The 113,263-nt window shown below is 59.6% G+C and carries 109 protein-coding genes, 7 tRNA genes and 1 riboswitch (2 of these 117 only partly in view); of the genes, 50 read left to right on the top strand and 66 right to left on the bottom strand.

Going from position 1 to position 113,263, the window contains the following annotated elements; all coding sequences use genetic code 11:
• From purE to ppiB, 3 genes are all read right to left on the bottom strand, one after another.
• On the bottom strand, positions 1–509 hold the 5' portion of the coding sequence (gene purE / locus RE418_RS00885; protein WP_016928802.1) for a 5-(carboxyamino)imidazole ribonucleotide mutase. Its footprint begins 16 nt before the window's first position; the window shows 509 of its 525 coding nt (coding positions 1–509); the start codon lies at positions 507–509; its stop codon lies off the left edge, out of view.
• A gap of 149 nt (positions 510–658) precedes the next feature.
• Positions 659–1,381 (bottom strand): UDP-2,3-diacylglucosamine diphosphatase, encoded by a 723-nt coding sequence (locus RE418_RS00880; protein ID WP_089180613.1) that lies wholly within the window; start codon positions 1,379–1,381, stop codon positions 659–661.
• 10 nt (positions 1,382–1,391) lie between these two features.
• Positions 1,392–1,886 carry a peptidylprolyl isomerase B gene (ppiB, locus tag RE418_RS00875; protein WP_025301816.1) on the bottom strand — a complete coding sequence of 165 codons (495 nt, stop codon included), beginning with the start codon at positions 1,884–1,886 and terminating at the stop codon, positions 1,392–1,394.
• 308 nt (positions 1,887–2,194) lie between these two features.
• On the opposite strand from ppiB, the gene cysS reads away from it, so the two are divergent.
• The gene (cysS, locus tag RE418_RS00870; RefSeq protein WP_033637393.1) at positions 2,195–3,580 is read left to right on the top strand and encodes a cysteine--tRNA ligase; all 1,386 of its coding nucleotides are present in this window, start codon (positions 2,195–2,197) and stop codon (positions 3,578–3,580) included.
• Between the two features lie 61 nt (positions 3,581–3,641).
• Here the strand turns inward: cysS and ybcJ are convergent, their stop codons facing one another.
• Together ybcJ and folD are read right to left on the bottom strand one after the other, a co-directional pair.
• Positions 3,642–3,854, bottom strand: coding sequence for a ribosome-associated protein YbcJ (ybcJ, locus tag RE418_RS00865; protein ID WP_033637394.1), 213 nt, complete (start codon positions 3,852–3,854; stop codon positions 3,642–3,644).
• Positions 3,855–3,864: 10 nt separating this feature from the next.
• The gene (gene folD / locus RE418_RS00860; protein ID WP_004940177.1) at positions 3,865–4,731 is read right to left on the bottom strand and encodes a bifunctional methylenetetrahydrofolate dehydrogenase/methenyltetrahydrofolate cyclohydrolase FolD; all 867 of its coding nucleotides are present in this window, start codon (positions 4,729–4,731) and stop codon (positions 3,865–3,867) included.
• Positions 4,732–4,936: 205 nt separating this feature from the next.
• Between folD and RE418_RS00855 the strand changes: the two genes are divergently transcribed.
• The 7 genes from RE418_RS00855 (at position 4,937) to RE418_RS00825 (ending at position 10,941) form a co-directional block, all read left to right on the top strand.
• Positions 4,937–5,146 carry a hypothetical protein gene (locus RE418_RS00855; RefSeq protein ID WP_025301819.1) on the top strand — a complete coding sequence of 70 codons (210 nt, stop codon included), beginning with the start codon at positions 4,937–4,939 and terminating at the stop codon, positions 5,144–5,146.
• Between the two features lie 389 nt (positions 5,147–5,535).
• Positions 5,536–5,612: transfer RNA gene (locus RE418_RS00850), tRNA-Arg, on the top strand.
• Positions 5,613–5,745: 133 nt separating this feature from the next.
• Positions 5,746–6,072, top strand: coding sequence for a gamma-glutamylcyclotransferase family protein (locus RE418_RS00845; RefSeq protein ID WP_049206185.1), 327 nt, complete (start codon positions 5,746–5,748; stop codon positions 6,070–6,072).
• A gap of 109 nt (positions 6,073–6,181) precedes the next feature.
• Positions 6,182–6,325 (top strand): hypothetical protein, encoded by a 144-nt coding sequence (locus RE418_RS00840; protein WP_016928795.1) that lies wholly within the window; start codon positions 6,182–6,184, stop codon positions 6,323–6,325.
• Between the two features lie 125 nt (positions 6,326–6,450).
• Complete coding sequence (locus RE418_RS00835; protein WP_043135729.1) at positions 6,451–7,983, top strand: glycosyltransferase family 39 protein; 1,533 nt, start codon at positions 6,451–6,453, stop codon at positions 7,981–7,983.
• A 327-nt stretch (positions 7,984–8,310) separates the two neighbouring features.
• Entirely contained in the window at positions 8,311–8,862 is a 552-nt protein-coding gene (locus RE418_RS00830) for a flavodoxin family protein (protein ID WP_004940045.1), read from the top strand.
• A gap of 630 nt (positions 8,863–9,492) precedes the next feature.
• Complete coding sequence (locus RE418_RS00825) at positions 9,493–10,941, top strand: GGDEF domain-containing protein (RefSeq protein ID WP_233494380.1); 1,449 nt, start codon at positions 9,493–9,495, stop codon at positions 10,939–10,941.
• Between the two features lie 6 nt (positions 10,942–10,947).
• Here RE418_RS00825 and RE418_RS00820 read toward each other — a convergent pair whose 3' ends face one another.
• On the bottom strand, positions 10,948–11,109 hold the full coding sequence (locus tag RE418_RS00820; protein WP_015376921.1) for a YnfU family zinc-binding protein: 162 nt from the start codon (positions 11,107–11,109) through the stop codon (positions 10,948–10,950).
• 81 nt (positions 11,110–11,190) lie between these two features.
• On the bottom strand, positions 11,191–11,670 hold the full coding sequence (locus RE418_RS00815) for a cold-shock protein (protein ID WP_025301823.1): 480 nt from the start codon (positions 11,668–11,670) through the stop codon (positions 11,191–11,193).
• 166 nt (positions 11,671–11,836) lie between these two features.
• On the opposite strand from RE418_RS00815, the gene RE418_RS00810 reads away from it, so the two are divergent.
• The gene (locus RE418_RS00810; protein ID WP_043135732.1) at positions 11,837–12,346 is read left to right on the top strand and encodes a VOC family protein; all 510 of its coding nucleotides are present in this window, start codon (positions 11,837–11,839) and stop codon (positions 12,344–12,346) included.
• A 36-nt stretch (positions 12,347–12,382) separates the two neighbouring features.
• Here RE418_RS00810 and RE418_RS00805 read toward each other — a convergent pair whose 3' ends face one another.
• The 6 genes from RE418_RS00805 to RE418_RS00780 all read right to left on the bottom strand — a co-directional run bounded on the left by RE418_RS00805 (position 12,383) and on the right by RE418_RS00780 (position 18,300).
• A complete protein-coding gene (locus tag RE418_RS00805) occupies positions 12,383–13,210 on the bottom strand; it encodes an amino acid ABC transporter ATP-binding protein (protein WP_025301825.1) in 828 nt (275 codons plus the stop codon).
• Positions 13,211–13,219: 9 nt separating this feature from the next.
• Positions 13,220–14,107, bottom strand: a complete 888-nt coding sequence (locus tag RE418_RS00800; protein WP_019454099.1) for an amino acid ABC transporter permease — start codon at positions 14,105–14,107, stop codon at positions 13,220–13,222.
• A gap of 30 nt (positions 14,108–14,137) precedes the next feature.
• The gene (locus RE418_RS00795; protein ID WP_399675701.1) at positions 14,138–14,665 is read right to left on the bottom strand and encodes a GNAT family N-acetyltransferase; all 528 of its coding nucleotides are present in this window, start codon (positions 14,663–14,665) and stop codon (positions 14,138–14,140) included.
• A gap of 9 nt (positions 14,666–14,674) precedes the next feature.
• A complete protein-coding gene (locus RE418_RS00790) occupies positions 14,675–15,595 on the bottom strand; it encodes an ABC transporter substrate-binding protein (RefSeq protein WP_049206184.1) in 921 nt (306 codons plus the stop codon).
• 26 nt (positions 15,596–15,621) lie between these two features.
• On the bottom strand, positions 15,622–16,947 hold the full coding sequence (locus RE418_RS00785; RefSeq protein ID WP_049295155.1) for an LLM class flavin-dependent oxidoreductase: 1,326 nt from the start codon (positions 16,945–16,947) through the stop codon (positions 15,622–15,624).
• 189 nt (positions 16,948–17,136) lie between these two features.
• Positions 17,137–18,300: a M20 peptidase aminoacylase family protein gene (locus RE418_RS00780; protein ID WP_043135741.1), complete on the bottom strand. Its 1,164-nt coding sequence runs from the start codon at positions 18,298–18,300 to the stop codon at positions 17,137–17,139.
• A 346-nt stretch (positions 18,301–18,646) separates the two neighbouring features.
• Between RE418_RS00780 and cspE the strand changes: the two genes are divergently transcribed.
• Positions 18,647–18,856, top strand: a complete 210-nt coding sequence (cspE, locus tag RE418_RS00775) for a transcription antiterminator/RNA stability regulator CspE (protein ID WP_004940030.1) — start codon at positions 18,647–18,649, stop codon at positions 18,854–18,856.
• 57 nt (positions 18,857–18,913) lie between these two features.
• Here cspE and RE418_RS00770 read toward each other — a convergent pair whose 3' ends face one another.
• The 3 genes from RE418_RS00770 to crcB form a co-directional block, all read right to left on the bottom strand.
• On the bottom strand, positions 18,914–20,104 hold the full coding sequence (locus tag RE418_RS00770; protein ID WP_089180615.1) for a multidrug effflux MFS transporter: 1,191 nt from the start codon (positions 20,102–20,104) through the stop codon (positions 18,914–18,916).
• Positions 20,105–20,110: 6 nt separating this feature from the next.
• Entirely contained in the window at positions 20,111–20,707 is a 597-nt protein-coding gene (locus RE418_RS00765; protein ID WP_025301831.1) for a TetR/AcrR family transcriptional regulator, read from the bottom strand.
• A 288-nt stretch (positions 20,708–20,995) separates the two neighbouring features.
• Positions 20,996–21,379 (bottom strand): fluoride efflux transporter CrcB, encoded by a 384-nt coding sequence (gene crcB / locus RE418_RS00760; protein ID WP_016928782.1) that lies wholly within the window; start codon positions 21,377–21,379, stop codon positions 20,996–20,998.
• Between the two features lie 79 nt (positions 21,380–21,458).
• Positions 21,459–21,521, bottom strand: a riboswitch (Fluoride riboswitch).
• A gap of 82 nt (positions 21,522–21,603) precedes the next feature.
• On the opposite strand from crcB, the gene RE418_RS00755 reads away from it, so the two are divergent.
• Positions 21,604–22,032 carry a GNAT family N-acetyltransferase gene (locus tag RE418_RS00755; protein WP_025301832.1) on the top strand — a complete coding sequence of 143 codons (429 nt, stop codon included), beginning with the start codon at positions 21,604–21,606 and terminating at the stop codon, positions 22,030–22,032.
• 1 nt (position 22,033) lies between these two features.
• On the opposite strand, the gene RE418_RS00750 is transcribed toward RE418_RS00755, so the two are convergent.
• A complete protein-coding gene (locus RE418_RS00750; RefSeq protein ID WP_043135746.1) occupies positions 22,034–23,101 on the bottom strand; it encodes a diguanylate cyclase in 1,068 nt (355 codons plus the stop codon).
• A 218-nt stretch (positions 23,102–23,319) separates the two neighbouring features.
• On the opposite strand from RE418_RS00750, the gene tatA reads away from it, so the two are divergent.
• Complete coding sequence (gene tatA / locus RE418_RS00745; RefSeq protein ID WP_025301834.1) at positions 23,320–23,535, top strand: Sec-independent protein translocase subunit TatA; 216 nt, start codon at positions 23,320–23,322, stop codon at positions 23,533–23,535.
• 93 nt (positions 23,536–23,628) lie between these two features.
• On the opposite strand, the gene lipA is transcribed toward tatA, so the two are convergent.
• The 13 genes from lipA to leuS form a co-directional block, all read right to left on the bottom strand.
• The gene (gene lipA / locus RE418_RS00740) at positions 23,629–24,594 is read right to left on the bottom strand and encodes a lipoyl synthase (protein WP_025301835.1); all 966 of its coding nucleotides are present in this window, start codon (positions 24,592–24,594) and stop codon (positions 23,629–23,631) included.
• A complete protein-coding gene (gene lipB, locus RE418_RS00735) occupies positions 24,587–25,255 on the bottom strand; it encodes a lipoyl(octanoyl) transferase LipB (RefSeq protein WP_049206180.1) in 669 nt (222 codons plus the stop codon). The genes lipA and lipB overlap by 8 nt, the downstream gene beginning before the upstream one ends.
• 134 nt (positions 25,256–25,389) lie before the next feature.
• On the bottom strand, positions 25,390–25,656 hold the full coding sequence (ybeD, locus tag RE418_RS00730; RefSeq protein ID WP_004940012.1) for a DUF493 family protein YbeD: 267 nt from the start codon (positions 25,654–25,656) through the stop codon (positions 25,390–25,392).
• A 104-nt stretch (positions 25,657–25,760) separates the two neighbouring features.
• Positions 25,761–26,972: a D-alanyl-D-alanine carboxypeptidase DacA gene (dacA, locus tag RE418_RS00725; RefSeq protein ID WP_004940010.1), complete on the bottom strand. Its 1,212-nt coding sequence runs from the start codon at positions 26,970–26,972 to the stop codon at positions 25,761–25,763.
• Between the two features lie 180 nt (positions 26,973–27,152).
• Positions 27,153–28,238 carry an endolytic peptidoglycan transglycosylase RlpA gene (gene rlpA, locus RE418_RS00720; RefSeq protein WP_025301837.1) on the bottom strand — a complete coding sequence of 362 codons (1,086 nt, stop codon included), beginning with the start codon at positions 28,236–28,238 and terminating at the stop codon, positions 27,153–27,155.
• A 10-nt stretch (positions 28,239–28,248) separates the two neighbouring features.
• A complete protein-coding gene (gene mrdB, locus RE418_RS00715) occupies positions 28,249–29,361 on the bottom strand; it encodes a peptidoglycan glycosyltransferase MrdB (RefSeq protein ID WP_004940006.1) in 1,113 nt (370 codons plus the stop codon).
• An 8-nt stretch (positions 29,362–29,369) separates the two neighbouring features.
• Positions 29,370–31,265, bottom strand: a complete 1,896-nt coding sequence (gene mrdA, locus RE418_RS00710; protein ID WP_025301838.1) for a peptidoglycan DD-transpeptidase MrdA — start codon at positions 31,263–31,265, stop codon at positions 29,370–29,372.
• 38 nt (positions 31,266–31,303) lie between these two features.
• Positions 31,304–31,774, bottom strand: coding sequence for a 23S rRNA (pseudouridine(1915)-N(3))-methyltransferase RlmH (gene rlmH / locus RE418_RS00705; RefSeq protein WP_004940002.1), 471 nt, complete (start codon positions 31,772–31,774; stop codon positions 31,304–31,306).
• A gap of 3 nt (positions 31,775–31,777) precedes the next feature.
• Positions 31,778–32,095, bottom strand: coding sequence for a ribosome silencing factor (gene rsfS / locus RE418_RS00700; RefSeq protein ID WP_025301839.1), 318 nt, complete (start codon positions 32,093–32,095; stop codon positions 31,778–31,780).
• Positions 32,096–32,289: 194 nt separating this feature from the next.
• Complete coding sequence (nadD, locus tag RE418_RS00695) at positions 32,290–32,952, bottom strand: nicotinate-nucleotide adenylyltransferase (RefSeq protein WP_025301840.1); 663 nt, start codon at positions 32,950–32,952, stop codon at positions 32,290–32,292.
• A complete protein-coding gene (gene holA, locus RE418_RS00690) occupies positions 32,942–33,976 on the bottom strand; it encodes a DNA polymerase III subunit delta (RefSeq protein WP_089180618.1) in 1,035 nt (344 codons plus the stop codon). Before holA ends, nadD begins: the two co-directional genes overlap by 11 nt.
• Positions 33,973–34,533 carry an LPS assembly lipoprotein LptE gene (gene lptE, locus RE418_RS00685; RefSeq protein WP_043135755.1) on the bottom strand — a complete coding sequence of 187 codons (561 nt, stop codon included), beginning with the start codon at positions 34,531–34,533 and terminating at the stop codon, positions 33,973–33,975. The genes holA and lptE overlap by 4 nt, the downstream gene beginning before the upstream one ends.
• 14 nt (positions 34,534–34,547) lie before the next feature.
• The gene (leuS, locus tag RE418_RS00680; protein WP_043135757.1) at positions 34,548–37,130 is read right to left on the bottom strand and encodes a leucine--tRNA ligase; all 2,583 of its coding nucleotides are present in this window, start codon (positions 37,128–37,130) and stop codon (positions 34,548–34,550) included.
• Between the two features lie 285 nt (positions 37,131–37,415).
• On the opposite strand from leuS, the gene RE418_RS00675 reads away from it, so the two are divergent.
• On the top strand, positions 37,416–37,898 hold the full coding sequence (locus tag RE418_RS00675; RefSeq protein WP_025301844.1) for a zinc ribbon-containing protein: 483 nt from the start codon (positions 37,416–37,418) through the stop codon (positions 37,896–37,898).
• A 40-nt stretch (positions 37,899–37,938) separates the two neighbouring features.
• Here the strand turns inward: RE418_RS00675 and RE418_RS00670 are convergent, their stop codons facing one another.
• The 12 genes from RE418_RS00670 to miaB all read right to left on the bottom strand — a co-directional run bounded on the left by RE418_RS00670 (position 37,939) and on the right by miaB (position 49,622).
• Positions 37,939–38,643 (bottom strand): FMN-dependent NADH-azoreductase, encoded by a 705-nt coding sequence (locus RE418_RS00670; protein WP_089180619.1) that lies wholly within the window; start codon positions 38,641–38,643, stop codon positions 37,939–37,941.
• Positions 38,644–38,791: 148 nt separating this feature from the next.
• Complete coding sequence (gene rihA / locus RE418_RS00665; protein WP_025301846.1) at positions 38,792–39,724, bottom strand: pyrimidine-specific ribonucleoside hydrolase RihA; 933 nt, start codon at positions 39,722–39,724, stop codon at positions 38,792–38,794.
• A 115-nt stretch (positions 39,725–39,839) separates the two neighbouring features.
• A complete protein-coding gene (locus RE418_RS00660) occupies positions 39,840–40,565 on the bottom strand; it encodes an amino acid ABC transporter ATP-binding protein (protein WP_025301847.1) in 726 nt (241 codons plus the stop codon).
• Entirely contained in the window at positions 40,565–41,239 is a 675-nt protein-coding gene (gene gltK, locus RE418_RS00655) for a glutamate/aspartate ABC transporter permease GltK (protein ID WP_025301848.1), read from the bottom strand. The genes RE418_RS00660 and gltK overlap by 1 nt, the downstream gene beginning before the upstream one ends.
• Positions 41,239–41,979, bottom strand: coding sequence for an amino acid ABC transporter permease (locus tag RE418_RS00650; protein ID WP_019454074.1), 741 nt, complete (start codon positions 41,977–41,979; stop codon positions 41,239–41,241). Before RE418_RS00650 ends, gltK begins: the two co-directional genes overlap by 1 nt.
• A gap of 213 nt (positions 41,980–42,192) precedes the next feature.
• Positions 42,193–43,089, bottom strand: coding sequence for an amino acid ABC transporter substrate-binding protein (locus tag RE418_RS00645; protein WP_025301849.1), 897 nt, complete (start codon positions 43,087–43,089; stop codon positions 42,193–42,195).
• Between the two features lie 392 nt (positions 43,090–43,481).
• The gene (gene lnt, locus RE418_RS00640) at positions 43,482–45,011 is read right to left on the bottom strand and encodes an apolipoprotein N-acyltransferase (RefSeq protein ID WP_043135765.1); all 1,530 of its coding nucleotides are present in this window, start codon (positions 45,009–45,011) and stop codon (positions 43,482–43,484) included.
• Between the two features lie 7 nt (positions 45,012–45,018).
• Entirely contained in the window at positions 45,019–45,897 is an 879-nt protein-coding gene (gene corC, locus RE418_RS00635; protein WP_025301851.1) for a CNNM family magnesium/cobalt transport protein CorC, read from the bottom strand.
• 85 nt (positions 45,898–45,982) lie between these two features.
• Positions 45,983–46,456, bottom strand: coding sequence for an rRNA maturation RNase YbeY (gene ybeY / locus RE418_RS00630; protein ID WP_016928766.1), 474 nt, complete (start codon positions 46,454–46,456; stop codon positions 45,983–45,985).
• Positions 46,453–47,508 (bottom strand): PhoH family protein, encoded by a 1,056-nt coding sequence (locus RE418_RS00625; protein ID WP_025301852.1) that lies wholly within the window; start codon positions 47,506–47,508, stop codon positions 46,453–46,455. The genes ybeY and RE418_RS00625 overlap by 4 nt, the downstream gene beginning before the upstream one ends.
• A gap of 234 nt (positions 47,509–47,742) precedes the next feature.
• Positions 47,743–48,078, bottom strand: coding sequence for a zinc ribbon domain-containing protein YjdM (locus RE418_RS00620; protein WP_004939967.1), 336 nt, complete (start codon positions 48,076–48,078; stop codon positions 47,743–47,745).
• 119 nt (positions 48,079–48,197) lie between these two features.
• Entirely contained in the window at positions 48,198–49,622 is a 1,425-nt protein-coding gene (gene miaB, locus RE418_RS00615) for a tRNA (N6-isopentenyl adenosine(37)-C2)-methylthiotransferase MiaB (RefSeq protein ID WP_025301853.1), read from the bottom strand.
• A 197-nt stretch (positions 49,623–49,819) separates the two neighbouring features.
• On the opposite strand from miaB, the gene ubiF reads away from it, so the two are divergent.
• On the top strand, positions 49,820–51,001 hold the full coding sequence (gene ubiF / locus RE418_RS00610) for a 3-demethoxyubiquinol 3-hydroxylase (RefSeq protein WP_089180620.1): 1,182 nt from the start codon (positions 49,820–49,822) through the stop codon (positions 50,999–51,001).
• An 87-nt stretch (positions 51,002–51,088) separates the two neighbouring features.
• Here the strand turns inward: ubiF and RE418_RS00605 are convergent.
• From RE418_RS00605 to nagB, 12 genes are all read right to left on the bottom strand, one after another.
• Positions 51,089–51,163: transfer RNA gene (locus RE418_RS00605), tRNA-Gln, on the bottom strand.
• Between the two features lie 4 nt (positions 51,164–51,167).
• Positions 51,168–51,244: transfer RNA gene (locus tag RE418_RS00600), tRNA-Met, on the bottom strand.
• Positions 51,245–51,285: 41 nt separating this feature from the next.
• A tRNA-Gln gene (locus tag RE418_RS00595) sits at positions 51,286–51,360 on the bottom strand.
• A 44-nt stretch (positions 51,361–51,404) separates the two neighbouring features.
• Positions 51,405–51,479, bottom strand: a tRNA-Gln gene (locus tag RE418_RS00590).
• 30 nt (positions 51,480–51,509) lie between these two features.
• Positions 51,510–51,594, bottom strand: a tRNA-Leu gene (locus tag RE418_RS00585).
• Between the two features lie 16 nt (positions 51,595–51,610).
• Positions 51,611–51,687, bottom strand: a tRNA-Met gene (locus RE418_RS00580).
• A 218-nt stretch (positions 51,688–51,905) separates the two neighbouring features.
• A complete protein-coding gene (gene asnB, locus RE418_RS00575; RefSeq protein ID WP_004939961.1) occupies positions 51,906–53,570 on the bottom strand; it encodes an asparagine synthase B in 1,665 nt (554 codons plus the stop codon).
• 283 nt (positions 53,571–53,853) lie between these two features.
• Complete coding sequence (locus RE418_RS00570) at positions 53,854–55,296, bottom strand: carbohydrate-binding protein (protein ID WP_089180621.1); 1,443 nt, start codon at positions 55,294–55,296, stop codon at positions 53,854–53,856.
• Between the two features lie 190 nt (positions 55,297–55,486).
• Positions 55,487–56,239 (bottom strand): HAD-IIA family hydrolase, encoded by a 753-nt coding sequence (locus RE418_RS00565; RefSeq protein ID WP_004939957.1) that lies wholly within the window; start codon positions 56,237–56,239, stop codon positions 55,487–55,489.
• A 67-nt stretch (positions 56,240–56,306) separates the two neighbouring features.
• Positions 56,307–57,527 (bottom strand): N-acetylglucosamine repressor, encoded by a 1,221-nt coding sequence (locus RE418_RS00560; RefSeq protein WP_004939956.1) that lies wholly within the window; start codon positions 57,525–57,527, stop codon positions 56,307–56,309.
• A 27-nt stretch (positions 57,528–57,554) separates the two neighbouring features.
• Complete coding sequence (nagA, locus tag RE418_RS00555; protein WP_025301856.1) at positions 57,555–58,694, bottom strand: N-acetylglucosamine-6-phosphate deacetylase; 1,140 nt, start codon at positions 58,692–58,694, stop codon at positions 57,555–57,557.
• Positions 58,695–58,712: 18 nt separating this feature from the next.
• Positions 58,713–59,513: a glucosamine-6-phosphate deaminase gene (gene nagB / locus RE418_RS00550; RefSeq protein ID WP_004939952.1), complete on the bottom strand. Its 801-nt coding sequence runs from the start codon at positions 59,511–59,513 to the stop codon at positions 58,713–58,715.
• A gap of 334 nt (positions 59,514–59,847) precedes the next feature.
• Here nagB and nagE point away from each other — a divergent pair, with 334 nt between their 5' ends.
• From nagE to RE418_RS00525, 5 genes are all read left to right on the top strand, one after another.
• Positions 59,848–61,884, top strand: coding sequence for an N-acetylglucosamine-specific PTS transporter subunit IIBC (nagE, locus tag RE418_RS00545; protein ID WP_025301857.1), 2,037 nt, complete (start codon positions 59,848–59,850; stop codon positions 61,882–61,884).
• Positions 61,885–62,124: 240 nt separating this feature from the next.
• A complete protein-coding gene (gene glnS / locus RE418_RS00540; protein WP_025301858.1) occupies positions 62,125–63,789 on the top strand; it encodes a glutamine--tRNA ligase in 1,665 nt (554 codons plus the stop codon).
• A gap of 577 nt (positions 63,790–64,366) precedes the next feature.
• Entirely contained in the window at positions 64,367–65,770 is a 1,404-nt protein-coding gene (locus RE418_RS00535; RefSeq protein ID WP_089180622.1) for an OprD family outer membrane porin, read from the top strand.
• A 45-nt stretch (positions 65,771–65,815) separates the two neighbouring features.
• Entirely contained in the window at positions 65,816–66,142 is a 327-nt protein-coding gene (chiQ, locus tag RE418_RS00530) for a ChiQ/YbfN family lipoprotein (protein ID WP_089180623.1), read from the top strand.
• A 13-nt stretch (positions 66,143–66,155) separates the two neighbouring features.
• Positions 66,156–68,813, top strand: a complete 2,658-nt coding sequence (locus RE418_RS00525; protein WP_089180624.1) for a beta-N-acetylhexosaminidase — start codon at positions 66,156–66,158, stop codon at positions 68,811–68,813.
• Positions 68,814–69,059: 246 nt separating this feature from the next.
• Here the strand turns inward: RE418_RS00525 and fur are convergent, their stop codons facing one another.
• From fur to ybfF, 4 genes are all read right to left on the bottom strand, one after another.
• Positions 69,060–69,506, bottom strand: a complete 447-nt coding sequence (gene fur, locus RE418_RS00520) for a ferric iron uptake transcriptional regulator (RefSeq protein ID WP_019454058.1) — start codon at positions 69,504–69,506, stop codon at positions 69,060–69,062.
• A 329-nt stretch (positions 69,507–69,835) separates the two neighbouring features.
• Positions 69,836–70,375 carry a flavodoxin FldA gene (gene fldA, locus RE418_RS00515; RefSeq protein WP_025301862.1) on the bottom strand — a complete coding sequence of 180 codons (540 nt, stop codon included), beginning with the start codon at positions 70,373–70,375 and terminating at the stop codon, positions 69,836–69,838.
• Between the two features lie 264 nt (positions 70,376–70,639).
• Complete coding sequence (ybfE, locus tag RE418_RS00510; RefSeq protein ID WP_004939936.1) at positions 70,640–70,927, bottom strand: LexA regulated protein; 288 nt, start codon at positions 70,925–70,927, stop codon at positions 70,640–70,642.
• Between the two features lie 256 nt (positions 70,928–71,183).
• Positions 71,184–71,957, bottom strand: a complete 774-nt coding sequence (ybfF, locus tag RE418_RS00505; protein WP_089180625.1) for an esterase — start codon at positions 71,955–71,957, stop codon at positions 71,184–71,186.
• 224 nt (positions 71,958–72,181) lie between these two features.
• Here ybfF and seqA point away from each other — a divergent pair, with 224 nt between their 5' ends.
• The 4 genes from seqA (at position 72,182) to RE418_RS00485 (ending at position 75,576) form a co-directional block, all read left to right on the top strand.
• On the top strand, positions 72,182–72,724 hold the full coding sequence (seqA, locus tag RE418_RS00500) for a replication initiation negative regulator SeqA (protein WP_025301864.1): 543 nt from the start codon (positions 72,182–72,184) through the stop codon (positions 72,722–72,724).
• Positions 72,725–72,801: 77 nt separating this feature from the next.
• Entirely contained in the window at positions 72,802–74,445 is a 1,644-nt protein-coding gene (gene pgm / locus RE418_RS00495) for a phosphoglucomutase (alpha-D-glucose-1,6-bisphosphate-dependent) (RefSeq protein ID WP_016928750.1), read from the top strand.
• Between the two features lie 190 nt (positions 74,446–74,635).
• A complete protein-coding gene (locus RE418_RS00490; RefSeq protein WP_025301865.1) occupies positions 74,636–75,277 on the top strand; it encodes a PadR family transcriptional regulator in 642 nt (213 codons plus the stop codon).
• Entirely contained in the window at positions 75,277–75,576 is a 300-nt protein-coding gene (locus RE418_RS00485) for a DUF3861 domain-containing protein (RefSeq protein ID WP_004939927.1), read from the top strand. Before RE418_RS00490 ends, RE418_RS00485 begins: the two co-directional genes overlap by 1 nt.
• Before the next feature lie 27 nt (positions 75,577–75,603).
• Here RE418_RS00485 and kdpE read toward each other — a convergent pair whose 3' ends face one another.
• From kdpE to RE418_RS00455, 6 genes are all read right to left on the bottom strand, one after another.
• Positions 75,604–76,293 carry a two-component system response regulator KdpE gene (gene kdpE / locus RE418_RS00480; RefSeq protein ID WP_016928747.1) on the bottom strand — a complete coding sequence of 230 codons (690 nt, stop codon included), beginning with the start codon at positions 76,291–76,293 and terminating at the stop codon, positions 75,604–75,606.
• Between the two features lie 16 nt (positions 76,294–76,309).
• Positions 76,310–79,006: a two-component system sensor histidine kinase KdpD gene (kdpD, locus tag RE418_RS00475; RefSeq protein ID WP_089180626.1), complete on the bottom strand. Its 2,697-nt coding sequence runs from the start codon at positions 79,004–79,006 to the stop codon at positions 76,310–76,312.
• 73 nt (positions 79,007–79,079) lie between these two features.
• Positions 79,080–79,649 carry a potassium-transporting ATPase subunit KdpC gene (gene kdpC, locus RE418_RS00470; RefSeq protein WP_025301867.1) on the bottom strand — a complete coding sequence of 190 codons (570 nt, stop codon included), beginning with the start codon at positions 79,647–79,649 and terminating at the stop codon, positions 79,080–79,082.
• Positions 79,650–79,667: 18 nt separating this feature from the next.
• A complete protein-coding gene (gene kdpB, locus RE418_RS00465; protein ID WP_025301868.1) occupies positions 79,668–81,737 on the bottom strand; it encodes a potassium-transporting ATPase subunit KdpB in 2,070 nt (689 codons plus the stop codon).
• 26 nt (positions 81,738–81,763) lie between these two features.
• Positions 81,764–83,452: a potassium-transporting ATPase subunit KdpA gene (kdpA, locus tag RE418_RS00460; RefSeq protein ID WP_043136574.1), complete on the bottom strand. Its 1,689-nt coding sequence runs from the start codon at positions 83,450–83,452 to the stop codon at positions 81,764–81,766.
• Complete coding sequence (locus RE418_RS00455; protein ID WP_016928742.1) at positions 83,452–83,541, bottom strand: K(+)-transporting ATPase subunit F; 90 nt, start codon at positions 83,539–83,541, stop codon at positions 83,452–83,454. The genes kdpA and RE418_RS00455 overlap by 1 nt, the downstream gene beginning before the upstream one ends.
• Before the next feature lie 441 nt (positions 83,542–83,982).
• On the opposite strand from RE418_RS00455, the gene RE418_RS00450 reads away from it, so the two are divergent.
• The 12 genes from RE418_RS00450 (at position 83,983) to nei (ending at position 94,283) form a co-directional block, all read left to right on the top strand.
• On the top strand, positions 83,983–84,192 hold the full coding sequence (locus RE418_RS00450; RefSeq protein WP_004939916.1) for a YbfA family protein: 210 nt from the start codon (positions 83,983–83,985) through the stop codon (positions 84,190–84,192).
• A gap of 142 nt (positions 84,193–84,334) precedes the next feature.
• Positions 84,335–85,291 (top strand): DUF523 and DUF1722 domain-containing protein, encoded by a 957-nt coding sequence (locus RE418_RS00445; protein ID WP_025301870.1) that lies wholly within the window; start codon positions 84,335–84,337, stop codon positions 85,289–85,291.
• A 15-nt stretch (positions 85,292–85,306) separates the two neighbouring features.
• Positions 85,307–86,737 carry a deoxyribodipyrimidine photo-lyase gene (phrB, locus tag RE418_RS00440; RefSeq protein ID WP_089180627.1) on the top strand — a complete coding sequence of 477 codons (1,431 nt, stop codon included), beginning with the start codon at positions 85,307–85,309 and terminating at the stop codon, positions 86,735–86,737.
• Positions 86,738–86,759: 22 nt separating this feature from the next.
• A complete protein-coding gene (locus RE418_RS00435; protein WP_025301872.1) occupies positions 86,760–87,740 on the top strand; it encodes an MBL fold metallo-hydrolase in 981 nt (326 codons plus the stop codon).
• Positions 87,741–87,758: 18 nt separating this feature from the next.
• Positions 87,759–88,502, top strand: coding sequence for a type 2 GTP cyclohydrolase I (locus tag RE418_RS00430; RefSeq protein WP_025301873.1), 744 nt, complete (start codon positions 87,759–87,761; stop codon positions 88,500–88,502).
• A 159-nt stretch (positions 88,503–88,661) separates the two neighbouring features.
• Complete coding sequence (pxpB, locus tag RE418_RS00425; RefSeq protein WP_025301874.1) at positions 88,662–89,318, top strand: 5-oxoprolinase subunit PxpB; 657 nt, start codon at positions 88,662–88,664, stop codon at positions 89,316–89,318.
• Positions 89,312–90,244, top strand: a complete 933-nt coding sequence (gene pxpC, locus RE418_RS00420) for a 5-oxoprolinase subunit PxpC (protein WP_049208635.1) — start codon at positions 89,312–89,314, stop codon at positions 90,242–90,244. Before pxpB ends, pxpC begins: the two co-directional genes overlap by 7 nt.
• Complete coding sequence (gene pxpA, locus RE418_RS00415) at positions 90,234–90,974, top strand: 5-oxoprolinase subunit PxpA (protein ID WP_025301876.1); 741 nt, start codon at positions 90,234–90,236, stop codon at positions 90,972–90,974. The genes pxpC and pxpA overlap by 11 nt, the downstream gene beginning before the upstream one ends.
• 62 nt (positions 90,975–91,036) lie before the next feature.
• Positions 91,037–91,768 carry a DUF969 domain-containing protein gene (locus RE418_RS00410; protein WP_016928734.1) on the top strand — a complete coding sequence of 244 codons (732 nt, stop codon included), beginning with the start codon at positions 91,037–91,039 and terminating at the stop codon, positions 91,766–91,768.
• A complete protein-coding gene (locus tag RE418_RS00405; protein ID WP_399675686.1) occupies positions 91,765–92,784 on the top strand; it encodes a DUF979 domain-containing protein in 1,020 nt (339 codons plus the stop codon). The genes RE418_RS00410 and RE418_RS00405 overlap by 4 nt, the downstream gene beginning before the upstream one ends.
• Before the next feature lie 8 nt (positions 92,785–92,792).
• Positions 92,793–93,437, top strand: a complete 645-nt coding sequence (pcp, locus tag RE418_RS00400; RefSeq protein WP_016928732.1) for a pyroglutamyl-peptidase I — start codon at positions 92,793–92,795, stop codon at positions 93,435–93,437.
• 54 nt (positions 93,438–93,491) lie between these two features.
• Complete coding sequence (gene nei / locus RE418_RS00395; protein ID WP_089180628.1) at positions 93,492–94,283, top strand: endonuclease VIII; 792 nt, start codon at positions 93,492–93,494, stop codon at positions 94,281–94,283.
• 60 nt (positions 94,284–94,343) lie between these two features.
• Here nei and RE418_RS00390 read toward each other — a convergent pair whose 3' ends face one another.
• Positions 94,344–95,636 carry a citrate synthase gene (locus RE418_RS00390; RefSeq protein WP_016928730.1) on the bottom strand — a complete coding sequence of 431 codons (1,293 nt, stop codon included), beginning with the start codon at positions 95,634–95,636 and terminating at the stop codon, positions 94,344–94,346.
• A gap of 729 nt (positions 95,637–96,365) precedes the next feature.
• Here RE418_RS00390 and sdhC point away from each other — a divergent pair.
• The 8 genes from sdhC to sucD all read left to right on the top strand — a co-directional run bounded on the left by sdhC (position 96,366) and on the right by sucD (position 106,121).
• On the top strand, positions 96,366–96,755 hold the full coding sequence (sdhC, locus tag RE418_RS00385) for a succinate dehydrogenase cytochrome b556 subunit (RefSeq protein WP_004939893.1): 390 nt from the start codon (positions 96,366–96,368) through the stop codon (positions 96,753–96,755).
• The gene (sdhD, locus tag RE418_RS00380; protein ID WP_004939891.1) at positions 96,749–97,096 is read left to right on the top strand and encodes a succinate dehydrogenase membrane anchor subunit; all 348 of its coding nucleotides are present in this window, start codon (positions 96,749–96,751) and stop codon (positions 97,094–97,096) included. Before sdhC ends, sdhD begins: the two co-directional genes overlap by 7 nt.
• Complete coding sequence (sdhA, locus tag RE418_RS00375) at positions 97,097–98,863, top strand: succinate dehydrogenase flavoprotein subunit (RefSeq protein ID WP_015376974.1); 1,767 nt, start codon at positions 97,097–97,099, stop codon at positions 98,861–98,863.
• A gap of 16 nt (positions 98,864–98,879) precedes the next feature.
• Entirely contained in the window at positions 98,880–99,596 is a 717-nt protein-coding gene (locus RE418_RS00370) for a succinate dehydrogenase iron-sulfur subunit (protein WP_025301880.1), read from the top strand.
• Positions 99,597–99,871: 275 nt separating this feature from the next.
• The gene (sucA, locus tag RE418_RS00365) at positions 99,872–102,679 is read left to right on the top strand and encodes a 2-oxoglutarate dehydrogenase E1 component (protein WP_025301881.1); all 2,808 of its coding nucleotides are present in this window, start codon (positions 99,872–99,874) and stop codon (positions 102,677–102,679) included.
• Between the two features lie 63 nt (positions 102,680–102,742).
• Positions 102,743–103,960 carry a 2-oxoglutarate dehydrogenase complex dihydrolipoyllysine-residue succinyltransferase gene (gene odhB, locus RE418_RS00360; RefSeq protein WP_025301882.1) on the top strand — a complete coding sequence of 406 codons (1,218 nt, stop codon included), beginning with the start codon at positions 102,743–102,745 and terminating at the stop codon, positions 103,958–103,960.
• A gap of 122 nt (positions 103,961–104,082) precedes the next feature.
• Positions 104,083–105,249, top strand: a complete 1,167-nt coding sequence (gene sucC / locus RE418_RS00355; RefSeq protein WP_025301883.1) for an ADP-forming succinate--CoA ligase subunit beta — start codon at positions 104,083–104,085, stop codon at positions 105,247–105,249.
• The gene (gene sucD / locus RE418_RS00350) at positions 105,249–106,121 is read left to right on the top strand and encodes a succinate--CoA ligase subunit alpha (RefSeq protein WP_004939878.1); all 873 of its coding nucleotides are present in this window, start codon (positions 105,249–105,251) and stop codon (positions 106,119–106,121) included. Before sucC ends, sucD begins: the two co-directional genes overlap by 1 nt.
• Positions 106,122–106,193: 72 nt before the next feature.
• Here sucD and RE418_RS00345 read toward each other — a convergent pair whose 3' ends face one another.
• Complete coding sequence (locus tag RE418_RS00345; protein ID WP_025301884.1) at positions 106,194–108,092, bottom strand: bifunctional UDP-sugar hydrolase/5'-nucleotidase; 1,899 nt, start codon at positions 108,090–108,092, stop codon at positions 106,194–106,196.
• Between the two features lie 683 nt (positions 108,093–108,775).
• Between RE418_RS00345 and cydA the strand changes: the two genes are divergently transcribed.
• The 7 genes from cydA to tolR form a co-directional block, all read left to right on the top strand.
• Positions 108,776–110,344, top strand: a complete 1,569-nt coding sequence (cydA, locus tag RE418_RS00340) for a cytochrome ubiquinol oxidase subunit I (RefSeq protein ID WP_019454034.1) — start codon at positions 108,776–108,778, stop codon at positions 110,342–110,344.
• A gap of 14 nt (positions 110,345–110,358) precedes the next feature.
• Complete coding sequence (gene cydB, locus RE418_RS00335) at positions 110,359–111,498, top strand: cytochrome d ubiquinol oxidase subunit II (RefSeq protein WP_089180630.1); 1,140 nt, start codon at positions 110,359–110,361, stop codon at positions 111,496–111,498.
• Positions 111,499–111,515: 17 nt separating this feature from the next.
• A complete protein-coding gene (gene cydX / locus RE418_RS00330; RefSeq protein WP_004939868.1) occupies positions 111,516–111,629 on the top strand; it encodes a cytochrome bd-I oxidase subunit CydX in 114 nt (37 codons plus the stop codon).
• Positions 111,629–111,925 carry a cyd operon protein YbgE gene (ybgE, locus tag RE418_RS00325; RefSeq protein ID WP_025301885.1) on the top strand — a complete coding sequence of 99 codons (297 nt, stop codon included), beginning with the start codon at positions 111,629–111,631 and terminating at the stop codon, positions 111,923–111,925. The genes cydX and ybgE overlap by 1 nt, the downstream gene beginning before the upstream one ends.
• A 130-nt stretch (positions 111,926–112,055) precedes the next feature.
• On the top strand, positions 112,056–112,460 hold the full coding sequence (ybgC, locus tag RE418_RS00320; RefSeq protein ID WP_004939863.1) for a tol-pal system-associated acyl-CoA thioesterase: 405 nt from the start codon (positions 112,056–112,058) through the stop codon (positions 112,458–112,460).
• On the top strand, positions 112,457–113,140 hold the full coding sequence (gene tolQ / locus RE418_RS00315) for a Tol-Pal system protein TolQ (RefSeq protein WP_004939862.1): 684 nt from the start codon (positions 112,457–112,459) through the stop codon (positions 113,138–113,140). The genes ybgC and tolQ overlap by 4 nt, the downstream gene beginning before the upstream one ends.
• A 12-nt stretch (positions 113,141–113,152) precedes the next feature.
• On the top strand, positions 113,153–113,263 hold the start of the coding sequence (gene tolR / locus RE418_RS00310; protein WP_004939859.1) for a colicin uptake protein TolR. Its footprint extends 318 nt past the window's final position; the window shows 111 of its 429 coding nt (coding positions 1–111); the start codon lies at positions 113,153–113,155; its stop codon lies beyond the right edge, outside the window.

Below are 113,263 nucleotides of genomic sequence, written 5' to 3'. Positions count from 1 at the left end.
GGATCGGGGTGGTTCAAGACGTCTTCGGTCTGCGCCTGACGCCAGTCCGCCAAACGCTGCGCCAGCGCGGCGTCGTGCAGCGCCAGGATCTGCATCGCCAGCAGCCCGGCGTTGGCGGCGCCGGCTTTGCCGATCGCCAGCGTGCCCACCGGAATGCCGCGCGGCATCTGTACGATGGAGTACAGGCTGTCTACGCCGCTCAGCGCGGCGCTTTGCACCGGCACACCCAGCACCGGCACCAGGGTTTTCGCCGCCAGCATGCCCGGCAGGTGCGCCGCACCGCCGGCGCCGGCGATGATCACGTCAAAGCCGTTGGCGGCAGCCTGCTCGGCGAAGCTGAACAGCTTGTCCGGCGTGCGGTGAGCGGAAACGACTTCGACATGGAAGGGGACATCGAGCTGGGTCAGGACTTCTGCGGCGAACTGCATGGTGGCCCAGTCACTTTTCGATCCCATTACAATTGCGATTTTAGCCCCGGTATTGGCGGCTGAAGCGGCGTTGGCTCCCATGGGTGTAAGGCTCCTGTGATTTTTCTGGCGTCGGCTGAGGGCCGAATGAGGGCGTAGAGCATACCATGAGCGCACGGCGAGGAAAACGGTTGCGTCGCCGGTTTTCACCGTCGAAAGCGCGAATTTTTACTCGCGCGTCAGTGCGGAATTCAGAATGGGAATGAGATCAGCTCGACGGCGTCGGCGCTGACTTTGATCATCGATCCTTCGACGTGCCAGGCACCCAGCACCACGCGATGGGCTTCGCCGTTGCTCAATGCCAGCCGGTGCACCGCCGGGCGATGGGTATGGCCGTGGATCATCCAGTGCACGTCGTGGCGCAGCATGGTTTGCTCGACCGCCTGCGGGTTGACGTCCATGATGGCGTCCGACTTGTACTGGTTGGATTGCTGGCTGCGGGCGCGCATCTTGGCGGCGATCTTCAGTCGCCAGCGCAGCGGCATCGCGAGGAACAGTTTTTGAATCAGCGGGTTGTGCACTTTACGGCGGAATTGCTGATAGGCTTGATCGTCAGTGCACAGGGTGTCGCCGTGCAGGATCAGGATCCTGCGGCCGTACAGCTCCAGCACTTTTTCTTCCGGCAGCAGCTGCATGCCGCTGGCGCGGGCGAAGCGTTTGCCGAGCAGAAAATCGCGGTTGCCGTGGATGAAATAGCAGGGCACGCCGGCCTGTTGCAACGTTTTCAGCGCCGCGGCGATCTCCGCATGCAGCGGCTCGGGATCGTCGTCGCCGATCCAGGCTTCAAACAGGTCGCCGAGGATGTACAGCGCGTCGGCGTGCACCGCTTCGCGCCGTAAAAAACGCAGAAAACCGGCAGTGATTGCCGGTTCCTGTGCGCACAAGTGCAGATCTGCGATGAACAGCGTACTCATGCAGCCGCGATTACTCGCTGACGGTCACGCTGTTGATCACGACGTCTTCTACCGGTACGTCCTGGTGCATGCCGCTGCGGCCGGTTTTCACGCCTTTGATCTTGTTGACCACGTCCATGCCTTCAACCACTTCTGCAAACACGCAGTAGCCCCAACCTTGCGCGTTTTCGCCGCGGAAGTTCAGGAAGTCGTTGTCAGCCACGTTGATGAAGAACTGTGCGGTGGCGGAGTGCGGATCGTTGGTACGTGCCATTGCCAGGGTGCCGATGGTGTTTTTCAGACCGTTGTTGGCTTCGTTCTTGATGGTCGCGTTGGTCGCTTTCTGGTTCATGCCCGGCTCGAAACCGCCGCCCTGGATCATGAAGCCGTTGATCACACGGTGGAAGATGGTGTTGTCGTAGAAACCGGCGCGGCAGTAGTTCAGGAAGTTTTCAACGGTAACCGGCGCTTTGTCAGCAAAGGTCTTGATAACGATATCGCCGTGATTGGTGTGGAAAGTAACCATAGTTTTAATCCTAACAAGGTGAAGTGAGACGTCACGTAAAGCGAGTGAACATTCAGACCGCCCTTATAACATATCCGCCCTAGCGAGTCAGCAGCGGCTCAACCGCGCACTGTCTGTGGTAATTGTGTTTATGTTATATTATAACAATTGCGCTGACCGCCGAATTTTGCGCGTTTTCTTCGCGTGAAGCCAGCAAAGCATGGCCTTAACCTTGCAATAGATCAGGCTTCAGGTTTCAATACGCTACCGGGCGGAAACCTGAAGCCCGGTTATCTTTTTTGTTATCACGCACACCACGGAATCTCCCGATGCTAAAGATTTTTAATACCCTGAGTCGTCAAAAAGAGGAATTCAAACCCATTCATGCCGGGAAAGTGGGCATGTACGTGTGCGGGGTAACCATTTATGACCTGTGTCACATCGGCCACGGTCGTACCTTTGTCGCTTTCGACGTGGTGGCGCGTTACCTGCGCTATCTCGGCTATTCGCTGAACTACGTGCGCAACGTCACCGACGTGGACGACAAAATCATCCGCCGCGCGGCGGAAAATCATGAGACCTGCGACCAGCTGACCGAACGCATGCTGGCGGAAATGCACGCCGACTTCGACGCGCTGCTGATCGATCGTCCGGATCAAGAGCCGCGCGCAACCCAGCATATCGCCGAGATCATCGAGATCACGCAGCGCTTGATCGATCGCGATCACGCCTATGTGGCCAGCAACGGCGACGTGATGTTCTCCATCGACAGCGATCCGCAATACGGGCTGCTGTCGCGCCAGGATCTGGATCAGCTGCAGGCCGGCGCGCGCGTGGAAATCGACGACGTGAAGCGCAACCCGATGGACTTCGTGCTGTGGAAAATGTCCAAGCCGGGCGAGCCGAGCTGGCAGTCGCCGTGGGGGCCGGGCCGTCCGGGCTGGCATATCGAATGCTCCGCCATGAACTGCAAACAGCTGGGCACCCATTTCGACATCCACGGCGGCGGTTCCGATCTGATGTTCCCGCACCACGAGAACGAGATCGCGCAGTCGAGCTGCGCCCACGACGGCCCGTACGTCAATTACTGGATGCACTCCGGCATGGTGATGATCGACAAAGAGAAGATGTCCAAATCGCTGGATAACTTCTTCACCATCCGCGACGTGCTCGGCCATTACGATGCGGAAACGGTGCGTTACTTCCTGATGTCCGGCCACTATCGCAGCCAGCTGAACTACAGCGAAGAGAACCTCAAGCAGGCGCGCACCGCGCTGGAGCGCCTCTATACCGCGCTGCGCGGCACCGATGCCGACGCCGCACCGGCCGGCGGCGAAGCGTTCGAAGCCCGCTTCCGCGAAGCGATGGACGACGACTTCAACACCCCGGAAGCCTACTCGGCGCTGTTCGATCTGGCGCGCGAGGTTAACCGCCTCAAGGGTGAAGACATGGCGGCGGCCAACGGCATGGCGGCGGAACTGCGCAAGCTGGCGAAAGTGCTCGGCCTGCTGCAGCAGGAGCCGGAGCAGTTCCTGCAAGGGGGCGCTCAGGTTGATGACGGCGAAGTAGCGGAGATTGAAGCGCTGATCAAACAGCGTAACGAAGCGCGTGCCGCCAAAGACTGGGCGCTGGCGGATGCCGCTCGCGATCGGTTGAACGAGATGAACATCGTGCTGGAAGACGGCCCGCAGGGCACCACCTGGCGCCGTAAATAATCCGGCCGCAGGGAAAAACAAAAAAGGCGCTGAATTCAGCGCCTTTTTCTATGGCAGCGGGTTAGGGTTTAACCATGACCTTGCCGCCGTTGAACTCCACGACCTGATCGGCGACGATCTTGCAGCGCTTGCGGGTTTCGACCTTGCCGTCGACTTTCACCTGCCCTTCAGCGATCACTTCTTTGGCGGCGCCGCCGCTTTCACACCAGCCCTGGAACTTCAGCAGATCGCACAGTTCGACGTGGGGATGATTGTCCAGATTGAAAATTTCCATACTGCCTTACTTATTTAGGTTGAACGTCGTGATATTCCTCGCAGGCCTGCAAGGTATTTTGGATCAGTGTAGCAACGGTCATCGGGCCAACGCCACCCGGCACCGGGGTGATGTAGGCGGCGCGCTCGCTGGCGGCGTCGAAATCGACATCGCCCACCACTTTACCGCTTTCCAAGCGGTTGATGCCGACGTCCACCACGATGGCGCCCGGTTTGATCCAGTCGCCCGGAATGAAGCCCGGTTTGCCGACCGCCACCACCAGCAGATCGGCGTTTTCGACGTGATGACGCAGATTCTTGGTGAAGCGGTGGGTGACGGTGGTGGTGCAGCCGGCCAGCAGCAGCTCCATGCTCATCGGGCGGCCGACGATGTTGGACGCGCCGACCACCACGGCATTCAGGCCGTAGGTATCGATGTTATAACGCTCCAGCAGGGTGACGATGCCGCGCGGCGTGCAGGGGCGCAGCTTAGGCGCGCGCTGGCACAGGCGGCCGACGTTGTACGGGTGGAAGCCGTCGACGTCTTTGTCCGGATGGATGCGTTCCAGCACCTTGACGTTATCGATGCCGGCCGGCAGCGGCAGCTGCACCAGAATGCCGTCGATTTCCTCATCGGCGTTCAACTGGTCGATCAACGCCAACAGCTCGGCTTCACTGGTGGCAGCGGGCAGGTCGTAGGAGCGGGAAAGGAAGCCGACTTCATCGCAGGCGCGGCGCTTGCTGGCGACGTAAATTTGCGAAGCCGGGTTCTCGCCGACCAGCACAACCGCCAGCCCTGGGGCGCGCTTGCCGGCCGCCAGACGTTGTTTCACTTGCTCAGCCACTTCGTTTCTAACCTGCTGCGCAATCGTTTTACCATCAATAATCTTTGCTGACATCAGTGTGGAAATCCATCAATTAAGAAAAGCGGGGATGCCGCTATTCTGGCAGAAGCTGAGCGCGCTGTCAGGCGCAGAATCACCCTCGCCGCCGTTGCCGACGGCGATTTACGCTTTTTTTATATCGGCCTCAGGATCCTCTACGCCATTTTTACCTGCATTTGCATACGCTGGGGCCATACACAGGGCGAAAGAGGGCAGGATCATGAGAGCGATAACCCGGCTTTATCCGTTGCATCATCAACCTGATCAGCAACCGGCGGAGCCTAAACACGTAGGGGAGACGGTGTTCGATTCTTCACGGCATCCGGCGGGCAGTGCGCAACTCACCGCGCTGCATCAGCTCGGCCAGCACCAGGCAGCGCCGTCGTGGCGGGCGCGCCTGAGCGCGCTGTGGCGGAAGCTGTGCGCATGAACGGCAGCGCATGGGGAGGTTGCGCGCTATTGCTGGCTTGGGCGCCGTGGAGCCAGGCATCCTTAAACAGCGCACGCCCTGACTCCGCATTGGGGGAAAGGGGGGAAGCGACCTGCAATATGCAGGTGGTTGAGCATGCCGATTGGGGGGATATTGCCGCAGTGGTACAGTCTACGCGCCTTTGTCTGCGGCGGGGCGGTGGGCGGCAAGAGGCTGAGCGCACACCAGGCGATACCGCGGTCGGCCTGGCGCACCGTAACATAGCGCGGGCGCTGGCGGAAAAAACGCCATAAAGCGCCGTCGCCGCCGTAACGTCATGAAAAGGCATTGACTCGCTAACCTCTGACCGTATAATCGCAACCCGCAACCACAGGTTGCCGCATCTCAATGCGCCCTTAGCTCAGTTGGATAGAGCAACGGCCTTCTAAGCCGTAGGTCATAGGTTCGAATCCTATAGGGCGTGCCATTACTTCCTTGATTTTCTTCCCCCCGACTTGTTCCCTCAAAAATTCGACTGCGTAATCCATACTCTCGTTGGCTCGCCATTAAGCGCCATGCTATGTTCGTTCGCTAACTTTTAGTCAGTGGCAGAGAGCAACATGCAAAGCTTATTCGTGTACGGCACCCTGGGGCCGGGCAGACCCAATGCGCACATTATGGAAGCCATCGGCGGCAGTTGGGAAGAAGGCAGCGTCGGCGGATCGCTGCTTAACGAAGGCTGGGGCGCCGAGATGGGCTACCCAGGCATCGTGTTGGATAACAGCGGCAATCGGGTGAACGGTTTTCTGTTCCGTTCAGCTAATCTCGTCAACCACTGGCCGACTCTCGATGCGTTCGAAGGTGAGGGGTATGAACGGGTGGCGGTCAGCGTCTCCACCGCCGGCGGCGAAACCGTCGATTCGTTTATCTACATGTTGAAGAAATGAGATGAAGCCGCCTCGCCGAGTGAGTGCGAGGCGCTTGACCCGCCGGCAATTGAACTTTCGTTTATTTTGCCGCGCTACAATAGGCGAAAATTTCCCCATGGAGCCTATCGTGCGCAAATCCAGATTCCTGCTCGTGACCTTGCTGTGCCTGTGCGCCGCCGCCGTGCTGTACGTCATGGCTTACCGGGCGTTGGGGCATTACCTCAGCGACGGGGAGAAAGCCTACCCGGATATCAGCGTTGAAATCCGCTGAGGGCCGTGCGGCGCCGCGGTGATTGCACCGACTTTTTCGCACTGATTTACCCGCCATTTACCCGCCGTCGGCAATGATGACGCTGCGTCTCCACACGGTGTGGTTCTCTTGGGCGGAATGCCGTTATGTCACTGCAGCAGGTATCGAATGTTTCTTTGAGCAACAACGGCTTAAAGGGCATCGGTTACAAACATTACGCGTTGGCGATCGTGGCGTTTTCGGCGATCGTGCGATTTATTTCCTTATCAGATCGGTATTTTTGGTGCGATGAAGCCTCCAGTGTACTGACCAGCCGCTATGACGTGGGCGCTTTGCTGTACCACGCTTCTTTCGATGTTCACCCGCCGCTTTATTACCTGTTGCTGCATGGCTGGATGGCGCTGTTTGGCGACGGCATCATGGCGGCCCGCTCGCTGAGCCTGGTGTTCGGCGTGATGACGGTGGCGTTGGCGATGCGTTTTACCCGTTGGTTGACCAATGAGCGGGCGGCGCTGATAGCGGGGTGGCTGATGGCAATCATGCCGATGGCGGTGCGTTACAGCCAGGAGGCGCGCATGTACGCGCTGATGGGGATGCTGGCGATCGCCGCCGCCATGGCGTTGGCGAAGTGGCTGAAAACGCCGGATAACCACCGTTACCTGGCGCTGTATGCGTTATTGATGACGCTGAGCTTTTATACCCACTACTTCACGATTTTTACGCTGATCGCTCACTGGCTGGTGCTGCTGGCGCTGTCGTGCCGCCGCGAAGGCGTACGTTACATCAAGCAGCCGGCGTGGTGGCTGGCCAATGTGGCGATCGGGGTGGCCTACATTCCCTGGCTGCTGGTGCTGTTCAATCTGCTGGCGCATATCGCCGAGCTGCGGGTCGGCGGCGACGTCGGTTGGATCCCTCAGGTTTCCTGGGGCGATCTGCCGGCGATGTATTGGCGTTTTCTCACTGGGCATGATGGCAGCAATTATCCGACGGTCATTCTCTGGCTGTTGCCGGCGATGTTTATCGCCTTATGTTCATTGCTACTGTGGCGGCGGGAGACGCCGAGAACATTCTCGCTGCTGCTGCTCGGCGGCATTCTGATCCCGGTGACGTTGGTATTCGCCATTTCCTGGCGCTCGCCGCTGTTTGTCGATCGCTACCTCTATTCGGCCGCGCTGGGCATTCCGCTGGTGTTGGGCGTGCTGATCGCCGGCACGAAAAGCCGGGTGCGCGGGATTTCTTTGCTGCTGTTCTTCAGTTTGCTGTTCGGCTGCGGCGTGCGTAACGATTACCCGGTCGAGAAAGATGAGTTCAAAGTGATGGTGCACTACATCAACAGTCTCTATCAGCCTAACGATGCAGTGGTGGTCAGCAACATGTTCAACTATCTGAGCTATGTGTATTACAACAAGCAGGGCTATCGCGCCCTGTTGTATACCCCGGCCAGGCCCAACGGCATTTCGGGCAAGCCCAATGCCTATGGTTTCGGCACCTTTTTCCACGATCGGGCGGCGCAGACTTACGTCGATAATCTCAGCGCGTTAGCGAAAGGCCATCGCCGGGTCTGGCTGGTCAGCGGCGGCGATTTCAATCAGGACTTCGGCCGTTCGCCGCCGGGATGGGTCAATACCGGCACCTTCAAAAGCGGCGGTTTCGAATCGCGCCTGTTCGTGGTGCGTTGAGCAAAATGTCATATTTCCCATTCGGCGTTACATCTGGCCGAGCAAACTTACGCGGGGATGACAGTTCTATACATTGGGATTGGTACTGTAGCTCTACCCGATGATGTTGTGTGTTATCCATTCCCTGTAGTGTATTACCCCATCCCTGTTAAGTTTATCCCGCCTTGTGCGGGATTTTTTTTATCTGCGCATACCCGGCGGTGCGTAACGCGATTTTTTTGAATAACACCGTCAGTTTTATTCGGTATTCAGCCGCTGCGCGCTTGATTAGATTGAACGCGAGAGGGGGCGCCGTCGGTGCCTTTGTGCAATGAGTGGAGAATTCCTATGGCGAAGACAGTAGTGGTGTTTCATTCCGGCTACGGCCATACCGAGCGTTTGGCGAAAGTCGTGGCGGAAGGTGCGGGGGCGGAACTGATCGCCATCGATCAGAACGGTGACATCAGCGACGAAGCCTGGCAGACGTTGGATGAGGCGGACGCCATCATCTTTGGCTCGCCGACCTATATGGGCGGCCCATCCTGGCAGTTCAAGAAATTCGCCGACGCGAGCTCCAAAGCCTGGTTCGGCCGCAAGTGGCAGGACAAAGTGTTCGGCGGCTTTACCAACAGCGCCAGCCTGAACGGCGACAAGCAGGTCACGTTGATCGCGCTGCAGACGCTGGCTTCGCAACATGGCGGCCTGTGGGTCAGTCTGGGGCTGCTGCCGGCCAACACCAAATCGGCGCAGCGTACCGACGTCAATAACCTGGGCGGTTCGGTGGGGCTGCTGGTGCAGACCCCGGCGGATGCCGGCGTGGATGAGATGCTGTCGGGCGATCTGGCGACCGCCAAGCTCTATGGCCAGCGCGTAGCGGGCTTTGCCGCCAAACTGGCGTAAGGCCTTACCGTGTAGATGGGGTGGCGGTGCGGTTGAACGGATGCCGCGTTCATTTTCTCTGCACAATTGGCGTGTAGGCTGCGAAATGTTATTAGCCTGCTTGGGCTAACACTGCATTTCGTACAAATATTCCCGGTTCCTAGGCCGGGTTTTTTGTTGCTAAGGTCCGCTTAAGCTTTCACCGCTATACTGCGTGGCAACACGGGCATGCAAGGCATGGCCGGGTTGTAACTGTCGATTTGCTGTTGTTCAAGCAAGCCCGCTTCATGCGGGCTTTTTTTGGGTTGTTATTGCACGGGCGGCCCAGTTGCAGGAAAATAATCGCGCAGTTATTCAAACATCATTCAACGACCAATAACCACAAGCTTATTAATGTAATTGACGCCGTCGGCGACCTATTACGCTATGCGCTATGCTGACAGCAGAGTAGCCATTATTTGCTGACGCTACGCGGGTGTGCCCGCCGCAGCCGAACGGGGCTAAGAAAAGTCTGTTAATTAAATGTTAACGTTTTTTATTATTGATTTGTCTGGCTTTTTTGGTTGAAATCCGGGTTGACTATCCCTCACTGGCCGGGCGAGAGAGTATGCACATTATTATTCTGGTTATTAGCAAAATATGGGCAAGGCGATGAACGCCAGAATAAACGCCAGGCATGGCCTGCCGCTAACGGTTCAGCTGATCAATCTTTTCATGCTGGCCTTTTTACTTTCCCTGGTGGGTATTCTTAGCCGGCCGATTGGCTCGCTTTCCTTATTTTGGCCGGTGAATGCGATTCTGCTCGGTCTGCTGCTGCGCAAACCCGTTTACGGCACGCCGCTCGGCTGGCTTACCACCTATCTGGGCATGGTCGCCGCCGATCTCAGCACCGGCGAAGGCTGGTCTCTGGCGCTGTGGCTGAACGCCTGCAACATGTCGCTGATCGCCGTCGGTTACGGCATCATGCTGATGCTGCCACAATCTCAACGGCGCATGGGCAAGCCCCAGGCGATACTCTATATGTTCAGCGCCAGTTTGGCCGGCGCGGCGGTGGCGTCGACGCTGTCGGTGCTGCGTAATGATAGCCTCTATAACAACACGGTGGTGATCGCCTGGCTGGCTTGGTTCAGTGAGCAATTCTCGACGACCTTGCTGCTGTTGCCGGTGCTGATGGCGGCGCCGCGGCTGAAGCAACTGCTGCGTATGCAGGTACGTTGGCGCCTGAAAGGCTGCCTGCCGTTGCTGGCGTTGCTGCTGTCGCTGGCGTTTAGCGTCTATATCGGCGGGCCGGGCGCCATCGCCTTCCCGATCCCGGCGCTGCTGTGGTGCGCGGTACGCTACCCGCTGTTCCCCGTGACGTTGCTGACGTTGTTGACCGGCATGACCGAGATCAGCAGCATTTCTGCCAACCTGGTGCTTTATGAAACGCCGAACAACCACAACGCCTTCCTCGATACCCTGATGTCCGCCCGATTGGGCATCGCCATGCTGGTGATGGGGCCGCTGATCCTCGCCAGCTCCATCGCCGCCAACCGCAAGCTGATGCGGCGTCTGGAGCACAGTGCCAACCACGATTTTCTGACCGGGGTGCTGGCGCGCAGCGCGATGACCCGCAAAGCGGGCGAGTTGCTGGAGCATAAACACCGTTCCAAAGAGGCGGTGTCGCTGCTGCTGATCGACATCGATCATTTCAAGCAGATCAACGATACGCACGGCCACAGCGCCGGCGATCAGGTTTTGGCGTCGTTCGCGCACATCGTGCGGCGCGAGCTGCGTCACGATCAGCTGTTCGGCCGCTTGGGAGGGGAAGAGTTTGCTATCATGCTGCCGCGCGCGCTGGCGGCGCAGGGCGTGGCGCTGGGGGAACATTTGCGCCGGCTGGTGGAGCAGACGGAGCTGCAGGCGGAAGGCAAGCAGACGTTGAAAATCACCATCAGCGTCGGCGTCGCCAGCCTGGCGATGAATGAGGTGAAATCGTTGGAACAGCTGATGAATATGGCGGATATCGCGCTGTATCGCGCCAAATCGCAGGGGCGTAATCGGGTGGAGTCGTTCAACGTGATCAACGGCAACAGCGTCGAGCATATCCTGTTCCGTTAACCGTTTTCAGCCTTGCCTGGGCTCGAAGCGGGTTTCGCAATTAGGGCAAATCAGTATCACATCTTGCAGCATTGCTGCGCATTTTTGCCGGGTAACATAGCCGCATTTAGGGCAGACGATTTGGGTGGAGCGGTTGATAAAACCTTTGACGCTGCTGGAATCGGACATATCAATGGCCTGTGTAAGGTGAAAACTCACGCTAACACAGGCAACGACAAATTTCGTTGGTTATTTTCCGTACGCAGATACTTACAGGCTTTTCAGCGCCTTGATGGTTTCATCCATATCGATCTCGTGCTCGGAGAAGGTATGGGTGGTGTTCTGGAAGGTGGTAATGGTCAGCATGCGCAGCGTTTGCATGGTCTGCGCCTGATCTTCGGACTGTGGGCGAATGCGGTTCATCAGCAGGCCGACCGACAGCACGGTGTTCTCTTTATCCACGTCGGCTTTGACCGGCACTTCCTTGGTGAAGGTATTAAAAGACTTGATGCTGGTGATCTTGATTCTTTCATTGGCGATGATGATGTATTTGCTGGGCGCCAACACTTTTACCGCATAAGCCGACGGGCCTTTGGTGTTGTTGGTTGGCTCGAAGGTGACCGCCGCGTTTTTCTTAATCAGCTCCGGGTTCTGCACTTTAATCACGTGAAAATAACGATTTTCTCCGTTCTCGTCGGTAATAAAGCCGAAGCCTTTGTCTTCAAAAAAAGTCGTTATCTTGCCGTTCATCGCTATTCTCACAAAAGGGTTCAATACAGCGCTTATGATAGCGCGGAATGCCTTGCAGCGACAGATTGCGCGGGCGGCATTTAGTCATGCGATAACGGCATTTAGCGGCTTCCTGGCCACATGCTATGTTCATGCTGACTTCATTCAATGCGAAAAAGGAATATCGATGGGCATCAAACGTCTCAATCACGCCGTGCTGTATGTCAGCGATGTGCGGCAGAGCGCCGACTTTTATCATCAGGTCTTGGGCTTCAAGCTGAAGCCGTCCGACAGCCCCGATCGCGCGGTATTTACCCAGGCCGCCGATTCGGAAAACGATCACGATTTGGCGCTGTTCAGCAAGAATCTGGGCCAGCAGCGCGCCGGGGTGTTTCGCGCCAACAACGAGCCGCCGGCGGAGCATGAGCCACCGGCCGGGCTGTACCATCTGGCCTGGGAAGTGGACAGTCTGGAAGAGCTGGAGCGCATTCGTCACCAGTTGGCCGAACGCGGTATTCTCGGGCTGGAAGAGGATCATGGCGTGCACAAAAGCATTTATGGTCACGATCCGGACGGGCTGCTGTTCGAGGTGACCTGGTTTATTCCGCCGGCGTTGCTGACCGACGAGGATAAAAACCAGCAGGGGATCCGCCCGCTGGATTTCGCCGCCGAGAAGCGGCGTTTCGCCGGCCTATAAGCGGCTCAGGTGCGGGGCGCCGCGGCGCCCCGACGATCACAGCACTTTGTTGAGGAAGTTAACGGTGCGCGGATGCTGCGGTTGGGACAGCACCTGCCTGGCGTCGCCCTGTTCGACGATCTGCCCGTCGACCATAAACACCACCCGATCCGCCGCTTCGCGCGCAAAGCCGATTTCATGCGTGACCACCACCAGCGTGACACCCAGATCCGCCAACCCTTTAATCACGTCCAGCACTTCGCCGACCAGCTCGGGATCGAGCGCGGAGGTCGGTTCATCGAACAGGATCACCTTCGGGTTCAGCGCCAGCGCGCGCGCGATGGCGATGCGTTGTTGTTGGCCGCCGGAGAGGTGGCGCGGGTAGGCATCCGCCTTGTGGCGCAGCCCGACGGTATCCAGCAGCTCATAGGCGACCGCCTTCGCCCGCTCGCGGGAGTGAATTTTGTGCACCACCGGCGCTTCGATGATGTTTTCCAGCACCGTCAGGTGCGGGAACAGGTTGAAATTTTGGAACACATAGCCGACGTTGATGCGCTGCCGGAGGATGGCCTTTTCCTTCAGCTCGTACAGCCGGTTGCCCTTGCGGCGGTAGCCGACGTAGTCGCCGTCGATGCGGATAAAGCCCTCGTCGACGCGCTCCAGGTGGTTGATCGCCCGCAGCAGCGTCGATTTGCCGGAGCCGGAAGGGCCGAGGATCACGGTCACGGTGCCCGGCTGCAGCGTCAGGCTGACGTCGTCCAGCGCCTTGTGTTTGCCGAAGAACTTGCTGACGTTGCTGATTTCGATCAGGCCGCGTGCCGGCACCGGGGTGAGATTGCGTACCGGCTGCTCGGGCAAGGCGTAATAATCAATGGCTTCAGACATGTGGGTCTCCTAACGTTTTAGCCAGCCGGCCAGTTTCTGCCAGGGCGTCGGCGGCAATTCGCGCACCGCGCCCCGGGCGAAATAGCGCTCGATATAGTATTGGATCACCGACAGCGCGGTGGTGATGAACAGGTACCAGACGGTGGCGACCATCAGCAGCGGTATCACCTGCTGGGTGCGGTTATAGATAACCTGAATGGTGTAAAACAGCTCCGGCAGCGCCAGCACGTAAACGATAGAGGTGCCTTTCGCCAGGCTGATGATCTCGTTGAAGCCGGTCGGAATAATGGAGCGCAGTGCCTGCGGCAGAATGATACGGAAGGTGCGACGATAGCCCGGCAGGCCTAGCGCCGCCGCCGCCTCGTGCTGGCCGTAATCCACGCCCAGGATGCCGCCGCGGATGATCTCGGCGGTGTAGGCGGACTGCACCAGCGTCAGGCCCAGCACCGCCACGGCGAACTGGCCGAGAATGTCGATGGTGGGAAAGCTGGCGAACACCACGGAGGTGAAGGGAATGCCCAGCGAGATGGCGTCATACAGATAGGAGAAGTTGTACAGAATGATCAGCACCAGGATCAGCGGCAGAGAGCGAAACAGCCAGATATAGCCCCAGGCCAGCGACGCCAGCAGGTAGGAGCGCGACAGGCGCGCCAGCGCCAACAGGGTGCCGAACAGGATGCTGAACAGCGTACCGAGCAGCGTCAGCAGCAGGGTTTGCCCCAGCCCCGCCAGTACCGCCGGCGCGAAGAACCACTCGGCGAACACGCCCCATTCCCAGCGCGCGTTACCCGCCACCGATTGCACGATGGCGGCCAGAATAAACAGCGAAAACAGCGCGCCGATCAGCCGCAGCGGATAGCGGGCGGGCACCACTTTCAAGACTTCTTGTTTGGACATGTCATGTCTCCCGATACAGATAAAGGGGTCTTAGGCGATTTTCCTTTCCGACGCGCAACAACACGCGTCCTCTGCAATCAGGCTTTTGCGGAACGGCAGGCGGCCATCGTAGGGCGGCCGGCTGTAAACCTCGCTGTCGACGGTGGGATCGAACTGCGGCTGATACCCGTTGTTCAGATACAGGCCCACCGCTTCGGGCTGGCGAAAGCCGGTGGTCAGATAGAGCCGGCGATATCCCTGCGCCAGCGCCAGCGTTTCCAACTGCTGCAACACTCGCTGCGCCAGGCCCTGGCGGCGCAGATCGCCTCGCGTCCAGATGCGCTTCAGCTCGGCGGTCTGTGCGTCATAGCGTTTGAAGGCGCCCATGGCGATCGGCGCACCGGCGCACAGCAACACGATGAAGGCCCCTTGCGGCGGCGCGTACAGATCCAGCGCTTCCGGTTCCTGGTCACCAAAATAGTCGCCGTAACGCTGGCGATATTCGCCGAACAGCCCCTCGATCACCGGGGCGATCAGCGGGTCGGTCGGCAGCGTCTGAATGAAAGTGTCTTGCGTCATCGCGCGCTCCTAATCGCCCAGGCCGGGCGGGTTGATTTCCGACTGCGCAAGGCGTTCGACGCTCTCGCCCCAGCGGTTGAGCACCCGATCGTACTGCCCGCCGCGGATCGCGCCGTTCAGCGCTTCGTTCACCGCCTGCACCAGGCCGTTGCCTTTACGGGTGGTGACGGCGATGTGTGCCGCCTTGGGCCAACCGCCTTCCACCGTGCCCGCCAGCCGGGTGCGGCCGTTCAGCGCCGCTTTATAGGCGCCCAGCACGTTCGGCCCGAAGTAGGCGTCGGCGCGGCCGGACTGGATCGCCAGCGTGGCGGCCGCATCGTCGGTCACGTAGATCGGCTGGAAGGGTTTGAGCCCCTGCTGCCGGTTCTGTTTGTCCCACGCCAGTAGGATCGCTTCCTGATTGGTGCCGGAGCCAACGATGATCTTTAATCCGGCGATATCGGCAGGCTGTTTGATCGTCGCGATCTTGCCGCCGGTTTTGACGTAAAAGCCGAGCGAATCGATGCGGTAGGTGGCAAAGTCGAAGCGGGTTTTGCGCTCTTTGGTGACGGTGACGTTGGTGATGGCTGCGTCATATTTGCCGGAAACCACCCCCAGCGGCCAGTCTTCCCACGAGGTTTGCACCACGTTTAATTCAAGCCCCAGGCTGTCGGCCACCAGCTGCGCGATATCCACTTCGCTGCCGATCAGCCGCCGGTTATCGGCGGCAAACAGCGCCAGCGGCGGCGTGTTGAGCGCGGCGATTGCAACGGTGAATTGGCCCGGCTTCACGAAGTGGAAATCGGCCGGCAGTTTGGCGATCGCCTGCGGGTTTTTCGGCGCGTGGATCGGGATTTCATTGGCCTGTAAATCGATGCCGGTGCCCGCCTGCGCGGCGCCGGTCAGGCTCAGCAAGGCCGCCACGAGGGCGGCGGTAACGGTTTTCTGCATAGCGGATATCCCTGAAAACGATCTTATTATTGGGTGAATCTGTTCAACGGGCGCTTCAGGCCCAGGTGCTCGCGCAGCGTATCGCCGTGGTACGCCTGACGGAACAGGCCACGCTGTTGCAGGATGGGTACCACCCGATCGACGAAGTGGCCGAAGGCGTTGGGCGTACCGCCGCTGATGATGAAACCGTCGGCGGCTTCACCGTCGAACCAGCGTTGCAGGCCGTCCGCCACCGCTTCCGGCGTGCCGCTGAACACCGGGCGCGGCGAGGCGGCTTCCAGCGCCACCTGGCGCAGCGTGAGGTTACGTTCGCGGGCGTTGCGCTTGATGGCGTCGGTAGTGCTGCGGAAGCTGTTTTGCCCCAGATCGCCGATGTCCGGGAAGGGGGCGTCCAGCGGATGGCGGGAAAAGTCGTAATGTTCGAAGTAGCGGCCAAGATAGTTGAGGGCGTTCTCAATGCTGACCAGGCGGGCGGTCTCCTGGTACTGGCGCTCGACGTCCGCGTCGTCGTCGCCGACGATCACGCTGACGCCCTGGAAGATGCGCAGGTCGTCCGGCTCGCGCCCCTGTTCCACCAGCTGCCGCTTCACGTCCTGATAAAAATCCTGCGCCTGCTCCAGCGTGTCGTGATGGGTGAAGATCGCATCGGCGTGTTGAGCCGCCAGCCGTTTGCCGTCTTCGGAGGCGCCGGCCTGGAACAGGATCGGGCGCCCTTGCGGCGTGCGGCCGATGTTCAGCGGCCCCTGCACCGAGAAGAACTCTCCCTGGTGATTGAGGGTGTGTAGCTTGCCGGTGCGGAAGAATTCGCCGCTAGCCTTGTTGCGCACAAAGGCATCGTCTTCCCAGGAATCCCACAGCCCTTTGGCGACGTCGAGAAATTCGCCGGCGATGCGGTAACGCAGGCTGTGTTCCGGGTGTTCGGCGCGCGAGAAGTTTTTGGCCGAGCCTTCCAGCGGCGACGTCACCACGTTCCAGCCGGCGCGGCCGTTGCTCAGGTGGTCGAGGCTGGCGAACTGGCGGGCGACGGTGAACGGATCGCTGTAAGAGGTGGAAAGGGTGCCTACCAGGCCGATTTTATCGGTGGCGGCGGCCAGCGCGGCCAGCAGGGTGAGCGGTTCGAAACGATTAAGAAAATGCGGAATGGATTTTTCGTTGATATATAACCCATCGGCGACAAACACGAAATCGAATTTCCCCTGTTCGGCTTTTTTCGCCGAGGCGATATTAAATTCGAGGTTGATGCTGGCGTCGGCGGTGGCATCCGGGTGGCGCCAGGCGGACATATTTCCCGATGCGCCGTGCAGAATGGCGCCCAGCCGTAATTGCCGTTGATTATTCGCGTTGTCGCTCATCGTGATTATCCTGTCATGCGCCGCAAAGGCGCGCGGTGTCTGATGTGTCCACTATTGATGAGCGGCAACGGGATGTAAAACAACAAAACAGCATATTCAAATGTTGAAAACTGCAAATATCACGGCGAGCGAAAATAATAATCCCCGGCGCGGTATCTGCGGCGTCGGGGAAATACTATTTCACGTTATTCAGGCGTTGCTGAGGGCTTTTTCTGGCGCGGTAGTGAGCTGTTGCAGCGTGCGTTCCGCCAGCAGCGTAAAATATTGTGCCGCGGGGAACAGGGCGCGTTCATCGGGATTGAAACGCGGATGATGCAGGCCGAACTCGCTGGCGGAGCCGATACTGACGAAGACGCCCGGCACGTGATGCAGATACAGCGCGAAATCTTCACCCCCCATTTGCAGCTCCGCCTCTTCGACCCGGTAGCCGGCCTCGGCGGCGACGGTTTTGCTGAACGCCGCCCAATGGGCGTCGTTGATCACCGCCGGCGGCCCCGGCTGCCAGTGGAGTTCGGCCTGCGCGCCGAGCGCGGCGGCAACGCCGTCGATCACCTGGCGAATTTTATCAGGCACCTGGCGGCGCACCGCGTCGCTGTGGGTGCGCACCGTGCCTTCCAGCTCCACGGTTTGCGGCAGCACGTTCCAGGTATTGCCGCCTTCGATGCGCGTCACGCTCACCACCAGCGATTCCAGCGAGCTGAAGCTGCGGCTGGGCAGCGTCTGCAGCGCGCCGACGATCTGGCTGGCGGTGACGATGGTATCGACGCCCTGTTCCGGTTTGGCGGCGTGGGCGCCTTTGCCGGTGATGAGGATCTGGAAACGATCGACGTTGGCGTAGAACGGCCCGGCGCGGGTGGCGAAGGTGCCGGTGGGCAGCTCCGGCGCGTTATGCAGGCCAAATACCGCCGCAACGTTATCCAGCGCGCCGGCGTCGATCAGGTGCCGGGCGCCGTTGAAGGTCTCTTCCGCCGGCTGGAAGAAGATGCGCACCGTGCCGGGCAGCTCGGCCTCACGCGCTTTGAGCAGGTGCGCGGCGCCGAGCATCACCGAGGTGTGAAAGTCGTGGCCGCAGGCGTGCATTACGCCGCTGTTTTGCGAGCTGAAGGGCACGTCGGCGATTTCGTCGATCGGCAGGGCATCAATGTCGCCGCGCAGCGCGATAATCGGCCCCTTGCCGCTGCCGATCTCCGCCACGACGCCGGTTTTCAGCGCCAGCGGCAGCAGACGGATGCCTGCCTCTTCCAGCCAGCGGGTCAGCCGGGCGGTGGTGGCGAATTCGTGATTGGAAAGTTCCGGGTTTTGGTGCAGCTCACGCCGATAGGCGATGATTTTGTCTGCCAATTGGCTGGTCATAGGCTTGGCTCACAGTGGGAAATAAACCCTAACCCTAGTGCAGGGACCGCCGAAGCAAAAAGACCATCTGGTTATATTTCATAGCGATTGCGTCTGCATGGGGGCGTCAACGCTGGGGGAAGCGGGCGAGTTTGGGCGTTCGCTCGTTGTTCGCCGGCGCAGGGAGAGGTTTGGCCTGGAACGGTAACGTATCGCAACCGGTGCAATCCATTTACACCGGACAACACGGATTTTTTCACTCTTTATCGGATTTCTGTGATCGCGGTGGTGGACAAAATCCTGCCTGCTTGCTGTACTGTAATCGACACAGGTTTTGTGTCTTTCATTCACGTTAAAGGTAAGTTTGATGTCTAAGATTAAAGGTAGCGTTAAGTGGTTTAATGAATCCAAAGGCTTCGGTTTCATTACTCCGGAAGATGGTAGCAAGGACGTTTTCGTCCACTTCTCTGCCATCGTTAGCAACGGTTTCAAAACGCTTGCTGAAGGCCAGCGTGTAGAATTTGAAATCACGAACGGTGCCAAGGGCCCATCTGCCGCTAACGTTACTGCTATCTAAGCTGCGTAGCTGAATTTCTTAAAACCCGCTCATTGAGCGGGTTTTTTATTGGGCGCGTTATGCGTCGTTGCGGCGGGCCAACAGGCCGAACAGCAGGATGGCGATGGCGTAACAGCCGACGATGGTCAGCGCCATCGACAGGCCCGAGGTGCCGCCCAGCCCGGTGAGCGGCACGGCGCAGGCGCCGAGGGCGAACATGCACACGCCGATCAAGGCCGAGGCGCTGCCCGCTTTGTCTCCCTGGCTTTGCATCGCCAGCGAAGAGGCGGTCGGGCCGACGATGCCGATCACCGCTACCGAGAAGAACAGCGGCACCAGCAACACGACCAGCGGCGCATGCAGCGCGGCGGCCAACAGCAGCAACAGCGACGCGACGGCCGCCAGCGTTAACCCGCCCCTCAATACCCGGCGTTCCCCCCAACGCGCACTGAGACGGCTGGCCAGCTGTGCCGCAATGATCAAGCCGACGCCGTTAATGGCGAAGCATAGGCTGAACATCTGCGGGCTGAGGCCGTAGATCTGCTGCAAGACGAAAGGCGAGGCGCCGATATAGGCGAACATGCCGGCCATCACGAAGCCCTGTGTCAGGCACAGGCCCATGAAATAGCGCTGGGTCAGCAACCCGCCGAGCGACATCAGCATCGCCAGGATACCGCCCTGGCTGCGGCGCTCGATCGGCAGGGATTCGCGCAGCTTCAGCGCCGACAGGCTGAACAGCAGCACGGCGATGGCCGCCAGCACGCCGAAGATACCGCGCCAATTCATTACCTGCAGCATCACGCCGCCCAGCACCGGTGCGACGATCGGCGCCAGGCCGTTAACCAGCATCAGCAAGGCGAAGAAACGGGTCAGCTCATGGCCGGCGTACAGATCGCGAGCAATGGCGCGGGAAATCACCGCGCCGCCGGCGCCGGCGATGCCCTGGAGTAGGCGGGCGATCAGCAGTTGGTCGATGCTGGGCGCGAGGGCACACCACAGCGAAGCGCCCAGCAGCAGGATCAGCGACAGCAGCAGCGGGCGCATGCGGCCCAGTTTGTCGCTGTAAGGGCCGAAAATCAGCTGGCCGACGCCCAGGCCGAGCAACCCGGTGGTCAGGCTGAGCTGCGCGGCGGCGGTAGAGGTATTCAGCTCACCCGCCATTTCCGGCAGGGCGGGCAGGTAGAGATCGGTGCACAGCGGCCCCAGCGCGGCCAGCAGGCCAAGCACGACGGCGTACACCAGACGCTGTCTGGCTAAGTGTTTGGTCATGGGAGATTAGAGTTTCCTGAACAGGTGAGAAATGGCCTGCTGATACAGATCGCGCAGCAGGGACGCATCGGCTTTTTGCGTGGTAAGGATACGGTAACCGGTGCCTTCGCTCATGACGGCGATAAATTCCACCCGCGCGGCGATCTCTTCCGCGCTGAAATGGGGATACAGCCGCTGCAGATTGTGGCACACGTGGCGAAACAGCCGCGCTTCCGCATCGCTGAGCAGTTTGGCCACCACCGGGTTGCGCGTGGCCTCGGCGGTCACTTCCAGCATCAGCATGTGATCGGTTTCGCTCTCGCCCGGCTGCTGAAACAGCGTGCGCGCCGCCAACGTACCGGCGATCAGGTTGATGTGATCGCCAAGGTTTTCCAGCCGCTGCATCTTGTTAGTGATGATGCGGTTGACGATCTCTTCGATAATCGCGTCTTTATTGGCGAAATAACGATAGATTTGACCGACGCTGAGCTGCGAGCCTTGGGCGATCTCCGCCATGCTGGCGGCGTGGAAGCCGTGGCGGCGGAAACTGATTTTCGCCGCTTCGACGATCTGATCGCGGCGCGCCTGCACCTTGGCCTGTTTACTGTCGTTGGGGGAGAGCATCTGCCCGATCCTTTGCTACGCGTGAGCCGGGTTCACATTTTTGGGTGTGAACGTTCATTCTCAATTGTAGTGTAAACGGCCGGAAAGACGCAAGATGAACGCGTGCTGCGGGTAAGGGCGCTTAAGCGAACAGGTAGGATTTGATAAAGGCGGCGACGATCAGGACGCACAGCGCAATGGCAATCGCTTCGGCGGCGGTTTTCGGCAGGCTAAACATAGCGGTTTCTCATCCAGTCAGGAGTACTGGATGAGATTATGCGCATGCAAGATTAAGGAAACATTAAGGGCTTAGCGCCCGTTGAGCCACATTACCAGCATAAAGGCCAGCAGCGTCATCGCCAGCGAGCCGGCCAGGTTGAGCAGCATGTTGGCCAGCGCCCAGCCGAAGCGGCCATCTTGCATCAGGTATACCACCTCCAGCGAAAAGGTGGAGAAGGTAGTCAGGCCGCCGCAGAACCCGGTGGTAATCAGTAATTTCCAGGTGGGATCCAGATGCGTCATGCGGGTGAAAATCGCCATCGCCAGGCCGATGATAAAACCACCGATCAGATTGACCATCAGCGTACCGAGCGGAATGTGGGCATTCAGCGGATTCATTTTCATGCTTACCGCCCAGCGCAAAACGCTGCCGACGCCGCCGCCGATAAATACGGCCAGTAAAGAACTCAACATGGGGCAACTACCTTTCAATCAGAGAAATTCACGGGACTCGGAAAGGGACAGGCGTAACGCTACGCGCCTCTCTCCGAGAGGTTACGTAGACATCATCAGCCTGTGAAGGCGGTTAGGGAGGAATGTCATCTCCAGCGTGCCGCACGGCCTTTTTTGCCGTACCCGGTGGATGTTACACCTAACGCCATCTATTTTGTAGTATCGACACTCTGCGAGGTCACCCTATGCAAATCAGAACGGCGCGCCTGAGCGATCGCCATGCTATCGCCGAATTAATGACGGCGTTGGATTATCCCGGCACCGAGGCGTTTCTGACGCAGCGCATGCAGCAACTGTTGGCGCATCCGGATGAGGCGCTGCTGGTGGCGACGGACGGGGAGCAGGTGTTGGGCGTGTTGTCGCTGCATTTCCTGCCGCAGCTGGCGTTGGCCGGCGACATTGGCCGCATCAGCTATTTTTGCGTCGATGACCGAGCGCGCGGCGCGGGCGTAGGCCGGCGGCTGCTGGCGGAGGGCGAGGCGCTGGCGCACCGTCGCGGCTGCGATCGGTTAGAGGTCCATTGCCACAGTCGCCGCGAGCGGGCGCATGCGTTTTACCGGCGCGAAGGCTTTGTCGAAGCGCCGAAGTATTTTGCCAAGTTATTAAGTCAGTAAGTTACTCCCCTGGCGGCACTGCCGTTTCCAACCGGTTGCGGCCATTATGCTTCGCCCGATAGAGCGCACCGTCGGCCGCTTTCAGCCAGTCAAGATAGCCGCCCAGCGCGGGGTGGTAGTTAGCGATGCCTGCGCTGATCTGCAGCCGCAGCTGCGGCGCCTCCTTGAAACTGACCGCGTCCAGCCGCTGCTGGATGCGGTGCAGGACGATTTCCGCCTGTTCGGCGTTAGTGTTCGGCAGCACCGCGCCAAACTCGTCGCCGCCGTAGCGCCCGACGATATCCACGTTGCGCAAGCCGATCAGCAGCTCTTCCGCCAATACCGCCAGGGCTTCATCCCCCAGCGCATGGCCGAAGGTGTCGTTGATGGTTTTGAAGCGGTCGATGTCCATCAGGATCAGCGTGGCGTTGTCCTGGTAGCGGCGGCAGCTATCGAACTGGCGATGCAGAAGATGTTCCCAGTGGCGACGGTTATATAAGCCGGTCAGCCCATCGCGGGTGCTGATGCGTTGCAGCTCCTGTTTTTTTTCCGCCAGCCGTTTGGCGGTGCGGTAGGTCACCAGCCCCAGCAACGTCGGATAAAGGTAGATCATCGGCAGGCACAGATAGACTTGCAGCGGCGTGCTGTATGGATGAAACGGGAAGCCGAGCAGCGTGCCGGTGAGCATCGCCGTGGCCAATTGAATCGCCAATCCTTTGACAAACAGCGCTTTGCCGGCCGAAGCGATGTTGTTCATGCTCATCATCGACAGGATGACGATCGCCGGCAGGGCATTGAATGCCATCATCGCTGCCCAGAAGCCGCCGAAGGCGGAGTCGATCAAGAGGTTGCGGATCTCGGCTTTGAACGGATCTTTGGCGCGGTAGGCCAGGCGATAGGCCAGATGCGGCCAGAGAAAGCCGTGAAAGGCCAGCAATAGCCAGACCGCCGCGGGCGGAGCCAAGGGATAGAGCGCGGCGCAAACGCAGATAAATCCGAGCCCCAGACCGGCGACGCGGGGCAGATAGGTGCGTTTGGCGAAGCTGAGGCCGGATTTTCGGGCATCGAAAATGGATGGGGCAATATACATCCGGCATCTCCCTGATGAGTATCACGGCAGCGTATCATGCGGGTGATAAACTAAGAATAGTCTGGGATTCACGCCGCGAGGTTGCGTGACATTCCTGCAACGGATCTCACTCTGTTACATGTTGCGGTTGTGTGAGCCGAAGGAAAGTCGCTAAATATTCGCTGGCAAGGTCAGTTTTTCTCGCTGTTCACACAGCGCTCTATGATAAGAAGGTGAGTATGGAAGGTATCAGCATTACCAAACTTCTGGTGATTGCGGTGTTGGTGATTTTACTGTTCGGCACCAGCAAACTGCGCACGCTCGGCGCCGATCTTGGCGCGGCGCTGAAAGGCTTTAAAAAAGCGGTGGGCGACGACAGCACGCCGCCGGCCGCCGGCAACAGCACCGCCGAGAGCCAGTCCGCTCAGCAGAGCGTCGAAAAGAAAGACGTTTAATTCCGTCTGACTGCGCGCAATAAAAAACGGATGCCTTGCGGACATCCGTTTTTTGGCGTTTCCGCCGTCTTTAGCGTAACAAACTATTACGCGTTATTTCACTTCCATCCCTTTGGCCTGCAGATCGGCGTGGTAAGACGAACGCACGAACGGGCCGCAGGCGGCGTGGGTGAAGCCCATCGCCATCGCTTCTTCTTTCATCTCGTCAAACTCGGCCGGGCTGACGTAGCGCTGCACCGGCAGGTGGTGACGGCTCGGCTGCAGGTACTGGCCCAGCGTCAGCATGGTCACGCCGTGGCGACGCAGATCGCGCATCACTTCAACGATTTCCGCGTTGGTTTCGCCCAGGCCGACCATCAGGCCGGATTTGGTCGGGATATCCGGGTGAGCTTCTTTAAAGCGCTCCAGCAGCTTCAGCGACCACTCATAGTTGGCGCCCGGGCGCACCTGGCGGTAGACGCGCGGCACGTTTTCCAGGTTGTGGTTAAACACGTCCGGCGGCGTGGCGGTGAGGATCTCCAGAGCGCGATCCATACGGCCGCGGAAGTCCGGCACCAGCGTTTCAATTTTGATGTTCGGACTCTTGGCGCGGATGGCCGAGATGCAGTCGGCAAAGTGCTGAGCACCGCCGTCGCGCAGGTCGTCGCGGTCAACCGAGGTGATCACCACGTAACGCAGCGCCATGTCGGCGATGGTTTGCGCCAGCTTTTCCGGCTCGTTAGCGTCTGGCGCGATCGGGCGGCCGTGGGCCACGTCGCAGAACGGGCAGCGGCGGGTGCAGATAGCGCCGAGGATCATAAAGGTGGCGGTACCGTGGTTGAAACACTCGGACAGGTTAGGGCACGAGGCTTCCTCACAGACGGAGTGCAGGCCGTTTTTACGCATCGCGGCTTTGATGCCCTGAATGCGCGTTGAGTCGGCAGGCAGTTTGATCTTCATCCACTCGGGTTTACGCAACAGCTCCTGCCGTTCGGTGACCACCGTTTTGACCGGGATCAGCGCCATTTTGTCAGCATCGCGGTATTTGACGCCGCGTTCCATCTGAATTGGTTTACTCATAATCGTGCAGGTTCCAGTTACGAAGCTCGACCGTCTGGTAGCCGAGTAAATGAACAAATTCCTGTACCAGGATTGGGTGTATGTCTTCAAGGCCAACGCCGGGCGCCAGCGCGCTGACCTGCGTCATCTGCATGCCGGCGTAACCGCAAGGGTTGATGCGTTGGAAGGGGCTGAGATCCATCGCCACATTCAGGGCCAGGCCGTGGAATGAGCTGCCTTTGCGGATCCGCAAACCCAACGAACAGATTTTCTGCTCCCCCACGTACACGCCAGGCGCATCCGGACGGGCGCGCGATGCGAGGCGAAAGTGGGCGAGGGTGTTGATAACCGTATCTTCTATCGCCGTGACCAATTGACGCACGCCGACCTTGTTGCGTTTCAGATCGACCATCACGTACATCACCTGCTGACCCGGGCCGTGGTAGGTCACCTGGCCGCCGCGATCGCTCTGGACCACCGGGATGTCGCCGGGCATCAGCACATGCTCGGCTTTGCCGGCCTGGCCTTGGGTGAACACCGGGTGATGCTGTACCAGCCACAGCTCGTCCGGCGTAGTCTCGGTACGACTGTCGGTGAAGTTATGCATGGCTTGGGATACAGGCGCGTAGGGCTGCAACCCCAGCTGACGCAAAATGATCTTGTCTGGTTGCAAAAGAGTCATCGTCAGGTTACAGAAGTGGTAAAGCCATTATACCGGGCGCTCCGGCTTGCGGCCAGCCTTTCGCTGACCAAAAATGCGCAACCCGGGAAGACGCTGCGCCATCCCGGGTTGATAAGCAGGGGTTTATGCTGGAATTACAGCACCATGCGAACAATTTCAATGTTGCCTAACTCTTCGTACAGGGTTTCGACCTGCTCGATGTGAGTGGCATTGATGGTGATGGAGACGGAGTGGTAGTTGCCTTTGCTGCTTGGCTTGACCTGCGGGTTGTAATCGCCCGGCGCATGGCGCTGCACCACTTCAACTACCTGGTCAACCAGCTCAGGCTGCGCCAGGCCCATCACCTTGTAGGTAAATGAGCAAGGGAATTCGAGCAGTTCGTTCAGTTTAGTTTTTTGCATGTGCGTGCGCTCCAGAGTGCTAGCTAATCTATAAATTATAACTCCCGCCGGGGCGGGAGTTAATGTTATTCAGTATATGGGGGCAATTTCGCCCGTTTCAACCATTAACCGAACCAGTGGTGGAACATCAGTTTGATGTAGTCCACGATGCGGCTGAAGAAACCGCCTTCTTTCACTTCGTTCATCACCACCAGCGGGCGCTGATCGATGGTTTTGCCGTCCAGCTGGAAGTTGATGCTGCCCACCACCTGGTTTTTCGCCAGCGGCGCGTGAATTTCCGGCGTGTTCAGCACGTAGCTGGCCTTCAGATCTTTCATGCGGCCGCGCGGAATGGTCAGGTAGACGTCTTTGTCCACGCCGAGCTCAACGCGGTCGGCATCGCCGAACCAGACAGGCTCGGAGGCGAACTCTTTACCGACTTTCAGCGGCGCCACGGTTTCGAAGAAGCGGAAGCCCCAGGTCAGCAGTTTCTTGCTTTCGGCTTCACGGCCTTTGTAGGTGCGGCCGCCCATCACGGCGGAGATCAGGCGCATTTGGCCTTCGGTCGCCGAAGCCACCAGGTTGTAACCCGCCGCGTCGGTATGGCCGGTTTTGATGCCGTCGACGTTCAGGCTGTTATCCCACAGCAGACCGTTGCGGTTCATCTGGCGGATATTGTTGAAGGTGAACTCTTTTTCTTTGTAGATCGCGTACTCTTCCGGCACGTCGCGGATCAGCGCCTGGCCGATCAGCGCCATGTCGCGCGCCGAACTGTACTGGCCCTGGGCATCCAGGCCGTGTACCGTCTGGAAGTGAGTGTTCTGCAGGCCCAGCTTGCTGACGTAGGTGTTCATCAGGTTAACGAACGCGTCCTGGCTGCCGGCGACGTAGTCGGCCATCGCCACGCAGGCGTCGTTACCGGACTGCAGGTTGATGCCGCGGGTCAGTTTGGAGACCGGCACGCGATCGCCCGGCTTCAGGAACATCAGCGAGGAGCCTTTGAACACCGGGTTGCCGGTCGCCCAGGCGTCCTGGCCTACGGTCACCAGATCGTCCTGGCCGATTTTACCCGCTTTCAGCGCCTGGCCGATGACGTAGCTGGTCATCATTTTGGTCAGGCTGGCCGGATCGCGACGCGCATCGGCGTTCATCTCGGCCAGCACCTTGCCGGAGTTGTAATCAATCAGGATGTACGCTTCCGCATCGATCTGCGGGACACCTGGGATCATGGTTTTGATGTTAACGTCATCGGCGTGCGCAACGGAGGCTGCGCTCATTGCGATAACGGTGCCGAGGGCGATGCTTTTGATTAAGCGAAAAGAAGTTACTTGTTTCATGATCGGGACTACAACATCCGTGAAAGTAAAGTTAAAAAACGAGCCACACTATAGCAGATGCGATCCCGGCAGGCATTACCCATTCATCTGACTAATTGCGGTTAGTGCCCTTTTAGCTGCAAGAAAATGTTTCAGCTAAATAACCGCTTATCGGCCGTGAATGCCCACCGGGCTTAATGCTCAGGGTGCAGCAGTAACGAAAGACTGTTGTTGCGCTTCGCTCGCCAGGCGTTGCTGCAGCTGGGCCGCCTGCTGACGGCTGCTGAACGGGCCGAGCTGGACGCGATAAACGTTGCCGTTGGCCGCCACTTTGCCCGGGACGCCAAACTGTTGGCTCAGGCTTTGCTGCCAGCTCTGGGCACGCTCGGCGCTGCTCAGCGCACCGACCTGCACCACGTAACCGCCGGAGGACGAAGCGGCAGCCATGCCGGCAGCTGCGGCGCCGGCCGCGACCGGTGCAGCCACGGCGGCGGCTTCAGGCTCCGAACCTTCCAGCACGCCGGCCGGCAATGCGCTTGGCGCGCCGAGGAAACCGCTGCGGCCGCTACCGGCGTTGCCGCCGGTTGCTGGAGCGTTGTCGTCGTCGGTGCGCAGGGTGCTGTTATCGATCGGGCGTACCGCCGCGCCGCTGGCGACCGGCACGTCCTGTTGGATGGGGGTGCCCATGCCGCTGGCGCCGAGATCCGGGCGCGACGGCAGGGCATAGCTCTGCTTCGCCACGATGGTACCGATGGTGCCTGGGCCGCTCAGCGTGCCGTCCGGCGCCACGTTGATGAAATCGACTTTGACCTTGGTGTTGTTCGACAGGTTGAGGCGATCGGCGGCGGCTTTCGACAGATCGATAATACGGCCCTTGGTGTAAGGCCCGCGATCGTTGACGCGCACCACCAGCTGACGGCCGTTGGCCAGGTTAGTGACGCGCACATAGCTTGGGATCGGTAAGGTCGGGTGCGCCGCAGTCAGACCGTTGGGGTCGAACTGCTCGCCCAGCGCCGTGGTGTTGCCGTTGGCTTCTTCGCCATACCAGGCCGCCAGGCCGGTCTGCGAGAAGTTCTGCGGATCTTTTACGATGCGGTAAGTATCGCCATTAACCTTATAATCCTGCATGTTATTAGGGTTATAGGGTTCATATTGAGGCTCGACGCCACCGATCTCCACCACCGGGCCGTTGTACGGCTGCTGTGGTGCCTGCTGTTCCGTGGTCGGGGCGGTACAGGCGGAGAGCAACACCGCCGCGACGCCGATCCAAAGCCATTCCTTACGCATTACTCACCTCTTATAAACTTTTAGACAGCATTTTCCGATGCGTGTGGATCGACATGATGATGCCGAAACCGGCCATCAATACTATCAGCGCCGAACCCCCGTAACTGACCAGAGGCAAAGGTACGCCAACTACCGGCAAAATGCCACTGACCATACCGATGTTAACAAAGACATAAACGAACAAAATCAGCATCAAGCCGCCGACCATGACGCGGCCGAAGGTGGTTTGCGCCTTGGCGGCGATCATCAGCCCGCGAATGATCACCAGCAGGTAGAGCGCCAGCAGCACCAATACCCCGATCAGCCCCAGCTCTTCGGCCAACACGGCGAAGATAAAGTCGGTATGGCGCTCCGGCAGAAACTCCAGCTGCGACTGGGTGCCGTGCAGCCAGCCCTTGCCGGACAGGCCGCCGGAGCCGATGGCGATCTTGGATTGAATGATGTGATAGCCGGCGCCGAGTGGGTCGCTCTCCGGATCGAGCAGCATCATGACGCGGTCGCGCTGATAGCCGTGCATCAGGAAGAACCACAGCACCGGGATAAAGGCCGCCAGTGCGACGGCGGCGACGGCGATCAGCTTCCAGCTCATGCCCGACAGGAACAGCACGAACAGGCCGGAGGCGGCGATCAGGATCGAGGTGCCCAGATCTGGCTGCGCGGCCACCAGCAGCGTTGGCAGGAAGATCAGCACCAGCGCGATGGCGGTGTTTTTCAGCGAAGGCGGGCAGACATCGCGGTTCATAAAGCGCGCCACCATCAGCGGCACGGCGATCTTGGCGATTTCCGACGGCTGGAAGCGCACCACGCCGAGATCCAGCCAGCGCTGCGCGCCTTTACTTATCTGGCCGAAGGCGTCCACGAGGATCAGCAAAATCACGCAGAAAATATACAGATAGGGCGCCCAGCTTTCGTACACGCGCGGCGGGATTTGCGCCATGACGGCCATCACGATCAGCCCCATGACGATCTGCCCGATCTTGCGCTCCATCATGCCGATGTCCTGGCCGCTGGCGCTCCACATCACGAAGGCGCTGTAGACCAACAGGGCCAGGATCAGCAGCAGGAACGTCGGGTCGATGTGGATTTTGGTCCAGATCGAGCCTTTTTGTTGGCTTTCAGTCATGTTCTACCTTAGTCACCTTCTACGCCAGGCGGCAGCGGGGCCTCGCTTGGCAATTGCGTATTGTTGTCGCCCAGCAGAATGTGGTCGAGGATCTGGCGGGTGATGGTTCCCACCGCCGGACCGGAGCCGCCGTTTTCCAGAATGATGGCGACCGACACCGTCGGATTGTTGAACGGTGCGAAGGCGGTCATCAGTTTGTGATCGCGCAGGTGCTCCGCCAGTTTGTGGGCGTTGTAGGTTTCATAGCCGAATACCTGTGCGGTACCCGATTTCGCCGCGGCTTTATAAGGTGCGTCCGCAAAGTATTTGCGCGCCGTCCCGTTCGGACGGTTGGCCACACCATACATGCCGTCTTTGGCGATTTCCCAGAAGCCGGAGTGAATATCGCCGATCTGCGTGCTCTCTTCCTGTTTGAACGGCACCAGCGCGCCGTTGACGCGGGTACTCTGCAGCAGGTGCGGCGTTTTGACGGTGCCGTCGTTGATCAGGGTGTTCAGTGCTTTGGCCATCTGGATCGGCGTGGCGGTCCAGTAACCCTGGCCGATACCCACCGGAATGGTGTCGCCCTGATACCACGGCTTTTTATAGCGTTTGAGCTTCCACTCGCGCGTCGGCATTAGGCCGGATCGTTCTTCGGACAGATCGATGCCGGTGTACTGGCCGTAACCGAATTTGGTCAGCCAGGTCGACAGCCGATCGATCCCCATGTCATAGGCGACCTGATAGAAATAGGTATCTGCGGACTCTTCCAGCGCCTTGGTGACGTTCAGGCGGCCGTGGCCCCATTTTTTCCAGTCGCGGAAGCGTTTTTCCGAGCCGGGCAGTTGCCACCAACCGGGATCGAACACCACGGTGTTTTTGGTGATCACTCCGGCGCTCAGCGCCGACACCGCGATGTAAGGCTTCACCGTTGATGCAGGCGGATAGACCCCCTGCGTGGCGCGGTTGATCAGCGGGCGATTCGGATCGTTCAACAGCCCCTGGTAGTCCTTGCTGGAAATGCCGTCGACGAACAGGTTTGGATCGTAACTCGGGTTGGACACCATCGCCAGGATGGCGCCGGTGCGTGGATCGCTCACCACCACCGCGGCGCGGCTGCCGACCAGCAGCTGCTCGATATAGCGCTGCAAATCAAGATCGAGCGTCAGGTAAACGTCCTGACCGGCGGAAGGCGGCTGTTCGTGCAATTGGCGGATCACCCGGCCACGGTTGTTGACCTCGACCTCTTCATAGCCGGTTTTGCCGTGCAGCGTGTCTTCGTAATAGCGTTCGATACCCAGCTTGCCGATATCGTGGGTGGCGGCGTAGTTGGCCAGCTTGCCGTCTTTATCCAGGCGTTCGACGTCGCGGTCGTTGATCTTCGACACATAGCCGGTGACGTGGGTGAGGGCGGAACCGTAGGGGTAGTAGCGGCGCTGGTAGCCTTTTACTTCCACGCCGGGGAAGCGGAACTGATTGACCGCAAAGCGGGCGACCTGCACCTCGGTTAGCGCGGTTTTCACCGGAATGGAGACGAAACGGCGCGAACGCTTGCGCTCTTTTTCGAAATTGGTGATGTCGTCGTCGGTCAGATCGACCACCGTGCGCAGCGCCTGCAGCGTGGCTTTGAGATCGTCAACCTTCTCTGGCATCAGTTCCAGCTGATAAATGGTGCGGTTGAGTGCCAGCGGGGTGCCGTTGCGATCGTAGATAATGCCGCGGCTGGGCGCGATGGGCACCAGCTTGATGCGGTTTTCGTTGGAGCGGGTGCGGTAATCCTCGACGCGGACCACTTGCAGATTATACAGGTTGGCGATCAGGATGCCGGACAGCACCAGGATGACCAGGAACGCCACCAGGGCGCGGCGTACAAACAGGGCGGATTCAGCCGTATAGTCGCGAAAAGGGTTACGTTCTATTTTCATCCCGCTGCTTTATTTCACTCTGTCACGGTCACCACCGGCTATTCCCGGTGGTAAGGATGATTTGTTGTAATACTCCAGGCGCGGTAGAGGCTTTCGGCCACCAGGACGCGCACCAAAGGATGCGGCAGCGTCAACGGAGAAAGCGACCAGCTCTGCTCGGCAGCGGCTTTGCAGGCGGGCGCCAGCCCTTCCGGGCCGCCGATCAGCAGGCTGACGTTGCGGCCATCCTGCTTCCAGCGCTCAAGCTGCTGCGCCAGCTGCGGCGTTTCCCACGGCGTGCCTGGGATATCCAGCGTAACGATGCGGTTGCCTTTGCCCACCGCCGCCAGCATCTGTTCGCCTTCCTTGTCCAGAATGCGTTTGATGTCGGCGTTTTTGCCGCGTTTGCCCGCCGGGATCTCGGTCAGCTCAAACGGCATATCTTTGGGAAAGCGGTGCAGGTAATCCATAAAGCCGGTTTGCACCCAGTCTGGCATTTTGGTGCCGACCGCCACCAATTGCAGTTTCACCGCTTAGCTCCAGAGTTTTTCCAGCTCGTACAGGCGACGGCTTTCTTCCTGCATCACGTGCACGATCACTTCGCCCAGATCGACCACGATCCAGTCGGAGGCTTCCTGGCCTTTCATGCCAAACAGCTCCATGCCTACGGCACGGGATTCCTGTACCACGTGGTTGGCGATCGACATCACGTGGCGAGTCGATGTGCCGGTGCAGATGATCATGCAATCAGTGATGCTGGATTTGCCCTGTACGTCCAGAGCGATAATGTCTTGGCCTTTCAGGTCATCGATTTTATCGATGACGAAATCTTGGAGCGCTTTACCTTGCAAAGGTTCCCCCTCGGGTGTGTTCTGTTCAGTCGACTGCAGCGGGCAACATGCGCACGCCGCGGCGTAACCGGATAATGGTTTCGGCAGGCTGCCGCTGAAAGCCAGCTAACTGGTGACTGCCCGGCCAGCTAAGGTTTCCGGGGTTTTCAGCGGATACCTGAAAAATAGCGGCGCAGTATATCACGCACCTTTCGCTAGCGATATAAACCCTGCAACTCGATATAGCGCTGCACCGGGCGTGGCAGCAGGTCGTCGCAGTTGAGGCCCTGATGGCGGCGCTGGCGGATCTCGGTGGCGGAAATTTCCAGTTCCGGCGTATCTGCCAGATAGATATGGCCGTGCGGGCGACGGCTGAGCAGCGCCGGATCGACGGTGCGATGGCGTTCCAGCCACTGCTGCAGTTCCGGTGTGTCCATGCGATCGTTATAGCCCGGGCGCGCCAGCACCAGCAGGTGGCAGACGTCCAACAGCGCCTGCCAGCGATGCCATTTATGCAATGTCAGCAGCGAGTCCTGGCCAATAATAAACGCCAGTGGCTGGGCGGCGCCACGCTCTTTACGAATCGTTTCCAACGTCTCGATGGTGTAGGAGGGGGTGGTGCGGTGCAGTTCGCGATCGTCGACCGCAAACAGCGGGTTGCCGGCGATCGCCAGCTCGACCATCTTCAGGCGTTGCTGCGCATTGGCCTCCGGCTGCGGGCGGTGCGGCGGCACGTGGTTAGGCAGCAGCGTGACGCGATTCAGACCCACTTCGGCGGCCAACGCTTCCACCGGCCGCAGGTGGCCGTAGTGGATCGGATCGAAGGTGCCGCCGAACAGCGCGTGCAAAACGGTGGGGTGTTCCGGATTAGTGGGCATCGCTAAAACTCGTGGCCAGGGGTTTGCCGCACAGCAGCATCGACAGGGTTTCCAGTTCCGGCCAGACCGACTGGCCATAGTCCTGCTTGAGGGTCAGCTCGATTTGCGTCAGCAGCTGTACCGCTTGCTGCAGCTGGGCGCCGGACAGGCGTTGCAGCGCCTGGGTCACCAGCGGGCGGCGATTCTGCCAGACCTTGTGCTGGTCGAACAGCGTGCGCAGCGGCGCGGACGCCATGCGGCGCTGCAGCGTCAGCAACAGCAGCAGTTCGCGCTGTAAGGTGCGCAGCAGGATCACCGGCTCCACGTCCTCTTGCTGCAGCTGCTGCAAGATATGCCAGGCGCGCTTGCTTTTGCCGGCCAGCAGGGCATCCAGCCAGTGGAACGGCGTGAAGTGGGCGGCGTCGTTCACCGCCTGTTCGACGCGCGGCAGCGTGAGTTTGCCGTCCGGGTGCAGCAGCGACAGCCGCTCCAGCGACTGCGACAGCGCCAGCAGGTTGCCTTCGTAGCAGTAGCACAACAGCTGATTGGCGGCGTCGTCCAATTCCAGCTTTATCGCCTTGGCGCGCGTGGCGACCCAGCGCGGCAGCTGTGCCTGTTCCGGCGTCTGGCAACTGACGAGGGCGCCGTGTGGGCTGAGCGCCTTGAACCAGGCGCTGTTTTCCTGCGCTTTGGTGAGGCGCGGGCCGCGCAGGATCAGCAGAATATCCTCGTGCAGCAGCGTGGCAAGCTTGGTCAGCTGTTCGCCGATCGGCGCCGTCGGGCCGTTTTCCGGGAAGATCAGCAGCAGCGTCTGGCGGCTGGCGAACAGGCTCATCGCCTGGCAGATGCCGAAGATGGCGTCCCAGTCGGTATGGGCGTCGAGGGAAATGCTGTAGTGCTCGCTGAACTGCTGCTGTTGCGCAGCCTGCCGGAGCAGATCCTGGCTTTCCTGCAGCAGTAGCGGTTCATTGCCGCTCAATAAATAACAAGCGCGCAGCCCCTCTCGGAGCTGCGCGGCAAGTTGTTCCGGATAAATGCGGATCATTGTGCGGTTTGGCTTGCCGCTCGTTCGCCGACGGCAGCGGCTTTCTGCCGGTTTTCTTCTTCCGCCGCGTGCACGGTCAGCAGTTTGCGCACCAGCTGTTGCGCCGCCTGCTCACGCATTTCCTGGCGAATGATCTCCTGCTCGGAGTCTTTGGCCAGCGCGGTCAGCGGGTTGTCGAAGAACGAACGGAACACTTTCACCGACAGCGGATACAGGTCGTGGCCCGGGAGCAGCACCTGCGCCTGCACGGTCAGCACCAACTGGTACTCGGCGGTTTTACCGTCCTGGAAGATCGAGGCGGTATCCTGGCTTTCCGTCGCGCCGAGGATGCGCAAGGAAGGCACGTCTTTGCGCTTCGGATCGCTGACGATGGTCACGTCGTTCAGACGCAACTGCTCACGCACCGCGCGCGTCAATGGTCCGTAAGGATCCGAACTGTCCAGGATCAGCGTTTTCATTTCATTAGGCACCTGCGTGGTGCCACGCAGGTGAAAACCGCAGCCGGCGGTGACCAGCACCGCCAACCCCAGCAACAGCGTCAGAATACGTTGTCGCACAACTCCTCCTTGTGTTAACCCACAACCAGGTTAAGCAGTTTGCCCGGAACGTAGATCACTTTGCGAATCGTGACGCCGTCCAGATATTTAGCCACCAGATGCTCTTCGGCAGCGCGCGCGCGCACTTGCTCTTCGGTCGCATCGGCAGATACGGTGATTTTAGCGCGAACCTTGCCGTTCACCTGCACCACCACCAGCTTGGAGTCCTCGACCATCGCCTGTTCGTCGGCAACCGGCCATGGCGCGGTGTCCACGTCGCCTTCGCCGCCCAGCGACTGCCACAGGGTGAAGCACACGTGCGGGGTGAACGGATACAGCATGCGAACCACGGCCAGCAGCGCTTCCTGCAGCAGCGCGCGATCCTGCTCGCTCTCCTGCGGCGCGCGGGCCAGCTTGTTCATCAGCTCCATCACGGCGGCGATCGCGGTGTTGAAGGTCTGACGGCGGCCGACATCGTCGGTCACCTTGGCGATGGTTTTGTGCAGATCGCGGCGCAGCGCTTTCTGATCTTCGTTCAGCGCCGCCACGTCCAGCGGCTGTACCGCGCCTTTTGCCACGTGATCGTAGGCCAGTTTCCATACGCGCTTCAGGAAGCGGTTAGCCCCTTCTACGCCGGATTCCTGCCACTCCAGCGTCATTTCTGCCGGTGAAGCGAACATCATGAACAGACGCACGGTGTCCGCGCCGTATTTTTCCACCATTTCCTGCGGGTCGATGCCGTTGTTCTTCGACTTCGACATTTTGCTCATGCCAGCATAGACCAGTTCACGGCCTTGCGGATCGGTGGCCTTGATGATGCGGCCCTTGTCGTCGCGCTCGACCGTGGCGTCAACCGGAGATACCCAGACGCGCTCGCCGCTGTTGCCGGTGTAGTAGAAGGCGTCGGCCAGCACCATGCCCTGACACAGCAGGCGCTTGGCCGGCTCGTCGGAATCCACCAGGCCCGCATCGCGCATCAGCTTGTGGAAGAAGCGGAAGTACATCAGGTGCATGATGGCGTGTTCGATACCGCCGATATATTGATCGACCGGCAGCCAGTAGTTGGCGGCGGCCGGATCCAGCATGCCCTGGTCGTACTGCGGGCAGGTATAGCGCGCGTAGTACCAGGAAGACTCCATAAAGGTGTCGAAGGTGTCGGTTTCACGCAGCGCCGGCTGGCCGTCAACGGTGGTCTTCGCCCACTCAGGGTCGGCCTTGATCGGGCTGGTGATGCCGTCCATGACCACGTCTTCCGGCAGGATCACCGGCAGCTGATCTTCCGGCGTCGGCATCACGGTGCCGTCTTCCAGCGTCACCATCGGGATTGGCGCGCCCCAGTAACGCTGACGGGAGACGCCCCAGTCGCGCAGACGGTAGTTGACCTTGCGCTGGCCCACGCCCTTGGCGACCAGTTTGTCGGCGATGGCGTTAAAGCCGGCTTCGTTGTCCAGACCGTCAAACTCGCCGGAGTTGAACAGCGCGCCTTTGTCGGTCATCGCTTCGGCGCTCACGTCAGGTTGGCTGCCGTCGAGGTTCAGGATCACCGGTTTGATCGGTAAATCGTATTTGGTGGCGAATTCCCAGTCGCGCTGGTCGTGCGCCGGTACCGCCATCACGGCGCCGGTGCCGTATTCCATCAGCACGAAGTTGGCGACCCACACCGGCAGCTTCTCGCCGCTCAGCGGGTGGACAACGAACAGGCCGGTTGGCATGCCTTTCTTCTCCATCGTCGCCATTTCGGCTTCGGCCACTTTGGTGTTGCGGCATTCGTCGATGAAGTCGGTCAGCGCCGGATTGTTGCGCGCGCCCTGTTGCGCCAGCGGGTGGCCCGCGGCGACCGCCACGTAGGTGGCGCCCATGAAGGTGTCGGGACGGGTGGTGTAAACCGTCAGCTTCTCTTCGCTGTCCGCCACGTCGAAGGTGATTTCCACGCCTTCGGAGCGGCCAATCCAGTTGCGCTGCATGGTTTTCACCTGCTCCGGCCAGCTTTCCAGCGTGTCCAGATCGTTCAGCAGCTGATCGGCGTAAGCGGTGATTTTGATGAACCACTGCGGGATCTCTTTACGCTCGACCTTGGTGTCGCAGCGCCAGCAGCAGCCGTCGATAACCTGTTCGTTGGCCAGCACGGTCAGATCGTGCGGACACCAGTTCACCGCCGAGGTCTTCTTGTAGACCAGGCCTTTTTCATACAGCTTGGTGAAGAACCACTGTTCCCAGCGGTAGTATTCCGGCTGGCAGGTAGCGATTTCGCGATCCCAGTCGTAGCCGAAGCCCAGCAGTTTCAGCTGGTTCTTCATGTATTCGATGTTGTCGTAGGTCCACGGGGCCGGTGCGGTGTTGTTTTTCACCGCCGCACCTTCCGCCGGCAGGCCGAACGCATCCCAGCCGATCGGCTGCAGTACGTTTTTACCCAGCATGCGCTGATAGCGCGAGATCACGTCGCCGATAGTGTAGTTACGAACGTGGCCCATGTGCAGTCGGCCGGACGGGTAAGGCAGCATGGATAGGCAGTAGTACTTTTCCTTGCTGTCGTCTTCGGTAACTTTGAAAGTCTGCTTCTCTTGCCAGTGAAGCTGTACGTTCGATTCTATGTCTTCTGGACGGTATTGCTCTTGCATGGCGGCCGGTGGTCCTGTAGGTGTAAACCGTTGCCCCGGTCAGAGGCAACGCAATGAACATTTAGTATTCGTAGATCCGCATAGCATAGCTGATAAGACCTCTCGGCAACAACTCCAAGCGCCTGACTCGGCGCATTTAAAAAAAACGCCGCCATGACGCGGCTCACAACCTGCGGATCCCGCGTCTTGCCAAGTGACATCAGTCATTTACGGCTAAAATAAGAACAAGTAGCTTAGGGGTATCCCTACAGCCAAGCCCGGCGCAGCGTTTATCGAGGAGAGTCTATGAACAAGGTTGCTCAGTATTACCGCGAATTGGTGGCATCGCTGACCGAACGCCTGAAAAACGGTGAACGTGATATCGACGAACTGGTGGCCAGCGCGGAGCGGCGGTTGAACGAGGCCGAAGATCTGACCCGCGACGAGGTGCGGCAGGTGACGCAGGCGGTGCGGCGCGATCTGGAAGAGTTCGCCCGCAGCTATCAGGAAAGCCGGGACGAGTTTACCGACAGCGTGTTTATGCGGGTGATCAAAGAGAGCCTGTGGCAGGAACTGGCGGATATCACCGACAAAACCCAGCTGGAGTGGCGTGAAGTGTTCAAGGATGTCAGCCATCACGGCGTTTATCACAGCGGTGAAGTGGTGGGGTTGGGCAATCTGGTGTGCGAGCAGTGTCACTACCATCTGGCGTTTTACACGCCGGAGGTGCTGCCGCTTTGCCCGAAATGCGGTCACGACCAGTTCCAGCGTCGGCCGTTTGAGCCTTGATGACGTTCCCCGCCAGGGCGGGGAACACTAAGGCCGGCGTTTAACGGAACAGTTTCTTCAGCAGGTTGCTCAGGAAACCGCCGCTGACGGCTGCTGGGGCGGCTTGCGCCTGCGCCGGTGCGCTGGCCGGTACGGCGACGCCGGCCGGGATTTTCTGCGCGACCGCGATGCGGCTGTCCTGGGCGGCTTTCTCCGCCGCTTCCGGGCCGTAGGCGAAGCCTTCCGCCAGTACGAATTCAACGTCGGTGATGCCGATAAAGCCCAGGAACAGCTTCACGTACGGCGTGATCAGATCCGTCGGCGTGTCGGCGTGGATGCCGCCGCGGCTGGAGATGACGATCGCTTTCTTGCCCGTCACCAGCCCTTCGGCACCGGCGGAGGTGTAGCGGAACGTCTGACCGGCGCGGGCGATCAGATCGAAGTAGATTTTCAGCTGCGTCGGGATGTTGAAGTTGTACATCGGGGCGCTGATGATCAGCGTGTCGTGCGACTTCAGCTCGGCAATCAGCTCATCGGAAAGCGCCAGGGTGCTCTGCTGATGCGGCGTCAGCGGGTTGTCGCCGGCGGTAAAGCCAGCCATCACTTCGCCATCCAGCTCCGGCAGCGTTGGGTTAGCCAAGTCGCGCACGGTGAACGTGTCTTCTGGGTGAGCTTCACGCCATTGTTCAACAAAAAAATCGACTAATTTTCCAGACTGGGAATATTCACCCAGAATACTTGATTTCAGGACCAGTACGCGGCTCATTGGCTTATCTCCAGGCGAAGTTTAATCGGTGACGATGTCAGTCGGTGTAAACGCATGGTAGAGGCAAACCATCAACAGTGATAGCGCAAAAATTCGCTGAGTTAAATCAAAAAAGTTGAAGGAGGGGCGCGAGCGCGCCCCGATGGGATCAATAACGCGCCAGGCGCTCGGCCAGCAGATCGATAAAACCCTCGCGGTTGATGCCGGTCAGCACTTCCACGTTGGCCGCGTTGCCGGTTTGCTGGAAATAGTCCACCACCGTCATGCCGACGGTGTATTCCCCTTTGGTCTCCACACCGACCCAACGTTCTACGCCGGTGAACAGCTGCGGCGCCAGCAGCCAGGCGATGGTGCAGGGATCGTGCATCGCAGCGCCGGGCAGGCCGCGCGGATGGCTGAGGTACAGCGGCAGGTAAAAATCGAGCATCTCCGCGACCGCCTGCGCGACCGGATTGTCTATCTGGCGAATGCGCTCGATATCCTGCGGCAACACCAGCGCTTGATGGGTGACGTTCAGCCCGGCCATGGTCAGCGGCACCCCGGATTTCAGCACCATTTCGGCGGCTTCGGGATCGACGAAGATGTTGAACTCCGCGACAGGCGTAGTATTGCCGGCGTTCATACCGCCGCCCATGAATACGATGCGTTCGATATGGCTTTTCAGCTCGGCATGCTGGGCCAGCAGCAGGGCGATATTGGTCATCGGGCCGGTCACCACCAGGGTTATCGGCTGCGGGCTGGCGCGCAGCAAGTCGGCGATCAGCTCGACGGCGCCGCGGGGATCGGGTTTGATTGTCGGCGTCGGCAGGTGGGTGTTGCCCATGCCGGTTTTGCCGTGGACATAGTCGGCGATCACCAGTTCGCGCATCAGCGGGCCGCTGGCGCCGGCGGCGACCGGTATGTCCTCGCGCTGCATCAGGGTCAACAGGCCCAGCGCGTTATGCAGGGTTTTCTCCGGCGTCTGGTTGCCGGCGGAGGTGGTGATGGCTTTGATGTCCAGTTCTGACGAACGCAGCGCCATAGCCAGCGCGATGGCGTCGTCGAGGCCGGGATCGCAATCGATGATAATAGGGCGGGGCATGTTCTTTCTCCTCTGTTTGTTATCCAGCGAGCATCGGATCAAAACCGGGGAGAAACAAGCGCTTTTAGTGCCGGGGGAAAAGATGCGCCCCTGGCGGGGCGCATAGGCAGAGCGTTTAGTGCAGGATCTTGGCCAGAAAATCCTTGGCGCGATCGGACTCGGGGTTGTTGAAGAAATCGTCTTTGTTGCGGTCTTCGACGATTTTGCCTTCGTCCATAAAGATCACTCGATTCGCCACCTTGCGGGCGAAGCCCATTTCGTGGGTTACCACCATCATGGTCATGCCTTCGTTCGCCAGTTCGACCATCACGTCCAGCACTTCGTTGATCATTTCCGGATCGAGCGCAGAGGTCGGCTCATCGAACAGCATGGCGATAGGATCCATGCACAGCGCACGGGCGATGGCGACGCGCTGCTGCTGGCCGCCGGACAGCTGACCGGGGAACTTGTTGGCATGGGCGGAGAGGCCGACGCGCTCCAGCAGCTTCAGACCCTTCTCGCGTGAGGCGGATTTGTCGCGCTTGAGCACTTTCACCTGCGCCAGCGTCAGGTTGTCGATGATAGACAGGTGCGGGAACAGCTCAAAGTGTTGGAACACCATGCCTACCTTGGCACGCAGCTGCGCCAGGTTGGTTTTCTTGTCGTTGACCGGCGTGCCGTTCACCAGGATATTGCCCTGCTGGATCGGCTCGAGGCCGTTGACGGTTTTGATCAGGGTGGACTTGCCGGAACCTGAAGGACCGCAGACGACGACCACTTCGCCTTTTTTCACTTCGGTGGTGCAATCGGTCAACACCTGAAAGTGACCGTACCACTTAGAAACATTTTTCAGGGATATCATCAAACAGTCCTTTTCTTCAAATAGCTTACCAGCGCCGAGGCGGCGAGGCTGATAACAAAATAGACAAAGCCGGCGAACAGGATCATTTCAACCTGGGTGCCGTCGCGTTCGCCGATGGTCGACGCGGTGCGGAAGAAGTCGGCCAGGCTCAGTACGTAAACCAGCGAGGTATCCTGGAACAGGACGATGCCCTGGGTCAGCAGCAGCGGCACCATGGCGCGGAACGCCTGCGGCAGGATCACCAGCCGCATGGATTGCCAATGGGTCATGCCCAGCGCCAGCGCGGCGGAGGATTGGCCGCGCGAGATGCTGATGATGCCGGCGCGGATGATTTCCGAGTAATAGGCCGCTTCAAACAGGGAAAAGGCTACCATAGCCGAGATCAGGCGAATATCGGTTTTCGGCGATAAGCCTAGAACCTGTTGTAATAAGCTTGGAACCACCAGGTAGAACCACAGCAGCACCATCACCAGCGGCACCGAGCGGAACAGGTTGACGTACAGGGTGGCGAACCAGCTGATCGGTTTGAACGGCGACAGGCGCATCACCGCCAGCACGGTACCCCACAGAATGCCGACCACGATGGCGGTCACGGTGATCTTCAGCGTGATTACCATGCCCTGCAGCAGAAACGGGAAGCTTGGGACGATCGACGCCCAGTCAAATTCGTACATTATTTACTCCCCAGGTTGCCAGGCAACTGCACTTTCTTTTCGACCAGACGCATAAACAGCATGATAACGGCGTTGATGCCGATATAAGCCAGCGTGATGGCGGTAAAGGATTCATAGGCGTGTGCGGAGTAATCCAACAGCTTGCCGGCCTGCGCGGCCATGTCCACCAGCCCGATGGTAGAGGCGATGGCGGAGTTTTTGACCAGGTTGAGCATCTCCGAGGTCATCGGCGGCACGATCACCCGGTAGGCGTTCGGCAGCAACACGTAGCGGTAGGTTTGCGGCAGCGTCAGGCCCATCGCCAGCCCGGCCGCTTTCTGGCCGCGCGGCAGGGACTGGATGGCGGCGCGCACCTGTTCGCAAACGCGGGCGGCGGTAAACAATCCCAGGCAAAGCATGGAAGAGACGAAGAACTGCACGTTGGGATCCAGCTCGCTTTTAAACCAGGTGCCGATATTGGCCGGCAGCAGCTCGGGGATCACCAGATACCAGGTAAAGAATTGCACGATCAGCGGCACGTTGCGGAACAGTTCGACGTAACAGGTGCCGAGGGCGGAAAGAAAGCGGTTGGGTACGGTACGCAAGATACCGAACAGCGAACCGACGAAGAAAGCGATAATCCATGCACAGACGGAGAGGGCCACCGTGACCTGAAAGCCGGACCAGATCCAGCCGAGGTAAGTGGTGTTCCCAAACGGGGCCTGCTGCAGGAAGATACCCCAGTTCCAATCTATTGACATAACAAACTCCGGTAAACGGGCGCAGAGCGCCGAAGATTGATGACTTGATGAGCGCCGATCGCCGCGCGGCCAGTCTGGCTGGCTTATTGTGTGCGGATGTCGGTGATGCGCCTTGGGGAAAATGAGGGAGGGGAACGGCCCCCCTCATACCTGTCTGTCCCAGTCATCAACTGGGCCGGTTTGGCCTGGCGGCCGCCCCGGCTGTCATTCTATTTAGTTCAATGCCTTGTCGTTAGGTTCTTTGAACAGCTGCTTCATGTCGTCCGACAGTTCGAAGTTCATGTTGAGGTTTTTCGGTGGAATCGGCTGCTTGAACCATTTATCAAACCACTTGGCCGCTTCGCCGGAGGTTTGCGCCTGGGCGATAGTGTCATCGACCAGTTTCTTGAACGCAGGATCGTCTTTACGCAGCATGCAGCCGTAGGCTTCTTTCGACTGCGGTGTGCCGATGATTTCCCACTGATCCGGCTTCTTGGCCTTGGCGCGCTCGCCCGCCAGCAGGGCGTCGTCCATCATGAAGGCCACCGCGCGGCCGCTTTCCAGAGTGCGGAAGGAGTCGCCGTGGTCTTTGGCGCTGATGATGCGCATGTTCATCTTGCCGCTGTCGTTCAGCTTGTTCAGCAGCACTTCGGAGGTGGTGCCGGAGGTGACCACCACCGGTTTGCCGGCCAGGTCTTTAAAGTCTTTGATGTCGGAGCCTTTTTTCACCAGCAAGCGGGTGCCGACCACGAAAATGGTGTCGGAGAAGGCGGCCTGTTTCTGGCGCTCGAGGTTATTGGTGGTGGAGCCGCACTCGAAATCATAGGTGCCGTTTTGCAGCAGCGGGATGCGGTTCTGCGAGGTAATCGGCAGCATTTTCACCTGCAGATTCGGTGCATTCAGCTTTTTCTTAACGGCTTCAACGATTTGGTTGGAGTAGTCCTGAGAGTAGCCCACAACTTTTTGTTGGTTGTCGTAGTAGGAGAACGGCACTGACGATTCGCGGTGGCCGACAACGATCACGCCATTGTCTTTGATTTTCTTCAGCGTACCGGTCAGGTCTTCCGCGTGCGCCACGCTACCTGCCGCACCGAGCAGCAGTAACGATAACGCCAATTTACGCATTTGCATGGTCCAACTCCTTTACTGTTGTTGTGGCTCTGACTAAAGAGCGTCAGGTTAAATCGACTGTTTATTGCTCAAGTTATAAAGATAGTCTTATGAACTGAACGCTGTTAAAAAATAACCGATTGTGAACACCTTGAAACTAAAATGTTTCATTTTTTGAGACGCCGCGCGCACCAAATCAATGCAACAAAACGCCGGCGCACCCATGCGGTGCGTTCAATGCACCCAAAATGTGCGCAGGTGCGACAAAACGTCAGCAAAAGTAAACCGGCGCGCGATGTCGCCATAGATAAAAGCAAGGAGTGTGCCAGCCGCGTTGATTTAACGGCGTTTTCTGACTGAGGGAAGATTTGACGGGAAAGCGGGGCGCAGCGGGTGCGCCCCGACGAAGAGGGCTATTTGCGGCGCAGGCCCAATATCAGCGCCCAGCCGCCCAGCAACAGGGTCATCACCCACAGCGGCGTGGCGCCGAAGCGCGCATAAGGCGTGAAGCCGGTGGTCGGCGTGACTTTCACTTCGAGTACCTGACGGGTGAACTGCGGGATCTCGGCGATCACCTCGCCATTCGCGTCCACCGCGGCGGTGACGCCGTTATTGGTGCTGCGCAGCAGCGGTCGGCCGAGCTCCAGCGCCCGCATGCGTGCCATCTGGAAGTGCTGCCACGGGCCGATGGAGTGGCCGAACCAGGCATCGTTGGAGATGGTCAGCAGGAAGTTGGTGTCCGGGCGGAAGTTATCGCGCACCTGCTGGCCCAACACGATTTCGTAGCAGATGGCCGCCGTCAGGTTGTAGCCGCGTACGCTGAGCTGCGGTTGTACGTAGTCGCCGCGGCTGAAGGAGGACATCGGCAGGTCGAAGAACGGCGCCAGGGGCCGCAGCAGCGTCTCGAGCGGCACGAACTCGCCGAACGGTACCAGGTGGTGCTTGTTGTAGCGATCGTTGGCCGGGTAACTGTACGGCGTCGGTTCACCGAGCACGATGGCACTGTTGTAGATTTGCTGGCCCTGCGGCGTGGCACGCACGTCGACGATGCCGGTGATCAGGCTGCTGTTCTTCGCCCGCATCAGGTCGTCCATCATCGTCAGGAAGCCGTTCTGATTGGCTTCATAATCCGGAATGGCGGATTCCGGCCAGATGACGATCGGCGCCTTGCCCATGTAGGGACGGGTTTCGTCCAGATAGGTTTGCAGCGTGCTGACCAGCGCTTTCGGATCCCATTTCATCGATTGAGCGATGTTGCCTTGCACCATGGCGACGTTCACCGCTTTCTCCGGCTGCGGGGTAAACCACTGCAGCTGGCGCAGCGGCCACGGCAACAGCAGCAGCGCGGCGGCAATCACGGCTGCCGAGAGACGGCGCTGATTGACGGCGTACACCAGCAGGCCGGCGATGGCCATCAGCACAAAGGTGATGGCGTCGACGCCCAGCAGCGGCGCGATGCCTTTCAGCGGGCCGTTGATCTGGCTATAGCCGAACTGCAGCCACGGGAAGCCGGTCAGCACCCAGCCGCGCAGGAATTCGGTCACCTGCCACAGCACCGGCGCGGCGATGGCCAGCCGCCACCAGCGGGTGGCCGGCCACAGGCGCGTCAGCAGCCCGGCGAACAGCCCGGTATACAGCGACAGGTAAGCGGCGAGCAGCGCCACCAGGAAGATGTTGACGGCGAAGGGCATGCCGCCGAAATCGGCGATGCTGACATACACCCAGTTGATCCCGCTGCCGAACAACCCGAAGCCCCAGACAAAGCCGAGCAGGGCAGACTGTTTGGTGGTGCGATTGAGGGTAACGGCCAGCAGGCCGAACAGGGAGACGATGGCCGCGGGCCAGAAATCGTAGGGCGAGAACGCCAGCGTCCCGCCGGCACCTGACAACAGCGCCAGCAGGGCGCGAACCCACTGGCGTTCAAGTAATGAGGCTTTAGCCATGTTGGATTTAATCTTCCAGTTTCGGTGGTGGAGAGTCGTCCGGAATTTTTACATGAACCTGGATGATACGTCGACTGTCTGCCATGGCAACTTTAAATAGGTAACCTTCGATTTCAATGGTTTCCCCGCGCGCCGGCAGGTGGCCGAAGGCCTGCATCACCAGACCGCCGATGGTATCGACCTCGTCGTCGCTGAAATGGGTGCCGAAGGCGTCGTTGAAGTCTTCGATCGGCGCCAGCGCGCGCACGGTGTACATGTGGCGGCTGAGCTGGCGGATATCCAGATCGTCTTCGTCGTCGTATTCGTCTTCAATCTCGCCGACGATCAGCTCCAGGATATCTTCGATGGTGACCAGGCCGGACACGCCGCCGAATTCGTCAATGACAATCGCCATGTGATAGCGCTGGGAGCGAAACTCTTTCAGCATCCGGTCGACGCGCTTGCTTTCCGGCACCACCACCGCGGTGCGCAGCACTTTGTCGATGCTGAACGGCTCGGAGTCTGCGCGCATGAACGGCAGCAGATCCTTGGCCATCAGGATGCCTTCGATGTGATCTTTATCTTCGCTGATTACCGGGAAGCGCGAGTGGGCGGAGTCGATAATCACGTCCAGGCACTCTTCCAGCGTCTGGTTGCGCTTGAGCGTCACCATCTGGGAGCGGGGGATCATGATGTCGCGCACGCGCTGTTCGGCGATATCCATCACGCCTTCCAGCATGTCGCGGGTATCGGGATCGATCAGGTCGTTTTGTTCGGAATCACGGATCAGCTCGACCAGATCGCCACGGTTTTTGGGCTCGCCGTGGAACAGCTGGTTAAGGATAAGAGTAAAGAACCCCTTCTTGGGACTGGGGCTGTCATTGCTTTGTGAATGGTCGTCGCTCATGGCGTTTTAGTTACTGTCACTCATGTCAGAGTTAAGGGGCGTCAGCGACAGCCCCGCATGGGGGCTGTGGGGTAAACGGCTGACGTCAGACGGGGTCTTTTTCCGCCAGGTACGGATCAGGATAACCCAGTCCGTGCATGATTTCGGTTTCCAAAGACTCCATTTCTTCGGCTTCATCGTCTTCGATGTGGTCATACCCTAGCAGATGAAGACTGCCGTGGACAACCATATGCGCCCAGTGGGCCTCCAGCGTTTTGCCTTGCTCAATCGCTTCCTGCTCAACCACCTGACGGCAGATGATCAGATCGCCGAGCAGCGGCAGCTCGATGCCCGGCGGGGCTTCGAACGGGAAAGAGAGCACGTTGGTCGGCTTGTCTTTGCCGCGGTAGGTCAGGTTCAGCTCGTGGCTTTCCGCTTCGTCCACCAGACGCACGGTCACCTCGGCCTCTTCCTGAAATTGCGGCAGCACGCCTTCCAGCCAGCGCTGGAAGGTGGCCTCATCCGGCAGGCCGTCGCTGCTTTCACAGGCAATCTGCAGATCCAAAATCACCTGACTCATGGTGTCTCCTGCTCGGAGGCGGCGAGCGCCTCGCGCTTACGTTGTTCGGCAATCGCGTCTTTGCGTTTCTGTTCGGCGGCTTCCCAGGCCTCATAGGCGATGACCACGCGGGCCACCACCGGGTGGCGCACCACGTCTTCGCTGTGGAAGAAGTTGAAGCTCAGTTCTTCCACGTCCGACAGCACTTCCACCGCGTGGCGCAGGCCGGATTTCTGGTTGCGCGGCAGGTCGATCTGGGTGACGTCGCCGGTGATGACCGCCTTAGAGTTGAAGCCGATGCGCGTCAGGAACATCTTCATCTGCTCGATGGTGGTGTTCTGGCTCTCATCCAGAATGATAAAGGCGTCGTTCAGCGTACGGCCGCGCATATAGGCCAGCGGCGCGACTTCGATCACGTTGCGCTCAATGAGCTTCTCCACGCGCTCGAAGCCCAGCATTTCGAACAGGGCGTCGTACAGCGGGCGCAGATAAGGATCAACCTTCTGGCTCAGATCGCCGGGCAGGAAGCCCAGCTTTTCGCCGGCTTCGACCGCAGGGCGGGTCAGCAGTATGCGGCGAATTTCCTGACGTTCCAGCGCATCCACCGCAGCGGCGACCGCCAGGTAGGTTTTGCCGGTGCCCGCCGGGCCGATGCCGAAGGTGATGTCGTGATCGAGAATATTGGCGATGTACTGCGCCTGGTTAGGCGTGCGCGGTTTCACCATACCGCGCTTGGTTTTGATGGTGACCGCCTTGCCGTAATCCGGCACGCTGTCCGCCACCTGTTCCAGCACCCGACTCTCTTTGATCGCCAGATGGATTTGCTCCGGATCGATATCCGGGATCACGCCGCGAATCGGCGCGGTATCCACGTACAGATGGCGCAGGATATCGGCGGCGGCAACCACGCACAGGTTTTTGCCGACCAGCTTGAAACGGTTGTCGCGGCGATTGATTTCGATGCCCAATCGGCGCTCGAGTTGCTTGATGTTGTCATCAAACGGGCCGCACAGGCTGAGCAAACGCTTGTTGTCTGCGGGCTCTAACAAAATTTCTTGTGTTGCGACGTTCAAACTATTCCTCTAGGTCACATCGGGCCTGGTTGATGTCACATAGCGCGTCCGGGACGCGCGCGTTCAGGGCGAGCCTGAATACTCTCTTTCTTGAATTATTCATGGTGCGCCGCAACGGCGCAAGTTTACCGCTGATCTATCTGTGCGCCGTCGGCGGAATTCAAGGGAAGATAAGGAAAAAACGCGGCGGGGCGCAAAGCCCGCCGCGTCATCACAGAACAAGGCCGCTGGGAATCAGTTCTTTTTCACGAACTCGGATTTCAGCTTCATCGGGCCGAAACCGTCGATTTTGCAGTCGATGTTGTGATCGCCTTCCACCAGGCGAATGTTTTTCACCTTGGTGCCGATCTTCAGCATCGAGGAGCTGCCTTTGACCTTCAGATCCTTGATCACGGTGACCGCGTCGCCGTCCGCCAGCAGGTTGCCGTTGGCGTCTTTGACGATCAGCGCGTCCTGATCTTCCGCCGGGGCGCTGTCGCTCCACTCGTGGGCGCACTCAGGGCAGATGAACAGGGCATTGTCCTGGTAGGTGTATTCGGAGTTGCACTTCGGGCAGTGTGGGAGTTGCATGTTATGTCGCCTCTTCAACAATAAAAAAATAAAAAAAGAACATCACCGGGCGCGGACGCCCGGCGGAGAAACGGTAAGGAGTAGCGCGAACGGGCGGCGATAAGGCGGCCGCCGCGGCGTCAGGGCTGGTAAATGCCGACGCCCAGCGCGTTTTCTTTGCGGGTACGGGCGATCACCGACTGCGGGGATTCATGTACGCGCAGATCCATCTGCTGTTCGGTGCGCACCACTGCGCCACGCAGGGTGTTGGTCAGCACCTCGGTAATTTCCACGTCGACAAATTGGCCGATCATGTCGGGCGTGCCTTCGAAGTTTACCACACGGTTGCACTCCGTGCGCCCGGCCAGCTCCATCACGCTTTTACGCGAGGTGCCCTCCACCAGAATGCGCTGGACGGTGCCGAGCATGCGACGGCTGAACTGCAGCGCCTGCTGGTTGATGCGATCCTGCAGAATGTACAGCCGCTGCTTTTTCTCTTCTTCGCTGACGTCGTCGACCATGTCCGCCGCCGGCGTACCGGGGCGCGACGAATAGATGAAGCTGAAGCTGACGTCGAAGTTGACGTCGGCGATCAGGTTCATGGTCTGTTCGAAGTCGGCCTGGCTTTCGCCCGGGAAACCGACGATGAAATCGGAGCTGAGCTGGATGGCCGGCCGCGCCTTGCGCAGCTTGCGGATAATCGCCTTATACTCCAGCGCGGTGTGCGCGCGTTTCATCATGGTCAGGATGCGGTCCGAACCGCTCTGCACCGGCAGATGCAGGAAGCTGACCAGCTCCGGCGTGTCTTCGTACACCGCGATAATGTCGTCGGTGAACTCGATCGGGTGGCTGGTGGTGAAGCGAATGCGATCGATGCCGTCGATGGCCGCCACCAGGCGCAGCAGTTCGGCGAACGAGCAGATATCGCCGTCATGCGTCGCGCCGCGGTAAGCGTTGACGTTTTGGCCGAGCAGGTTGACCTCGCGCACGCCCTGCGCCGCCAGCTGGGCGATTTCGAACAGCACGTCGTCGCTCGGGCGGCTCACTTCCTCGCCGCGGGTGTAAGGCACCACGCAGAAAGTGCAGTATTTGTTGCAGCCTTCCATGATCGACACGAAGGCGGTCGGGCCTTCGGCGCGCGGCTCCGGCAGGCGGTCGAATTTTTCGATCTCCGGGAAGCTGATATCGACCACCGGGCTGCGGGTGCCCTGAACGTGATTGATCATTTCCGGCAGGCGGTGCAGGGTCTGCGGGCCGAATACCACGTCGACGCAAGGCGCGCGGCTGCGGATCAGTTCGCCTTCTTGCGAGGCCACGCAACCGCCGACGCCGATGATGACAGACGGGTTCTTCTCTTTCAGCAAGCGCCAGCGCCCCAGCATGGCGAAAACTTTCTCCTGCGCTTTTTCACGGATCGAGCAGGTGTTCAGCAACAGCACGTCCGCTTCCTCGGCGTTGTCGGTCCACTCGAAGCCGTGCGTGCTGTTCAACAGGTCGGCCATTTTCGATGAATCGTACTCATTCATCTGGCAGCCCCAGGTTTTGATATGTAGTTTTTTCGTCATTGACTTGCCATTACTCAGTGCGGAGCGAAAGTTGCGTTACGCGACATGCAGGGCGCGTATTGTAATCATTTGCCGCCGTTGTGACCAGCGCGGGGGAAAATGGCACGCAACCTGAAGCCGAAGCGAAAATCCGGTACACTGCGCAAAACGCCATGTCGGGTGGGATGGCGAGCATTCACATAGAAAACATAGCCAATATGAAGACATCTCAAAATCGGTATGACGCGGTGGTGGTGGGTGGCGGCATGGTCGGCGCGGCGGCGGCCCTGGGGCTGGCGCAGGCGGGCTGGTCGGTGGCGTTGCTGGAACATCAGGCGCCGCAGGCGTTCGAGGCGCAAAGCCCGCCGGACCTGCGCATTTCCGCGATCGGCTGCACCTCGGTGGGGCTGCTGAAACAGCTCGGCACCTGGCAGGCCGTGACGGCGATGCGTACGGCGCCGTATCGCCGGCTGGAGACCTGGGAGTGGGCGTCGTCGCGCGTGGCGTTCGACGCGGTGTCCCTGGGGCTGCCCGAGCTGGGCTTTATGGTGGAAAACCGCATTCTGCAGCTGGGGCTGTGGCAACAGTTCGCGCAGTGCGCCAACCTGACGCTGCTGTGTCCCGCCAGGCTGCAATCGCTGCAGCGGGCGGACAATGCCTGGCAGCTGACGCTGGACAGCGGTGAGACGCTGCAAGCGCGGCTGGTTGTCGGTGCCGACGGGGCCAACTCGCAGGTGCGCAAGCTGGCGGCGATCGGCACCAACGGCTGGCAATATCGTCAGGCGTGCATGTTGATCACCGTCGATACCGGCGCGCCGCAGCAGGATGTGACCTGGCAGCGCTTCTTCCCGTCCGGGCCCCGCGCCTTCCTGCCGCTGTACGACAGCTGGGCGTCGCTGGTGTGGTATGACAGCCCGCAGCGCATTCGCCAACTGCAGGCGATGCCGCCGGCGCAGCTGGAGCGCGAAATCGCTACCGCTTTTCCGGCGCGACTGGGCCCGGTCAAGGTGCACGCTGCCGGATCGTTCCCGCTGACGCGGCGTCATGCGCAGCGCTACGTGCTGCCGGGGCTGGCGCTGGTGGGGGATGCCGCGCATACCATCAACCCGCTGGCCGGGCAGGGCGTCAATCTGGGGTATCGCGATGTGGATGCCTTGTTGAATGTGTTGAGCGAGGCGCGGGATCAGGGAGAGGACTGGAGCTGCGAGGCGGTACTGTTGCGTTATCAGCGTCGCCGCCGTACCGACAATCTGCTGATGCAGAGCGGCATGGATCTGTTTTATACCGCTTTCAGCAATAACCTGGCGCCGCTGAACGTCGCGCGCAATCTGGCGCTGATGGCCGCGCAGCGGGCGGGCAAGCTGAAAGAGCATGCGTTGAAGTACGCGTTGGGATTGTAACCGACAGGGCTCAGCTGCGGCTGGGCCCGTTAGGATGGGCTGAACGCCAGACAGCAAAAAGCCCGCCGAAGCGGGCTTTTCTAAATATGGCTGGGGTGCCAGGATTCGAACCTGGGTATGCTGGTATCAGAAACCAGAGCCTTACCGCTTGGCGACACCCCAATTATGGTGGCTACGACGGGATTTGAACCTGTGACCCCATCATTATGAGTGATGTGCTCTAACCAGCTGAGCTACGTAGCCGATGTTACTTTTTACTTCTTTGATTTGCAAGCAGTTTGTTATGGCTGGGGTACCTGGATTCGAACCAGGGAATGCCGGTATCAAAAACCGGTGCCTTACCGCTTGGCGATACCCCACCTGCAAACAAATCTTATGTTGAAACCCCATTCCCGAAAGAATATGGCTGGGGTACCTGGATTCGAACCAGGGAATGCCGGTATCAAAAACCGGTGCCTTACCGCTTGGCGATACCCCATCAACATACTGCGCCGACGATGAAGAGAAATGGTGCGGGAGGCGAGACTTGAACTCGCACACCTTGCGGCGCCAGAACCTAAATCTGGTGCGTCTACCAATTTCGCCACTCCCGCAAATACAAAAAAGATATGGTGGCTACGACGGGATTCGAACCTGTGACCCCATCATTATGAGTGATGTGCTCTAACCAGCTGAGCTACGTAGCCCTCTTTTTTTGCTTTGCCTTCATCGGCGTTGCGGGGCGCATTATGCGTATATGACCGATTTGCGTCAACAAGTTTTTTCCCGAAAAAGCGCCCGGAAGCGCCGTTTGTCTGGGTTGTGAACATTATGGCGATAAAATCGGCAATTCAGGCAGTTGGCGGGGGGAAAAGGCAACAAAAAGGCGGGCCAAAAGGCCCGCCCTGAGGGAAATGCCGCGCAATTATTTATAGGCGGCCTGGTGCACGCCAACGGCGCGGCCGGAAGGATCGTCCATCTTCTTGAACGATTCATCCCACTCGATGGCCTTGGCGGACGAGCAGGCGACGGACGGGCCGCCCGGTACGCATTCGGCGGCGCTCGGCAGCGGGAACAGCTCTTCGAAGATTTCGCGGTACAGGTAGCCTTCTTTCGACGTTGGCGTGTTGTACGGGAAGCGGAAACGCGCGGTTTCGAGCTGTTGATCGCTAATTTGCTGCGCAGCCACCTCTTTTAACGTGTCGATCCAGCTATAGCCGACGCCGTCGGAGAACTGCTCTTTCTGGCGCCAGGCCACGCTGGCGGGCAAATAGGACTCGAAACATTCGCGAACGATGTGTTTTTCCATTTTGCCGTTGCCGCACATTTTATCTTTCGGGTTGATGCGCATCGCCACGTCGAGGAATTTCTTGTCCAGGAACGGCACGCGGGCTTCGACGCCCCAGGCGGACATCGCCTTGTTGGCGCGCGCGCAGTCGAACATGTGCAGCGCCAGCAGTTTGCGCACGGTCTCTTCGTGGAATTCGCGGGCGTCCGGCGCCTTATGGAAGTACAGGTAGCCGCCGAACACTTCGTCCGCGCCTTCGCCGGAAAGCACCATCTTGATGCCCATCGCCTTGATTTTGCGCGACATCAGGTACATCGGCGTCGAGGCGCGAATGGTGGTGACGTCATAGGTTTCGATGTGATAAATCACGTCGCGGATGGCGTCCAGCCCTTCCTGCACGGTGAAGTGGATCTCATGGTGCACGGTGCCCAGGTGGTTAGCCACCTCTTGCGCGGCGCGCAGATCCGGCGAGCCTTCCAGCCCGACGGCGAAGGAGTGCAGCTGCGGCCACCAGGCCTCGCTGCGTTCCTGATCCTCCACGCGGCGCGCAGCGTACTTCTTGGTGATCGCCGAGATGACCGAGGAATCCAGCCCGCCCGACAGCAGCACGCCGTAAGGCACGTCGGACATCAGGTGGCTTTTCACCGACTCTTCCAGCGCGGTGCGCAGGGCGGCGGCGTCGGTCACGTTGTCCTTGACGCTGTCGTAATCGAACCAGTCGCGGCGATAATATTCGCGGATCTCACCGTCCTGGCTCCACAGGTAGCTGCCGGCCGGGAATTCCTTGATGGTGCGGCACACCGGCACCAGCGCTTTCATTTCCGAGGCAACGTACAGGTTGCCGTGTTCGTCATGGCCCATGTACAGCGGGATGATGCCCAGGTGATCGCGGCCGATCAGGTAGGCGTCTTTTTCAGTGTCATACAGGGCAAAAGCGAACATGCCTTGCAGATCGTCGAGGAAGTCCGGTCCTTTCTCCTGATACAGCGCCAGGATTACTTCACAGTCGGAACCGGTCTGGAACGCATAGCGGTCGCTCAGCTGTTGGCGCAGCGCCTGGTGGTTGTAAATTTCGCCGTTGACCGCCAAAACGTGGGTGTGCGCAGCGTTGTACAGCGGTTGAGCGCCGTTGTTGACGTCGACGATCGACAGGCGTTCGTGGGCCAAAATGGCTTTGTCGCTGGCGTAAACGCCGGACCAATCCGGGCCGCGGTGGCGCATCAGACGTGACAGCTCCAGCGCTTTCTTACGCAGTTCAACGGGATCGGACTTCAGATCGAGCACACCGAAAATAGAACACATACAACTCTCCTAACGGGCTTTTATGACTGTGATGTTGTTTTTACTGTTATGGGCAGCATTGCCGATTTATCAGCGATAACGCGGTTTTGCTGCGCTGTGGTTATGAAAATGCGCCAAAAGCTGCGGAGGATGCAAGCGTTTTAGCCATGCGCTGAGAAATAGTTGTTTGCGTGGCTGAGGTTTTTAACGGATTTTCAGTTATCGGCGTAAAAAATTGTCGATTATGCAATTTTTAGCGTGATGGCGGGATTGCCGGCCAGTTTGACCGGCAATCGATTAGCGATTAGGCGATGAGCTGCCAGAGGGTGAACGCGGCATCCGGCGTCCAGCCGGCATTGGAGGTGTGCGCCTGAATACAGGTGTATTTCTTGCCTTTATAACTCACGACGTCGCCGGCTTTGTAGCTGTGGTTGTTCTGCCATTCGGGCGCGCCCGGATCGGGCGGCGTGCCGTCGTTGGCGGTTTTGACCGCCAGCGCACTGCTCGGCAGGGAGGTATTGCCCAGGGTGTCGGTCGCGGTAACGAAGTAGCTGTACTGGGTTGCCGGCGTCAGACCGCTGTCGGCCAGCGACAGACCGGCGGTTTGGCCGATCGGGTTGCCGTTGCGGTAGACGGTGTAGCTGGCGATCGGTGAGGCGCCGGTGGCGGCGGCCCAGCTCAGTTTCAGCGAGGTGGCGCCCAGCTCGGAGACCGTCAGCGCCGTCGGCGCATTAGGCTTTCCCGGCGGCGGGGTGACGCCGCCCTGAATCAGCGGCGCATAGCGGGTTTTGAACTCCCAATTGTAGGCGACGCCGGCTTTGCTCTTGCCGTTATCCCAGTTGATTGACCAGGTCATTAGGCCCTTGATCGACAGGCTTTTGGCGTCGAGACGCGAGAAAGCGTTATACACCGCCTGTTTGTTGACCACGTAGCCGGTGGCGGCGGCATCGTTGTTGCTCGGCAGGCCGATGACGAATTTCGCCGCCGGGAGCTTCGCATAGCCGCGGGTGCCGGTAACCAGGCTTTCCGTCAGGTAGTAGAGGAAGTCCTCTTTCATGGCGTCGTTATTCTGCGTGATCCAGGCATTGAGTTCATCCACCCAAATACCGTCGCCGCCCTGGTTATAATATTGCGGCGCGATAAAGTCGTAATAGCCTTCGAGGGCGTTAATATAATCCAGGTAGGTGCCGTTGGTGCGCAAATACGGGAATTCCGGCGCCATGCTGATAATAAAGTTTTTCCCCTGGGCGGCGTAATGGTCTTTTACTTTTTTCAGCGCCGCAGGCAAGACGGTTTTATTATTGGCGGCGCCGATCGCCGCCTGTTCCAGATCGATATCCAGGCCGTCGAAGCCATAGACTTCCACCAGGCGAATAATCTCGTCTTTCAGCTTGTCTTCGTCGCCGGTTTTCAGCTCGATATGCGCGTCTGCGCCGCCGAGGGAGATCAGCACCGCGCGGCCCTGGCTGTTCAGCACGCCTACCTGGCGGCGAAACTCGGCGTCGGACAGGTTGTAAGGTTTGAAGGTCGGGATGCCCTGGCCTTTCATAAAGGCGACGGCCACCACGTTGTACTCGGCGGGAATGTCGGTCAGGTTCATATTGGTGAACTGGCCTTGCTGATAGCCGTCACTGACGCCGGCGGCCCAGTTGTGCCAGAAACCCATCAGGATCTTTTTATTGGCGATAGACGGCATAATGGCCGCGTCATCGGCGGCGACGGCATTAATAATGTTATTTGTGCTCATGGTAGCCTCATTCATTAGGGGTAAGGGTTTTCCGCTCGCCGGCAATATCAGCTATTGGCGGGGCGTAAAGTTATAATGAGGATTTTTAATGCAGGCAGGCTGAAACCTTTTGCTGCCATGAACGAATTAAATTCAAACTGACGCTGAGGGAGAAGGAAATAATGGCGGCCGGGCGGCCGCCATGGCCGCATCAGAAGATAGTGATATCGGCGACGGAAGGGTAGACATAGCTCGGGCGGAACGGCATGGTTTCGATGTCGCTCAGCGTGGAGACACCGGACAGCACCAGAACGGTTTCCAGGCCGGCCTGGAAGCCCGCCAGGATGTCGGTACGCAGGTTGTCGCCGACGATCACCGTTTCTTCCGAGTGCGCCTGCATTTTGTTCAGTGCGGCGCGAATGATCCACGGGCTGGGCTTGCCGACGTAAAACGGCTTGCGGCCGGTGATCTTCTCGATGGGGGCACACAGTGCGCCGCAGGCCGGCGAGAAGCCGTGGCCGTGGCTATCCGGGTTGGTGGCGATAAAGCGCGCCCCATTGCTCACGAAATAGGCGGCTTTGTGCATCATGTCCCAGTTGTAAGAGCGGGTTTCACCGACGATCACGAAATCCGGGTTGATGTCGGTGATGGTGAAACCGGCTTTGTACAGCTCATGGATAAGGGCGCCTTCACCGACCACGTAGGCCTTTTTGCCTTCCTGCCGACGCAGGAAATCGGCGGTGGCCATCGCCGAGGTATAGAACGCGCTCTCCGGCACTTCCAGACCGGCGGCGGCGAAGCGGTTCGCCAGATCCTGCGCGGTCTGTGACGGGTAGTTGGTCAGCACCACCAGCGGCATGCCTTGTTCCTGGATGCGCGCCAGGAACAGATCGGCGCCGGGCACCGGCGTATTGTCATGCAGCAGCACGCCGTCGATATCGCATATAACGTTTTTGATTTTCATTTGTCGCTGTTTCTCATGATTACGGCAGGCAAGAGGTGACGATAACACACCTGCCAGAAGCGGCGGATCAGCTTTCCAGCAATCGCTGCAAGAGCACGCCGTTGAGCATCGCGCGTTTGGCCAGGGCGAAAGCGCCGATCGCCGAGCGATGATTGAGTTCGGAGGTCACCACCGGCAGATTTTTGCGGAAGTCCTTCAGTACCTGGGTATTGATGCAGCTCTGGATCGCCGGCAGCAGCACCTTATCCGCTTCGGTGATCTCACCGGCGATCACCACCTTCTGCGGATTGAACAGGTTGATGGCGATGGCCACTGCCTTGCCCAGATAGCGGCCGACGTGTTCGATCACTTCGCTGGCCAGTAGATCGCCACGGTTGGCGGCCTTGCAGATGGCGTTGATGCCGCAGTCTTCCAGCGTCAATTTGCTCGGGTAGCCCTGGCTCAGCAGTTGGCGCACGCGCTGTTCGATCGCCGCGTTGGCGGCCACGGTTTCCAGGCAGCCGAAGTTGCCGCAGTGGCAGCGTTCACCCAGCGGATCGATCTGGATATGGCCAATTTCGCCGACGTTGCCGTTATTACCGAGAAAAATCTGCCCGTTGACGATGATGCCGGCGCCGGTACCGCGGTGCAGGCGCACCAGAATCGAGTCTTCGCAGTCGCGGGTGGCGCCGAAGTAGTGCTCCGCCAGCGCCAGGCTGCGGATGTCGTGGCCGACGAAGCTGGTGACGTTGAAGCGCTGCTGCAGGTTGTCCACCAGTGCCCAGTTGCTGACGCTGATGTGCGGCATGTAGCGCACCACGCCCAGCGCCGGATCCACCAGGCCGGGTAGGATCACCGCGATGGCGATCAGTTCGCGCAGGCGGCGCTGGTTCGCTTCGATGAATTGGGCGATGGCGGCGAACAGCGCATTCTCCAGCGTTTCCTGGGTGCGTTCCGGCAGCGGATAGTGTTCTTCGCTGAGCGATTTACCGCTCATGTCATACAGGGTGATGGTGGCGTCGTGGCGGCCGAGACGCACCGCGACGGTATGGAAATGACGGGTTTCCGACACGATGGAGATCGCGCGGCGGCCGCCGGTGGAGGCTTGCTGATCGACTTCTTTGATCAGCCCGCGCTCCAGCAACTGGCGAGTAATTTTGGTGACGCTGGCGGGAGCAAGCTGGCTGAGTTCGGCAATTTGAATGCGCGAGATCGGGCCCTGCTGGTCGATCAGGCGGTAAACTGCTGCGCCGTTAAGTTGTTTGACTAAGTCAACGTTCCCTATTTGTGCTTGTCCGCCAGTGCTCATCAATAATGTTACTCGCTGTTCATTGAATTAAACCTCGTTACCGTTAACGAGCGTTTTGGTGATCTTGAAATCACGGGTGAAGGCGGTCAGGTTAGCCACCTTGCCGGCTTCGAGGGTGCCCAGACGGTGATCGACGCCAATGGCGCGCGCCGGATACAGCGTCGCCATACGCAGCGCTTCGTCCAGCGCGATGCCGATATGCTCGACGCTGTTTTGCACCGCTTCGATCATGGTCAGCGCGGAACCGCTCAGGGTGCCGTTCTCATCCACGCACAGCCCATCCCGATAGTATATTGTTTTACCGGCGAAAATAAATTGGTCAATATCTGCACCCGCCGGTGCGGTCGCGTCGGTGACCAAGACCAATTTATCACCTTTCAGGCGTTTGGCGTTACGGATACTCGCCCAGGCTACGTGATGGCCGTCGGCGATGATGCCGGTATAGACCTCTGGCGTATCGAAGATCGCCCCCATCAGCCCCGGTTCGCGGCCGGTGATATACGGCATGGCGTTGTACAGGTGGGTGGCGAAGCTGATGCCGGCGGCGAAGCCGGTGCGCGCCTGATCGTAGGTGGCATTCGAGTGGCCGGCGGAGACCACGATGCCGGCCTCGGTCAGTTGTTTAATAACGTGCGGCTCAACCATTTCCGGTGCCAGCGTCACCTTGGTGATCACGTCGGCGTTGGCGCACAGGTAATCGATCATGTCCTGCGTTGGCTTGCGAATGAACGCCGGGTTGTGAGTGCCTTTTTTTACCGGGCTGAGGTACGGCCCCTCCAGGTGCAGGCCCAACGCCTGGTTTTGGTGCTTTTTCAGATAAGCGCGCATCACGTCGACGCTGTGCTTCATGAATTCGTCGCTGCTGGTGATCAGCGTCGGCAGATAGCTGGTGCAGCCGGATTTCTCGTTGGCGCGCTGCATGATCTCCAGCGTTTCTTCCGAGATTGCTTCCAGCGAATCGTTGAACTGGACGCCGCCGCAGCCGTTCAGCTGCACGTCAATAAGCCCGGGGGCCAGGATGGCGCCACCCAGGTCGCGCGTTTCGATGCCGGCGGGCAATTCAGCCACCGGGCAGACTCTCTCGATCAGCCCATCAGCGATAATGACTGCATGGTCATCAAGTACGTCGTGGCCGGTATAGATTCGGCCGTGGGTTAAAGCGAACATCGTAGCCCCCTGCAAAGATTAAAGACTTTTCACGCTTTCCGCTTCTAACTCGCGGAAATATTTGACGGTTTTGACTTTCAGTTCCATGGTGGCCGGTTCGTCGCACACCACCACCGCTTTGGCGTGCAGCTGCAGGCAGCTGATGGTCCACATGTGGTTGATGTTGCCTTCCACTGCGGCTTCCAGCGCCTGTGCCTTGGCATGGCCGGTCACCAGGATCATCACTTCTTCGGCATCCAGCAGCGTGCCCACGCCGACGGTCAACGCATATTTCGGCACCAGGCTGACGTCGCCGCCGAAGAAGCGCGAGTTGGCGATGCGGGTGTCTTCGGTCAGCGTTTTGATGCGGGTGCGCGAAGCCAGGGACGAAGCCGGCTCGTTGAACGCGATATGGCCGTCGATACCCACGCCGCCCATGAACAGGTTAATTTTGCCGTAAGATTTGATCTTCTCTTCGTACTGGCGGCACTCGGCGTCGACATCCGCGGCGTTGCCGTTCAGCAGGTTGATATTTTCACGAGGGATATCAACGTGGTCAAAGAAGTTGCGGTACATGAAGGTGTGGTAGCTTTCCGGGTGTTCCTGCGGCAGGCCAACGTACTCGTCCATGTTGAAAGTCACAACATGCTTAAAGCTTACTTCACCTGCTTTGTGCATCGCAATCAGATGTTTGTAGGCTTCCAGCGGCGTGCCGCCGGTAGGCAGGCCGAGGACAAACGGGCGCTCTGCGGTTGGCTTGAATGCGTTGATGCGTTGAACGATATGACGCGCGGCCCATTTGCCGACTTGTGCGGTATCTTTCAGTGGGATAAGTCTCATCTAACACCTCTTGGGATAAGTAAACTAAAGCTATACTGTACGGGCCTGCGGGAGTCCTAAGCGTAACCCAGCTTTATGATTCTCGCGTGAATCGTCCGTCCGGTTGATTTTTTGAATGATAAAATAAGTTTTGTGTGATGGCCAGCAATCTGGGAGGGAAAGACTACTTTTTGGTGATATTTATCACAAAAAAGGAGGTTTTAATTTGCGATACAAAATAAATTTTTTACACTCGGCATGAGTGATACGTGCCAAGCATTGTTTCTAAAAAGGTAGTGAGAGCTCCAAATAAACTACTAATAGGGTCCGTCCGCGGACAACATAGGGGGAAAAGGTGAACATTCTTAGTTATTTGCAAAAGGTGGGACGGGCGCTGATGGTGCCGGTCGCCACGCTGCCCGCCGCCGCCATCTTGATGGGCGTCGGGTACTGGATTGACCCTGTTGGTTGGGGCGGCGACAACGCTTTCGCTGCCTTATTGATTAAGTCTGGCTCTGCGATTATCGATCATATGGCGGTGTTGTTCGCCGTTGGTGTCGCCTACGGCATGTCCAAAGATAAGGACGGCTCTGCCGCACTGACCGGTTTCGTCGGTTTCCTGGTGCTGACGACCCTCTGTTCACCGGCCGCCGTGTCGATGATTCAGAAGATCCCGCTCGATCAGGTGCCTGCCGCGTTCGGCAAGATTGAGAACCAGTTCGTTGGTATTCTGGTGGGTATCATCTCCGCCGAAGTGTACAACCGCTTCAGCGGTGTCGAGTTGCCTAAGGCGCTGTCGTTCTTCAGCGGCCGCCGTTTGGTGCCGATCCTCATTTCCTTCCTGATGATCCTGGTCGCTTACATCCTGATGTTCGTCTGGCCGGTCGTGTTCGGCGCTCTGGTGAGCTTCGGCGAACACATCCAAAAATTGGGCTCCGTCGGCGCGGGTATCTATGCCTTCTTCAACCGCCTGCTGATCCCGGTCGGCTTGCACCACGCGCTGAACTCGGTGTTCTGGTTCGACGTGGCCGGCATCAACGATATCCCTAACTTCCTCGGCGGCCAGCAGTCGATTGACGCGGGTAAAGCGGTTGTTGGCATCACCGGCCGTTATCAGGCGGGCTTCTTCCCGATCATGATGTTCGGTCTGCCGGGCGCGGCGCTGGCCATCTATCACTGCGCGCGTCCTGAGAATAAGGCGAAGGTGCTGGGGATCATGATGGCAGGGGCATTCGCTGCCTTCTTTACCGGCATCACCGAACCGCTGGAGTTCTCCTTCATGTTCGTGGCACCGGTGCTGTACGTGATCCACGCCGTACTGACCGGTATCTCGGTGTTCATCGCCGCTAACATGCATTGGATTTCAGGCTTCGGTTTCAGCGCCGGCCTGGTGGATATGATGCTGTGGGTGCGTAACCCGCTGGCGACCCACTGGTACATGCTGATCCCGCAGGGCCTGGTGTTCTTCGTTATCTACTATGTGGTGTTCCGCTTCACCATCAACAAGTTCAACCTGATGACCCCGGGCCGCGAGCTGGCGGTTGCCGGTGACGAAACCGACGGTTATGACGTCAACGTCAACAGCAGCGCCGGTAAAGACGAGAACGAAACCACCACGCTGGCCCGTCGCTACGTCGGCGCGATCGGCGGCTCCGACAACCTGACCGGCATCGACGCCTGCATCACCCGCCTGCGTTTGAACGTGAAGGACTCTGCGCTGGTGAACGACGCATTGGCGAAACGCCTTGGTGCGTCGGGCGTTATTCGTCTGAACAAGCAGAGCGTACAAGTGATCGTCGGCACCCGTGCCGAGCTGATTGCCAGCGCAATGCGCAACGTAATTGCGGCCGGCCCGGTAGCGGCTGCGGCGGCTCCGGCGGCGGCCCCTGCCGCGGAAGTCAAACCGCAGGCGGTGCCGAACGCACCGAAAGTCGCGTTTGAAACGCTGGTGGCGCCGGTGACGGGTGAAGTCGTGGCGCTCGATCAGGTGCCGGACGAAGCTTTCGCCAGCAAGGCGGTCGGTGACGGCCTGGCGATTCGCCCGACCGACAAGATCGTGGTGGCGCCGGCGGATGGCACCGTGGTGAAAATCTTCAATACCAACCACGCGTTCTGCCTGGAAACCGACAAGGGCGCTGAGGTCGTGGTACACATGGGGATCGACACCGTCGCGCTGGAAGGCCAGGGCTTCAAACGCCTGGTGGAAGAGGGCGCGGAAGTGAAAGCCGGTCAACCGATTCTGGAACTGGATCTGGATTACCTGAACGCTAACGCGCGCTCGATGATAAGCCCGGTGGTGGTCAGCAACGCTGACGACTACGCCGGCCTGGCGGCGCTGGCCAGCGGCTCGGTGGTCGCCGGTCAGACCAAGCTGTACGAGATCCAAAAGTAAGGCCGTTTTTACCTGAGTAGTATCCGGGGCCGGTCACGCATCATGGCGGAGTTTGCCCCGACTTGGCGGGAAGAGAGCGATCTCTTCCCGCTTTTTTTATTCCGTTTCGCCCCATGGCGGTGCGCTGCGCGCCGATGGTGCAACGCGCCGCATTTTTCGTGAAACAAACGGTTGTTTCCAGACGTGGCTTGTTGGATCATAGGCGGTTATGTGTAGCGCTTTGCATTGAGGAACAGTGAAATGAGTGAGGCTGAAGCCCGCCCAACCAATTTTATCCGTCAGATCGTCGATGAAGATCTGGCGTCGGGGAAACACACGTCGGTACATACCCGCTTCCCGCCGGAGCCTAACGGCTATCTGCATATCGGCCACGCCAAGTCCATCTGCCTGAACTTCGGCATCGCCAAGGACTATCAGGGCCAGTGCAACCTGCGTTTCGATGACACCAACCCGGTGAAAGAAGACATCGAGTTCGTGGAGTCAATCAAGCACGACGTGGAGTGGCTGGGCTTTGAGTGGAGCGGCAACGTTCGTTACTCCTCAGACTATTTCGATCAGCTGCATCAGTATGCGGTTGAGCTGATCTCCAAGGGCCTGGCCTACGTCGATGAGCTGTCGCCGGAGCAGATCCGTGAATATCGCGGCACGCTGACCGCGCCGGGCAAAGACAGCCCGTACCGCGATCGCAGCGTGGAAGAGAACCTGGCGCTGTTCGAGAAGATGCGCAACGGCGAGTTTGCCGAAGGCGCCGCCTGCCTGCGCGCCAAGATCGATATGGCTTCGCCGTTTATCGTGATGCGCGATCCGGTGCTGTACCGCATCAAGTTCGCCGAACACCACCAGACCGGCAATAAATGGTGCATCTATCCGATGTACGATTTCACCCACTGCATTTCCGATGCGCTGGAAGGGATCACCCACTCGCTGTGTACTCTGGAATTCCAGGATAACCGCCGTCTGTATGACTGGGTGCTGGATAACATCACCATTCCTTGCCACCCGCGTCAGTACGAGTTTTCGCGCCTCAACCTCGAATACGCCATCATGTCGAAGCGCAAGCTGCACCAGTTGGTGGCCGAGAAGATCGTTGAGGGCTGGGACGATCCGCGTATGCCGACCGTTTCCGGTCTGCGCCGTCGCGGTTATACCGCCGCCTCTATCCGCGAGTTTTGCCTGCGCATCGGCGTGACCAAGCAAGACAACAACGTCGAGATGGTGGCGCTGGAATCCTGCATCCGTGACGATCTGAACGAGAACGCCCCGCGCGCCATGGCGGTGCTGGATCCGGTGAAAATCGTCATCGAGAACATGGGCGATGCGGTGGAAATGGTCACCATGCCTAACCACCCGAACAAACCGGAAATGGGCAGCCGCGATGTGCCGTTCAGCCGCGAAATCTATATCGATCGCGCCGACTTCCGCGAGGAAGCCAACAAGCAGTACAAGCGTCTGGTGCTGGGCAAAGAAGTGCGTCTGCGCAATGCGTACGTGATCAAGGCCGAGCGCGTCGAGAAGGACGAAGCGGGCGAGATCACCACCATCTTCTGCAGCTACGATGCGGAAACGCTGAGCAAAGATCCTGCCGACGGCCGCAAGGTGAAGGGCGTGATCCACTGGGTGTCTGCGGCGCACGCGCTGCCGGCGGAAATTCGCCTGTACGATCGCCTGTTCAGCGTGCCTAACCCGGGCGCGGCGGAGGACTTCCTCTCCACCATCAACCCGGAATCGCTGGTGATCAAGCACGGCTTCGTTGAGCCGAGCCTGGCGGCCGCACAGCCGGAGAAAGCCTACCAGTTCGAGCGTGAAGGCTACTTCTGCGCCGACAACCGTTACTCGTCGGCCGAGCATCTGGTGTTTAACCGCACCGTCGGCCTGCGTGACACCTGGGCGAAAATCGAAGGCTAATCTTATTCGCCTCGAAAATTAATGAATCAGCGCGGCTTAGGCCGCGCTTTTTTATACCTGCGATTTAGCGAATAATCTGTTCCTCTCACATTTATCTGGGCTGCGTTTAATTAATCGCAGCGCGTGAGGCCATAAGTTTTCTGATATTGGCCTTACTAATCTTAATTTTCATTTATATATTCGTGATGCGAATTAATTTCATTTAGAGAGCGCTCTCAATTTTTATCGTCTGCCTGACGAATTTAGTCAGGCTGAAACCATTAATCGTCTCTGGTTGACCTTGTATCTCAATTTATTCTGATTTAATTGAATTTTTTATTCGACACCTTCCATGATCGCCGGCGTAACAAAATATCACTGATATGTGCTCCTTGTCATACTTTGACAAATCTTCCGCATTTTTCATTTGATAATTCGCGTCGCGAAAAATAGTCTGTCTGTAGCAATTAGTGCTGTGGGAATAACATCTCGTCGGCAATATTTTTTACCCGTTCGGGTTTTTTATTGGCAGTCGTGCAGGGCAGTGGTGAACACAGGCGGCTGCAACTTTTAAGTTAAGTCAAAGAGGAATTTCACTATGGGTACGCACGGTGCTCAGCGTAAAACGCTGGCGCTCGCAGTCGCGGGCGCGCTGTTGGGAACAGGGTTTGCCATGGCGCCTGAGGCGAAAGCCGCAGGGTTTATCGATGATTCCACGCTGACCGGCGGTATTTATTACTGGCAACGTGAGCGCGACCGTAAAGATCTCAATCCGGACAGCAAGGATTACAACCAATACACCACCAACCTGTCGCACTCCACCGCCAACCTGAGCCTGGATTTCGCGTCGGGCTACGCCTGGGACATGTTCGGTCTGGACGTCGGCGCCTTTACCGCCATCGAGCTGGCGGAATCCAGCGCCAGCGGCCACCCGAACGAGATCGCGTTCTCCTCTAAAAACCGTACCTACGACGAAGACTATTCCGGTGACAAAGGTGGCGTCAGCCTGTACAAAGCCGCCGCTAAATTCAAATACGGCCCGGTCTGGGCGCGTGCCGGTTACATTCAGCCGAGCGGCCAAACCCTGCTGGCGCCGCACTGGAGCTTTATGCCGGGCACCTATCAGGGGGCTGAAGCCGGCGCCAAGTTCGATTACGGCGATGCCGGCGCGTTGAGCTTCTCCTACATGTGGGCCGACAAATACAAGGCGCCGTGGCATACCGAGGTGGATGACTTCCGCCAGAACGATAAGAAAACCCGTGTCTCCTACCTGCACTCGCTGGGCGCCAAGTACGATTTCAAAAACGATTTGGTGCTGGAAGCTGCCTTCGGCCAGGCACAGGGGTATGTGAATCAATACTTCACCAAGGCGTCTTACAAATTCGATCTGCTGGGCAACCCGCTGACCACCAGTTACCAGTTCTACGGTGCGGAAGACCGCATCAGCGACAAGAACGATCCGAACAGCATCTACGACGGTCTGGCCTGGCTGCAGGCGCTGACCTTCGGTTACACCACCGGGCAGTTCAACTGGCGTTTGGAAGGCACCATGGTCAAGGCGGAAGGCAACCAGGGCTTCTTCCTTCAGCGCATGACCCCGACCTACGCTTCGTCCAACGGTCGTTTGGACGTGTGGTGGGATAACCGCTCCGACTTTAACGCCAACGGCGAGAAAGCGGTGTACGCCGGCGTGATGTATGACCTCAGCAACTGGAACCTGCCGGGCATGGCGGTCGGCGGCTCCTACGTTTACGCCTGGGACGCCAAGCCGAGCACCAACCCGATCTACGATCAGAGCCAGCGCCTGAAAGAGAGCGCCTGGAGCCTGGACGCGATGTATACCATCCAGGAAGGGCGCGCCAAGGGCACCCTGATCAAACTGCACTACACCCAGTATGACAACCACACCAACATCCCGAGCTGGGGCGGCGGTTACGGCAACATCTTCCAGGACGAGAAAGACGTCAAGTTCATGGTCATCGCGCCATTCACCATCTTCTGATGCGTTCCCCGGCCTCGCCGCCGGGGCAGTTAAGGGAATTCAACGATGAAAAAAATCATGCTGATGTTGGCGGCCGCTGCGGCCCTGAGCGCCTGCGCGCAACCCACCGCGCCGCCGGAAGACGCCAAGTTGAAGCAGGCTTACAGCGCCTGCATCAACACTACCGAAGGCTCGCCGGAGCGTCTGCAGCCCTGTAAGGCGGTGCTGAACGTGCTGAAACAAGAGAAGCAGCACCAGCAGTTCGCCGCGCAGGAAACGGTGCGGGTGATGGATTATCAGAACTGCATTATGGCGGTGCACAGTGGTAACGGTCAGGCTTACGACGCCAAGTGCGGCAAGCTGTGGCAAGAAATTCGCGATAACAATAATTAAGAAGGATAAGAAGATGAACGCATTCAAACTGAGCGCGCTTGCCGCCTTGACGGCAACGATGGGATTCCTGGGCGGCATGGGGAGCGCCATGGCCGATCAACAGCTGGTGGATCAGCTTAGCCAGCTGAAGCTGAACGTGAAAATGCTGGATAACCGCGCCGGCGAAAACGGCGTGGATTGCGCGGCGCTGGGCGCTGACTGGGCCTCTTGCAACCGGGTGTTGTTCACCCTCAGCAACGACGGCCAGGCGATCGACGGCAAAGACTGGGTCATCTATTTCCACAGCCCGCGCCAGACCCTGCGGGTAGACAACGACCAGTTCAAGATCGCTCACCTCACCGGCGATCTGTACAAGCTGGAGCCGACCGCCAAATTCAGCGGCTTCCCGGCCGGTAAGGCGGTGGAAATCCCGGTGGTCGCCGAATATTGGCAGCTGTTCAGAAACGACTTCCTGCCGCGCTGGTATGCCACCTCCGGCGACGCTAAGCCGAAAATGCTGGCGAATACCGACACCGAAAACCTGGATCAGTTTGTGGCGCCGTTCACCGGCGACCAGTGGAAGCGCACCAAGGACGACAAAAACATTCTGATGACGCCGGCTTCGCGCTTTGTCAGCAATGCCGATCTGCAGACGCTGCCTGCCGGTGCGCTGCGCGGCCAGATCGTGCCGACGCCGATGCAGGTGAAGGTTCACGCGCAGGACGTCGATCTGCGCAAAGGGGTATCGCCGGATCTGAGCACGCTGGTTAAGCCGGCGGCGGACGTCGTCAACCAGCGCTTCGCGCTGCTGGGCGTGCCGGTTCAGGCCAACGGTTACCCGATCAAAACCGACATCCAGCCGGGCAAATTTAAAGGCGCGATGGCGGTGCCGGGTGCCTATGAGCTGAAAATTGGCAAGAAAGAGGCGCGGGTGATCGGCTTCGATCAGGCCGGGGTGTTCTACGGGCTGCAGTCGATCCTGTCGTTAGTGCCGAGCGACGGCAGCGGCAAGATCGCCACGCTGGACGCCAGCGACGCGCCGCGCTTCCAGTATCGCGGCATTTTCCTCGACGTGGCGCGCAACTTCCATAAGAAGGATGCTGTGCTGCGCCTGCTGGATCAGATGGCGGCCTACAAGCTCAACAAATTCCACTTCCACCTGAGCGATGACGAAGGCTGGCGCATCGAGATCCCCGGTTTGCCGGAGCTGACGGAAGTCGGCGGCCAGCGCTGCCACGATCTGAGCGAAACCACCTGCCTGCTGCCGCAGTACGGCCAGGGGCCGGACGTCTACAGCGGCTTCTTCAGCCGTCAGGACTATATCGACATCATCAAATACGCTCAGGCGCGCCAGATTGAGGTGATCCCGGAGATCGACATGCCGGCACACGCCCGCGCCGCGGTGGTCTCGATGGAAGCGCGCTATAAAAAGCTGCATGCCGCCGGGAAAGAGCAGGAGGCCAACGAATTCCGCCTGGTGGATCCGACCGATACCTCCAACACCACCTCCGTGCAGTTCTTTAACCGCCAGAGCTACCTGAACCCGTGCCTGGACTCTTCCCAGCGCTTTGTCGACAAGGTGATCGGCGAGATCGCCCAGATGCATAAAGAGGCCGGCCAGCCGATCAAAACCTGGCACTTCGGCGGCGACGAAGCGAAAAACATTCGCCTGGGCGCCGGCTATACCGACAAGGCGAAACCGGAGCCGGGCAAAGGCATCATCGATCAGAGCAACGAAGACAAGCCGTGGGCCAAGTCGCAGGTTTGCCAGACGATGATCAAAGAGGGCAAGGTGGCCGACATGGAGCACCTGCCGAGCTACTTTGGCCAAGAGGTCAGCAAGTTGGTGAAAGCGCACGGCATCGACAGAATGCAGGCCTGGCAAGACGGCCTGAAAGACGCCGAGAGCGCGAAGGCGTTCGCCACCTCGCGCGTGGGCGTCAACTTCTGGGACACGTTGTACTGGGGCGGTTTCGATAGCGTCAACGACTGGGCCAACAAAGGGTATGAAGTGGTGGTCTCCAACCCGGACTACGTCTATATGGACTTCCCTTACGAGGTGAACCCGGACGAGCGCGGTTACTACTGGGGTACCCGCTTCAGCGACGAACGCAAGGTGTTCAGCTTCGCGCCGGACAACATGCCGCAGAACGCGGAAACCTCGGTTGACCGAGACGGCAACCACTTCAACGCCAAGAGCGACAAGCCGTGGCCGGGCGCCTACGGGCTGTCCGCTCAGCTGTGGAGCGAAACCCAGCGCACCGACCCGCAGATGGAATACATGATCTTCCCACGCGCGCTCTCGGTGGCAGAACGTGCCTGGCACCGCGCCGGTTGGGAGCAGGACTATCGCGCCGGCCGCGAATACAAAGGCGGGGAAACCCACTTTGTCGATACCAAGACGCTGGAGAAAGACTGGCTGCGCTTTGCCAATATCCTGGGCCAGCGTGAACTGGCCAAGCTGGACAAGGGCGGCGTCGCTTACCGTCTGCCGGTACCGGGCGCACGCGTAGCGGGCGGCAAGCTGGAGGCGAATATCGCGCTGCCGGGGTTGGGCATCGAGTACTCCACCGACGGTGGCAAGCAGTGGCAGCGCTATGATGCCAAGGCCAAGCCGGCGATCTCCGGTGAAGTGCAGGTGCGTTCGGTCAGCCCGGACGGCAAACGCTACAGCCGCGCCGAGAAGGTCTAAGCCCGGTGCAACGGCCCGCTGCCCTGTCGGCGGCCGTATAACGAAGGGGGAATGCGTTCGCCCACGCGTGTCGGCGTAGGGCGGACGTTGTAGTGAGAGTAGTACGTGGAGTCGCTGTGCCGCTGCAATTGTGATATTTCATGACATGATTTTCCCCCGGCTTGTCCGGGGATTTTTTTGTCTGCTGTACGGCGGGCATAAAAAAACCGCCTCGGTGTGAGGCGGTTTTTCATAGCCGGTCAGGGCTTACTTCTTGTCGTGCAGCGTTTCGTCTTCGCGGCAGTCACCGGTTTCACAGTGGCCGTACAGGTACAGGCTGTGGTTGGTGAGCTTGATACCGTGCTGCTTGGCGATATCACGCTGGCGCACTTCGATGGATTCGTCGCTGAATTCGATCACTTTGCCGCAGTCCAGGCAAATCAGGTGATCGTGGTGATGCTGTTGGGTCAGCTCGAACACGGACTTGCCGCCTTCGAAATTGTGACGTGTCACAATGCCCGCATCGTCAAACTGGTTCAGTACGCGATAAACCGTTGCCAGCCCGATCTCTTCGCCCATATCAATCAGTTTTTTGTACAAATCTTCCGCACTGACGTGATGGCATTCCGGATTTTGCAGTACTTCCAGGATTTTGAGTCGCGGAAGCGTGACTTTTAAGCCGGCCTTCTTCAATGCGATGTTGTTGTCGGTCATGCGAATTCAGTCCTGTTACTATGCTAATCAAGTTGAGGCGTACTCGCCTGTGGCATCGGTCGGCACAAAGAGTTAATGCGTCTCATTATAGAACCGGTTGTACTAAATGGAAACCGCCGGTTGTTAACAAAGATATAATTGCACTATTGCATGTTTTGCATGCAACGCCTTGATGGATGGGATAAACCGATATCTCAGTCTACCGTGACGGGGTGGGAAGTTACAAATCTGTAGCTTCTATCGCAGCAATCCCTGTTGCCGATGACGGCCCTGTCGGCACACTATGCACTTTACAGGGCCTTTGTTCAACCTTTCGCCAGTGCCGGGGTTTAGCCGACGATATCGGCCAGGCTCAGCTCTTCGACAATCTGTTTGACCCAAGCGTCCACGCGCTCGTTGGTCAGCTCCGGCTGACGGTCTTCGTCGATCGCCAGACCGATGAAGTGATCGTCGTCCGCCAGGCCTTTGGAGGCCTCGAAGTGGTAGCCTTTGGTCGGCCAGTGGCCCACGATGGCTGCGCCGCGCGGTTCGATGATGTCGCGGATGGTGCCCATCGCGTCACAGAAGTATTCCGCGTAGTCTTCCTGGTCGCCGCAGCCGAACAGCGCCACCAGTTTGCCGTTGAAGTCGACTTCTTCCAGCGTCGGGAAGAAATCATCCCAGTCACACTGCGCTTCACCGTAGTACCAGGTCGGGATACCCAGCAGCAGGATATCGAACCCTTCCAGGTCTTCTTTGCTGCTTTTAGCGATGTCATGCACTTCAGAGACGTCGTCGCCAAACTGTTTCTGGAGAATTTTCTGGATCATTTTGGCAATGTTTTCGGTATTGCCAGTGTCGCTGCCAAAGAAAATGCCTACAGTAGCCATATCGCGTATAACCTTTAAATTCAAGTAATTGCATTACTCGATGCCAGCACTGCCGCCGCTGACGCCGATTAAAATGATGCCATGGCAAGAGCCTTTCGCCTCCGGGGCGGGCGCCGACAGGCGCAGTCTCTTACCGGTAAATGCGTATCATGCCAGAAAGTGGCGCCGGGGTTTTATCGCATTTATGCGATGCCGGAGAATGAAGAAAAGCGGGGTCGATCCGGCGTTGTCCTTAACGCCGCGCCGCGCGTGCGGCCGAAGAGATCAATGTTCCGGCTGTTCTTCCGCCAGTTGTGCCAACAGCATCTGCTCGATGAGTTCGCTGCGGCTGATGTTGCGCTGTTCCGCCAGTTTGTTCAGGGCATCCACCGCGTCCGCGTTGATTTTCAGCTCTACGCGTCGCAATCCACGCACTTTATCGCGCCGTAACTGATTGCGCTTATTGATTCTAAGCTGTTCATCGCGGGAAAGCGGGTTGGTTTTCGGGCGCCCCGGACGGCGTTCATCTGCGAACAGATCCAGCGTCGTGCGATCCGTTTGTTCTTTTGCCATAGGTAGCGGTACTGCAAGGGAGTTTGCATCAAAAAGCGCTCGCACGCTTCCGGAGGCATCGGTTAACACACTTCGGGCCAATAAACCCTAACCCAAATTCACCTCCGAACCGGCGTTCGCGAACGCGCTGGCGCGGCGGCAAAATTATAGCGCGCCATATTACCCCAGCAGATGGAGCGGCGACAATGCCTAACTGCGGGCTAAACGCGCTAAGCCGTTATCTTTAGCGCGTTTTTTCGCCAGGTGAGTGCGTTTTTCAGGCTTCGCCGAGGAAACGGTGGATGGCGCGCAGCACCGCTTCCGGTTTTTCGGCGTGCACCCAATGGCCGGTGCCGGCGACGACGTGTGCGCGGGCCAGCGGGAACTGGCGGGCGATATCCGCACGGTAGCTGTCCTGCACGTACGGCGACAGGCCGCCGCGAATGAACAGAGTCGGATGCGGCCAGGCCGGGACTTCCTGCCAGCCGGTAATGTCTGCGTAGCGTTCGATCAGTACCGGCAGGTTGAAGCGCCATTCACCGTTGTGGAAGGACTTCAGCAGGAACTGGATCACGCCTTCTTCCTGCAGGTAGTCGCGCATCAGTTGGGCAGCCGCCTGGCGCTGGGTAATGCCGGCGGCGCTGACGGCCTTCAGCGCGGCGAAGATCTCGTCGTGGCGGCGGGTTTGGTAATCCACGGGCGCGACGTCGATGACGATCAGCCTGGCGATGCGCTCGGGCGCGATGGCGGTCAGCGCCATCGCCGCTTTGCCACCCATCGAGTGGCCGATGACGATCGCTTTTTCCAGCTGCAGTTCGTCGAGCAGCGCCAGCAGATCCTGCGCCATGGCGGGGTAGTTCATGTCGTCGGCGCGCGGGGAGAGGCCGTGGTTGCGCAGATCGACCTTGATCACACTGTGCTGTTTATGCAGATCGCGCGCCAGCACGCCCAGGTTGTCCAGATTGCCGAACAGCCCGTGGATCAGCAGCACCGGCAGCGCGTCTGACTCGGCGGCCAGCAGTTGATAATGTAATTTCATGGCGAAGTTCATACTGAGAGAGATTCAGATTAGGGTATCATGATTGAATCGCACGATGAATCATGCGGAATTTTCGCGGCGCGGGCTTGGCAGTGCCGGCTATAGGTATTAGTCTGCATTTGCCGTCCGGAGGCACATTGTTGTGTTCGCCCCAGCGCTTTTAACCTTATAATCCCATGGCTTGAATGCAGGATCTGGCTTCAGGTTCTAAGTAGAAAAAACAGTATTGGATAAAGATGAAAACTATTGAAGTCGACGAAGAGCTTTACCGTTATATTGCCAGCCACACGCAACACATCGGTGAAAGCGCGTCCGATATTTTACGCCGCATGTTGAAATTCACCGCCGGGCAACCGGTGCGCGCGTTGCCTGCCGCCAGTGCGTCACAGTCCGTCGAGCTGGAAAAAGCGGTGCCGGCTCAGCGTCCGCGCGATCGCGTACGCGCCGTGCGTGAACTGCTGCTGTCGGATGAATACGCCGAGCAGAACAAAGCGGTCAACCGTTTCATGCTGGTGCTGTCCACGCTGTACACCCTCGATGCCGCCGGTTTCGCCGCCGCTACCGAGGCGTTGACCGGCCGTACCCGCACCTATTTCGCCGGCGATCAGCAGACCCTGCTGGCCAACGGCACGCACACCAAGCCGAAGCATGTACCGGGCACCCCTTACTGGGTGATCACCAATACCAATACCGGCCGCAAGCGCAGCATGATCGAACACATCATGCAGGCGATGCAGTTCCCGGCGGAACTGATCGAGAAAGTTTGCGGTACCGTCTAATTTAGCGAACAGCCCGTCATGATGGCCGTGCGCGACGTATTTGCCCGGTCACCGACAGGGATGAGGGAGATATGTCGATGGCGAATAATCCACGTGCCGGGCAGCCCGCCCGCCAAAGCGATCTGATCAACGTAGCCCAGCTGACGTCGCAGTACTATGTGCTGCAACCGGAAGCCGGCAATGCCGCACATGCGGTGAAGTTTGGTACCTCCGGCCACCGCGGCAGCGCGCAGCGCCACAGCTTCAACGAAGCGCACATCCTCGCCATCGCTCAGGCGATCGCCGAAGTTCGTCATCAGCAAGGCACTACCGGCCCGTGCTACGTGGGTAAAGACACCCATGCACTGTCCGAGCCGGCCTTCATTTCCGTGCTGGAAGTGCTGACCGCCAACGGCGTCGATGTGATTGTGCAGGAAAACAACGGCTTCACGCCAACGCCGGCGGTATCGCACGCCATTCTGTGCCACAACCGCCGCGGCGGCGCGCAGGCCGACGGCATCGTCATTACGCCGTCCCATAACCCGCCGGAAGATGGCGGTATCAAATACAATCCGCCGAACGGCGGCCCGGCTGACACCAACCTGACGTCGGTGATCGAGAAGCGCGCCAACGAACTGCTGGCGCAGCAGTTGAAAGGCGTTCAGCGTCAGTCGCTGGATAAGGCCTGGAACAGCGGCCACCTGCATGCCAAAGATCTGGTGCAGCCTTATGTCGAAGGCCTGGTTGACGTGGTCGACATGCCGGCCATTCAACGCGCCGGCCTGAAGCTGGGCGTGGATCCGCTCGGCGGCTCCGGCATCGCCTATTGGCAGCGGGTGGCGGAACACTACAAGCTGGATCTGACGCTGGTGAACGACTCCATCGATCAGACCTTCCGCTTTATGCACCTGGACCATGACGGCATCATCCGCATGGACTGCTCGTCCGAGTCGGCGATGGCCGGCCTGCTGGCGCTGCGCGACAAATTCGATCTGGCGTTCGCCAACGATCCGGATTACGACCGCCATGGCATCGTCACGCCGAAGGGGCTGATGAACCCGAACCACTATCTGGCGGTAGCCATCAACTACCTGTTCCAACATCGCCCACAGTGGGGCGCCGATGTGGCGGTAGGTAAAACGCTGGTATCCAGCGCGATGATCGACCGCGTGGTGGCTGACCTGGGGCGCAAGCTGGTGGAAGTGCCGGTCGGCTTCAAGTGGTTCGTGGACGGCCTGTTCGACGGCAGCCTGGGCTTCGGCGGCGAAGAAAGCGCCGGGGCCTCGTTCCTGCGCTTCAACGGCCAGCCGTGGTCGACCGACAAAGACGGTATCATCATGTGCCTGCTGGCGGCTGAAATCACCGCGGTAACCGGTGAGAACCCGCAGCATCATTATGACGATCTGGCCAAGCGCTTCGGCGCGCCGAGCTACAACCGCATCCAGGCGCCGGCAACCCATGCGCAGAAAGCGGCGCTGTCCAAACTGTCGCCGGAGATGGTCAAGGCCAGTACGCTGGGCGGGGATCCGATCACCGCACGTCTGACCGCGGCGCCGGGCAACGGCGCGTCGATCGGCGGCTTGAAAGTGATGACTGACAATGGCTGGTTCGCGGCCCGTCCTTCCGGTACTGAAGAGGCTTACAAGATCTACTGCGAGAGCTTCCTCGGGGCGGAACACCGCGAGAAGATTGAGCACGAAGCGGTCGAGATCGTCAGCGAAGTGCTGGCTTCCGCCAAGTAATCGCTTTTCTTGATGGATAAAAAGCGCTGTTTTTACAGCGCTTTTTTTATGCCTGTAATTTAGATATATCTTTTTCACGGTACGTGCTTGCGCATTTAGATATATCGATCTAGATTAGCGCTATCGACGCTGTTTAGATATATCTAAACAACCTCGTATTGATGTTCACTGTTAAGCGAGGTATCACCTTATGTTTCATCGATTAGGTTTACACCGGCATCACCACCACCATCATGAGTGCGAAGAGGGCCGCCGTCATCGCGGCGGGCGCCATCACTTCGGCGGCGAAGGCGAAGAACACGGCCGAGGTGGGCGCGGTGGCCGGGGCGGGCGTCATCGTCTGTTCGAACACGGCGATCTGCGCCTGGTGTTGCTGGCGCTGGTGGCGCGCAAGCCCAGCCACGGGTACGAATTGATCAAGGCGATCGAGGAAGCGTCATCCGGCCTGTACGTGCCGAGCCCGGGGGTGATTTACCCCACGCTGACGCTGCTGGAAGAGCAGGATTTCCTTGAGCCGCTCACCACCGGCAACGGCCGCAAAAGCTACCGTATCACCGTGGCGGGCGAGGGCGAGCTGCAAAAGCATCAACAGGTGGTTGACGTCATTCTGGCGCGCCTGGCGGGCGCCGGCCGCGAGCATCATCGGCACGGCAACCTGGCGGAAGGCATCTACGACGCCATGAACCGTCTGCGCAGCCTGCTGCGCGGCAACGTGATGCGCGCCGATCTCACGCCGCAGCAGGTGGAGCGCATCAACGCCGCGTTGCTGACCGCCGTGGCGGCGATCGAAAGCGAAATGCATATTCAACCCACGCAGCAGGAGAAGAACTGATGCCCGGCCACCGTTTTAACATTACCGTTGAAGCCCTGAGCGATCGCCAGGGCAACCCCGTCGAGAAAGCACCGCTGAGTTTTGAGGTGACCAACCACGACGATATTCTCGAGATCGTCGAGCGCATTCGGGCGCGTGACGATCTGAACTTCGGCCCCGAGCAGAGCGCGGCCTTCGCCGTAGGATTGAAGCTGTTCTCCGAAGTGATGATCGAAAACCGCAAACACCCGGTGTTCGCTCCGCTGCGCGAGGCGTTTAAGGAATTTATGGTCGGATTGAAGAAGGGCCCGGCGGCGTAAAGGCGCGGCAAACCGCGCCCACCGGGGTTAAGGCATGAAGCGATAGCCGACGCCGGTTTCGGTCAGCAGGTGTTTGGGCCGGGCCGGATCGGCTTCGAGCTTCTGCCGCAGGTGGCCCATGTAGATGCGCAGATAGTGGCTGTGCTCCACGTAGTTCGGCCCCCAGACGTGGCTCAACAGCTGGCGTTGGGTGATCACTTTGCCGGCGTTGGCCAGTAGCTCCGCCAGCAGGCGAAACTCGATCGGCGTCAGATGCAGATCTTCGTCGTTGCGCAGCACCCGGCGATTCACCAGATCGACGGTGATCGCCGAAAAGCTCACCAGCGGGCTTTCCTGTTGGTTAGCTGAGTGGCGGCGCAGTGCGACCCGCACCCGCGCCAGCAGCTCGCCGATGCCGAACGGTTTGCTGAGATAGTCGTCGGCGCCGGCGTCCAGCGCGGCGATCTTGTCCTCTTCGGCGTTGCGCGCCGAGAGCACGATCACCGGAATGGCGCTCCACTGCCGCAGATCGCGGATGTAGCTCAGCCCGTCGCCGTCCGGCAAGCCCAAATCAAGAATGATCAGATCCGGTTTGCGCGTGCCGGCTTCAATCAACCCGCGCTGCAGCGTTTCACTTTCAAATACCCGCAGGCCTTCGCTCTCCAGCGCGGTGCGCACGAAGCGGCGGATCTCTTTTTCATCTTCAACAATCAGAATGTTGGTTGGCGTTATGCTCACGTTTCCTCTGCGTTGATTACAGATCGAAGGCGTCGCCGTCGATCTCGGGCGGTTTTTCCAGCGGCAGCACGAAGCGGAAGCTGGCGCCGCCGTTGGCGCCGTTTTCCGCCCAGATGCGGCCGTCATGCACTTCAATAATGGCACGACAAATCGCTAACCCCAAGCCGACGCCGGGGATCGCCGACTCTTTATTGCCGCGTGAAAACTTGTCGAAAATTAGCTGCAGCTGATCGGCGGGGATGCCGGGGCCGTTATCCCAGACCTCGACTTCCAGCCACTCGGGCAGCGTGCGGGCGCGAATGCCGATGGTGGCCTCGGCGCCGGCGTATTTATTGGCGTTTTCCAACAGGTTGGTGAACACCCGTTCCAGCAGGCTGCCGTCGCAGTTGACCAGGATCTGTTCCGGCGGCAGCTCGACCTCGATCGGATGCTGGCTGAGCAGCGGCTCCAGCATGTGCAGCGAAGCGCCGACGATCTCTTCCAGCGACTGCCACTCTTTGCGCAGGCTGAAACCGCCGGACTGGATGCGCGCCATATCCAGCAGGTTGTTCACCAGCCGGGTGGTGCTCAGCACCTGCTGGCGGATCTGGCTGGCCTGGGTGGCGTGATTGGAGCCTTCGGCCGCCAGGTCCAGCGTGAGGATTTCCGCCTGGCCGAACAGTACCGTCAGCGGCGTGCGCAGATCGTGCGACAGCGCCGCCAGCAGCGAGTTGCGCAGCTGTTCGCGTTCGGCGTCCAGCTTGGCTTCTTCGGCGCTGCGCGCCAGGTGCAGTCGTTCCAGCGCGCTGGCGATCAGCACTGCGAAGGTTTGCAGCAACCGCTGCTGTTCCGGCACCATCAGCTGGCGCAGGTTATTGGGCTCGATCGCCAACAGGCCGAAGGTCTGCTTGGGGGTATTAAGCGGTAGAAGTTGGTAAGGCACGCCGGGCAGGGTGTCGGTGCCGGCGCCGGCCGGCAAGCCTTTATCGAAACTCCAGCGCGCGATGGCTTCGTCTACCGACAGCAGCCCGCCTTCCTCGCCGATCATTTGCTGCAGCCGGCCGTCTTCCTGCGGCAGCAGCAGCACGGTTTTCGCCTGGAAGCTGCTGGAGAGGAAATGACGGCTGGTGTTGGCGATGTCGGCCACGGTCAGCGCGCGGCTCAGCCCGCGTGACATTTCGTACAGATGGCGCGCCCGCTGCTCGCGATAGCGCGCCACCCGGGCCTGATAACGCACCCCGGCGGTCAGGTTGCCGATGATGATGCCGACGGCGAGCATCACGCCGAAGGTCAGCAGATACTGCATATCGCTGACGGCGAACGACCATTCGGGCTGAACGAAGAACAGATCGAAACTGGCGACGTTGATCACCGCCGCCAGCACCGATGGCCAGCGGCCGAAGAACAGTGCGACGATCGCCACGCCGAGCAGGTAGACCATCACCAGGTTGGCCTGATCGAAGCCCGGCAGCAGCCACTGCGAGAGCAGGGTGATCAGCGCGCACAGCGCCACCGCCACCGCGCAGCCGCGCAGCTGCATGCGCCATTTCTCATTGAAGCTGCGGCCGTCGTGCTCCTTGCCTGGCGGCGGCTGTGCGGCGTCGCTCTCCAGCGCGACGATCACCAGATCGAGATCCGGGCCCAGCCGGCCGAGGCGATCGGCGAAGCTGCCGCGCAGCTTCCAGCGCTGCTCGCTGCGGCGGCCGATGATGATTTTGCCGAGGTTATGTTCGCGGGCGTAGCGCAGCACCGCACGCTCTTCGGACGGATCGGCCAGGGTAGCGGTTTCGGCACCCAGTTCCTGCGCCAGCCGCAGCGCGCGCAGAATGGCGCGGCGCTGGTTTTCCGGCAGCCGGTGCAGCTTGGGGGTTTCCACGTAGACCGCATGCCAGTGGCAGCCAAGCCGCGCCGCCAGCCGGGCGGCGATGCGCACCAGCTTTTCGTTGCCGCTGTTGTGGCCGACGCACAGCAGAATGCTGTCGCGGGTGTGCCACACTTTCTCGCGCCCCTGGGTGTCACGAAATTCGCGCATCTGGTCATCGACCCGATCGGCGGTGCGGCGCAGCGCCAGCTCGCGCAGGGCGATCAGGTTACCTTTGCGGAAGAAGTGCTCGATGGCGCGCTCGGCTTGGCCGGGAATATACACTTTGCCTTCGTGCAGCCGTCGGCGCAGATCGTCCGGCGGCAGATCGACCAGCACCACTTCGCTGGCCTCGTCAAACACGTGGTCGGGCACCGTTTCGCGCACCCGCACGCCGGTCACGCCGCCCACCACGTCGTTCAGACTTTCCAAATGTTGCACGTTGACGGTCGTCAGCACGTCGATGCCGGCGTCCAGCAGCTCTTCCACATCCTGCCAGCGTTTGGGGTGGCGCGAACCGTGGGCGTTGCTGTGCGCCAGTTCGTCCATCAGGATCAGCGCCGGGTGGCGCGCCAACGCGGCGTCGAGGTCGAATTCCTGCACCAGTCGCCCGCGATGCTGGATGCGCTTTTGCGGCAGCAGCGCCAGGCCGTCGAGCAGGGCGGCGGTCTCGCTGCGGCCGTGGGTTTCCACCACGCCGACCAACACGTCCAGCCCCTGAGCGCGCAAGCGCTGGGCCTCCTGCAGCATGGCGTAGGTCTTGCCGACGCCGGCGCAGGCGCCGAAGAATACCTTCAACCGGCCGCGCGGTTTTTCATTGGCCAGCGCCAGCAGGCTGTCGGGATCGGGACGCTGCTGTTCTTCTTCGACCATGACAATTCCTTGTGTTACCAAGCAAAAAGGGGTTCGGCATGCCGAACCCTATCACTATGCTGAATACGGCGCGTTACTTCAACGCATCCAGCGCCAGGTTCAGCTTCAGCACGTTGACCACCGATTCGCCCATGAAGTTGGGCGTGGCCCGATCGGTGTTGTCTTCGATCAGTTTGGCGACCTGTTCCGGCGGCAAATGACGCGCCGCCGCGACCCGCGCCAGCTGATACCGCGCCGCGGCGATCGAGATCTGCGGATCCAACCCACTGCCGGAGGCGGTCAGCAGATCGACCGGGATCGGGCCGCTCATCGCAGGATTGGCCTGGCGCAGCTGCGCTGCGCGCTCGGCGATAGCCTTATCCAGCGCCGGGTTGGTGGCCGCCAGGTTGCTGCCGGCGGAGGCCAGCGAATTATAGGCCGAATCGCCGGTGGCCGATGGGCGGCCCCAGAAATAGTCGGCGCGCGTGAAGTTCTGGCCGATCAGTGCGGAGCCGACCGCCTTGTCGCCCTGGTACAGCAGCGAACCGTTGGCCGCCCCAGAAAACAGCAGCTGCGCCAGCCCGGTGGTCAGCAGCGGATAGGCGATGCCGGTGATCAACGTCAGCAGGATCAGCATCACCAGCGCAGGTCGTAAATACGTCATGTTCATTTCCCTCAATGGTTAACCGGCGACGTGCAGCGCGACCAGGATCAGGTCGATCAGTTTGATGCCGACGAACGGCACCAGCAGACCGCCGACCCCGTACAGCCACAGGTTGCGGCGCAGCAGGGCCGCGGCGCTCATCGGTTTGTAACTCACCCCTTTCAACGCCAGCGGGATCAGGAACACGATCACCAGGGCGTTGAAGATCACCGCCGACATGATGGCGGAGGCAGGGGAGTGCAGGTGCATCACGTTCAGCGCGTTCAGCTGCGGATAGGTGGCCGCGAACGCCGCCGGAATAATGGCGAAGTATTTGGCCACGTCGTTGGCGATGCTGAAGGTGGTCAGCGAGCCGCGCGTCATCAGCATCTGTTTGCCGATGTGTACCACTTCGATCAGCTTGGTCGGGTTGGAATCCAGATCGACCATGTTGCCCGCCTCTTTGGCGGCCTGGGTGCCGGAGTTCATCGCCACCGCCACATCGGCCTGCGCCAGCGCCGGGGCGTCGTTGGTGCCGTCGCCGGTCATCGCCACCAGACGGCCTTCCGCCTGATACTGGCGGATCAGCGCCAGCTTGGCTTCCGGCGTGGCTTCCGACAGGAAGTCGTCCACCCCGGCTTCGGCGGCGATCGCCGCCGCGGTCAGCGGGTTATCGCCGGTGATCATCACCGTTTTGATGCCCATCTTGCGCAGCTCATTGAAGCGTTCCTTGATGCCGCCCTTGACGATATCCTTCAGCGCCACCACGCCCAGCACTCGGGCGCCTTCCGCCACCACCAGCGGCGTGCCGCCGGTGCGCGCCACGCTTTCCACCAGATCGTCCACCGCCCGCGGGAAGTGCCCCTGATTGGTTTCGACGTGACGGCGAATGGCATCCACTGCGCCTTTACGGATCATGCGCTCCTGCACGTTGACGCCGCTCATGCGGGTCTGGGCGGAGAAGGGCACGAAGGTGGCGTTCAGCGCCTGCAGATCGCGTTCGCGCAGGTTGAAGCGCTGTTTGGCCAGCACCACGATGCTGCGGCCTTCCGGCGTTTCGTCCGCCAGCGAGGCCAGCTGCGCGGCGTCCGCCAGCTCTTGCTCTTTCACGCCCGGCGCCGGCAGGAACTCTGAAGCCTGGCGGTTGCCCAGCGTGATGGTGCCGGTTTTATCCAGCAGAAGCACGTCCACGTCGCCGGCGGCTTCCACCGCGCGGCCGCTGGTGGCGATCACGTTGGCGCCGAGCATGCGGCTCATCCCGGCCACGCCGATGGCGGACAGCAGGCCACCGATGGTGGTGGGGATCAGGCAAACCAGCAAGGCGACCAGCACGGTGATGGTGACCACGCTGCCGCTGCCGGCCGCTTCCACGCTGTATTGCGAGAACGGGAACAGGGTGGCGGTGGCCAGGACGAACACGATGGTCAGCGCCACCAGCAGAATAGTCAGCGCGATCTCGTTCGGCGTTTTGCGGCGCTTGGCGCCTTCCACCATGGCGATCATGCGATCGAGGAAGGTTTCCCCCGGGTTGACGCTGCACTGTACCACCAGCCAGTCGGACAGCACGCGGGTGCCGCCGGTGACCGAGGAGAAGTCCCCGCCGGATTCGCGGATCACCGGGGCGGATTCGCCGGTGATGGCGCTTTCATCTACCGAGGCGCCGCCTTCCAGCACTTCGCCGTCGCACGGGACGGTATCGCCGGCTTCCACCAGTACGATATCGCCTTTGCGCAGGCTTTCGGCGGCCACTTTCTCCGTGGCGCCGTCGCGGCGCGGGCCGGCCAGCTTTTTCGCCCAGCTGGTTTTCTTGGTGCCTTTCAGGCTTTCCGCCTGGGCCTTGCTGCGGCCTTCGGCCAGCGCCTCGGCGAAGTTGGCGAACAGCACGGTGAACCACAACCACAGGGCGACGCTGCCGGTAAAGGCGGCGGCACCGTCGGTTTGGCCGGCGAGGATCGCCAGCCAGATGGCGGTGGTCAGCAGGCTGCCGATATACACCACGAACATCACCGGGTTGCGCCATTGAACGCGAGGATCCAGTTTTTTCACCGCATCGATCAGCGCGGTGCGCACCAGAGCCGGTTCAAACAGCGCGCGTTGTTTGCGAGTCATCTCTTATTCTCTCTCTGTGACGTCGGTTAGTTTGCCAACCAAAGCTGCAAATGCTCGGCCACCGGGCCTAGCGCTAGCGCCGGCACGAAGGTCAGTGCACCCACCAGCAATACGGTGCCGATCAGCAGACCGATAAACAGCGGCCCATAGGTCGGCAGGGTGCCGTTGCCCGCCGGCTGGCGTTGTTTGGCGCTCAGCGAACCGGCGATCGCCAGCACCGGCAGGATCACCCCGAAGCGGCCGACGAACATGGCGAAGGCCAGCAGCAGGTTGTAGAACGGCGTATTGACGCTCAACCCGGCGAAGGCGCTGCCGTTGTTGTTGGCGGCGGAGGACAGGGCGTACAGCACTTCGCTGAAGCCGTGAGCGCCCGGGTTGAGGATGCCGGCGCGGCCCGCGTCGGTGCCGATGGCCAGCGCGCTGCCCAGCAACACCAGCGTCGGCGTGACCAGGATCGCCAGCGCGGTCATCTTCATGTCGTAAACGTCGATTTTCTTGCCCAGGTATTCCGGGGTGCGGCCGATCATCAGGCCGGCGATAAATACCGTCAGCAGTACGAACAGCAGCATGCCGTACAGGCCGGAGCCTACGCCGCCGAACACCACTTCACCGATCTGCATCAGCCACATCGGTACCATGCCGCCCAGCGCGGTGAAGGAGTCGTGCATGGCGTTGACCGCCCCGCAGGACGCGGCGGTGGTCACCACCGAGAACAGGCTGGTGGCGAGAATGCCAAAGCGCGACTCTTTGCCTTCCATATTGATGTTGCTGTCGGCGCCCAGCGCGCTCAGGTGCGGGTTGCCCGCCAGCTCGGCGACCATCACCACCACCACCGCCACCACGAAGATCAGCGCCATCGCCCAGATCAGCGCGTGGCCCTGACGGTTTTCACCGGCCAACTGGCCGAAGGAGAAGCACAGCGCGCAGGGGATCAGGAAGATGGCCAGCATCTGCACGAAGTTGGTCAGCACGGTTGGGTTCTCGAACGGGTGCGCCGAGTTGGCGCCGAAGAAGCCGCCGCCGTTGGTGCCGAGCATCTTGATCGCTTCCTGCGAGGCCACTGGCCCCATCGGCAGCGTCTGCTGCGCGCCTTCGAGCGTGGTGACGTGCAGGTAAGGCAGGAAGTTTTGCAGCGTGCCCTGGCTGACGAAGAACAGGGCGATCAGCAGCGCGATCGGCAGCAGCACATACAGCGTGATGCGGAACAGATCGGCCCAGGCGTTGCCGACGGTCTTGCCGGCGCGGCGGGTAAAGGCGCGGATCAGCGCAAAGGCCACGGCGATGCCGGTGGAGGCGGAGACGAAGTTCTGCACCGCCAGCCCGGCCATCTGGCTGAAATAGCTGAGAGCGCTTTCACCGCTGTAGGCCTGCCAGTTGGTGTTGGTGACGAAGCTGACGGCGGTGTTGAGTGCCAGATCCCAGGAGAGGCCCGGGAAGCCTTGCGGGTTGAGCGGCAGCGAGCCCTGCGTCATCAGCAGGGCGAACAGCAACGCCAGGCCGAGCAGGTTGAACGCCAGGATCGCCAGCGCGTACTGCCACCAGTTCATCTCGGTGGCGCGGATGCCGCAGGCGCGCCAGACGCCGGCTTCCACCCCGCGCAGCGCAGGCAGCGGCTCACCTTCGATCAGGCGCGCCATAAAGCCGCCCAGCGGCCGGGCCAGCAGCAGAAGCACCAGCAGGAAACTGGCGATCAGTAAAAAGGCTGAAGCCGCCATCAGAAATCCTCCGCGTTAAACAGGGCGTAGACCAGATAGGCCAACAGCAGCAGGACCAACAGCGCACCACCAATAACGCTGAAACTCACGGGACACCTCCAGAGGTGTTGTTTTTGATAGAGGCAGTGTAGGGAGCGGGGTAGAAAGAAGATGAAAAAATCGCGCGGGCGGGTGTAAAAAAAGTATAAAAATGGCTGAAATTTCAGCGGAAATTGAGCATTTCAAGCAGCAGGTTGGCGGCGAGATTGCGCCTGATGAGTGAATAAGCAAGGGCAGAGGCGTGGAAGCAGGAACCGGATAATAACCACAATGTAACCCATGATAAGTTAAAAATTAACCTGACTGTAACAAAATTACGAATCGCTGCGGTGATTAGCGATTTTTTGTGCGATTTAGTGGTCGGATGAGTAGTAAACTTTCATCAAGTGCGCTAAAATTTTGCTCAGTTACCAAATTACCGATTGTTCATTTGATACGCCCACGCCGTTTTCCCTGACAAATCAACGGCAGGCGTTTTTAAGGAGGTTCGCATGTCTACGACCTATCACGCTTATTCACTGCATCGGATTCTCCTGCGCCGCAGCGCAGTGGTTATCGCGGGCATTTTGGCCCTGCCGGTGATGCTGTTCCGCAGCGATCGCGGGCGTTTTTACAGCTACCTGCACCGCGTCTGGTCAAAAACCAGCGATAAGCCGGTCTGGCTGCAGCAGGCGGAACTGGCGTCCTGCGATTTCTACTGAGTCGCTGCCGATTCACGAAAAAACCCTCGCCCTGTGGCGGGGGTTTTTTTATGCCTCTGGCCACCCCTATCAAGCGCAAGGTCGTATTTGGCAAGCCATTCTTCTACACTTTCCTCATCGGTCAACAACATGGGAGAGCGGTATGAGCGACAAGATCCCTATCGGCATCAGCGCCTGTTTACTGGGCGACGCGGTGCGTTTCGACGGTGGCCACAAGCGGCTGGCTTTTGCGGTGGAACAGTTGGCGCCCTATGTGCGCTTTGAGCCCGTTTGCCCGGAAATGGCGATCGGCCTGCCCACGCCGCGCCCGGCGCTGCGCCTGGTGAAACAGGCGCAGCCGTGGCCGGCGATGCGCTACAGCAACGACGCCGGCGTGGATCTGACCGAGGAGATGCGCAGTTTCTCCGCGCAGCGCGTGGCCGCGTTGCAGCATCTGTGCGGCTATATCGTCTGCGCCAAGTCGCCGAGCTGCGGCCTGGAACGGGTGCGGGTCTACAGCGAGAACGGCAAGGACTCGCGTAAAAACGGCGTTGGGCTGTTTACCGCCGAACTGCTGCGCCAGATGCCGTGGCTGCCGGTGGAAGAAGATGGACGATTGCAGGATGCGGCGCTGCGGGAAAACTTTATCGAGCGAGTGTACGCGCTGTATGAGTTGAACATGCTGTGGCGTCAGGGGCTGACCCGCGGCGGGCTGATCGCGTTTCACAGCCGCTACAAGCTGTCGCTGCTGGCGCATTCGCAGCCGGCGTACCGCGAGCTGGGGCGCTTCGTCGCCGATATTCACCGCTGGGACTCGCTGGAGGCCTTCGCCGTGGAATACCGCAGCCGCCTGATGGCGCTGTTGGCGCACAAAGCGACGCGGCGCAACCACACCAACGTGTTAATGCACGTGCAGGGCTACTTCCGTCGTCAGCTTAGCGCGGCGCAGCGCCAGGAGCTGGCGCACCTGATCGATCGCTACCGGCAGGGCATGCAGCCGCTGCTGGCGCCGATCGCGCTGCTCAAGCATTACATGGCGGAATACCCCGATCGCTATCTGGCGGAACAACGCTATTTCGAACCTTACCCGGAGGCGCTGCGTTTGCGTTACGGCCATTGATTGACAAGGAGTTTTATGACCACGCATCTGGTCTGGTTGCGTAACGATCTGCGTATCACCGACAACAAAGCCCTGCACGCCGCCTGCAGCGATCCGAAAGCCCGGGTGCTGGCGGTGTTTATCGCCACACCGGAGCAGTGGCGGCAACATGAGATGGCGCCGCGGCAGGCGGCGCTGATCCACGCCAGCCTGCAGGCGGTGCAACAGGCGCTGGCGCAAAAGAGCATTGCGCTGCATTGCCATGCCTGTGCGGACTTTGCCGCGTCGATCGACTGGCTGGCGGACTATTGCGAGCGAGAGCAGGTAGATGCGCTGTTTTACAACCGCCAGTATGAACTGAATGAACGGCGACGCGATGTGCGGCTGGAGCAGCAGTTGAATGGACGGGTAACGTGCCACGGTTTTGATGACAGCCTGCTGTTGCCGCCGGGCAGCGTGCTCACCGGCGGCGGCGAGATGTACAAGGTTTATACGCCGTTTCGCAACGCCTTTATTCAGCGCCTGACCGAGTCCGACGTGAGCTGCCTGCCGGCGCCGAAGATCCGTGCCGATGGCGCGTTGCCTGCGCCTGAGGCGCCGGCGGCGTTCGATTATCCCGCGGCGGAAATTGGGGATGACTATCCCGCCGGCGAGGAGGCCGCGCTGCAGCGGCTGCGCGCCTTTTGTCGTGAGCAGGTGCAGGATTACCTTCGGCAGCGCGATCTGCCCGCCATTGCCGGCACCAGCAGCCTGTCGCCCTATCTGGCGATCGGTGCGCTGTCGCCGCGCCAGTGCTTCAACCGCCTGCGCGCCGAATGCCCGCAGCTGCTGGAAGATCGCGAGAGCGGCGCTTTCGCCTGGCTGAACGAGCTGATTTGGCGCGAGTTCTACCGCCATCTGCTGGTGGCCTATCCCGAGCTGTGTCGCCATCGGCCGTTTATCGCCTGGACGGACAAGGTGCGCTGGTGCGATGACGCGGCGAAGCTGCAGGCCTGGCAGCGGGGCGAAACCGGTTATCCGATCGTCGATGCCGCCATGCGCCAACTGAATGCCACCGGCTGGATGCACAACCGGCTGCGCATGATCAGCGCCAGTTTTCTGGTGAAAGATCTGCTGATCGACTGGCGCGCCGGGGAGCGCTATTTCATGTCGCAACTGCTGGACGGGGATCTGGCGGCCAACAACGGCGGCTGGCAGTGGGCGGCCTCCACCGGCACCGACGCCGCGCCGTATTTCCGCATCTTCAACCCGACCACCCAGGGTGAACGTTTTGATCCACAAGGCACTTTTATCCGTAAATGGTTGCCGGAACTGGCGGATGTGCCCGACAATGACATCCATCATCCCCATCGCTGGGCGGAAAAGCAGCGATGCACGCTGAACTACCCGCTGCCGATCGTCGATCACAAACAAGCCCGCATGGAGACGTTGGCGGCGTTCGAGGCGGCGAAACGGGGAGAGTCTTGAGGCAACTGCAAGGAGCGACGCAATGATGAAAAAGGTGCTGGCCCTGTGCCTGAGCGGCTATTCGGCGCTGGCGATAGCCGGCTTTGACGTGGTGGCGCTGGGCGTCGACGGCGGCGTTAGCGACGGCAACCTGACCTCTTATCTGATCCGCAGCGATAATCAGCCGCAGTATGTGGCGCTGGACGCCGGCTCGCTGCTACCGGGCATCGCCAAAGGGTTGGAGAAGGGCAGTTTCCCGCAGGTGACCCCCGAGCTGGCCGCGCCTTACACGCCGCAGGGCTATGTGTTCCGGCAGTTGATCGGCAGTTACTTTATCAGCCATGGCCATCTGGACCACGTGGCGGGGCTGATCGTCGGCTCGCCCGAGGACAATAAAAAAACCGTTTACGCCCAGGCGGACACCGTGCTGACCCTGCGTAATCACTACTTCAACTGGAAGGCCTGGCCGAACTTTACCGACGCCGGCAACGGTTCGCGGCTGGGCACTTACCGGCTGCAAACGGTGCGGCCGCAGCAGCGCTTTACCCTCGGCCTGACCGGGTTGACCGGCGTGATGTACCCGCTTAGCCACGATCGCTACCCGTCGTCGATGCTGCTGATTTCCAACGGCAGCGAGTTCTTCGCCTACTTCGGCGATACCGGGCCGGATAAGGTGGAGCAATCACGCGATCTCGATACCGTCTGGCGCACGCTGGGGCCGCTTGTCGAGCAGAAAAAGCTCAAAGGCATGATTATCGAAACCTCGTACCCCAATGGGATGGAGGATAAACATCTGTACGGCCATTTGACGCCGGCCTGGCTGCTGAAGGAGTTGAAGAACCTGACGCAGTACAGCGGCGGTGAAGGTTCGCTGAACGGTCTGCCGGTGGTGATCAGCCACATCAAGCCCAGCCTGAAGCAGGGCGAAGACACGCGCGCCGCCATTGCGCAGCAGCTGGCGCAGGGCAACGATCTGGGCGTGAAATTCATCCTGATGGCGCAGGGCGACCGGCAGACATTTTGACTATGAAGAGAGAAGAGAATGCGTAACCTCGATCTGGAACAACTGATCAATACGGAACTGAACGCCGCGGCGTTTCAGGACTACGCCCCTAACGGATTGCAGGTAGAAGGCCGCCCGCACGTGCAGCGCATCGTGACCGGTGTCACCGCCTGTCAGGCGCTGCTGGATGCCGCAGTGGCGCATCAGGCCGACGCGATTATCGTGCACCACGGCTATTTCTGGAAAAATGAGGCACCGGCGGTGCGCGGCATGAAGCGCAATCGTCTGAAAACGCTGTTGACTCACGATATTAACCTGTACGGCTACCACCTGCCGCTGGACGCGCATCCGGTGCTGGGTAACAACGCGCAGCTGGCGCAGGCGCTGGGCATTCGGGTGATTGGCGACGTCGAGCCGCTGGTGCCACACGGCGAATTTGAACAGCCGCTGACCGGCGAGGCGCTGCAGCAGCGTATCGAAAGCCGGCTGGGGCGCGCGGTGCTGCACTGCGGCGATAACGCGCCTGAGCACATTCGCCGGGTGGCCTGGTGCACTGGCGGTGGCCAGGGCTTTATCGACAGCGCGGCGCGCTTCGGCGTCGATGCGTTCATCAGCGGTGAAGTGTCTGAACAGACCATTCATAGCGCGCGCGAAATGGGCGTGCATTTCTTCGCCGCCGGTCACCATGCGACCGAGCGCGGTGGCGTGAAAGCGTTGGGGGACTGGCTGGCCCAGCACCACGGCTTTGATGTGACCTTTATCGATATCCCGAATCCCGCCTGATTTTTTTCTTCCCCGGATCCAGCCCGGCCTGTGCGCCGGCTGAATCCTTTTATCGCGCTATTTCCTTATTTTCCTTATGGTTGCGTTCTATTGACAGCCGGGGCCGCGTCACGCATAACTGGTGTGTTTTTCATCGCGATAATAATAAGGAGAATAAGGGTGCAACAAGCACGTTATTACCTGTTGGGTGAAAGAGCGGTAGTGCTTGAACTGTCGCCGCCGGTGACGTTACCGAGCCAGCAGCGCATCTGGGCGCTGGCGGAAAAGCTGAATCACCACCCCGACGTGCGGGAAGTGGTGCCGGGGATGAACAACCTGACGCTGTTGCTGCATACGCCGCAGGCCGACGCCGAAGCGATGCTTGCGTTGCTGCAGCAGGGTTGGGAAAGCAAAGAGCGCCTGACGCCGGAGTCGCGCCAGGTGGATATTCCGGTGGTCTACGGCGGGGAGCAAGGCCCCGATCTGGATGACGTGGCGCGCCATACCGGCATGACGCCGCGGCAGGTGGTGGAATGCCACGCGGCGGCGGCCTACGTGGTCTATTTCCTCGGCTTTCAGCCGGGCTTCTCCTATTTGGGCGGCATGCCGGAAAAATTGGCGACGCCGCGCCGCGCCGAACCGCGTCTGGCGGTGGCGGCCGGCTCCGTCGGCATCGGCGGCGGCCAGACCGGCATCTATCCGCTGGTGACACCCGGCGGCTGGCAACTGATTGGCCGCACGCCGCTGGCGTTGTTCAATCCGCATGAAATGCCGCCGACGCTGCTGCGCCCGGGCGATAGCGTGCGCTTCGTGCCGCAGAAGGAGGGCGTATGCTGATTATTCTGCGTGCCGGCATCTATACCACGGTGCAGGATTTGGGCCGCGAGGGATTCCGCCGCCTGGGCATCAGCACCGGCGGGGCGTTGGATCAACCGGCGCTGAAGATCGCTAACCTGCTGGTGGGCAACGCGCCGGAGGCCGCCGGGCTGGAGATCACGCTCGGCCAGTTCAGCGCCGAGTTTACCCACTCTGGCTGGATCGCCCTGACCGGCGCCGGCTGCGACGCGCAGCTGGACGGCAAGCCGCTGTGGACCGGCTGGCGCTACCCGGTGAAAAAGGGGCAGCGGCTGGCGCTAGGCACGCCGAAACGCGGCATGCGCAGCTACCTGGCGATCTCGGGCGGTATCGCCGTGCCGGAAATGCTGGGCTCGTGCAGCACCGACATGAAAGCCGCCTTTGGCGGCCACGAAGGCCGTAATCTGAAAGACGGCGATCGGCTGCCGCTGGGCAAATCAGCCGCTCAACCGCAACATCGCTGCGGCGTGAAACAGCTGCTGTTCACCAACCGCATCCGCGCGCTGCCGGGGCCGGAGTACGCCGAATTCAGCGAAGAGGCGCAGGATACGTTTTGGCGCACCGCCTGGCAGCTTAGCCCGCAGAGCAACCGCATGGGCTACCGCCTGCACGGCGGTACGCCGCTGGAGCGCACCACCGACCGCGAGATGCTGTCGCATGGCCTGATGCCCGGCGTGGTGCAGGTGCCGCATAACGGCCAGCCGATCGTGCTGATGGCCGATGCGCAAACCACCGGCGGTTACCCGCGTATCGCCTGCGTGATCGAAGCCGATCTCTACCACTTGGCGCAGATCCGTCTCGGCGAACCGATCCACTTCGTTCTCTGCTCACTGACGGAGGCGCAGCGCGCCAAAGCCGAGCAGGATCTCTTCCTTCGACAGATTGCCTGGGGGTTACATGATCGTTGATTTGAACGCCGATCTCGGCGAAGGCTGCGCCAACGATCAGGCGCTGTTGCAATTGGTGAGCTCGGCCAACATCGCCTGCGGCTTCCACGCCGGCGATGCGCAGACCATGCGTCAATCGGTGCGCTGGGCATTGCAGTACGGCGTGGCGATCGGCGCCCATCCGAGTTTTCCCGATCGGGAGAACTTCGGCCGCACCCGCATGCAGCTGCCGCCGGAAACGGTGTACGCGCAGGTGGTGTATCAGCTCGGAGCGCTGGCGGCGATCGCCCGCGCCGAGGGTGGGGTGATGGTACATGTTAAGCCGCACGGCATGCTCTATAACCAGGCGGCGGTTGAACCGGCGCTGGCGGAAGCGATCGCCCGGGCGGTGCAGGCGGTCGATCCGGCGTTGCGGCTGGTGGGGCTGGCCGGCAGCGAGCTGATCCGCGCCGGGGAAAAACTCGGTCTGACCACCCGGCAGGAGGTGTTCGCCGATCGCGGTTATCAGGCCGACGGCACGCTGGTGCCGCGCGGTTTGCCGGGGGCATTGATCGAGGATGACGAACAGGCGCTGGCGCAAACGCTGGAGATGGTGCGCCATCACCGGGTGCGCAGCGTGGATGGCGTCTGGGCCGCCGTTCAGGCGGAAACTGTCTGCCTGCACGGGGACGGCGAGCATGCGCTGGCGTATGCGCGCAAGCTGCGGGACAGTTTTGTTCAACAGGGTATTCGCGTCAGCGCGGAGCAATAAAGCCGTAAAGCAAGACACAACATCACAAGCAAAAAACTATTAGAAAATATCGAGGGAAGACTATGGAACAGGCCGTGAATCTCTGGCCACTGATCGGCATCGCCGCCATCGTGGTCGGGTTTGTATTGCGTTTCAACCCGGTGCTGGTGGTGATCGCCGCCGGTATCATCACCGGTTTGGCGGCGCTGATGCCGCTGGACGTCATTCTGGAAAAGCTCGGCGAGGGCTTTCTCAACACCCGCAACCTGCCGCTGATCCTGCTGCTGCCGCTGGCGGTGATCGGCCTGCTGGAGCGCCACGGGCTGAAAGAGCGGGCGCAGGCGTGGATCGCCAAGATCAAAAGCGCCACCGCCGGCCGTTTGCTGATCGTGTACCTGTTCGTGCGCGAGATCACCGCGGCGATGGGGCTGACCAGCCTGGGCGGGCACCCGCAAATGGTGCGGCCGCTGCTGGCGCCGATGGCGGAAGGGGCAACGGAAAACCGCTATGGCGAACTGCCGGAGCGTACGCGCCACCGCCTGCGCGCCATGTCGGCCGCGACCGACAACGTCGGGCTGTTCTTCGGTGAGGATATCTTCGTGGCCTTCGGCGCGATCATCTTCATGCATAACTTTATGCTGGAGTCCGGCGGCATTCAGACCGAGCCGCTGCATATCGCGCTGTGGGGCATTCCGACCGCCATTTTCGCTTTCCTGATCCACGCGTTCCGGCTGTATCGGATGGATAAGCAGCTGAGCGCCGAGCTGGCGCAGCTGAATCAGGCGGCGCTGCAGGCGAAGGGGGAGGCGCGATGAACTTCCAGCAACAATATCTCTACTGGCTGGCCGGCGCGGTGCTGCTGATTGTGGCGGTGATGTCCTTCCGCGATCGCGCCAACCCGCGCCGCATCACCACCGGGCTGTTTTGGGGGTTGTACGGCCTGGTATTCCTGGTCGGCGACTGGACTTACCGCCTGCTGGGCGACGTACTGGGCGAGGGCAGTAACGAGAAACGTATGCTGCACATCATCGTTGGCGGGGTGGTGGTGGTGATGGCCCTGATCGCCGGCTTCGGCGGCGTGCGCCTCGGCAGCTATCATCAGCGAACGCCGCAGGAGCGCGAGACCAGCGCCAAGCGTTTGGGCAACAAGCTGTTTATCCCCGCGTTGGCGATCCCGGTGGTGACGGTGATCGGCGTGCTGCTGTTCAACAACATTCCGGCGTTGCAAAGCGCGGTGTTCGGCAGCGGTAAACACGCGACGCTGATCACGCTGTTCTCGATGACCGTCGGCTGCCTGATCGGTCTGGCGATCGCGGTGAAAATGACCCATGAGAAGGCGTTGCAGCCGGTGCAGGAAGCGCGGCGCCTGCTGGATTCGATCGGCTGGGCGTTCATTCTGCCGCAGATCCTCGCCACGCTGGGTCTGCTGTTTACCGTCGCTGGCGTTGGCACTGCGATCTCGCATCTGACCCAGGAGTATCTGGCGGTCGATAACCGCTTTATCGCCGTGGCGGTCTACGCTATCGGTATGGCGGTGCTGACCATGGTGATGGGCAACGCCTTCGCCGCTTTCCCGATCGTTACCGCCGGCATCGGCATTCCGATCCTGGTATTGCAGCATGGCGGCAACCCGGCGGTGATGGCGGCGATCGGCATGTTCTCCGGCTATTGCGGCACCCTGATGACGCCGATGGCGGCGAACTTCAACATTGTGCCGGCGGCGCTGCTGGAGCTGCCGGACAAGAATGCGGTGATCAAGGCGCAGGTGCCGACCGGCGTGCTGCTGCTGTTGGTTAACGTGTTCCTGCTGTATTTCCTGATGTTCCTGTAGGAGTAAGGATGCAAAAAGTATTGATTACCGGCTTTGAGCCGTTTGGCGGCGAACGCCTTAACCCCTCCTGGGAAGTGGTGAAGCAGCTCAATGATATGGAGCTGGTCGGCACGCGCATCGTGGCGCGCCAACTGCCGTGCGTGTTCGGCGCGGCGCTGGAGGCGCTCAATGCGGCGATCGATGAGGTGCAGCCGGTGATGGTGCTGGCTATCGGCCAGGCCGGCGGCCGCACCGATATCACGATTGAACGGGTGGCGATCAACGTCGACGATGCGCGCATTCCCGACAATCAGGGGCAGCAGCCGGTGGACGAGCCGATCGTCGCCGGCGGCCCGGCGGCCTATTTCAGCACCTTACCGATAAAGGCGATGGTCAGTTCGATGCGCGAAGCTGGCATTCCGGCTGCCGTTTCGCAGACTGCCGGCACCTACGTGTGCAACCATGTGATGTATGGGCTGCTGCACCGTTTGAGCGGCCAGCGTGAGGTGAAGGGCGGCTTTATCCATATTCCGTACCTGCCGGAACAGGCGGCGGCCCACCCCGGTGCGCCGAGCATGGCGGCTTCGACGGTGCTGTTTGCGCTGGAGCTGGCCGTTTCCATCGCTTTGCAGGTGGAACACGATCTGAAAGTGGTGGGCGGCGCGACGCATTAATCAAGAGAATCCCCGGCGCATCGGGCTGCGCCGGGTCCACGCAAGGAGTGGTCTATGCCGGAAGGACCGGAGATTCGCCGGGCGGCGGACAAACTGGCGGCGGCGGTGATCGATCAGCCGTTGACCGCCGTCGATTTCGCTTTTCCTCAGTTGAAACACTATCGCCAGCGTCTGATCGGCGAGCGTATCGTCGCCATCGAGCCGCGCGGCAAGGCGCTGCTGACCCATTTCTCCAATGGGCTGACGATGTACAGCCATAACCAACTGTATGGCGTGTGGAAAGTGGCGGCGGCAGGAGAGACGCCGGAGACCAAACGCGATCTGCGGGTGCGGCTGGAAACCGCCCGCAGCGCGATATTGCTCTACAGCGCTTCCGACATTACCGTCGGGCCGCGCGAGGAAATAGAACAACACCCGTTTTTGCAACGCATCGGCCCTGACGTGTTGGACATGTCGCTGACGGTAGACGAGGTGGCGGAGCGGTTGCTGACGCCGCGTTTCCGCCGCAGGCAGCTGGGCGGCATGCTGCTCGACCAGGCGTTTCTTGCCGGATTGGGCAATTATCTGCGTGCCGAAATCCTGTGGCAGGCCGAACTGGCGCCGCAGCATAAACCGCAGGATCTGACGCCAGAGGCACTGCGCCGTCTGGCGGAGGCGTTGCTGGCAGTGCCGCGCCTTTCCTACCAGACGCGCGGGCAGGCGGATGACAACCGGCATCACGGCGCGCTGTTTCGCTTCAAGGTATTTCATCGCAGCGGTGAGCCTTGCGAACGCTGCGGCGCGATGATTGTGCGCACCGAGCTGTCGTCGCGGCCGTTTTATTGGTGCCCGGGTTGCCAGAAATAAGCAAAAAAAACGCCGCCCGAAGGGGCGGCGCTGTGCGGTTTCAGCCAGGAAAGCGGCGGCTTACTTGTTTTTCAGCTGGGATTTGAAATCACGCTCGGCATAGCCGGTGTACAGCTGACGCGGACGGGCAATTTTGATGCCTTCGTCGTGCATTTCGTTCCAGTGGGCGATCCAGCCGATGGTGCGTGCGATGGCGAAGATCACGGTGAACATGGAAGAAGGAATGCCCATCGCCTTCAGGATGATGCCTGAGTAGAAGTCGACGTTCGGGTACAGTTTCTTCTCGATGAAGTACGGGTCGTTCAGCGCGATGTGTTCCAGCTCCATCGCGACCTGCAGCAGGTTGTCGTCCTTCTTGTTCAGCTCTTTCAGCACTTCGTGACAGGTTTCGCGCATCACGGTGGCGCGCGGATCGTAGTTCTTGTACACGCGGTGGCCGAAGCCCATCAGGCGGAAGGAGTCGTTCTTGTCCTTGGCGCGCTTGATGAACTCTGGAATGTGCTCGACGGTCTTGATCTCTTCCAGCATTTTCAGCGCCGCTTCGTTGGCGCCGCCGTGTGCCGGCCCCCACAGGGAGGCGATACCGGCCGCGATGCAGGCGAACGGGTTGGCGCCGGAAGAGCCGGCGGTGCGCACGGTCGAGGTAGAGGCGTTCTGCTCATGGTCGGCGTGCAGGATCAGGATGCGGTCCATGGCGCGTTCCAGCACCGGGTTCACCACGTACTCTTCGCACGGGGTGGCGAACATCATGTGCAGGAAGTTGCCGGCATAGGACAGATCGTTGCGCGGGTAAACGAACGGCTGGCCCAGGGAGTATTTGTAGCACATCGCGGCCACGGTCGGCATTTTGGACAGCAGACGGAACGCGGTGATTTCGCGGTGACGTTCGTTGTTGACGTCCAGCGCATCGTGGTAGAACGCCGCCAGCGCACCGGTCACGCCGCACAGCACTGCCATCGGGTGCGAGTCGCGACGGAAGCCACGGAACAGATGGGTGATCTGGTCGTGGATCATGGTGTGACGGGTTACGGTCGTCTTGAAGGTTTCGAACTCTTCCGGCGTTGGGGTCTCGCCGTACAGCAGGATGTAGCACACTTCCAGGTAGGAAGATTCTTTCGCCAGCTGCTCGATAGGGAAGCCGCGGTGCAGCAGCACGCCTTTGTCGCCGTCGATGAAGGTAATCTTGGATTCGCAAGAAGCGGTGGAGGTAAAGCCGGGATCAAATGTGAAATAACCTTTGGAACCCAGAGCGCGGACATCGAGGACATCAGGGCCCAGTGTCGGTGTCAATACGCCCAGTTCGATCGGAGCTTCGCTGTCGTTAATGGTTAGCGTCGCTTTCTTATCAGTCATTTACTGTCTCCTTAGCGCCTTATTTTAAAAAACCACTAACAACTGAAATACCTTAAATCTCTGCAGGTTGCCCGCAAAAAATGGTGCGGACGCTAACTCTGTGAGCGACTGCGCAACTGTGCGCGGGTAGGGTACAGAGTGCTGACCAGGCGAACGAGACGGGTGACCAGTTGTTAACGATTCATAGTAATTCGTTATAGTCTGTTAATCTTACCTATGAGCTGTTCGAAGAGATGTGAACCTATCCCAATAATCTGTTTTTATGTGCTTTATTTGCTTTTGACGCCGGCAAACTCGAGCGGGAAACAACGGCTATTGGGATAGGTTCGCCAAATACACTGTTGCATAACTCGAACCCGGGAGGAAGTGTATCTGCTGACCCATAGCGCATCATAGGACCGTTTGTGCCCCTATATGTAATGGAAATGTTGATCTCTTGTCAAATCAGATAATTAATTTTGCACTAATTGTGAAATCCGTGATCTGAATCACTGTTCGGGGGAAATGTTATCAAAGCGGTTGTATGAGAATTGTAATCAGAATGTGATCCTCCTATACTGCCGCCAGGTCTCCGGATTACCCTGAAGTAGGAGCACCCAGCGTTATAAATGCGCGCCGTTTGAGCACAGAGGATGTTGATGTTTGAGCGCGTGACGTGTAAGGGTTTTAGGCTCTTAACGCTGTCTGATCCCCGCCCAGGCCCGGAGGAAGGAAAATAATAAGAGCTGTGTGGGCAAATACGTGAAAAAACAACGACCTGTCAACTTGGATCTGCAAACGATCCGGTTCCCCGTAACTGCGATAGCGTCTATCTTACACCGAGTCTCTGGCGTAATTACCTTCGTTGCCGTGGGTATCCTCCTCTGGCTGCTGGGCCTGTCACTCTCTTCCCAAGAGGGGTTCCTGCAGGCGGCCGCCATCATGAATAGCTTCATCGTCAAATTCATATTCTGGGGCATCCTCACGGCGCTGGCCTATCACATTTGCGGTGGCATCCGTCACTTGTTAATGGATTTTGGCTACATCGAAGAGAGTTTGGCCGCCGGTACCCGTTCCGCCCAGGTGGCGATCGGTCTGACCGTCGTGCTGTCAGTTCTGGCTGGAGTCCTCGTATGGTAAACAACGTTTCTGCATTAGGGCGCAACGGCGTGCACGATTGGCTGCTGCTGCGTGCTTCCGCGATCATCATCACCCTGTACGTCCTGTATATCCTGGGCTTTTTCGTCACGGCTCCGGAACTCACTTATGACATTTGGCGCGGTTTCTTCGCCACTTCCATTACGAAAGTGTTCACTCTGCTGACCTTGCTGTCGATTCTGGTACACGCCTGGATCGGGCTGTGGCAGGTGCTGACGGACTACGTCAAGCCGCTGGCGGTTCGCCTGGTGTTGCAGCTGGCTGTCGTGGTCGCGTTGCTGGTCTATTTACTGTACGGAACAATCGTAGTGTGGGGTGCTTAAATGAAACTGCCAGTCAGAGAGTTTGACGCCGTCGTAATCGGCGCCGGCGGTGCGGGCATGCGTGCCGCGCTGCAAATTTCCCAAGCGGGCTCGACCTGTGCCCTGCTGTCCAAAGTTTTCCCGACCCGTTCCCATACCGTGTCTGCACAGGGCGGCATTACCGTCGCGCTGGGCAACAGCCACGAGGACAACTGGGAATGGCATATGTACGACACGGTGAAAGGGTCCGACTATATCGGTGACCAGGACGCCATCGAATATATGTGTAAAACCGGCCCGGAAGCAATTCTGGAACTGGAACACATGGGCCTGCCGTTCTCTCGTCTGGACGACGGCCGCATTTATCAGCGCCCGTTCGGCGGTCAGTCGCTGAACTTCGGCGGCGAGCAGGCGGCGCGTACCGCAGCCGCAGCCGACCGTACCGGTCACGCGCTGTTGCACACCCTGTACCAACAGAACCTGAAAAACCACACCACCATCTTCTCCGAGTGGTATGCGCTCGATCTGGTGAAAAACCAGGATGGCGCGGTGGTCGGCACCACGGCTATCTGCATCGAAACCGGTGAAGTGGTTTACTTCAAAGCCAAGGCCACCGTGCTGGCGACCGGCGGCGCAGGCCGTATTTATCAGTCCACCACCAACGCCCACATCAACACCGGCGACGGTGTCGGCATGGCGCTGCGCGCTGGCGTGCCGGTGCAGGACATGGAAATGTGGCAGTTCCACCCGACCGGCATCGCTGGCGCGGGCGTACTGGTGACTGAAGGCTGCCGCGGCGAAGGCGGTTACCTGCTGAACAAACACGGCGAGCGCTTCATGGAGCGTTATGCGCCGAATGCCAAAGATCTGGCGGGCCGCGACGTGGTTGCCCGTTCGATCATGATCGAAATCCGCGAAGGCCGCGGTTGCGACGGTCCTTGGGGCCCGCACGCCAAGCTGAAGCTGGATCACCTGGGCAAAGAGGTACTGGAATCCCGTCTGCCGGGCATTCTGGAGCTGTCCCGCACCTTCGCGCACGTCGATCCGGTGAAAGAGCCGATCCCGGTTATCCCAACCTGTCACTATATGATGGGCGGCATTCCGACCAAGGTGACCGGCCAGGCGCTGACCGTGAACGAGAAGGGTGAAGACGTGGTGATCCCGGGGCTGTTCGCCGTGGGCGAAATCGCCTGCGTATCGGTGCACGGCGCCAACCGCCTGGGCGGCAACTCGCTGCTCGACCTGGTTGTGTTCGGCCGTTCCGCCGGCATGCACCTGCAGGAATCGCTGGAAGAGCAGGGCGTGAGCCGTGACGCCAGCGACTCCGACGTGGAAGCCTCGTTGGACCGTCTGAACCGTTGGAACAATACCCGTTCCGGTGAAGACCCGGTCGAAATTCGCAAAGCGCTGCAGTCTTGCATGCAGCACAACTTCTCGGTATTCCGTGAAGGCGATGCGATGGCCAAGGGCCTGGAAGAACTGAAAGTGATCCGTGAACGTCTGAAGAACGCACGCCTGGACGATACCTCCAGCGAGTTCAACACCCAGCGCATCGAGTGCCTGGAGTTGGATAACCTGATGGAGACCGCGTATTCCACCGCTGTGTCGGCCAACTTCCGTACCGAGAGCCGTGGCGCACACAGCCGCTTCGACTACCCGGAACGCGATGACGCCAACTGGCTGTGCCATTCGCTGTATCTGCCGCAATCGGAAAGCATGACGCGTCGTGAAGTGAACATGCAACCGAAGCTGCGCCCGGCATTCCCGCCGAAAGTGCGTTCTTACTAATTGCGGAGATCGACAGATGAAACTCGAATTTTCCATTTATCGCTACAACCCGGATGTCGATGACGCGCCGCACATGCAGGATTACACCCTGGAAGCGGAAGAAGGTCGCGACATGATGCTGCTGGATGCGTTGATCCAGTTGAAAGAAAAAGACCCGACCCTGTCGTTCCGTCGCTCATGCCGCGAAGGCGTGTGCGGTTCCGATGGCCTGAACATGAACGGTAAAAACGGCCTGGCGTGCATCACCCCGATTTCGTCGCTGCGCAAAGGCAACGGCAAGATCGTGATCCGTCCGCTGCCGGGCCTGCCGGTGGTGCGCGATCTGGTGGTGGATATGGGCCAGTTCTATACCCAGTATGAAAAGATCAAGCCATACCTGCTGAACGACGGCAAGAACCCGCCGGCGCGCGAGCACCTGCAGTCGCCGGACCAACGCGCCAAGCTGGACGGTCTGTACGAGTGCATCCTGTGCGCCTGCTGCTCGACCTCTTGCCCATCGTTCTGGTGGAACCCGGACAAGTTCATTGGCCCAGCCGGTCTGTTGGCGGCGTATCGCTTCCTGATCGACAGCCGTGACACGGAAACGCAAGAACGTTTAGATGATCTGGACGACGCTTTTAGTGTTTTCCGCTGCCATAGCATTATGAATTGTGTCAGTGTATGTCCTAAAGGCTTGAACCCGACGCGTGCGATCGGGCATATCAAGTCCATGCTGCTGCAACGCGGCGCATAAACGGAATGAGATGCTGCGCCGGGCTCTTTTCCGGTGCACATCCCATAGGGGAGGGAACCTCTAAAAACTGACCCGCGGCTGCGGCGCTATGCAGCCTGGTTCTTCCGCCGGTTTTTAGAGGTTCCTTGTAAGGGACCGCAAGGTCCATAACAGAACGTATCGGGCCGTCATGGCCGCAAGTACGTCGAGTGAACCGTTTTACGGCAAACCGTATTCATCACGGTAATTATGTTAACCACGGCGAAAACTAAAGCTTCAAAGCTTAAGGGATCATGATGCAGAACGGCGCAATGAAGGCCTGGCTGGATTCCTCCTATCTGGCGGGCGCGAACCAGTCTTACATAGAACAGCTCTATGAAGACTTCTTAACCGATCCGGGTTCCGTTGAAGATAGCTGGCGTTCCATTTTTCAACAGCTACCAACCGCGGGTGTCAAACCCGATCAGCTTCACTCTCAAACGCGCGATTACTTCCGCCGCCTGGCGAAAGACTCCGCGCGCTACAATACCACCATCACCGATCCGGAAACCGACGCCAAACAGGTCAAGGTACTGCAGCTGATCAACGCCTTCCGCTTCCGCGGGCATCAGCATGCCAACCTCGATCCGCTCGGCCTGTGGCAGCGCGAGCAAGTTCCTGACCTTGATCCCGCTTACCACAACCTGACCGAAGCCGATTTCCAGGAAACCTTCAACGTGGGCTCTTTCGCCATCGGCAAAGAAACCATGAAGCTGGGCGATCTGTACGCCGCGCTGAAGCAGACCTATTGCGGGTCGATCGGTGCTGAGTACATGCATATCACCAACACCGAAGAGAAACGCTGGATCCAGCAGCGCATCGAATCGGTGGTGGGGCGCGCCAGCTTTACCGCCGACGAAAAACGCCGTTTCCTGAACGAGCTGACTGCGGCGGAAGGCCTGGAACGCTACCTGGGCGCCAAATTCCCGGGCGCCAAACGCTTCTCGCTGGAAGGCGGCGACGCGTTGGTGCCGATGCTGAAAGAGATGGTGCGCCACGCCGGTAAGAACGGCACGCGCGAAGTGGTGTTGGGCATGGCCCACCGCGGCCGTCTGAACGTGCTGATCAACGTGCTGGGCAAAAAGCCGGCCGATCTGTTCGACGAATTCGCCGGTAAGCATAAAGAACACCTCGGCACCGGTGACGTGAAATATCACCAGGGCTTCTCTTCCGACGTGGAAACCGAAGGCGGCATGGTTCACCTGGCGCTGGCGTTCAACCCGTCGCACCTGGAGATCGTCAGCCCGGTGGTCATGGGCTCGGTACGTGCCCGTCGCGATCGTCTGGACGAAGCGCGCAGCAACATGGTGCTGCCGATAACCATCCACGGCGACGCCGCCATCACCGGCCAGGGCGTGGTTCAGGAAACCCTGAACATGTCTCAGGCTCGCGGTTACGAAGTGGGCGGCACCGTGCGTATCGTCATCAACAACCAGGTTGGCTTCACCACCTCCAACCCGCTGGATGCGCGCTCTACCGAATACTGCACCGACATCGCCAAAATGGTTCAGTCGCCGATCTTCCACGTTAACGCGGACGATCCGGAGGCCGTGGCCTTCGTCACCCGCCTGGCGTTGGATTTCCGTAACACCTTTAAGCGTGACGTGATGATCGATCTGGTCTGCTACCGTCGCCATGGGCACAACGAGGCCGACGAGCCGAGCGCTACCCAGCCGGTGATGTATCAGAAGATCAAGAAACACCCTACGCCGCGCAAAATCTACGCTGACGTGCTGACCGAGCAGAAAGTGGCCAGTCTGGAAGATGCCACGGAAATGGTCAACCTGTACCGCGACGCGCTCGACCGCGGCGATTGCGTGGTTGAAGAGTGGCGTCCGATGAACCTGCACTCCTTCACCTGGTCACCGTATCTGAACCACGAGTGGGACGAAGAGTACCCGAGCAAGGTTGAGATGAAGCGCCTGCAAGAGCTGGCACGTCGCATCAGCACCGTGCCGGAAGCGATTGAAATGCAGTCGCGCGTGGCGAAAATCTACGCTGACCGCGCCGAGATGGCGGCGGGCAATAAGCCGTTCGACTGGGGCGCTGCCGAAACGCTGGCTTACGCGACCATGGCGGATGAAGGCATCCCGATCCGCATCTCCGGTGAAGACGCCGGCCGCGGCACCTTCTTCCACCGTCACGCGGTGGTGCACAACCAGAAAAACGGTTCCGTCTATGTTCCGCTGGCGAATATTCACAGCGGCCAGGGCGAATTCAAGGTCTGGGACTCCGTGCTGTCTGAAGAGGCGGTGCTGGCGTTCGAATACGGCTACGCCACGGCGGAACCGCGCACGCTGACCATCTGGGAAGCGCAGTTCGGTGACTTCGCCAACGGCGCACAGGTCGTTATCGACCAGTTCATCAGCTCCGGCGAGCAAAAATGGGGACGTATGTGCGGCCTGGTGATGCTGCTGCCGCACGGCTATGAAGGCCAGGGCCCTGAGCACTCTTCCGCGCGTCTGGAACGCTATCTGCAGCTGTGCGCAGAGCAGAACATGCAGGTGTGCGTCCCGTCTACGCCGGCGCAGGTTTACCATATGCTGCGTCGTCAGGCGCTGCGCGGTATGCGCCGTCCGCTGGTGGTGATGTCGCCGAAGTCGCTGCTGCGTCACCCGCTGGCGATTTCTTCGCTGGACGAGCTGGCCAACGGCACCTTCCTGCCGGCGATCGGCGAGATCGACGACTTGGATCCGAAAGCGGTCAAGCGCGTCGTGCTGTGCTCCGGCAAGGTCTACTACGACCTGCTGGAACAGCGTCGCAAGAACGAGCAGAAAGACGTGGCCATCGTGCGTATCGAGCAGCTGTATCCGTTCCCGCATCAGGCCGTGCAGGCCGTGCTGGAACAATACTCGCACGTGCATGATTTCGTCTGGTGTCAGGAAGAGCCGCTGAACCAGGGCGCCTGGTACTGCAGCCAACACAACTTCCGTGAAGTGGTGCCGTTCGGGGCTTCTTTACGTTACGCAGGACGTCCGGCCTCCGCCTCTCCGGCGGTGGGCTATATGTCCGTACACCAGAAGCAGCAGCAGGCTCTGGTGAACGACGCGCTGAATATTGACTAATGTTCGCTCGCTTGCCGGCCGAGGGCCGGCAAGCAGATGATAAAAAACTTAAGGGAAAGCTAAATGAGTAGCGTAGATATTCTGGTTCCTGACCTTCCTGAATCGGTTGCCGATGCGACCGTAGCCACCTGGCACAAAAAACCGGGCGACAGCGTGCAGCGTGATGAAGTCCTGGTTGAAATCGAAACCGACAAAGTGGTGTTGGAAGTGCCGGCCAGTGAAGCGGGTATTCTCGATGCTATCGTGGAAGAAGAGGGCGCGACCGTGCTGTCTCGCCAGCTGCTCGGCCGCATCCGTCCGGGCGACAGCTCCGGCAAGCCGACCGCTGAGAAGAGCCAAGAGAAAGAAGCCACGCCTGCACAGCGCGCTACCGCGAGCCTGGAAGAAGAAAGCAATGACGCGCTCAGCCCGGCGATTCGCCGCCTGATCGCCGAACACGATCTCGATGCTGGCGCCATCAAAGGCACCGGCGTGGGTGGCCGCATCACGCGTGAAGACGTGGAAGCGCACCTGGCCAAAGGCGGCGCCGCTGCCAAACCGGCCGCCGCCGCTGAAACCGCACCGCAGCCTGTTCTGGCCGGCCGCAGCGAAAAACGCGTGCCGATGACCCGCCTGCGCAAACGCGTTGCCGAGCGTCTGCTGGAAGCGAAGAACAGCACCGCGATGCTGACCACCTTCAACGAAATCAACATGCAGCCGATCATGGACCTGCGCAAGCAGTACGGCGAAGCCTTCGAGAAGCGCCACGGCGTGCGTCTGGGCTTCATGTCCTTCTACATCAAGGCCGTGGTTGAAGCGCTGAAGCGCTTCCCGGAAGTGAACGCGTCGATCGACGGTTCCGACGTGGTTTACCACAACTACTTCGACATCAGCATCGCGGTTTCTACCCCGCGCGGCCTGGTGACGCCGGTACTGCGCGATGTAGACGCCATGAGCATGGCTGACATCGAGAAGAAAATCAAAGAGCTGGCCGTTAAGGGCCGCGACGGCAAACTGACCGTTGAAGAGCTGACCGGCGGTAACTTCACCATTACCAACGGCGGCGTATTCGGCTCCCTGATGTCCACTCCGATCATCAACCCGCCGCAGAGCGCCATCCTGGGCATGCACGCCATCAAAGATCGCCCAATGGCGGTCAATGGTCAGGTGGTGATCCAGCCGATGATGTATCTGGCGCTGTCTTATGACCACCGCCTGATCGACGGTAAAGAATCCGTCGGTTATCTGGTGACGGTCAAAGAGATGCTGGAAGATCCGGCTCGTCTGCTGCTGGACGTCTAGTAACCCTTGCCGGGCGCGGCGTGCCGCGCCCGCACTCTGTGCTATGTGGCCGGAAAACCATGCGGTTTACCGCGTAATAATGGTCCGGCTAAAAACCTTCAGAACTGAATGGATAGAACATCATGAATTTACACGAATATCAGGCAAAACAGCTGTTTGCTCGGTATGGCATGCCGGCACCAACCGGTTACGCCTGTACCACTCCGCGTGAAGCAGAAGAAGCCGCATCCAAAATCGGCTCCGGCCCGTGGGTGGTGAAATGTCAGGTTCATGCTGGCGGCCGCGGTAAAGCGGGCGGCGTTAAAGTCGTCAACAGCAAAGAAGATATCCGTGCTTTCGCGGAAGCCTGGTTGGGCAAGCGTCTGGTGACTTACCAGACTGACGCGCTGGGCCAGCCGGTTCACCAGATCCTGGTAGAAGCGGCGACCGACATCGATAAAGAGCTGTACCTGGGCGCGGTAGTGGATCGTTCTACCCGTCGCGTGGTGTTCATGGCGTCTACCGAAGGCGGCGTGGAAATCGAGAAGGTGGCGGAAGAAACCCCAGAACTGATCCACAAAATGACCATCGATCCGCTGGCGGGGCCACAGCCTTATCAGGGCCGTGAGCTGGCCTTCAAACTGGGTCTGACCGGTAAGCAAGTCAGCCAGTTCGCCAAGATCTTCATGGGCCTGGCGACGCTGTTCCTGGAGCGCGATCTGGCGATGGTTGAGATCAACCCGCTGGTGATCACCAAGCAGGGCGATCTGGTGTGCCTGGACGGCAAACTGGGCGCCGACGGTAACGCCCTGTTCCGCCAGCCGGAACTGCGTGAAATGCGTGACCCTTCGCAGGAAGACGAGCGCGAATCCCGTGCTGCTCAGTGGGAGCTGAACTACGTTGCCCTCGACGGCAACATCGGCTGCATGGTTAACGGCGCCGGTCTGGCGATGGGCACTATGGACATCGTTAAACTGCACGGCGGCGAACCGGCCAACTTCCTGGACGTTGGCGGCGGCGCGACCAAAGAGCGCGTGACCGAAGCGTTCAAAATCATCCTGTCCGATGACAAGGTGAAAGCGGTTCTGGTTAACATCTTCGGTGGTATCGTACGTTGCGATCTGATCGCCGACGGCATCATCGGCGCAGTGGCCGAAGTGGGCGTTAACGTCCCGGTCGTGGTGCGCCTGGAAGGGAACAATGCCGAACTGGGCGCCAAGAAACTGGCGGACAGCGGCCTGAATATCATTGCTGCGACCAGCCTGACTGATGCGGCTCAGCAAGTTGTTGCAGCAGTGGAGGGTAAATAATGTCCATCTTAATCGATAAAAACACCAAAGTAATTTGCCAGGGCTTCACCGGTAGCCAGGGGACTTTCCACTCCGAACAAGCTATCGCTTACGGCACCAAAATGGTTGGCGGCGTCACCCCGGGCAAAGGTGGCACTCAGCATCTGGGTCTGCCGGTGTTCAACACCGTGCGCGAAGCGGTTGAAGCGACCGGCGCGACTGCCTCGGTCATCTACGTTCCAGCGCCGTTCTGCAAAGACTCCATCCTGGAAGCGATCGATGCCGGCATCAAACTGATCATCACCATCACCGAAGGCATCCCGACCCTGGATATGCTGACCGTGAAAGTGAAGCTGGACGAAGCCGGTGTGCGCATGATCGGGCCGAACTGCCCTGGCGTGATCACCCCGGGCGAGTGCAAAATCGGCATCATGCCTGGCCACATCCACCTGCCGGGCAAAGTGGGCATCGTTTCCCGCTCCGGTACCCTGACCTATGAAGCGGTGAAACAAACCACCGATGCCGGTCTGGGCCAGTCCACCTGCGTGGGTATCGGCGGCGACCCGATCCCGGGCTCCAACTTCATCGATATCCTGAAGATGTTCCAACAGGATCCGCAGACCGAAGCGATCGTGATGATCGGTGAGATCGGCGGCAGCGCTGAAGAAGAAGCGGCAGCTTACATCAAAGAACACGTCACTAAACCGGTTGTCGGCTACATCGCCGGCGTAACCGCGCCGAAAGGCAAGCGTATGGGCCACGCGGGCGCCATCATCGCAGGCGGCAAAGGCACGGCGGACGAGAAGTTTGCTGCGCTGGAAGCGGCGGGCGTGAAAACCGTTCGCAGCCTGGCGGACATCGGCGACGCGGTAAAAGCGGTGCTGAAGCGCTAAGATCTTAGTACGAAATAATAATATCTCGACATGTTTGGCCACCCATTGGGTGGCCTTTTTTATGGGCGAAGATCAGAAATCGTTGAGTGCTTTGATCAGCGCGATCCGATCCTGCAGGCGGCGCTGTTGTACCGGATCCACGGTAGTTTGCCGCTGTTTTTCCAGCGAGGTGAGGGCGGTGCGGTAATCGTCGGCGTTGCGGAACAGCGCGTCTTTGACGTTGATCGAGGCGACGTTGGTGTAGCGGCCATCGTCGGTGGTCGGCACTTGGATAACGCCTTCATTGAGCAACCGTTTGACGATCGCCCGCTGCGGTTCGTACCCCTCCAGGCCGACCAGCTTCCAGCGCTGCGGCGTCACGCCCTGATACTGGCCGTGTTTCACTTCCGTCAGGTAGCGCAGAGCCAGGTGTCGAATAGTGCCTTCTTCTTCACCGTATTGCGCTTTGCTGTCAAACAGCACCGGGAAGGATTGCCCCTCCAGCGCGCCGCCCTTTTGCGTCAGGTGGCCCATGCGGTAACTGTTCATGCCCAGGCGGATCGGCATGTCGTCGGTGACCGGCGTTCCGTCCGCCAGGCGCAGATCGACGATGCGCGAGCCGGCGGGCTGGCGCAGATCGATGGTGTAAGTGACGCCGTCGAAGAAATCGTTGGTGGAATATTTGGACGATCGCCGCGCCGGGTTAAAGCTGTAGGTGACGTCGCCAGGCTGCAGCTGATTGAAATAGTCGGCGGACCACTCCATGTAGCGTTTAAGCGCTTTGCCGTTGAGCTGATACACGGTGATCTCGCCACCGGCGTATTGGTAGTTAAAAGCGATGTCCTTAGCTTTGATGTCGCCGACGTCCAATTTGGCGCGATCGTTGTCGATCTGCAGGGCAATCACCTGCGCCAGCGGCGCATAGTGGCGGGCGGCCTGCTGGAACAGCGCGCTGATGCCGGTATCCTGCACGTGTACCTGAGGAATGCCGCGAAACTCGTCGGCGGGCACCAGATCGCTGCCGCTCAGCTTCGCCACGACCCGGTTGGCGTTGGCGCGCAAAATGTCATGGTACGGCTGGTAGAGCGCTTGCATGGCGCTGTCCGGCGCCAGCCCTTTGATCGGGTAGGTGTAGCTGTTTTTGTCGATCAGCGTGAATTTGCCGTCGCGGTGTTCAAACTGCAGGTCGATGCGCGACAGTGCGCGGCCGTATTTATCCGGCTCGGTGATGATGACGCCATTAACCACCGCTTTATCGATCTTCACATGCATGTGGCCGGCGACGATCGCCGCCAGCTCCGGGTTGGCGTTGGCGATGTCGGCCACGCCGGTGCCGGGGCGCTGGTTCTCGTTGTCGATGCCCATATGCGCCACCAGCACGATGGCGTCGACCTGGCCGTCGATTTGCCTGATGACCTGTTTCACCGCCTGCACCGGATCGGTGAAGTTCAGCCCTTTGATGCGATCGGTGCCCTTGGCGAATTCGGCGGTCATCGGCGTATCCATACCGATAATGCCAATTTTCACGCCCTGGCGTTCGACGATGGTGTAGGCCGGCAGGTAGGGCTTGCCGCTGTCCCAGACGATATTGCCCGCCAGCGCCGCGCCCTTGAACTGCTTGAGCGGCGTCGCCAGCACCGGCAGGCCGAAGTCGAACTCGTGGTTACCCATTACCCAGACATCATAATTGAGCGCGTTGAGGCCCAGCATCATCGGGCTGACGGCCTCATGCTTGAAGGTTTCGACGAAGTTGCCCTGAATGGTGTCGCCGGCGTCCACCAGGATCAGGTCGGGCTGCTCGGCCCGCACCTGTTTGACCTGAGTGGCTATCTGGCTCAGGCTGCCCGCCAGATTTTCCGTGTCGCTGGCGTAGTCCCAGGGCACGAAAGTGCCGTGCAGATCGGAAGTACCCAGCAAGGTGATATTTACCGTTTCGGCGGCCATGACGTTTCCCGAGAGTCCCAATACAGAGGCAAAGATGATTTTTTTCATAAGTTATTGTCACTCAATGTAATTTTAACATTAGTGGTCATTTTGCTACAAAATCGCAACCTTTACGATCCCATCGCGAGAAATAGACTAATATTGGAGAGAGATTTGTTGTTTTGTGACTGCTATCACTGTCACGGCTTATTGGAAATAAAAGGTTAATTATGTCGCATAATAAGCGCGTAATAATACAATGGCGGCTCTTTTAAATTACATTTATTTAACACAAAAATATCATTAAAAAACAATTAAACCATTGCGCAACATGACCCTAAGAAAATTATGCGAAATGTGCTGATGAATATGGAAATAAGATGCGGATAGGCTTAAATTGTCTCAGATCAAATTAGCCCGAAGTACCTCTTTCGGCTAAGATTTGACCTGTAACCAAAAGTCTAACCCACGTCACGTAAAAACCTATTTATTGTGTGGGATTGGGCGAGTATCATCCATGTTGTGATTATGGATGGTTGATCTTGTTGCATTTGTTACCCGTTGTCGGTTTTCAGTGGCGTGCTTGTCGAGGGCCCGAGGGGCTATTGGCCGAGTGTGCGGTTGAAAGCGGAGAAGCTGGATCAAATTTGTTGTGTTTAAGGGCATTCACTGCGGGGCGTTACTGGCAGCTTTGAAAGAAGCGTGCCGATAACCGCGTGTCGGAGTCTTCCTGCGAGGAGCAAGGAGTCAAGATGTTTGATATTGTCGAACTGTCGCGCTTACAGTTTGCTTTAACGGCGATGTACCATTTCTTATTTGTCCCATTAACGCTCGGTATGGCGTTCTTGCTGGCAATTATGGAAACGGTATATGTCCTGTCTGGCAAACAAATTTATAAAGACATGACCAAATTCTGGGGAAAGTTATTTGCGATTAACTTTGCTCTGGGTGTGGCCACCGGTTTGACCATGGAGTTCCAGTTCGGGACTAACTGGTCGTATTTCTCTCACTACGTCGGCGATATCTTCGGGGCCCCTCTGGCTATCGAAGGTCTGATGGCGTTCTTCCTTGAATCGACGCTGGTCGGCCTGTTCTTCTTCGGCTGGGATCGTCTGAGCAAGGTGCAGCACATGGCGGTAACCTGGTTCGTGGCCCTCGGCTCCAACCTGTCCGCGCTGTGGATCCTGGTCGCCAACGGCTGGATGCAGAACCCGATCGCTTCGGATTTCAACTTCGAAACCATGCGCATGGAGATGGTCAGCTTCTCCGAACTGGTGCTTAACCCGGTTGCGCAGGTGAAATTCGTTCACACCGTGGCTTCCGGCTACACCTGCGGCGCGATGTTCGTGCTGGGTATCAGTTCCTACTATCTGCTGAAAGGCCGCGACATCGCCTTTGCCAAGCGCTCCTTCGCCATCGCTGCCAGCTTTGGTATGGCTGCCATTCTGTCCGTTATCGTTCTGGGTGATGAATCCGGCTACGAAATGGGCGACGTGCAGAAAACCAAACTGGCCGCTATCGAAGCGGAATGGGACACTCAGCCGGCGCCGGCCTCCTTCACCCTGTTCGGCATTCCCGATCAGGACAAGATGGAAAACTCCTTCTCTATTCAGATCCCGTATGCGCTTGGCCTGATCGCCACCCGCTCCACGGACACTCAGGTCACCGGCCTGAAAGATCTGATGGCGCAGCATGAAGTGCGTATCCGCAACGGGATGAAAGCCTACCAGCTGCTGGAAGAGCTGCGCGGCGGCAATACCGATCCTGCGGTGCGTGCCGAATTCAACAAAACCAAGCAAGACCTGGGCTACGGCATGCTGCTGAAGCGCTATACCCCGAACGTCACCGACGCGACGGAAGCGCAAATCCAGCTGGCGACCAAGGACTCCATTCCGCGCGTGGCGCCGCTGTACTTCGCCTTCCGCATCATGGTGGCCTGTGGCGTGATCATGCTGTTGATCATCGGCCTGTCGTTCTGGAACGTGATCCGCGGCCGCATCGGCCAGAAAAAATGGCTGCACCGCGCGGCGCTGTACGGTTTGCCGCTGCCTTGGATCGCGATCGAGTCGGGTTGGTTCGTGGCGGAATACGGCCGTCAACCGTGGGCGATTGGTGAGGTGCTGCCGACGGCGGTCGCCAACTCTTCGCTGACCGCGGGCGACATTCTGTTCTCAATGGGGCTGATCTGCGGCTTGTACACCCTGTTCCTGGTGGCTGAATTGTACCTGATGTTTAAGTTTGCGCGTCTGGGTCCAAGCAGCCTGAAAACCGGCCGCTATCACTTTGAACAACCGACTGCCGCCGTGCAGGAAGCGCGCTAAACAGGAGTCCACGTATGTTTGACTATGAAGTACTGCGATTTATTTGGTGGGTCCTGGTTGGCGTTCTGCTGATCGGCTTCGCCGTCACCGACGGTTTCGACATGGGCGTCGGCATTCTGGTGCGCATCATCGGCAAAACCGACACCGAGCGCCGGGTGATGATCAACTCCATCGCTCCGCACTGGGACGGTAACCAGGTGTGGCTGATCACCGCCGGCGGCGCGCTGTTCGCCGCCTGGCCGATGGTCTACGCAGCGGCCTTCTCCGGCTTCTACGTCGCCATGATCCTGGTGCTGGCCGCCTTGTTCTTCCGCCCGGTCGGTTTCGACTACCGTTCCAAGCTGGAGAGCAGCCGCTGGCGCAACATGTGGGACTGGGGCATCTTCATCGGCTCCTTCGTGCCTGCAGTGGTATTCGGTGTGGCGTTCGGTAACCTGCTGCAGGGCGTGCCGTTCCACATGGACGAGTACATGCGCCTGTTCTACACCGGCAACTTCTTCCAACTGCTGAACCCGTTCGGTCTGTTGGCGGGCGTGGTCAGCCTGACCATGCTGGTCACCCAGGGCGCGACCTACCTGCAAATGCGCACCACCGGCGAGATCCACCTGCGTTCACGCGCTGCGGCACAGATCGCGACGCTGATCATGGCGGTATGTTTCCTGCTGGCGGGCGTATGGCTGGTGAAAGGCATCGACGGCTTCGTCGTGACGTCGGCGTTGGACACCCTGGCGGAATCCAACCCGATGCGTAAAGAAGTGGCGCATCAGGCCGGTGCTTGGCTGATCAACTTCAACAAGTATCCGCTGCTGTGGGCCTTGCCTGCACTGGGCGTAGTGCTGCCGTTGTTCACCATCCTGTTCTCGCGTCTGGAGAAGGGCGCGCTGGCGTTCGTCACCTCGTCGTTGACCATCGCCTGCGTCATCCTCACCGCCGGGGTCACCATGTTCCCGTTCGTGATGCCGTCGAGCACTGTGCCTAACGTCAGCCTGACCATGTGGGATGCGACCTCGAGCCTGTTGACGCTGAAAGTGATGACCGTCGTGGCTGCGATCTTCGTGCCTATCGTTTTGGCGTACACCAGCTGGTCGTACTACAAAATGTTCGGTCGCCTCGACAAGAGCTACATCGAAAACAACAAGCATTCGCTGTACTAAGGATAAGGAGCTAAACCATGTGGTATTTTGCCTGGATTCTCGGAACGCTTCTTGCCTGCGCCTTCGGCATTATCACGGCGCTGGCGCTTGAGCAGAGCGAAGCGACCAAAGCTCAGCAAGACGGTAAGTGATGAGCTCGTCCGTGATTGACAAGCTGTACGCTGTCACCGACAAGGGCCCGATCCGGGCCCTTTCCCTGGTGCTGGCGTTGATTTTGGCGGGGTGCGTGTTCTGGGATCCGACGCGTTTCGCCGCCAAAACCAGCTCGCTGGAGATTTGGGAAGGGCTGTTGCTGATTTGGGCGGTGTGCGCCGGGGTGATCCACGGTTTCGGATTCCGCCCGCAGCGCAGCGTCTGGCGCGCTTTTTTCGCGCCGCTTCCCGCCATTGTGATCTTGTTCGCAGGATTACTTTACGTTTCTTTATAATCTCCCCGATGTCCCCTTGTTATGGGCCCTCACGGCCCATAATTATTTTCATTCCCATCTTGTAACCCATTCCCAACCCGATCCGTCTTGCGTATAGTAGCAGCGTTAAATTGCATTGCTGGGAAGTAGAGTGAGTAATACGTTGTTTCGATGGCCGGTTCGCGTTTACTACGAGGATACCGATGCCAGTGGTGTGGTCTATCACGCCCGCTACGTCGCCTTTTTTGAAAGAGCGCGCACAGAGATGCTGCGTCAGCACAACTTTCATCAACAGCAGCTGCTCAGTGAACAAGTCGCTTTTGTCGTCCGGCGCATGACGGTGGATTATCTGGCTCCGGCTCGTCTCGACGAGCAACTGGAAGTCCAGAGTGAAATCACCTCTCTGCGCGGGGCTTCTCTCACGTTTGCTCAACGCATTGTCAATTCTGACGGGGCCCTACTGAGCCAGGCAGATGTCCTGATTGCCTGTATTGATCCACACCAAATGAAGCCAAGAGCGCTTCCTAAGTCTATTGTCGCGGAGTTTAAGCAGTGACTGACATGAACATCCTAGATTTATTCTTGAAGGCGAGCCTGCTGGTTAAGCTTATCATGTTGATTTTGATATGCTTCTCGGTAGCCTCTTGGGCGATCATCATTCAGCGCACCCGCATCCTCAATGCGGCGACGCGTGACGCCGAAGCCTTTGAAGACAAATTCTGGTCCGGTATCGAGCTTTCCCGTCTGTACCAGGAAAGTCAGGCGCGTCGCGATAGCCTGACCGGTTCCGAGCAGATCTTCCATTCCGGCTTCAAAGAGTTCGCCCGCCTGCACCGCGCCAACAACCATGCGCCGGAGTCGGTGATCGAAGGGGCGTCGCGCGCGATGCGCATTTCGATGAACCGCGAGCTGGAAACGCTGGAAACCCATATTCCGTTCCTCGGCACCGTCGGTTCGATCAGCCCGTACATCGGCCTGTTCGGCACCGTGTGGGGGATCATGCACGCCTTTATCGCGCTGGGCGCGGTGAAACAAGCCACGCTGCAGATGGTAGCGCCGGGTATCGCCGAAGCGCTGATCGCCACCGCGATCGGTCTGTTCGCCGCTATCCCGGCGGTAATGGCCTACAACCGTCTCAACCAGCGCGTCAACAAGCTTGAGCAGAATTACGACAACTTTATGGAAGAGTTCACCGCTATTCTGCATCGTCAGGCCTTCTCCAGCGACAGCAAATAAGTAGGAGGTAGCATGGCGAGAGTACGTGGACGTAGTCGGCGCGAGCTGAAGTCCGAAATTAACATCGTTCCGCTGCTCGACGTGTTGCTGGTGCTGCTGCTGATCTTTATGGCAACCGCGCCA

The sequence above is a fragment of the Serratia sp. szju genome (assembly GCF_044594185.1).
GTDB lineage: Bacteria > Pseudomonadota > Gammaproteobacteria > Enterobacterales > Enterobacteriaceae > Serratia > Serratia bockelmannii.
The sequence above is the reverse complement of the archived record's forward strand: the minus strand, read 5'-3'. Positions and strand labels throughout refer to the sequence as shown.

Excerpts from the sequence above, each read along its gene's own strand:
- cydB (WP_089180630.1), top strand. The coding sequence starts at position 110,359 with ATGTTTGACTATGAAGTACTGCGATTTATTTGGTGGGTCCTGGTTGGC.
- mrdB (WP_004940006.1), bottom strand. The coding sequence starts at position 29,361 with ATGACTGAAAGCCAACAAAAAGGCTCGATCTGGACCAAAATCCACATC.
- lnt (WP_043135765.1), bottom strand. The coding sequence starts at position 45,011 with ATGGCTAAAGCCTCATTACTTGAACGCCAGTGGGTTCGCGCCCTGCTG.
- RE418_RS00785 (WP_049295155.1), bottom strand. The coding sequence starts at position 16,947 with ATGAGCGACAACGCGAATAATCAACGGCAATTACGGCTGGGCGCCATT.
- RE418_RS00490 (WP_025301865.1), top strand. The coding sequence starts at position 74,636 with ATGTTTCATCGATTAGGTTTACACCGGCATCACCACCACCATCATGAG.
- RE418_RS00445 (WP_025301870.1), top strand. The coding sequence starts at position 84,335 with ATGAGCGACAAGATCCCTATCGGCATCAGCGCCTGTTTACTGGGCGAC.
- kdpB (WP_025301868.1), bottom strand. The coding sequence starts at position 81,737 with ATGACTCGCAAACAACGCGCGCTGTTTGAACCGGCTCTGGTGCGCACC.
- ybfE (WP_004939936.1), bottom strand. The coding sequence starts at position 70,927 with ATGGCAAAAGAACAAACGGATCGCACGACGCTGGATCTGTTCGCAGAT.
- RE418_RS00765 (WP_025301831.1), bottom strand. The coding sequence starts at position 20,707 with ATGCTCTCCCCCAACGACAGTAAACAGGCCAAGGTGCAGGCGCGCCGC.
- RE418_RS00805 (WP_025301825.1), bottom strand. The coding sequence starts at position 13,210 with ATGTCTGAAGCCATTGATTATTACGCCTTGCCCGAGCAGCCGGTACGC.
- glnS (WP_025301858.1), top strand. The coding sequence starts at position 62,125 with ATGAGTGAGGCTGAAGCCCGCCCAACCAATTTTATCCGTCAGATCGTC.
- corC (WP_025301851.1), bottom strand. The coding sequence starts at position 45,897 with ATGAGCGACGACCATTCACAAAGCAATGACAGCCCCAGTCCCAAGAAG.
- rihA (WP_025301846.1), bottom strand. The coding sequence starts at position 39,724 with ATGCCCCGCCCTATTATCATCGATTGCGATCCCGGCCTCGACGACGCC.
- ybcJ (WP_033637394.1), bottom strand. The coding sequence starts at position 3,854 with ATGGAAATTTTCAATCTGGACAATCATCCCCACGTCGAACTGTGCGAT.
- sucA (WP_025301881.1), top strand. The coding sequence starts at position 99,872 with ATGCAGAACGGCGCAATGAAGGCCTGGCTGGATTCCTCCTATCTGGCG.
- pgm (WP_016928750.1), top strand. The coding sequence starts at position 72,802 with ATGGCGAATAATCCACGTGCCGGGCAGCCCGCCCGCCAAAGCGATCTG.
- RE418_RS00430 (WP_025301873.1), top strand. The coding sequence starts at position 87,759 with ATGCGTAACCTCGATCTGGAACAACTGATCAATACGGAACTGAACGCC.
- cspE (WP_004940030.1), top strand. The coding sequence starts at position 18,647 with ATGTCTAAGATTAAAGGTAGCGTTAAGTGGTTTAATGAATCCAAAGGC.
- pxpA (WP_025301876.1), top strand. The coding sequence starts at position 90,234 with ATGATCGTTGATTTGAACGCCGATCTCGGCGAAGGCTGCGCCAACGAT.
- RE418_RS00750 (WP_043135746.1), bottom strand. The coding sequence starts at position 23,101 with ATGTATATTGCCCCATCCATTTTCGATGCCCGAAAATCCGGCCTCAGC.
- RE418_RS00825 (WP_233494380.1), top strand. The coding sequence starts at position 9,493 with ATGAACGCCAGAATAAACGCCAGGCATGGCCTGCCGCTAACGGTTCAG.
- ybgE (WP_025301885.1), top strand. The coding sequence starts at position 111,629 with ATGAGCTCGTCCGTGATTGACAAGCTGTACGCTGTCACCGACAAGGGC.
- rlpA (WP_025301837.1), bottom strand. The coding sequence starts at position 28,238 with ATGCGTAAGGAATGGCTTTGGATCGGCGTCGCGGCGGTGTTGCTCTCC.
- cydA (WP_019454034.1), top strand. The coding sequence starts at position 108,776 with ATGTTTGATATTGTCGAACTGTCGCGCTTACAGTTTGCTTTAACGGCG.
- nagA (WP_025301856.1), bottom strand. The coding sequence starts at position 58,694 with ATGTTCGCTTTAACCCACGGCCGAATCTATACCGGCCACGACGTACTT.
- RE418_RS00770 (WP_089180615.1), bottom strand. The coding sequence starts at position 20,104 with ATGACCAAACACTTAGCCAGACAGCGTCTGGTGTACGCCGTCGTGCTT.
- RE418_RS00670 (WP_089180619.1), bottom strand. The coding sequence starts at position 38,643 with ATGAGCCGCGTACTGGTCCTGAAATCAAGTATTCTGGGTGAATATTCC.
- RE418_RS00835 (WP_043135729.1), top strand. The coding sequence starts at position 6,451 with ATGTCACTGCAGCAGGTATCGAATGTTTCTTTGAGCAACAACGGCTTA.
- ybeD (WP_004940012.1), bottom strand. The coding sequence starts at position 25,656 with ATGCAAAAAACTAAACTGAACGAACTGCTCGAATTCCCTTGCTCATTT.
- RE418_RS00405 (WP_399675686.1), top strand. The coding sequence starts at position 91,765 with ATGAACTTCCAGCAACAATATCTCTACTGGCTGGCCGGCGCGGTGCTG.
- odhB (WP_025301882.1), top strand. The coding sequence starts at position 102,743 with ATGAGTAGCGTAGATATTCTGGTTCCTGACCTTCCTGAATCGGTTGCC.
- RE418_RS00855 (WP_025301819.1), top strand. The coding sequence starts at position 4,937 with ATGAGAGCGATAACCCGGCTTTATCCGTTGCATCATCAACCTGATCAG.
- RE418_RS00560 (WP_004939956.1), bottom strand. The coding sequence starts at position 57,527 with ATGAGCACTGGCGGACAAGCACAAATAGGGAACGTTGACTTAGTCAAA.
- nei (WP_089180628.1), top strand. The coding sequence starts at position 93,492 with ATGCCGGAAGGACCGGAGATTCGCCGGGCGGCGGACAAACTGGCGGCG.
- asnB (WP_004939961.1), bottom strand. The coding sequence starts at position 53,570 with ATGTGTTCTATTTTCGGTGTGCTCGATCTGAAGTCCGATCCCGTTGAA.
- miaB (WP_025301853.1), bottom strand. The coding sequence starts at position 49,622 with ATGACGAAAAAACTACATATCAAAACCTGGGGCTGCCAGATGAATGAG.
- RE418_RS00565 (WP_004939957.1), bottom strand. The coding sequence starts at position 56,239 with ATGAAAATCAAAAACGTTATATGCGATATCGACGGCGTGCTGCTGCAT.
- leuS (WP_043135757.1), bottom strand. The coding sequence starts at position 37,130 with ATGCAAGAGCAATACCGTCCAGAAGACATAGAATCGAACGTACAGCTT.
- fur (WP_019454058.1), bottom strand. The coding sequence starts at position 69,506 with ATGACCGACAACAACATCGCATTGAAGAAGGCCGGCTTAAAAGTCACG.
- gltK (WP_025301848.1), bottom strand. The coding sequence starts at position 41,239 with ATGTACGAATTTGACTGGGCGTCGATCGTCCCAAGCTTCCCGTTTCTG.
- RE418_RS00755 (WP_025301832.1), top strand. The coding sequence starts at position 21,604 with ATGCAAATCAGAACGGCGCGCCTGAGCGATCGCCATGCTATCGCCGAA.
- ubiF (WP_089180620.1), top strand. The coding sequence starts at position 49,820 with ATGAAGACATCTCAAAATCGGTATGACGCGGTGGTGGTGGGTGGCGGC.
- RE418_RS00675 (WP_025301844.1), top strand. The coding sequence starts at position 37,416 with ATGAACAAGGTTGCTCAGTATTACCGCGAATTGGTGGCATCGCTGACC.
- kdpD (WP_089180626.1), bottom strand. The coding sequence starts at position 79,006 with ATGGTCGAAGAAGAACAGCAGCGTCCCGATCCCGACAGCCTGCTGGCG.
- sucC (WP_025301883.1), top strand. The coding sequence starts at position 104,083 with ATGAATTTACACGAATATCAGGCAAAACAGCTGTTTGCTCGGTATGGC.
- mrdA (WP_025301838.1), bottom strand. The coding sequence starts at position 31,265 with ATGAAAATAGAACGTAACCCTTTTCGCGACTATACGGCTGAATCCGCC.
- dacA (WP_004940010.1), bottom strand. The coding sequence starts at position 26,972 with ATGAAACAAGTAACTTCTTTTCGCTTAATCAAAAGCATCGCCCTCGGC.
- RE418_RS00390 (WP_016928730.1), bottom strand. The coding sequence starts at position 95,636 with ATGACTGATAAGAAAGCGACGCTAACCATTAACGACAGCGAAGCTCCG.
- RE418_RS00880 (WP_089180613.1), bottom strand. The coding sequence starts at position 1,381 with ATGAGTACGCTGTTCATCGCAGATCTGCACTTGTGCGCACAGGAACCG.
- RE418_RS00790 (WP_049206184.1), bottom strand. The coding sequence starts at position 15,595 with ATGCAGAAAACCGTTACCGCCGCCCTCGTGGCGGCCTTGCTGAGCCTG.
- RE418_RS00780 (WP_043135741.1), bottom strand. The coding sequence starts at position 18,300 with ATGACCAGCCAATTGGCAGACAAAATCATCGCCTATCGGCGTGAGCTG.
- RE418_RS00820 (WP_015376921.1), bottom strand. The coding sequence starts at position 11,109 with ATGTCCGATTCCAGCAGCGTCAAAGGTTTTATCAACCGCTCCACCCAA.
- RE418_RS00525 (WP_089180624.1), top strand. The coding sequence starts at position 66,156 with ATGAACGCATTCAAACTGAGCGCGCTTGCCGCCTTGACGGCAACGATG.
- kdpA (WP_043136574.1), bottom strand. The coding sequence starts at position 83,452 with ATGGCGGCTTCAGCCTTTTTACTGATCGCCAGTTTCCTGCTGGTGCTT.
- RE418_RS00620 (WP_004939967.1), bottom strand. The coding sequence starts at position 48,078 with ATGCAACTCCCACACTGCCCGAAGTGCAACTCCGAATACACCTACCAG.
- ppiB (WP_025301816.1), bottom strand. The coding sequence starts at position 1,886 with ATGGTTACTTTCCACACCAATCACGGCGATATCGTTATCAAGACCTTT.
- RE418_RS00815 (WP_025301823.1), bottom strand. The coding sequence starts at position 11,670 with ATGAACGGCAAGATAACGACTTTTTTTGAAGACAAAGGCTTCGGCTTT.
- sdhD (WP_004939891.1), top strand. The coding sequence starts at position 96,749 with ATGGTAAACAACGTTTCTGCATTAGGGCGCAACGGCGTGCACGATTGG.
- nagB (WP_004939952.1), bottom strand. The coding sequence starts at position 59,513 with ATGAGACTTATCCCACTGAAAGATACCGCACAAGTCGGCAAATGGGCC.
- RE418_RS00645 (WP_025301849.1), bottom strand. The coding sequence starts at position 43,089 with ATGCAAATGCGTAAATTGGCGTTATCGTTACTGCTGCTCGGTGCGGCA.
- holA (WP_089180618.1), bottom strand. The coding sequence starts at position 33,976 with ATGATCCGCATTTATCCGGAACAACTTGCCGCGCAGCTCCGAGAGGGG.
- sdhA (WP_015376974.1), top strand. The coding sequence starts at position 97,097 with ATGAAACTGCCAGTCAGAGAGTTTGACGCCGTCGTAATCGGCGCCGGC.
- ybeY (WP_016928766.1), bottom strand. The coding sequence starts at position 46,456 with ATGAGTCAGGTGATTTTGGATCTGCAGATTGCCTGTGAAAGCAGCGAC.
- kdpC (WP_025301867.1), bottom strand. The coding sequence starts at position 79,649 with ATGACGTATTTACGACCTGCGCTGGTGATGCTGATCCTGCTGACGTTG.
- cysS (WP_033637393.1), top strand. The coding sequence starts at position 2,195 with ATGCTAAAGATTTTTAATACCCTGAGTCGTCAAAAAGAGGAATTCAAA.
- RE418_RS00485 (WP_004939927.1), top strand. The coding sequence starts at position 75,277 with ATGCCCGGCCACCGTTTTAACATTACCGTTGAAGCCCTGAGCGATCGC.
- RE418_RS00345 (WP_025301884.1), bottom strand. The coding sequence starts at position 108,092 with ATGAAAAAAATCATCTTTGCCTCTGTATTGGGACTCTCGGGAAACGTC.
- RE418_RS00570 (WP_089180621.1), bottom strand. The coding sequence starts at position 55,296 with ATGAGCACAAATAACATTATTAATGCCGTCGCCGCCGATGACGCGGCC.
- RE418_RS00845 (WP_049206185.1), top strand. The coding sequence starts at position 5,746 with ATGCAAAGCTTATTCGTGTACGGCACCCTGGGGCCGGGCAGACCCAAT.
- chiQ (WP_089180623.1), top strand. The coding sequence starts at position 65,816 with ATGAAAAAAATCATGCTGATGTTGGCGGCCGCTGCGGCCCTGAGCGCC.
- folD (WP_004940177.1), bottom strand. The coding sequence starts at position 4,731 with ATGTCAGCAAAGATTATTGATGGTAAAACGATTGCGCAGCAGGTTAGA.
- RE418_RS00435 (WP_025301872.1), top strand. The coding sequence starts at position 86,760 with ATGATGAAAAAGGTGCTGGCCCTGTGCCTGAGCGGCTATTCGGCGCTG.
- fldA (WP_025301862.1), bottom strand. The coding sequence starts at position 70,375 with ATGGCTACTGTAGGCATTTTCTTTGGCAGCGACACTGGCAATACCGAA.
- ybfF (WP_089180625.1), bottom strand. The coding sequence starts at position 71,957 with ATGAACTTCGCCATGAAATTACATTATCAACTGCTGGCCGCCGAGTCA.
- RE418_RS00810 (WP_043135732.1), top strand. The coding sequence starts at position 11,837 with ATGGGCATCAAACGTCTCAATCACGCCGTGCTGTATGTCAGCGATGTG.
- RE418_RS00535 (WP_089180622.1), top strand. The coding sequence starts at position 64,367 with ATGGGTACGCACGGTGCTCAGCGTAAAACGCTGGCGCTCGCAGTCGCG.
- nadD (WP_025301840.1), bottom strand. The coding sequence starts at position 32,952 with ATGCCCACTAATCCGGAACACCCCACCGTTTTGCACGCGCTGTTCGGC.
- RE418_RS00410 (WP_016928734.1), top strand. The coding sequence starts at position 91,037 with ATGGAACAGGCCGTGAATCTCTGGCCACTGATCGGCATCGCCGCCATC.
- cydX (WP_004939868.1), top strand. The coding sequence starts at position 111,516 with ATGTGGTATTTTGCCTGGATTCTCGGAACGCTTCTTGCCTGCGCCTTC.
- crcB (WP_016928782.1), bottom strand. The coding sequence starts at position 21,379 with ATGTTGAGTTCTTTACTGGCCGTATTTATCGGCGGCGGCGTCGGCAGC.
- pcp (WP_016928732.1), top strand. The coding sequence starts at position 92,793 with ATGCAAAAAGTATTGATTACCGGCTTTGAGCCGTTTGGCGGCGAACGC.
- RE418_RS00650 (WP_019454074.1), bottom strand. The coding sequence starts at position 41,979 with ATGTCAATAGATTGGAACTGGGGTATCTTCCTGCAGCAGGCCCCGTTT.
- RE418_RS00660 (WP_025301847.1), bottom strand. The coding sequence starts at position 40,565 with ATGATATCCCTGAAAAATGTTTCTAAGTGGTACGGTCACTTTCAGGTG.
- seqA (WP_025301864.1), top strand. The coding sequence starts at position 72,182 with ATGAAAACTATTGAAGTCGACGAAGAGCTTTACCGTTATATTGCCAGC.
- RE418_RS00830 (WP_004940045.1), top strand. The coding sequence starts at position 8,311 with ATGGCGAAGACAGTAGTGGTGTTTCATTCCGGCTACGGCCATACCGAG.
- RE418_RS00370 (WP_025301880.1), top strand. The coding sequence starts at position 98,880 with ATGAAACTCGAATTTTCCATTTATCGCTACAACCCGGATGTCGATGAC.
- tatA (WP_025301834.1), top strand. The coding sequence starts at position 23,320 with ATGGAAGGTATCAGCATTACCAAACTTCTGGTGATTGCGGTGTTGGTG.
- phrB (WP_089180627.1), top strand. The coding sequence starts at position 85,307 with ATGACCACGCATCTGGTCTGGTTGCGTAACGATCTGCGTATCACCGAC.
- lipA (WP_025301835.1), bottom strand. The coding sequence starts at position 24,594 with ATGAGTAAACCAATTCAGATGGAACGCGGCGTCAAATACCGCGATGCT.
- RE418_RS00450 (WP_004939916.1), top strand. The coding sequence starts at position 83,983 with ATGTCTACGACCTATCACGCTTATTCACTGCATCGGATTCTCCTGCGC.
- RE418_RS00800 (WP_019454099.1), bottom strand. The coding sequence starts at position 14,107 with ATGTCCAAACAAGAAGTCTTGAAAGTGGTGCCCGCCCGCTATCCGCTG.
- RE418_RS00795 (WP_399675701.1), bottom strand. The coding sequence starts at position 14,665 with ATGACGCAAGACACTTTCATTCAGACGCTGCCGACCGACCCGCTGATC.
- sucD (WP_004939878.1), top strand. The coding sequence starts at position 105,249 with ATGTCCATCTTAATCGATAAAAACACCAAAGTAATTTGCCAGGGCTTC.
- pxpC (WP_049208635.1), top strand. The coding sequence starts at position 89,312 with ATGCTGATTATTCTGCGTGCCGGCATCTATACCACGGTGCAGGATTTG.
- lipB (WP_049206180.1), bottom strand. The coding sequence starts at position 25,255 with ATGACTCTTTTGCAACCAGACAAGATCATTTTGCGTCAGCTGGGGTTG.